A 105966-nucleotide genomic window follows, 5' to 3' on the forward strand; every position below is an offset into this window, starting at 1 on the left:
CGGGAGCTGGTGGACGTGATCTTCGAACAGCCTTATTGCCGCATTGGCAATCTGGTGGACAAAGGCATTGGCCAACGCCAGGCCGCTTCACGCCATCTGCAAGAGCTGGTCAAGCTGGGTGTGCTGCGTGAAATGCCTTTGGGCAAGGAGAAGCTCTTCATCCATCCGAAGCTGATGCAACTGCTCAGTCGCGACAGCAACCAGTTTCTGCCTTATGGCTGACAGTGGCCCGGCAATTGGGCTGTGCCGTTGGATGTTGCACTCGCTGCGGAAGCTGAATCAGCATTGGGTCATCTGCTCGAAATCGCTCAGGGCGGCGGCACGAAAGGCGGGCAGCGCTTCGCAATGTTGGGCCAGGTTGATGAGCGCGGCGTGAGCGGTGGGGGCCAGCACTTCATGCAAACGGTCTTGCACGTACCTGATCAGCACGGTGATCATGACATCGGCGTGGGTGAGGTTTGCCCCGCAGGCATACGGGGTGGCAAGGCGTCGAGCCAACTCGTCAAGGCCTGAGCGGGCCTGTCCAAGGCAGCGGTCAATCCAGACGGCACTTCGGGTTTCGAGGGGGTGGAAGTGCCGCTCGTAGACGACAGCCCCTGCTTTTTCGAGCGTGCCTTGAGCCAAGGCCGTCATCTGCAGGACACGCCGACGCGCCGGGCCTGCGGCAGGGATCAGGGCCGCGTCAGCCACCAGTTCATCCAGGTGATCGAGAATGGCGGCGCTGTCAATCAACACCTCTCCATCGTCGAGGATGAGGGCCGGGATGCGGGTCAGGGGGCTGATGGTCCTGACGGCTGCGGCTTCGCTAAAGACTGAGCGGGTATCTCGGGCGAAGGGTATTCCGTAGTGATGCAGCGCAATGGCCACTCGGCGGGTGACGGGGCTGTCATATTGACCAACGAGGATCATGGGCGGGGCCTTGAGGAGTTGCAAGAAATGGCGTTCAGGAATCTTGAATGAATCTGATGACCCACGCGCATTCAACAAGGTGCTGATCCGCTGAAAACGCCCTGACACCAACGTCCGCCCGACCTACGGTGCCGAGTTATCACGCATCGGTGCGCTTCACCGAACGCAGGCCGGCCTCAAGGCCGAAAACAAATGCCGTCGTCGCCCCACCCAGTCCGTCAAGATGTCCCTTCACACCCCCTCAATCACCGCCGAAACCCCCGCCCCCAGCCGCGTCCAGGGCAGGCTGGCCGGGTCGGCGGGCATGGGGCCTGGGGCGCGGGCAACCAGGATGTGGGAGGCGATGGGGGTGAAGTCGGCGCGGAAGTGCACCGAGCTTTTGTTGACCAGCAACTTCATGGCCTCGGGCTGAATGCCCACGCAGCGATACAGCTCGCGGTCCAGCATCTGGCATTTGCCGCTGGCGACCACGACCAGCACACCGTCCAGCTCCAGGCAGGCGACCAGGCCGAGCCGGGTGTGCACGCCATGCATCATGGGCCCCAGCAGGCGCACGCTGCCTTCGAACAGGGCGCGCACGGTGACATCAGCCTGCACGGGTGGGTCGCTGAGCTGGCCGGGCAGGGTGCTCACCTGGCGGCCCAGGCTCAGGTTCAGGCGGGCGCCGGGGCCGGCCCGGTGGGCGGCAGCGGCGGCTTCGGGGTCGTACAGCAGGCCCAGCGCCACCTGGCCGGGGTAGCGGTGCCCGGCGCCGGCCTGCAACAGGGCATGCAGCATGCCGGTGGTGTTGCTGTCACCCCCTGCGCCGGGGTTGTCCTGGGTGTCGGCGATCACCACCGGGGCGCTGGCGTGTTCGGCCAGCGCCAGGGCCTGCTGCACCGCAGCCAGGGGTTCGGGCAGGCTGACGCGCCAACGCTGGGGCGGCTGGCAAAGCTGGGTCCACAGTTCTTGCACCACCGCCTCGGCGTGCTCGCCATAGGCCCACACGCAGGGGCCGCAGCAGGCGATGTCGGCGGCCGGGAAGCCCATGGCGATGCTGCTCAGGGTGGCTTGACGGGCATCCACCTCGGGCAGTTGCGCGTACAAGGACGCGGCCGGCTCGATCAGGGTGCAGCCGGCGTTGATCGGGATCAGGAAGGGCACGCGGCGCCAGGCCATCGGCAGGCGTTGGCCGGCCTGCAGGCGGCGCTCCAGCAGTTGGGCGGCCAGGCGGCCGGTGGCTTCGGTGTCCACATGCGGGTAGGTGCGGTAGGCCACCAGGCCGTCGGCCAGCGCCAACATGTCGGCGCTGACGTTGGCGTGCAAATCAAGGCTGGCCACGATGGGCAGCTGATCGCCCACCAGCGAGCGCAGGCGTCTGAGCAATTCACCTTCGGCGTCTTCGAAGGCAACGCTGACGGCGGCGCCGTGCAGATCCAGGTAGATGGCTTGCAGGCCCGGGCCGGCCAGGGCCTGGCGGGCCGCCTCGACGATGGCGCCGGCAATGCGCTCGAACGCCTCGTCGCTGACCTGGGCCGAAGGCGTGGCCCCCGCCCAGCAGGCGGGCAGCAAGGTCCAGCCCCGCGCCTGGGCCTCGCTGATGAAGCCGCCGATGGGCAGGCTGCTGCCCGTGAAGCGGCGAAGCATGTCGGCCCCTTCGCTGTAGGCCGGAAAGCCGTCGCCGCGCAAAAAGGCGGCCCAGTCGGCCGGGCTGGGGGCGAAGGTGTTGGTCTCGTGCTGAAAGCCGGCGATCAGGATGTTCATGGTGTTTCGCAGTGGGCAGGGAGGGGTTGAGGCTTTGGGCAGGCGGCTACCAGCCCAGGGCCAGGTGCAGGCCGAGCAACACGCCCATGCCGGCAAACAAGGCGTGGTTGATGTTGCGCCGGCCCCCGAAGTAGGTGAGCAGGGCGGCGGCGCAGGCCCACCAGCGGGCATCCTGCCATTGCGGCACCCACTGGCCCTGGTTCAGCGCCACCTCAGGGACGACCATGGCCAGCAAGGCGCCCAGTGGTGCAAAGCGCAGGCAGGTGCGCAGCCAGCCCGGCAGGCGGGGTTGCTGGCCGGGCAGCAGAAAAAAGGCCCGGGTCAGCACGGTGATCAGCACCAGCAGGGCCACGGCCAGCCAGCCCCTGTGTTCGGGGTCATCGAGCATGGGGCCTCGGTCGGCGGTGTTCGGCCAGCAGACCCGCGGCCATGGCGGCCAGCATGGTGACCAGCACCGGCAGGCCGCGTGGCAGCGCCTGGGCCGGCAGGGCCACGGCACAGGCCGCGAAAGCGGCCACGCGGGTGGGGCGGTCTTTGACCATGGGCAGGGTCAGGGTCAGCAAGGCCAGGATGGCCACAAAGCGCAGGCTGTTGGCGCCGGGCAATTGGTCGGCCAGCAGCAGGCCCACCCCGGATGAGAGCTGCCACACCGCCCAGTTGCTCAGCGCCAGGCCGAGGTAGAAGGCCACCTCGCGGCGGCGTTGCCGGCGGTTGTGGCCGGGCAGGGGGTGGCGCTGGGTGAACAGCGCATAGATCGGGTCACCGGCAAAGTAGGACAAGGCCACGCGCTGCGGTCGGCTCAGGTGGTGGAAGTAGCGGCTCCATTCGGCGCTGAACACCACGAAGCGCAGGTTCAGCACGGCCGCGGTGGCCCCCACCAGCCACAACGGGGCTTGGCTGGCCATCAGCGGCAGGCAGGCCAGTTGGGACGAGCTGGCATACACCAGCAGCGACATGGGCAACAACACCGCCATGGGCAGGCCGCTTTGGGCCATGGCCACGCCCGCCACCAGGCCCATGGCGGCCGTGCCGGTGGCCGGCCCGGTGACGGCCCGCACCCCCGCCAGCGCGTGCCTCACGGTGCGTGGGCCGAGCCAGGCGGGCCAAAGGGTCAAGGCAGGCCGCCAGCGGCGCATCAGGCCTCCGCGATGTGCGGCCAGGGCCGTTGGGCCGGGCGCATCTGTTCGAAGGCGCGGGCCATCTGCAGCACGCCCAGGTCGTCAAAGCGGCGCCCGGCGATCTGCAGGCCGATGGGCACGCCATGGCTGTCGTAGCCGCAGTTCACCGAAGCAGCGGGCTGCTCGCTCATGCTGAAAGGCAGGGTGAAGCCGATGTGATCCATGGCCTCATTGACGTTGTTGGTCGGGTACGCCCATTCGGCCGGAAAGCTGGTGTTGGGCGACACCGGCGACAGCACGTAGTCGTAGGGCTGGGTGGCGGCCACGGTGGTGGCGCGGGTCTTGAAGGTCATGCTGTAGGCCTCGAAAGCCTGCTCGCCGCTGAAGCCCAGGCCGCCTTCGGCCCACTGACGCACGATGGGCAGCACCTTGGCGCGGCGCTCGGGCGGCAGGGCCTGCACATCGACGCCCGAGCGGATGCGCCAGAAGCGGTCCACCCCGTGCAGCAGCTCGTTGCTCATCCAGGGCTGCAGGGTTTCGATCACCGCCCCGGCCTGCTCGAACAGGCGGGCCGCCGCCACCACGGCCTGCTGCACCTGGGGCGACACCGGCATGCCGCAGCCGGCCTCCAGCAACAGGCCGATGCGCAGCCCCTTGAGTTCGCGCTGCAGCGACAGCCACGGGATGTCGGACGGCGGCAGGCTCATGGGGTCGCGTGGGTCGGGGCGCGACAGCACGGCCATCATCAGGGCCGCATCGGTGACGGTGCGGGTCATGGGGCCGGCGCAGCGGCCCATGTACGGCGGGTCGATCGGCACCCGGCCCAGGCTGGGCTTGAGGCCGGCCAGCCCGCACCAGGCGGCCGGCAGGCGCACCGAGCCGCCGATGTCGGTGCCGATGTGCAGCGGGCCGTAGCCTGCGGCACCCGCCGCGCCCGCGCCGGCACTGCTGCCGCCGGGGTTCATCGCGGTGTTCCAGGGGTTGCGGGCCAGGGCATGGAAGCTCGACAGGCCTGACGAGAGCATGCCGTACTCGGGCATGGTGGTCTTGGCCACGAAGACGGCACCGGCCTCGCGCAGGCGAGCCGCGGGCGGCGCATCGGCCGCGGCGGGCACCGGCAGGCTGGCGGCGGTGCCCACCGGCACGGGCACGCCGCGGGTGGCGATGTTTTCCTTGATGGTGGCTGGCACGCCGTCGATGCAAACACCGCCCACGCTGATGGGGGTACCGGCACGCCAACGGGCTTCGGCAGCGCGCGCCATGCTCAGTGCGGCATCGGCATCAAGCGCATAGGTGGCGCACAGCACGGGCTCGCAACGCTCGATGCGCTGCAACACGGCCTGGGTCACTTCGACTGGCGACAGGCTGCCGTCACGGTAGGCCGCCACCATGGCGGAGGCGGAAAGGGCGTGGAGTTCACTCATGGGTCAGGGGTCCTGAGGTGGAGAAAATCGGGAAAGGACGGGGTACTTACATCGGGTCCAGCGGGTAGATCGGGCGGCGCACCCGTTTGAATTGCAGTGCGCCGTAGTCGGACGTGGTCACGCCCAGCCCGTCGCACTCGATCACCTCACGGGCCAGGTCGCCAAAGCCGGCGCGCCAGTGCACCCGGCTCTTGAGGATGACAAAGCGCTTTTGCAGCGGATCGACGCCGACGCTGGACAGGCAGTTCAGGTCAAACGGCTCCTGGTGCTCGGAGATCAGCACGATCTCCAGGCCGCCCACGGCCAGCACCACGGTGGGGCCCAGCCGGGTCTGCACGCCCTGGTACATGGGCCCGCGGTTGCGAAAGCGCCCGTCAAAGGCCAGCTTGACCCGACCGGTGACGCTCAAGGGCGGGCTGTCACGGCGCAGCGCCGGCATGGCGGTCTTGCCGCCCAGGCTCAGTGTGATCTCGCTGCCGATGCCGGCGGCCAGCGCCTGTTGCACGGCCTGGGGGTCCCAGATGGCATAGAAGACGGCCTCGTCCAGGCCCTGGCGCAGCACCTCGGCCAGCACCTCGGTGGTGTCCATCGAGCCGCCCGAGGCCGAGTTGTCGCAATGGTCCAGCAGCACGACCGGGCCGCCGAGGCCGATGGCGCAGGCCTGGGCCCGTGCCACGGCTTCGGCCAACGGGGTGGGGTGGAACACGAAGCCCTCGCGGGCCTCCCAGGCCTGGGTCAGCAGGGCGTCGCAATGCCCGCGGGCTGTCTCAGGCCGTGCGTCGGTGCAGACCACGGCGCTCAGGCCGGCCTGGCTGATGTCGGCGTGCGGAAAGCCCACAAACACCGAGGCGGCCAGCACCTCGCCGCCGGCCTCCAGGGCCTGGCAGCGCGCCTGTAGCGAGCGATTGGGCTCGGCGTGTGTGCCCTGGCGCATCACGTGCGGCAGCATGGGGGCCTGGCCCCACTGCATCACGGGGCGGATCTCGCCACTCAAAGTGCGCAGGATCAGTTCGGCGGCCCGCACACCGGCGGCATGGATGTCCACATGGGGGTAGGTGTGGTAGCCGGTGATCACGGTGGCGTGACGCACCATGTCGTCGTACACATTGGCGTGCATGTCCAGGGTGACGCCCACGGGGATGTCGGGGTCGATCTCGCGCAGGCGGCGCAGCAGCGTGCCTTCGGCGTCTTCCAGCGATTCGGTGACCATGGCACCGTGCAGGTCGAGCAGCACGGCATCGAAGCCGCCCCGCGCCACGCGCGACAGGATGGCCTGGCTGATGCGCTCGTAGGTGGCATCGTCGGTGGGTCGGCTGGGTTGGGCCTCGGCCGCCGTGGCAATCACCACCTCGGCGCCCACGCGCTCGGCCACGTCAATGAAGCCGCCCAGGGCCAGTCCCGTGCCTCGGTAGGCTGCCAGCAGGCTGGCCTGGTCAGCATCGGCCGGCAGAGCACGGTAGAAGCGCTCGAACGGGGTGGGCACAGGTGAAAAGGTGTTGGTCTCGTGCTTGAACTGGGCCAGCAGAAGTCGCATGGTGAGGGTCCTGTCGGGCGGAGGGATTCAGCCCCGGCGGGCCAGCTCGGCCCGGGGGGCGGCGGCCAGCAGGCGGCGGGTGTAGTCGTGGGCGGGCTGCTGGAACACCTGGGCTGTGGGGCCTTGCTCGACGATCTCGCCCTGGCTCATCACGATCACGCGGTCGCACAGTTGGGCCGCCACCCGCAGGTCGTGGGTGATGAACAGGATGCCCAGGCCCAGGTCGGCCTGGATTTCACGCAGCAGGGACAGGATCTGGGCCTGCACCGACACGTCCAGGGCCGACACGGCCTCGTCGGCCACCAGCACCTGGGGCTGGCAGGCCACGGCGCGGGCAATGGCCAGGCGCTGCCGCTGTCCGCCCGAGAACTGGTGTGGGTAGCGGTCAAGCGCGGTGCGGGGCAACTGGATGCGGTCCATCAGCTCTTCGGCGGTCTGGCGGGCCTGGCGCTCGCCCATGCCGAAATTCATCGCCCCCTCCATCAGCGACGAGCCCACGGTGCGGCGCGGGTTCAGCGAGCGGTTGGGGTCTTGAAACACCACCTGCACCCGCGATCGCAGGGGGCGCAGCCGCCCCTCGGGCAGGCCCTGCACCGGGGTCTCGCCCCACAGAATGCTGCCTTCGCTGGGGTCGATCAGGCGGATCATGCAGCGGGCAAAGGTGGATTTGCCCGAACCCGACTCGCCCACCACGCCCACGGTCTCGCCCCGATGCACGGCCACGCTGGCATCGCGCAGCGCGGTGTTGGGCTTGGCCCGGCCCAGCCAGTCACGGCGCACATAGGTCTTGCCCACGCCGGTGGCGCTGAGCAGGGCACGCCCACCGGGCAGTTCGCGCGGGGGGGGCGGGGTCATGCCGGGCACGGCGTCCAGCAGCATGCGGGTGTAGGCTTCGCGCGGTGCCTGCAGCACCTGCTCGGCCGGGCCTTGCTCGACCACGCGGCCGCGGTGCATCACCATCACCTGGTCGGCGATCTCGGCCACCACGCCCATGTCGTGGGTGATGAAGAGCACGGCCGAGCGTTGTTCCACTTGCAGCTCGGCGATCAGGCGCAGGATCTCGGCCTGGGTGGTCACGTCCAGGGCCGTGGTGGGCTCGTCGCAGATCAACAGCCGGGGCTTCAGGATGATGGCCATGGCGATCACGATGCGCTGGCGTTGGCCGCCCGAGAGCTGGTGCGGGTAGCTGTCGTAGATGCGCTTGGGGTCGGGCAGGCGCACCCGGTCAAAGATGGCCAGGATGTGGGCCTTGCGCTCGTGCGCGGGCCACTGGGTGTGGGTGCGCAGCAGCTCATCCACCTGCTCGCCGCAGCTGTGCACGGGGTTGAGCGCGGTCATGGGCTCCTGGAACACCATGCCCATGCGGGTGCCGCGCCAGGCGCGCAGGCGTGATTCGGGGGCCAGTCGGGCCTGGTCCATCAGGGTTTCGCCGGCCAGGCGGATCTGGCCCTGGGTGGCGCACAGGCCTTTGGCCAGCAGGCCCATCACCGTGGTGGCCAGCACGGATTTGCCCGAGCCCGACTCGCCGACGATGCACAGGGTCTGGCCGGCTTCGATGCGCACGTCCAGGTGCTCAATCGCAAAAGGGCGGTCGGCGTCGGCCGGCAGGGCCACCTGCAGGCCCTGCACATCGAGGATCACTTCGGCGGGCCGGGGCACCGGGGGCGGTGCCGAATCCAGGAAGACGGGGGTGGGGGAGGTCAAGGTGTTCATGGCAGGGGGCTCGCTCAGGCTCGCTTGGAGAACTTGGGGTCCAGCACGTCGCGCAGGCCGTCGCCCAGCAGGTTGATGGCCAGCACGGTGGGCACCAGGAACAGCGCCGGAAACATCACATTGCCCGGGCTCTGGGCAAACTGCACCCGCCCTTCGGCCATGATGTTGCCCCAGGTGGGCACGTCGGCCGGCAGCCCCAGGCCCAGAAAGCTCAGGATGGCCTCGGTCAGCACCGCGGAAGCCGCAATGAAGGTGCCCTGCACGATCAGCGGGGCCAGCGCATTGGGCAGGATGTCGCGCCACAGGATGGTGAGGTTGGACGAGGCCAGGGCCCGCGCCGCCTCGACAAAGGGCTCGTCACGCAGGCCCATCACCAGGGCGCGCACCAACCGGGTCACCCGTGGGATTTCGGGCACGGCAATGGCCAGGATCACGGTGGGCAGGCTGGCCCCGAGCATGGCCACCAGGGTGATCGCGACCAGCACGGCGGGGATGGCCATCATGCCGTCCACCAGGCGCATCACCACCGCATCCACGGGCCGGAAGTAGCCCGCCAGCATGCCCAGCAGGCAGCCACCGGTGATGGCGAGCACAGCGGTGCACAGCCCCACACCCAGCGAAACGCGGGTGCCGAAGAGCACGCGGCTCCAGATGTCGCGGCCAAAGTTGTCGCTGCCCATCCAGAACACATGCTGCAGGGTCTGGCCGTCGGGCAGGGTGACTTCGCCATGGGTGCCGGCAGGCACCGAGATGAAGCTGGGGTCCATGGCCGAGGGGTCGAAAGTGCCCAGCCACGGGGCCAGCACAGCCAGCAGCAGCAAGGCGGCCAACACCGCGCAGCCCAGGCGCACGGCGCTGTTGCGCCAGAGTTTTTTCCAGTTGCTCATGGGAGATCCGGGGAAGGAGGGTCAGTAACGGATGCGCGGGTCGAGGAACAGGTAGCTCAGGTCGACCAGGAGGTTGATCAGCACATAGGCCAGGGCAAAGAACAGCACCACCCCCTGCAGCACCGGAAAGTCGCGGTTCAGCACGGCGTCCACCGTGAGCTGACCCAGGCCGGGGATGGCGTACACCGTCTCGGTCACCACCACGCCGCCCAGCAGCAGGGCGGCACTGACGCCGATCACGGTGACCACCGGCACGGCGGCGTTGCGCAGCGCGTGGTGGGTCAACACGGCCAACTCGGTGATGCCCTTGGCCCGGGCGGTGCGGATGTAGTCCTCGGTGAGGGCCTCGCTGACCGCGGCCCGGGTCACCCGGGCCAGCAGGGCCACATAGGTGACCGACAGGGTCAGGCAAGGCAGGATCAGCTGGTGCAGCCAGGGCCAGAGGCCGGACTCCAGCCGCCGGTAGCCCTGCACCGGAAACCAGTGCAGTTGCAGCGCCATCACATAGATCAGCACATAGCCCACCACGAACACCGGCACCGAGAAGCCGGCCACCGAGAACGCCATGACGGCCTTGTCCAGCCAACTGCCCATGCGCCAGGCCGCCAGGGTGCCCAGGGGCAGGGCCAGCACGATGGCCAGCAGCAAGGTGCCGGCGGCCAACGACAGGGTGGGCTCCATGCGCTGGGCAATCAGCTCGACCACGGGCTTGTTCATGAAGAAAGAGTGGCCCAGGTCGCCTTGCAGCACGGCTCCGCCCCACAGGCGGAACTGCTGCCACAGCGGCTGGGTCAGGCCGAGTTGGGTGCGGATGCGGTCCAGGTCTTCGCTGGTGGCGCTGTTGCCTCCGATCACGGCGGCCGGGTCGCCCGGCGTGAGGCGCACGATCATGAAGACCGCCACGGCCACCACCAGCAACACCGGCAGGGTGGCCAGCAGTCGTTTGGCCAAAAATGAAAGCATCAGGAAATCTCCGGAAAACAGTCGCCCCGGCGCCGGCCGCGCCCCTTGCAGGCAAGGCGCAGGCCGGGCCTGTCGGGCAGGCAAGCTGGCGGGCGAGCGGGGCCCGGCTCAGGGCTTCTTGATGTTCCAGTACACCTGGGCGCCGGCCGGCACCAGGCCGGTGATGCCCTTGCGCACGGCGGCAGGTTGGCTGTACTGGCCCACGGGCACGTGGGTCACGGTCTCGAAGGCGCGCAACTGGGCGGCCTGGGCCAGCTTCTTTTTGTCGGCGTCGGTGCTGGCCTGCGAGAACTGCAGCTTGATCTTCTGCAGCTCGGGGTCGTCCTGCCAGCCGAACCAGCCCTTGTCGCCAGCGGCATTCATCATGGCCATGGTCAGCGGGTTGAGGATGTCGGAGGCGGTCCAGGAGGTCATGAAGGCGTTCCAGCCGCCCGCGCTGGGCAGGTCTTTCTTGGCGCGACGGGCGACCAGGGTCTGCCAGTCCATGGTCTGCAGGTCGACCTTGAAGCCGGCCTGCTCGAGCTGCTGCTTGGCCACCAGGGGCAGCTTGGCAATGGCACCCAGGTCGGTGGGGCGCATCAGCACCACCGGCTCACCCTTGTAACCGGCCTCGGCCAGCAAGGCCTTGGCCTTGGCCGGGTTGGCGATGCCGGTGTACTCACCGGTGGCATCGGATTCAAACGGCGTGCCGCAGGGGAACATGCTCTTGCAATAGCGTGACATGCCGGGGGCGCCCACCTGGGTCTTGAGGAAGGCTTCTTGCCCCATGGCCAGCATGGCGGCGCGGCGGATCTTCTCGTTGTTGAAGGGCGCGTGCAGAAAGTTGAAGCGGAAGATGAACTGGTTGCCTGCAGGTTGCGCATCGACCAGGGTCAGGTCAGGGTTGCTGCGCAAGGTGGCGTATTGTTCGAAAGCCGGTTGCTCCAGGATGTCGACCTCGCCGTTGATCAGGGCGTTCATCTGGGTCTGGGCATCGCGCACGATCACCCACTCGACCCGGTCGACATACACGTTCTTGCCGCCGGTGGTGCCCGAAGGGGCTTCGGCGCGGGGCTTGTAACGGGCGTTCTTCAGAAACACGACTTTTTCGCCAGGGCGGTACTCGTCGGCCTTGAAAGTGTAGGGGCCAGAGCCGATGGTCTCCTTGATCTGGGTGTCGCCCGGGGTGTCGGCCACACGCTTGGGCATGATGAACGGCACGTTGGCTGAGGGCTTGCCCAGGGCTTCGAGCACCAGGCCGAAGGGCTCCTTGAGCACCAGCGCAAAGGTCTTGGCGTCGGGGGTCTCGTAGTGGTCCAGGGCCTTGGCCAACTGGCCGCCCATCGTGTCGCGGCTGGCCCAGCGGGTCAGCGAGGCCACCACGTCTTCGCTGGTGACGGTCTTGCCGTCGTGGAACTCCAGGCCGTCGCGCAGCTTGAAAGTCCAGGTCTTGTTGTCCTTGGACACGCTCCATTTCTCGACCATCTGCGGCTTGATGCGCCCATCCAGGTCGGTGCCGAACAGGGTGTCATAGATCATGTAGCCGAAGTTGCGCGAGATGTAGGCGGTGGTCCAGATCGGGTCGAGCACCGTGACGTTCGAGTGCGGAATGATGCGCAGCGTCTTGGTGTCGGCCAGGGCACCCAGGTGGGTGCCGGCGGCGGCCAGGCCCAGCAGCAGGCCGGCGGCCCATTGGCGGCGACGGGCGCTGTTGAAGGAACGTTCGGACAAGGCTTTGTGCAGTGGCAGGGGCATGGACAGGTTCCTGTTCGGTGGCAAGGGGGACGGGCGGCGCTGGGGCCTGGGCACTCTGCGCAGGGTCGTCATCAGCGATGGGGGTATTTAGTCACGTCCGATACCAATTGACTATGTACAGTTGGGGCCATGAAGATCAGCACAGTACGCACACGAAGCGCGCCCGCACGCCCCAGCAGCAGACCTTTGGCGCACCGTTTTCAGGCACGCGCGGCTGGGCTGTACCAGGGTGCACCACGATGATCACCTTGCAGTCCGACAGCGCCACGCCGCTGGTGCGCCAGGTGTTCGAGGCGATGGCCGCCCTCATCGACAAGGGCAGCCTGCGCCCGGGCACGCGCCTGCCCTCGGTGCGAGGCCTGGCGCGCGAGCAGGGCATCAGCACCATGACCGTCACCCATGCCTACCAGCGCCTGGTGGCCGAAGCCTATGTGGAGGCCCGTCGCGGCAGCGGCTACTACGTGGCGGCGCCGGCCAAGGCGCAGCCCCGCCATCGCCCCTTTGTGGGCCGTACCCAGGTGGATTCGCTGTGGCTGATCCAGCGCGTGTTCGAAGACGACAGCGCCTTGCTCAACGCCGGATGCGGATGGTTGCCCCCGGATTGGCTGCACCTGGAGGGCGTGCGCCAGGCGCTGGCCAGCCTGGCGCGCAAGAGCCCCGCCGGGCTGGCCCATTACGGCACGGCACATGGCTACCTGCCGCTGCGGCAACAGATCCAGACCCAGTTGGCGGCCCGGGGGGTGCAGGCCAACCCGCATCAACTGGTGCTGACCCATGGCGCCACCCAGGCCCTGGCGCTGCTGGGGCGCTGCCTGCTGCGGCCGCGCGACACGGTGTTGGTCGATTCGCCGGGGGCCACCAACTTCTTTGCCGCGCTGCGGGCCATGGACCTGAGGCTGATCGGGGTGGAGCGCCGGCTGGACGGCCCCGACGTGCAGGCGCTGGCCACCCTGGCCCAGCGGCACCGGCCCAAAGCCTTTTTCACCACGACCACGTTGCACAACCCCACCGGGAGCCAATGCTCGCCCACCGTGGCGGCTCAGGTGCTGAAGTTGGCCGAGCAGCACGATTTTCATGTGGTGGAAAACGAGGTGATGGCCGGCCTGGAACCCCCCGGTTCGGTCAATCTGGCCGCCCTGGCGCCGCTGGGCCGGGTGTCTTATGTGGGCAGCTTCTCCAAGACCATCACCCCCAGCCTGCGGGTGGGCTTTGCGGCGGTGAGTGAAGACCTGGCCGAAAAACTGGTCTACCAGAAGATGCTGGGCAGTCTGACGAGCTCTGAACTGACCGAGAAGCTGGTGCACACCGTGCTGGTGGACGGGCATTACCGCAGCCATCTGGCGCGCCTGGGCGAGCGCCTCGCGCAGGCCCAGCGGCAGGTGTGTGACGGCCTTGAGGCGGCTGGCATGGTGCTGTTCACCCGCCCCCAGGGCGGGCCGTTTGTGTGGGCCGGCCTGGGACACGATGGGGTGGATGTGCAGGCCGTGGCACAGCGCGCCGTGGCCGAAGGGCTGATGCTGGCCCCCGGCAACCTGTTCCGGCCCGATCTCAAACCCACGCCGTGGCTGCGCTTCAATGTGGCCTATGCCCACGACCCCAGGCTGTACCGCTTCCTGAGCCAGGAGGTGAAGCGTGCTGTGCGCCGCTGAAGGGGCTGGCGTGCAGGCCGGGGAGGGGAAGAGGGCGCAGCGACCGCCTGATCGGGTGGGTTGGCCGCCCACACGCTAAAATGCCGGGTTTTCCACGCACCGCTCGGGTCAGGGCGGGCCGGTCCCATTCAGCGACCGGCCGTTCTGCCCCCAGCCCCTGCAGCTCCACCCAAACAGGCCGCCCAAGTGACCTCGCACCCCTCGCCCACGATGCACCACCTGCACATCAGCACCTTTGAAGGCGGCAACGCCTTGAGCGCTTTCCGGGTTCAGCAACTGCTGCCCCGGCTGCAAGTCATCCACGACCGCATCTCCGGCATCGCTGCGCGTTTTGTGCACCTGGTGGCCTCCGAACAGCAGCCCGACGCGGCCACCCGCGAGCGCCTGGCGGCCCTGCTGACCTACGGCGACCCCTACGCCGGCCCCACCGAGGGCGAACTGCTGCTGGTCAGCCCGCGTTTCGGCACTGTGTCGCCCTGGGCCTCCAAGGCCACCGACATCGCCCACAACTGCGGCCTGGCCTTGAAACGCGTCGAGCGCGTGACCGAGTACGTGATCACCCTGAAGCAGCCCTTGCTGGGCAAGGCCACGCTGAGCGATGAGCAGCGCGGGGCCGTGGCGGCGCTGCTGCACGACCGCATGACCGAATCGGTGATGTTCGAGCGGGCCCAGGCCGCCGGCCTGTTCACCGAGCTGCAGGCCCAGGCCATGGCGTACGTGGATGTGCTGGGCGGCGGCCGTGCCGCGCTGGAAACGGCCAACACCCAGTTCGGTCTGGCCCTGGCCGACGACGAGATCGACTACCTGGTGGCCGCCTTCACCGGCTTGCAACGCAACCCCACCGATGTGGAGTTGATGATGTTCGCCCAGGCGAACAGCGAGCACTGCCGGCACAAGATCTTCAACGCCCAGTTCACCATTGACGGCGTGGCGCAAGACAAAAGCATGTTCGGCATGATCCGCAACACGCACCAGTTGGCCCCGCAGCACACCGTGATTGCCTATTCGGACAACGCCTCGGTGATGGAGGGCCATGCGGTGGAGCGTTTCAATGCCGCCTCGGCCCAGGGCCAGTCGGTGGCCTATGCCAAGAGCGAAGCCACCCACCACGTGCTGATGAAGGTGGAAACCCACAACCACCCAACTGCAATTTCGCCTTTCCCGGGCGCCTCGACCGGCGCGGGCGGCGAGATCCGCGACGAAGGTGCCACCGGCCGGGGCTCCAAGCCCAAGGCCGGCATGACCGGCTTCACCGTGTCGCGCCTGGTGTTCGACGAGACGCAGAGCACCGAGTTCGGCAAGCCCGAGCACATCGCCAGCCCGCTGCAGATCATGGTGGAAGGCCCCCTGGGGGGCGCCGCCTTCAACAACGAGTTCGGCCGCCCGAACCTGGTGGGCTACTTCCGCGAATACGAGCAGACCATTGAGTCGGACGTGGACAGCATCCGCCGCGGCTACCACAAGCCCATCATGATTGCGGGCGGTCTGGGCGTGATCGACGCCGACCTGACGAAGAAGATCGAGTTCCCGGCCGGCACGCTGTTGATCCAGTTGGGCGGCCCGGGCATGCGCATCGGCATGGGCGGTGGTGCCGCCAGCTCGATGGCCACCGGCGCCAACGCGGCCGAGCTCGACTTTGACTCGGTGCAGCGCGGCAACCCCGAGATTGAACGCCGGGCGCAAGAGGTGATCAACCATTGCTGGGCTCAGGGCGCGGGCAACCCGATCCTGGCCATCCACGATGTGGGCGCTGGCGGCCTGTCGAATGCCTTCCCCGAATTGACCAACGACGCCGGCCGCGGTGCGCGCTTCGACCTGCGCAAGGTGCCGCTCGAGGAGTCGGGCCTGGCCCCCAAGGAGATCTGGAGCAACGAAAGCCAGGAGCGTTACGTGCTGGCCATCGCCCCCGAGTCGCTGGGCCAGTTCAAGGCCTTCTGCGAGCGCGAGCGTTGCCCGTTTGCGGTGGTGGGTGTCGCCACCGAGGAACGCCAGCTGGTTTTGGCGGACGAGGGCCAAGCGACCCCGGTCGATATGCCGATGAATGTGCTGCTGGGCAAGCCGCCCAAGATGCACCGCGACGTGAAGACCGTGGCGCGCCAGTTCAAGCCGGTGGACCTGACCGGCGTGAGTCTGCAGCAGGCCGCCATCGAAGTGTTGGCCCACCCGACCGTGGCCAGCAAGCGCTTTTTGATCACCATTGGCGACCGCACCGTGGGGGGCATGAGCCACCGCGACCAGATGGTGGGGCCCTGGCAGGTGCCGGTGGCCGACTGCGCGGTCACCCTGGCTGATTACAAGGGCTTTGCCGGCGAGGCCATGAGCATGGGCGAGCGCACCCCGCTGGCCGCGCTCGATGCCCCAGCCTCGGGCCGCATGGCGGTGGCCGAGGCCATCACCAACCTGCTGGCCGCGCCCATCGAGCTGCCCCGCGTGAAACTGTCGGCCAACTGGATGGCCGCGTGTGGCGAGACCGGTGAAGATGCCGCCCTGTACGAAACCGTGAAGGCCGTGGGCATGGATCTGTGCCCGGCCCTGGGCATTTCGATCCCGGTGGGCAAGGACAGCCTGTCCATGCGCACGCAGTGGAAGGACGAATCGGGCCAAGCCAAAAAGGTGACCTCGCCGGTCAGCCTGATCGTGAGCGCCTTCGCCAGCCTGGCTGACGTGCGTGGCACGCTGACGCCGCAGCTCGATGCCAGCGTGGACGACAGCACCCTGGTGCTGATCGATCTGGGCAAAGGCCAAAACCGCATGGGCGGCTCGATTCTGGCCCAGGTGCTGAACCAGGTGGGTGATTCGGTGCCCGATGTGGACGATGCGCAAGACCTGAAGAACCTGGTCAATGCGGTCAACGCCTTGCGTGCCCAGGGCAAGATCCTGGCCTACCACGATCGCAGCGATGGCGGCCTGTTCGCCAGCGTCTGCGAAATGGCCTTTGCCGGCCATGTGGGCGTGGCCCTGAACGTGGACATGCTGGTCACCGAAGGCGACGGCATCAGTGACAGCCGTGCCGAGTACGGCGACAGCAAGAACTGGGCGCAGCAAGTCAGTGCCCGCCGTGAAGAGCTCACCCTGAAGGCCTTGTTCAGTGAGGAACTGGGCGTGGTGCTGCAGGTGCGCACCACCGAGCGCAACGAGGTCATGCAGACCCTGCGCGAGCATGGTTTGAGCAAGCACAGCCACTTCATCGGCAAGACCCGCCCCGCCGGTGCCGCACTGGACGTGGGCAAGGGTGAGATCCAGGTCTGGCGCGACACCAAGAACGTGTTCAGTGCCAGCCTGTCGGACCTGCACCAGGTCTGGGATGCGGTGAGCTGGAAGATCTGCCAGCGCCGTGACAACCCGGCCTGTGCCGACGCAGAACATGCCGCCGCCGGCGCGCCCAGCGACCCGGGCGCCCACGTCAGCCTGAGCTTTGACCCGGCCGACAACGTGGCAGCCCCGTTCCTGAACCTGAGCCGGCCCAAGGTGGCCATCCTGCGCGAGCAGGGCGTGAACTCGCACGTCGAAATGGCCTATGCCTTCACCGAGGCCGGCTTCGAGGCTTACGACGTGCACATGACCGACCTGCAAAGTGGCCGCGCCCAGTTGAGCGACTTCAAGGGCGTGGTGGCCTGCGGCGGCTTCAGCTACGGCGACACCCTGGGGGCCGGCATCGGCTGGGCCCGCTCGATCACCTTCAACCCGGTGCTGGCCGAGCAGTTCAAGGGTTTCTTCGGCCGCAGCGACACCTTCGGCCTGGGCGTGTGCAACGGCTGCCAGATGTTTGCCGAACTGGCCGACATCATCCCGGGCGCCGAGGCCTGGCCGCGCTTCACCACCAACCAGAGCGAGCGCTTTGAGGCCCGCCTGTCCATGGTGGAGGTGCTGGAATCGCCCAGCCTGTTCCTGCAAGGCATGGGCGGCAGCCGCCTGCCGATCGCGGTGGCGCACGGCGAGGGCTATGCCAACTTCAAGTACCGGGGCAAGCCGGCCGAGGCGATCGCGGCCATGCGCTTTGTGGACCACTTTGGTGCGGCCACCGAGGCCTATCCCTTCAACCCCAATGGCAGCCCGCAAGGCCTGACCGCCGTGACCACGGCCGACGGCCGCTTCACGGCCATGATGCCGCACCCCGAGCGCGTGTTCCGCAATGTGCAGATGAGCTGGACTTCGGGCGACAAATCCGAGTTCAGCCCCTGGATGCGCATTTGGCGCAACGCCCGCAAGTGGGTGGGTTGAGGTCAATCCGCGGGGCGGTTTGAGCCCCGAGGCCTGCGCCTCAGTGCCCTGTCTTGCCAGCCCGGCTGACGATACCGTCAGACCGGGCTTTTTCATGGCCAGAGACAAATTTGACCAGCATCAATGGACTGAAAAACGAAGCGAGACACACTCTCATTCGTTTTGATGTCTTGTATGCAAGGCGTCCAGGCTGGAAATCTGTTCTGGCCGCGCGCCTGATGGGAGTTTGATGATGACTGATACGCACGCCTCATCGCGTGAGATGGGCCTGGGGACTCGCCTGTCACTGAGTAATTTCCTGTTGGTCCTGGTGGTGCTCGCAGCCCTGATCGGTGCGATCACCTGGTCGACCGCGCGCTCCATTGAGCAGCGCGCCACCCTTGAGGTGCAGGACCGAACCGAATTGCTGACCAAGCTGGTCCGTGCGACAGACGACGACCTTCGCCTTCGCACAACCGAACTGGGCAAGGCCTTCAATGCGCGCCTGGACAAGCGGGTCAGCCTCGGTGGCGAGACCATCGAGATGGGGGGCAAGCCTGTGCCGGTGCTGAATTGGCAGGGCCGCCCACTCAATGCCGACACCAGCGTCATTGATGAGTTCTCGCAGCTGACCCGCAGCACGACCACCGTGTTCGTCAAGAGCGGCGATGATTTCGTGCGGATCAGCACCTCTCTCAAGAACGAGCAGGGTCAACGCGCGACCGGCACGCTGCTGGAACGCCAGCACCCGGCCTATCAACTTGGCTTGCAAGACCAGCCCTATGTGGGGTTGATCGCGTTGTTCGGCCGCCAATACATGACCCGATACGACCCTCTGCACAACAGCGACGGCAAGCTGGTCGGGATGACCTTTGTGGCGCAGGACTTCACCGAATACCTCGGCATTCTGAAGAAGACCATCCGTGAACTGAAGATCGGAGAAACCGGGTACTTCTATGTGCTCGATGCCCGCACGGGCCCCCAGCAAGGCGATCTGGTCATCCATCCGGCGAAGGAGGGCAAAAACATGCTCGAGGCCAAGGATGCCGATGGGCACCTCTTCGTGCGCGAAATGCTGGAGCGCAAGAACGGGGTGCTGCGTTATCCCTGGATCAATGCTGAACTCGGCGAAACCCGGCCACGCGAGAAGGTGGTGGCCTTCACCTACCTCAAGGAATGGGACTGGGTGGTAGCTGGCGGCACTTACATCGACGAGTTCTCTGCCGAAGTCGTGCACATGCGCAATCTTTATGGCAGCTTGGGCTTGGGCATCGTGCTGCTGATCTCGCTGGCCGGGTGGCTGATGTTCCGCAAGCTGGTGGTGCAACCGCTGGCCGAGGTGGGACAAGCAGCCGACCGGATCGCGCACGGCGACCTCACCGTGAAACTGTCGGTTCGCCGGCGTGATGAAGTGGGCCTGTTGCAAGAGGCCATCAATCGCATCGGCCAGGGCCTCACGAGTGTGGTCCGCACTGTTCGAGACAATGCCCAGAGCGTGGCCAGCGCCAGCGCCCAAATCGCTGAAGGCAACCAGGATCTCAATGCCCGGACCGAAAGCCAGGCCAGCTCGCTCGAAGAGACGGCAGCCTCGATGGAGCAACTGGGCTCGACCGTGAGTCAAAACGCCGCCCACGGACGCACGGCCAGCGAGCTTGCGGTCCATGCCAGCCAAGTGGCCAGCCGCGGCGGTGCCGTGGTGGCCGAGGTGGTGCACACCATGCATGGCATCAATGACAGTTCTCGTCGCATCGCTGACATCATCAGCGTGATCGATGGCATCGCCTTCCAGACCAACATCCTGGCCCTGAATGCCGCCGTTGAGGCCGCACGCGCCGGCGAGCAGGGTCGAGGCTTTGCCGTGGTGGCCTCCGAAGTGCGCAGCTTGGCCCAACGCAGTGCGGAGGCGGCCAAGGAGATCAAGACCCTCATCACCGCCAGCGTCGAGCGGGTTGAGCAGGGCAGTGAACAGGTCAACCAGGCCGGCCAGACCATGCAGGAGGTGGTGGAGGCCATTCGCCGGGTCAGTTCCGTGGTCGGAGAAATCAGCACGGCCAGCGGCGAGCAGAGCGCCGGCGTAGCCCAGGTGGGTGAGGCCGTGACTCACATGGACCACGCCACGCAGCAGAATGCGGCCCTGGTGGAAGAAATGGCCGCCGCCGCGGGCAGCCTGCGCACCCAGGCCGAGGATCTGGTGCAGGCCGTGTCGCTGTTCAAGCTGGAAGGGGGGGCGCCTGCCCCGAGCCGCCGCAGGCTCACAACGGCAGCGGCGGCACCGGGGGCACCCGCACCGAGCGATAAGGCTGTGTCGTATGCGGCCACGACCCAGCCGACGGGGGAGGGTGGTCGCCCAGCCTTGAAGCTGGCCACCCAGGCAGCGCCCCAATCCATGGGCGCTGGGTCAAGCCCCTTCTCGCGGATACGAGAGAAGAGCGGCGCGGCAGCGACAGCCTCTGAACCCGATTGGGAAAGCTTCTGAACCGACTCGCGCGAGACGCCTGAGTGATTCCGCGTGCTCCGAGGACTGAGGCTGCCGCGTTCAGTCAGCAGGCAAGCGCTTGAATTCCCGACGCAAGGCCACGGCATCCAGATCGGCGATCGAGGCTTCACCGTGAGCGAGGCGGAACAGGCGCATCGAGTGGCTGACCTCATCGACCTCAAGGTGCAAAGCCTTGGCTGCCGCCGCCAGTTGCTCGACCAGGGCCGCATTCTGCTGGGTGATCGAGTCCATGTCGGCCACCGCCGAGTTGATCTGAGAGATGCCCCCCTGCTGCTCGGCGGCTGAGTGACTGATTTCGTGCAACACCATGCTGACCTTGCCCACCGCGGCCAGTGCCTCGTCCATGCGCCCGCGGGCGGCCTGGGTCTGCTGGCTGCCACTGTCGATGCGCTCGGAGGACTCCACGATCAGCTGGCGAATCTCTTTGGCTGCACCCGCCGTGCGTTGCGCCAGGGCCCGCACCTCGGACGCCACCACGGCGAAACCACGCCCGCTCTCGCCGGCCCGGGCCGCCTCGACGGCAGCGTTCAGGGCCAGGATGTTGGTCTGAAATGCCACCCCTTCGATCAAGTGGATGATTTCACCGATCTTGTGCGACGACTCGGTGATGCCCGTCATCGTCTGAGCCACCGATTGAACCGCCTCGTTGCTGCGTCCGGTCACATTGGACGTCTCGGTGGCCAGGTGCGCCCCCTGGGCCGCAGCAGCGGCACTCTGGCTGACCATGCTGTTGATTTCCTCCATGGCGGCCGCGGTCTTCTCCAGGCTGGCGGCCTGGGATTCCGTGCGGGTCGACAGGTCATGGTTGCCCGCAGCCACCTCACGCACGGCATCGCCCAGGTAATCGACCTGTTGGCGCACGTCGCGCACCACCGTGCGCAGATTGACCGACAACTGATGCAGGCTTTGCTGCAACTGCCCCAGCAGACCGGAGTCGCCGGTCTTGATTTCTTCGGACAGGTCGCCGGAGGCCAGGCGGTTGGCATCGTTCATGATCTGGCGCAAGGGCGCCACGGCCCACGCATGGGTGAGGTAACCCGCGACCAATGCCGCCACCAAAGCGGCCGCTGCGGTGATGCCGGAAGGGGCACCGAGTGCGATGCTGGCCCAGGTGACACCCGCCACGGCGGCATACAGCACGCTCATGCGCAGGGGCCTGAGCCCTTGCATGACTTGTTGCCAACGGCCTGCCAGACCGGTGCGCAGCACAGCGCCTTGGCGCAGCACATGCCGCAGGTGGCCTTGTCGGGCTTCTTCTCGCATCACGGCGTACAGCGCTTCGGCAGCTTCAATCTCTTCGCGGCGTGGGGCGGTGCGGACCGAAAGATAGCCTGTGATGCGTTGGCCATCGCGCATGGGAGTGGCATTGGCGCGAACCCAGTAGTGATCGCCGTCCTTGCGCCGGTTCTTGACCAGACCGGTCCAGGGTTGCCCTTGTTGCACGGTGTCCCACATGTCGCGGAACGCCTCGGGAGGCATGTCAGGGTGGCGCACCAGATTGTGGGGCTGGCCCAGCAATTCCTCTTTGGGGTAGCCGCTCAGTTCGATGAAGTCCTGGTTGCAATAGGTGATGCGCCCCTTGGTGTCTGTCACCGACACCGGGGTCATGCGGGGTGGATAGAGATGCTCGCGCTGTGTGACGGGTTCATTGATTCGCATGAAAATCTCTATGGGGGCCACTCACCACAGGGGCGGCAGCTGGGTGGTTCACGACAACACAACGGTGACGCTTTGACACTGACAGCCTTGAAATGTAAACCGCCCAGGCCGCTCGCAAACAGATCGCTCCCGCAAAATCGGCATATTCAACAAGAAACCCCGGTCAATCCTGATCGAATCTGTCACTTGTGAGGACTTGAATCAACAGCCGCAAGACTTTTCATCAGATCAAGGCCGCAGCACAGCAGCCTCAGTCTCGCGCGGGAATGTTCAGCCCCCGCTGCACGGCCGGGCGTGCCACAAAGGACGACAACACCCGTTGCACCTGCACAAAATCAGCCTGACCGACCAGGTCACCCGCTTCGTAGAAACCGAACAGATTGCGCACCCATGGCCAGATGGCGATGTCGGCAATGCTGTAGTCCTCGCCCATGATCCAGGTGCGCCCTTGCAGTTGCTGCTCCAGCACCCCCAGCAGGCGCCGGGATTCGGCGACATAGCGGTCGCGCGGGCGCTTGTCCTCATAGTCCTTGCCCGCAAACTTGTGGAAGAAGCCCAACTGGCCGAACATGGGCCCGACGCCGCCCATCTGGAACATCAGCCATTGCAGCACCTGGTATCGGCGCGCCGGGTCGGCCGGCAGCAACTGCCCTGTCTTTTCGGCCAGGTAGACCAGGATGGCGCCCGACTCGAACAAGGCCAGGGGCTGGCCACCCGGCCCTTGTGGGTCCAGGATGGCCGGGATCTTGTTGTTGGGGTTGAGCGAGAGAAATTCGGGCGACAGCTGATCCTGGGTCTGAAAGCTCACCAGATGGGCTTCGTAGGGCAGGCCGATCTCCTCCAGCATGATCGACACCTTGACCCCGTTGGGCGTGGGCAGCGAATACAGCTGAAGCCGATCGGGATGTTGTGCGGGCCATTTGTGGGTGATGGAAAAAGAGGAGAGGGTGGAGGAGGGGGTGCTCATGGCGTTGCCGGTGCTGGGGCGCGACCCGGGTCAGGGCCGCCCATTGGTTGGATAAACCGCCATTGGAACCAGTGCGCGCAGGGCCTGCAAGCGGCGACGTTGGTGCCACGGTTCATGGCAGGGGCATGTTCGCCACACCGTGCACGCGCCAGTCCGGCCAGCCTGCTGGATGCCCGCCCGCATCGCTGAAAATCCGGAGGCGGGCCGCTGCTGCGCCCAAACCACTCAAGGACTTCAAGATGGATCTGTCTGCCCTGCAGGCCACGTTGCGCCAGTTTGCCGCCGAGCGCCACTGGCAGGCTTTTCACAACCCTAAAAACCTGGCCATGGCCTTGATGGTCGAGGCCGCCGAGCTGACAGAGATCTTTCAGTGGATGACGCCCGACGAAGCGGCGCGCACCCGCGAAACACCCGATGTACAGCAGCATCTGGGCGAAGAAATGGCCGATGTGCTGTTGTACCTGCTGCAGCTGGCCGACCACACCGGGGTCGACCTGGAACAGGCGGTGGCCGATAAATTGATCAAAAATGCCCAGAAGCACCCGCCGCTGCCGCCTGCATGAAGCTGGGGCAGGGCGGGGGATTTCAGCGTGGTGTGCCAGCGCCCGCCGTCGGGACAGGGCTGACATGGCCCCGGGCCACGAACGGCACCAGGCCCAGCACGAAACCAAGCACCGACAGGGCGCCCACGTAGTGCGCCGGTGCCAGCACGTCTTTTTGCAACCAGGTGGTCATGATGATTGGCGTCAGCCCACCAAACACGGCATAGGCCATGTTGTAAGCAAATGACAGGCCGCTGAATCGCACCCGGGGTGGAAAGGCCCGCACCCCCACGATGGGCACGATGGCGATGGTGCCCACAAACAGGCCGGTGATGGCGTAGTGCCACAGCAATGAAGCCGGCGTTCCGGGCAGGTCGGTGTAGAACAGGTAGCTGCTGATCAGCAAGCCAGCAAATCCTGTCAGCATCACAGCCCGCGTGCCCAGGCGGTCGCTGGCCCAGCCCACCAGAATGCATCCCACGCTCAGCATCAAGGTAGCGAGGGCATTGGCCTGCAGTGCCAGGGTCACCGGAATGTGGTGGGTCTTTTGCAGGTAGGTTGGGGTGAACAGCACCACCACCACGATGGCGGCCGAGAGCACCCAGGTCAACAAGGCCACCACCACGCAGGCCCAACGATGCTCACGCAGCACGGTCTTCACAGGCAGTTCTTCGGCAATGTGGCGCAGTTGCGCCAGTTCTTTGAAGATCGGGGTCTCTTGGAGAAAGCGTCGCAGGTACACCGACACCATGCCGAAGACGCCCCCCAGGATGAACGGAATGCGCCAGGCAAACCCCTGCACCTCGGCGGCTTCGTAATGGCTGTTGATGCCGATGGCCACCAGAGAACCCAGCAAGATGCCGCCGGTGATGCCCGAGGTCAGCGTACCAATGCCCAGGCCGTAATGGCGCCGCGGCACGTGTTCGGCCACAAACACCCAGGCGCCGGGCATTTCGCCGCCAATGGCAGCCCCCTGCAAAACCCGCATGGCCAGCAGCAGCAAGGGCGCTGCGACGCCAATCGAGGCATAGGTGGGCAACAGGCCGATCACCAGCGTGGGCAGCGCCATCATGAAGATGCTCAGCGTGAACATGCGTTTGCGGCCCAGCTTGTCGCCAAAATGCGCAATCACGATGCCGCCCACCGGTCGCGCCAGGTAGCCCGCCGCAAAGATGCCAAACGTCTGCAACTGGCGGAGCCAGTCCGGCATGTCGGCGGGAAAGAACAGACCGCCCAACACCGTGGCAAAAAAGACGTAGATCACAAAGTCGTAAAACTCCAGTGTGCCCCCGAGCGCGGACAGCGCGAGGGTCTGGTAGTCATGGCGATTGAGGGGACGGTGTGGTGCCTGTGGCGCCACACGCTCGGAAGTGGAAGTCATGAAAAGCCTGGATGGGTCGCCGGTGTGGCGACAATGCGTGACGAAGGCCGCAGGTCGTGTGGCAGGATTTCAGCTGTTCAGGGGCCTGGGGGTGGACGGCCACACGCACGCAGACCACGATGGCGACCTGCGCTTGGAACAGATTGGGCTGCGTTGCACCGCCCAAGCCTCCATTTTAGGGTTAACCCTAGATCCGAATCGGAGTCAGGGCTTCTGGTGGCCCGGCTTTGGCCCACAGGCCAAGGCCTGTCAGGTGTTGCCAAGCCGCCTGCAGCCGGGCCTAGCGGCGGAGCTGTCTGTTGAAAGAGCTGCTGAATGAGTTGCCCGAACGGCCCAGCATCGTGCTACATCTACTTTATACAATGTATATTATGTCAAATATCAGGCGCAGAACGAATACGCAGAATGAGCCCTCGATTGCCGCATTGAATTCCACACCCCATCGGGACTGCTCCAAGGGTTGCGCATCTCCTATGCCCCCTGACATCAGCAGGATCAAAACACGAACTCGCACTCGAAGCGGGCCACACCATCACTGACCAGCATCACCTGGTGCCGTGTGGCTGTGCAACGCCATCTTTGGCGCATGGCATCCAGCCCCTGTGGGGGATCGAACAAGGCATCTTGAGCGAAAGCCGCCGCACTGGCCTCGCCGGCCGTGCGCGCTGATTCGTACTAGAGGTCGCCAATAGGCGATCTGGGCGCAGACGGCCACCGGGTTCAGTGTGCCCTGCCACTGGCCGTGCTCGTGGGCGGGGCGAAACCGATGGGCATGTGGCGGGGTGTGCCGAAATGGCGTGAAGAGAAGATAGGTGGTGCGCCTTTTTGATCAGAGGTTTGCCGCCCTTCAGGAATTGCTCTAGTAGCTCTTGCTCGTCCAGTGAGTCAACCAGCCTCATCGTTGCCGGCTCATACAAAGGTTCCAACCAGCCCAAAACAAGCCTTTGACGTCACTCCCCTCACCGGCCCTCCGCCCAGGCGTTCATGTGGGGGCTCGTATGGCATCCAGGTAGGCCATCGACTCGCTGAATCCGCTGCAGAGACACCCTGCCGCGTGCCTTGTTCAAGCGGTCCAACCACAGCGGACGCTTGCGATCATGCGTGCCCACGAGCACGTCCAGTTTTCCATCGAAAACACAGGTATTGCACTGATCCTCAAGCTGAGGCAGCCATTGGCGTCGGCAGAGAGGATCGCCCTCACTGTCCACACGCGGTACCACCGGCGCCCTGCAAGCTCTCGAAACGAATGGATCTTCTGTGTGCTGGAAATTGACATCGATAAGTGATGCTTATCGTGTTTTATTTAATTTAAGATGTGTAATCGCACATGCTATGTGTGATTACATACCTTTATCGCTTATGACCTTGATTGAGGCGCCGGCAGGGCCAAAGCCGCGGTGCGCGAAGCCCCTCAGCGTTCGAGGGTGTGACGAGTGCCAAAGTTGAGGCATGCGCCAGTCAACACGTCTTCGCTGTGGCGCTGGAGAATGCCGTGGTGGTTTTTCAATGGGTCACTTATGATCAATTGCCCATTGATACAAATAAGGGGGACTTCATGCCAGCCTGCTTCGTTGAAGCGCATCGGGTGAACCACGGCAAAGGATGCTGCACCAAAGGAATGCAGGAACCGTGACCTCAGACCTCCCTCACGCCCAGAGCGCATCCGCCCTGAACTCGCAGGAAAGGCACTTGCTGAGTGCTGAGATCTTGACCCTGGTGTACGGGTCGACCCGGCGAAGCACATTGGTGGCCCTGTTGGTGGCAGCCACGGTTCTGGCCCTGCAGCACGGAGACGCCGCACGGGTGCCGTGGTGGGTCTGGGCAGGCTTGACGATGCTGAGCTACGGCGCCCGTGAAATGCTGGCCTGGCAGTTTCGTACCCGTTCCAGTTCAAACACACCGATGGCACGCTGGCTGCTGGCGTACCGGGTGGCCACGGCCGCCTGTGGCTCGGTGTGGGGCCTGGCCGGATGGTTCTTCTACCCGGGTGGCGACACAGTGGGCCAGGCTTTTCTGGTGGTGATCCTGGTCGGTGTGTCCAGCGGCGGCATCATGGCCTACCTGATCGATCCCCCGTGTGGTCGTCTGTTCTGTGCAGGCATCTATTTCCTGGCATTGCCCGGCTTTTTGACCCACGGCAGTTCCTTTTCGGTGTCGCTGGCCCTGATGTTGGCCTTGTTCATGGTCTACATCAGCTTGTCCAGTGCATCGATGTCCCACCACTTGCGTGAAAACATCAGCCTGCGCATCGTGGCCAATCAGCGTTCACAGGCGGTCCATGAGATGGCCGAACGCCAAGCGCTGCACATCCAGCAAACGCCAATGGGCGTGATCGAATGCGACACCCAATTCAAAGTGACGGTCTGGAATGCCGCCGCTGAATCGATGTTTGGCTACACCGCCCAAGAGATGCTGGGCCAGCCCCTGACCGTTTTGATGCCCCCCTGGGAGCGTGAGCGGGTGAGGCATGTCATGCGCCATCTGTTTGCGAATGGCCTGGCCCAGAACAACCAGAGTGAGAACCTGCGCAAGGATGGCCAGATCATCATCTGCGATTGGTTTGCCACGCCGCTGAAAGACATCGACGGCCGAATCATTGCAGCGGCCGCGCTGGTGGTGGACAAGACCGAGGCCCAGAAAAACCTCGAGGCAGTGCACCAACTGGCCTATTACGACATGCTGACCGGTTTGCCCAACCGTCGCCTGCTGCTCGACCGCATCGAACAGGCCTTTGCCCTGAGTGCACGGCAGCAGGACCATGGCGCCGTGGTGTTTCTCGACCTGGATCGCTTCAAAACGCTCAATGACATGAAGGGCCATTCTGCGGGTGACCTGCTGCTCAAACAGGTCGGCACCCGCTTGCGAGAGATGATGCGCAGCCATGACACGGTGTCGCGCTTTGGGGGTGACGAGTTTGTGGTGGTGCTGGAGGGCCTTGGCGAGCAGCAGGAGACGGCCTTGATGGGCTGCCGACAGGTGGCGCAAAAGATCATCACCGAACTGAACAAGCCCTTCGACATCTCGGGCTTCGAGTACCAGACCTCGCCCAGCCTCGGCATCTGTCTGTTCCTGGCGCATGAACTGAGTGTCAATGAAGTCTTGAAGCGGGCAGACATGGCCATGTACCAGGCCAAGCAGGCCGGACGCAACACCGTCTGCTTTTACGACCAGACGCTGCAGCCGCAACTGGAGGCGCGGGCGAATCTGGAGGCTGACTTGCGCCATGCCATCGCCCAATCGGAGCTGGTGCCCTACTACCAGGTGCAAGTGGATGGACAAGCCGAAGTGCTGGGGGCCGAGTTGTTGCTGCGCTGGCGTCATCCGCACCGGGGCTGGGTGTCGCCGGCCGACTTTGTGCCGATTGCCGAGGAGTCCAACCTGATCTGCGAGATCGGGGAATGGGTGCTGCTGACCGCCTGCCGGCAGCTGCATGCCTGGCAGGGGCAGGCCGGGATGCAGGACCTGCGCCTGTCGATCAACGTCAGCGCGCGCCAGGTGGAGAGAAGCGACTTCGTCGAATCGGTGGCCCGATGCCTGGACGAAACGGGCTGCCCGGCCGGGTTGTTGCGCCTTGAACTGACTGAAGGTCTGATGCTGCGACGAAGCCAGGAGCTGATTGCCAAGCTTCAGGCCTTGCACGCCCTGGGGCTGTCGCTGTCCATCGACGATTTCGGAACCGGCTACTCGTCCCTGTCGATGCTCAAGCATTTCCCGCTGGATGAGCTCAAGATCGACCGCAGCTTCGTCTCCGATCTGCCAGGCAACACCGACGATGCCACCCTGATCAAGACCATCATTGCCATGGGCCGCAACCTCGGCCTGGAGGTGATCGCCGAGGGCGTCGAAACGGCGGCCCAGTTTGAGTTTCTGCGCCAATCGGGTTGCATGGCCTACCAGGGCTATCTGTTTGGCCGCCCCTCAGCCATCGAAGATTTCGAGCAACAGATGAAGGCCCGCGCCACCGCCTTGCAAGCCTGAGGCCCTGCCCTGCCCCGGCCAGGACCGGCTCAAAGGTCGAACACCTGCCCCTGGTTGTTGCGCTTTTGGCGCTTGAACGGAGGCAGGCCGGCCAGCAGACGCTGGCCAAAGCTGGTGCTGATCAGGCGCCGGTCGTAGCAGTAGACATGGGCCTCATCGGTTTCACTGCGAATGGCACGCCCCACCCACTGAGCCAGGCGGATGCTCACCGCCGGCACCACCAGCTCCATGAACGGATCACGCCCCTTGGAACGCAGCCACTGGGATCGAGCCGAACTGACTGGATCGGAGGGCGGCGCAAAGGGAAGCTTGCAGATGAAGACGCTTTCACACAGCCGCCCGGGCAGATCCAGGCCCTCACCGAAAGACTGCATGCCGAAGATGATGGAGGCGTCGCCCCGCTCCACCTTTTCGCGGTGGCGCTGCAGCAGGGTCTGCCGCGGCAGATCGTTTTGCACCAGCACCCGGCTGCGCAGGCTGCCGCTGAGGCTGTCGACCGCGGTGCGCATCTGGTCGCGCGAGGTGAACAGCACCAGCGCACCAGCCTGCACCTGGGCCAGGTCCGCCATCAACTCTTTGCACATGGCCTGGTTGTACTCGGCGGCACGTTTGGGGTCGGCCGGCGTATCGACTGCCACAAAATGCCCTTGCCTGGCGAAGTCAAAGGGGCTGCTGACCACCCGGGTACTCACGTTGTCCAGCCCGCGCAAGCCGGTTTCGTTGAGGAAGAAATCAAAGCTGCCGCAACTGGTCAAGGTGGCCGAAGTGATCACCACGCCACGGGCCTTGGCCCACAGCTTGTGGCGCAGGGCACTGGCGGGCAGGATGGGACTGGCCGAGCCCGTGATCGACAGAAACTCGCCATACAGACCAAAGGTGAACCAGCGCGCCGCGGGCACTTCGGTCTCCAGCAGCATCAGTGCTGCCCAGGCCTGCACGGCTTCCAGGCGTGGTGCCAACACCCCCAGCTGAACGTAGTGGGTGGCCAGTTCTCGCGAATCTTCCGGGCGTTCCTTCATCTGGGTGCGCAAAGCCGCCGAGATGGCCTGCAGGTGCTTGAGCATGGCACCTGAAAGGGTAAGCACCTCGCTGACCGGATTGCTCAGCACCGCAGGCAGCGGCCCGATGGGCAGCAACTCCACGGGTTCATCGCTCAAGCCCCGCGGCCGGTACAGGGCCAGCGCCTGCTGCGCCACCTCGTTGAGGTGGACCTTGAGCGCACTGCCCTGCCCTGTCAGTTCGGCGGCCGCATCCAGGTCCAGCATTTCAGCCGTCTTGCGGGCGCGCAAGGCCAGTTGCTCCACCCAGCGCAGCCGGGTCAGGTCGGTGCTTTCCTGAAAATGGTTCAATGCCACGGCGGGCAGGTGGTGGCCCTCGTCCAGCACCAGCAGACAGTCCGACAGATCGGGCAGCGTATTGCCGTTCAGTGTGGCCAGCAACAGGTCGTGGTTGGCCACAATCACCTGCGAGGCCGCCAGGGCCTTGCGCTGGTCAAAGTAGACGCAGTCCTGGTAGTCGGGGCAATGCTTGGCCGTGCAACTGCTGGCCTCGGCCGCCACCGGGCTCCACATCTCTGGACTGGGCGGAACGGCCAGGGTGTCCCGATCGCCATCCCAACGGCGCTCCTTCAATTCGGCGGCCATCTGGCGGTAGAAGTGAAGCTGGTATTCGGTGGGTGCACGCCCGTTGCTGGACGCACTGGGGGCGTTTCCGGCCGGCAACTCGTCGGCAAACAGGTCGGGCTCGCCTTCGCCGTTGACCCAACGCATCAGCTTGTACTTGCAGACGTAGCGCCCGCGCCCCTTGGCCAGGGCGTGGGTGAAAGGCTCGGGCATCAACTGGCTGAGCAAAGGCAGATCCTTGTGCACCAATTGCTCTTGCAAGGCCACGGTGGCGGTCGAGATGATGACGCGGGTCTTGCGCGCCAGGGCGGCGGCAATGGCGGGGGCGGCATAGGCAATCGATTTGCCCACGCCGGTACCTGCCTCGATCACGGCAAAGGCGCGCTCGGGCTCTTCCTCACACTTGCCCAGGGTGGGCGTGCTGAAGGTCTGTGCCACCAGTTCGGCCATGTCGCGTTGGCCCGCGCGGGCTCTGAAACCGGTTGAAGCGGCCACCACATGGTCAAACGCGGCCAGAGCGGTGGCCTGGGTTGTCTCTGCGCTCACCAGGTGCCCCGCGGCTGGCGGGCGCGCAAGGCCGCGGCAATGGCCTCCACGTTGGCACTTCGGCCTACTTGCTGCGCAAAGTCGATGGCGGTCAGGCCTTTCTCGTTGCGCAGCGAGGCATCAGCCCCCTCCTCGATCAGCACCTTGAGCACATCGCTGCGCCCATACATGGCCGCCATCATCAGCGGCGTGCTGCCATTGGGCGAGGCGGCATCGATGTAAGCAGCGTTGTCCAGCAGCAGGCGCACCATCTCCACCTGGTTCTGAGAGGTGCCGGAGGCCGCGTAGTGCAAAGGCGTCCAGCCGGTCTTGTTGACATCGGCGTCGTGCTCGATCAGCAGCTTGGCCAGGGGCAGATCACCCCGGATGGCGCACAGCATCAGCGCGCTTTCACCCTTCTTGTTGCGCACTTCGGCCTCGATGTTGGGCGCGCTCAACAAGGCCTCGACGGCACGCATCGATTGCAGGTCCACCGCCATCATCAGGCCGGGCTGGCCGGCTTCATCCACCGTGTTGGGATCAAAACCACGCCGGATCAAGGCCTGGATGGTGCTCGCATCGTTGCGGCGGATGGCGGTGAAGAAGTCTTCAAAAGACCCGGCACGCGCCGGCAGGCTCACGAGAGCCAGGCCTGCGCTGGTCCCCAGGGCAATCAGACATTGGCGGCGGCTTGTTTTCATGCGGCACTCCCGGCGACTTGGTTCACCACACCACGGAACAGACGCTCGAAGTTCGCACTGGTCAGTGCGCCCACCGCCTCTGCGCTCAAGCCACGCAGTTGCGCGATCTGGGCCGCCACAAGGGGCACGTACGAGGGGTTGTTGGTCTTGCCACGGTAGGGTACCGGGGCCAGATAGGGGCTGTCGGTTTCGATCAGCATGCGGTCGAGCGGCACAAAACCGGCCACTTCCCGCAGATCGCTGGCACTCTTGAAGGTCAGGATGCCGGAAAACGAGATGTAAAAGCCCAGGTCCAGCGCGGCTCGGGCCACCTGCAGGCTTTCGGTGAAGCAGTGGAATACACCGCCGGCGGCGCCTTCGCGCCCGTCTTCACCCAACTCGCGCAACAGGGCCAGGGTGTCGTCGGAGGCGCTGCGGGTGTGGATCACCAGCGGCTTGGCGCAGGCCTGCGCTGCGCGGATGTGGGTTCGAAAGCGCTCGCGCTGCCACTCCATGTCGGCCACGCTGCGCTCGCCAAGCCGGTAGTAGTCGAGGCCGGTCTCACCGATGCCCACCACCCGCGGCAATGCCGCACGCTGCAGCAAATCATCCAGACTGGGCTCCAGCACCCCTTCGTTGTCCGGGTGAACGCCCACCGTGCACCAGAAATTGTCGTGCTGCAGAGCCAGCGCATGGACGGATTCAAACTCCTCCAGCGTGGTGCAGATGCAAAGGGCTCGGTCAACCTGGGCATCGGCCATGGCACGCCGGATGGCGGGCAAATCGGCGGTCAGCTCAGGAAAAGTCAGGTGGCAGTGGGAGTCGACAAACATGAAAAACTCAACGGAAAGGCCCGCGACAGGGCGGGCGTCATTCAAACAGGGGGAGATCCGGCCCTTCAGGTACGGCGGCCGGCAGATTTCAGATGGTCTGGGTGGGCCGCTCGGAGGCCAGGTGGCTGCCCAGCATCTCCTCGATCTTGATCTTGAGCAAGCGGGATTTCTCATCACGCGGAAACTGGATACCCACCCCCTGGGTGCGGTTGCCAGCTGCCCGCGGTGGCGTGACCCAGGCCACACGACCGGCAATCGGGTAACGCTGCGGGTCGTCCGGCAGGGACAAGAGCACGTAGACATCGTCGCCCAGGCGATAGTCGCGCGCGGTCGGAATGAACATGCCCCCTTCGGCAAACAAGGGAATGTAGGCGGCATACAAGGCCCCCTTCTCCTTGATGGCGAGCTGCACAACACTGGGGCGCGGGGTACTGGGACTGTTCATGGCGTGGACTCTGTGGCCGAGTTTAGGGCGATTTGTGCCTCGCTCACAAGCGCTTCCAACATCAAACCTGGGTTATACGGGTGATCTGCCGTTCGAGCCGCCTCGCTGAGGTTGCGCGACCAGTGCAGCAGCACCTTGTGGGCCGGTGGCCGCGGCAGTTCGCTGGCCATGAAGTAACGCGGTGCCGCGCCGGAGGCCATGGCCAGCAGGTCATGGCAGACCTTCTGCAGGCTCTGGATGTTGCGTGCGGCGGGCCAGTGGGCCAACACGCCGGGGTCACCCCGCAGCAACGCACGGGGCAATTGCGCCCAGGACTCAGGGGTCAGCCCCTCAGCGGCCAGCATCAGCGCGTCTTCGGGGCGTCCGCCGGCCGCGCGCAGCAACGCCGCGGCGGCGGCAGCCGGCAAGCCCTGCCCCGCCAGCCAATGGCCGGCCTCGTCAGCACCTGGCCAGACCAGTGAGTGGGTCAGGCAACGGCTGCGGATGGTGGGCAGCAACTGGTGGGCCGCTTCACTGGCCAGCACAAAGCGCACATCGCCCGGGGGTTCTTCCAGGGTTTTGAGCAGCGCATTGGCCGTGATGTGGTTCATGTCCTCGGCCGGGTACACCAGCACGGCCTTGCCGCGCCCCCGCGATGAGGTGCGCTGGGCAAACTGCACCGCCTCGCGCATCGCCTCGACACGGATCTCGCGGCTGGCCTTGCGCTTCTTGTCGTCAATTTCAGACTGCGCTTTCTCCGACAAGGGCCAGCCCAGGGCCAGCAGCGCTGTTTCGGGCATCAGCACCATCAAATCAGGGTGGGTGCGCACGCGCACGGCGTGGCAACTGGCACAGTGGCCGCAGGCGCCATGCGGTGTGGGTGCATCACACAACCAGGCCTCGACCAGGGCGAGGCCCAGCGGGTACTGACCCAGGCCCGAGGGGCCTTGCAGCAGCCAGGCGTGACCGCGCTGGCTCAACAGGCTGTCAAGCTGCCGTTGCAACCAGGGCGCCAGGGGCGGGCGGGCCTCGCGCTCTTCACTCATTGCAGACCTCCATGGGCGGCCACCATGATGGCCAGCCAGCCCTTGCGCACCAGCACCCGGGTGATCTGCTGCCAGACCTGGTGTCGGCTCTGAGCCGCATCGATGCGTTCAAAACGGCCAGGCGCTGCGGCGGCGCGTGCCGCGTAGCCCGCTGCCACCTGGCCGAAGAAGGCCACGGGTTGAGACTCGAAACGATCGGGCACACGGGCGTCGGCCAGTCGGGCGGCCGCCACCTCGGGGTCGAGATCAAACCAGATCGTGAAGTCCGGCTGCCGCAGGCTGCCACCAGAGCGGCCTTGCACCATGCGCTCGAGCTGGGCCAGGGTGTCCAGATCGAAGCCCCTGCCACCGCCCTGGTAGGCAAAAGTCGCGTCGGTGAAGCGGTCACACACCACCACCTCTCCGCGGGCCAGGGCGGGTTCGATGACCTGTTGCAGGTGGTCACGTCGAGCGGCAAAAATCAGCAAGGCTTCGGTCAGGGGGTCCATGGCGTCGTTCAGCACCAGGGCGCGCAGTTTCTCGGCCAGGGGCGTCCCGCCAGGCTCGCGGGTCTGACACACCACCCGCCCCTGGGCACGAAAGGCCGCCACCACCCCCTCGATGTGGGTGGTCTTGCCGGCACCGTCGATGCCTTCGAAACTGATGAACAAGCCGGGAGTGGGTGGGGTCATGGTCGACGCTGGAATTGGTTGACGGCCCGATTGTGCTCGTCAAGGGTGGCACTGAAGTGGCTGCTGCCGTCGCCACGTGCGACAAAGTACAGCGAACGGCTCTCGGCGGGGTGCACGGCGGCCAGCAAGGCCCCCCGGCCGGGCATGGCGATCGGGGTGGGCGGCAGGCCGGGGCGGGTGTAGGTGTTCCAGGGCGTGTCGGTGAGCAGGTCGCGTTTGCGCAGGTTGCCATCAAAACGTTCGCCCATCCCATAGATGACCGTGGGGTCGGTCTGCAGCAGCATGCCGGTGCGAAGGCGATTGACGAACACGCTGGCAATCAGCGGGCGGTCGCTGCCGCGCCCGGTTTCTTTTTCGACGATGCTGGCCAGGACCAGGACCTCGTCGGGCGACTTCAGGGGCAGGTTCGGGTCACGGGCCTGCCAGGCAGCCTCCAGTTTCTTGTCCATGGCCCGCAGCGCCCGTTGCAACACAGCCAGATCACTGCTGCCCTTGGAGTAGGTGTAGGTGTCGGGGTAGAAGCGGCCCTCGGGCACCGTCCCGGGGCGACCCAGACGCGCCATGATGGCGGCATCATCGAGCTCGGTGCTGTCGCCTTTGAGTTGATCGGCCCGTGCCAGGGCCTGGCGTACCTGGCGCCAGTTCCACCCCTCGACCAGGGTGACGGCACGCAGGGCCTCTTCACCGCGCACCAGCTTGCTCAGCAGGCGCCTGGGCGTGATGGTCGCGTCAAGCTCATAGCTGCCGGCCTTGATGCCACGGGCCTGGCCTGAAAAGCGGAACCACGCATACAGGAACAGGGGATTCACCTCCACACCCGCATCCTGCACGTCCTGCGCCAGGGCACGCGGCGAGGTGCCAGGTTCGATCGAGAGGTCGATCGTGGGCGCAGCCAGGCGCAAGGGCGCATCCAGCCACCAGAACACGGCGCCGCCCAGGGCTGCTGCCACCAACACCAACATCACCAGCAAAGCGCGCACAGCCCAGGCCCCATCACGAACAAGTTTTTGACGGGGGATGATAATTCACGCATGACACAAGCCATGAATTCTCCCCAGGCGCTGCTGCACGGTGTGGCGCCCTTGTCGACGCTGGGCGTGATTCGCGCCCGCGGCGACGATGCTGCTTCGTTCCTGCACGGTCAACTGACCCAGGATGTGCTGCTTTTGCCAGACGGGCAGGCCCGCCTGGCCGGCTATTGCTCGGCCAAGGGGCGCCTGCTGGCCAGTTTTGTGCTGCTGCGCCTGAGCGCCGCCGAAGTTTGGCTGGTATGCCCCCAGGCCTTGCTGGCATCCAGCCTGAAGCGCCTGTCCATGTTTGTGCTGCGAGCCAAGGTCAAGCTCGACGATGCCAGTGCCGAATTGACCGTGCGGGGCCTGGCCGGCGAAGCCGCCTTGGCCGCCCTGCCCGCAGAGACCCCGCCCTGGACGGCCGCCCCCTGCGCTGCGGGGCATGCCATTGCGCTGTATCCGGCAGCCGGTGTGGCACGCGCGCTGTGGGTGGGCCCGGCAAGCGGCAGTGAGTCCACCGCGCCGGCCCTGTCCGAGTCGCTCTGGGCCTGGTCGGAGGTGTTGGCCGCCGTGCCGACACCCGGTGCCTCGCAGACCGACAGCTTTGTGCCCCAGATGCTGAACCACGAGTCGGTGGGCGGCGTGAGCTTCAAGAAAGGCTGCTACCCCGGGCAGGAGGTGGTGGCACGCAGCCAGTTCAGGGGCACGCTGAAGCGCCGCACTTGCCTGGCCCACGGAGCAGGTCTGGCCAGTCTTGAGCAGGCCCCCAGCCCCGGCCAGGAGGTGTTTCTGCCAGATGATGCGGCCGATCAGCCCAGCGGTGTGGTGGTTCAGGCCGCCGTGTCCCCCACCGGCGGGGTCGATCTGCTGGCCGTGGTGCAGGTGACGGCCAGTGCCGCCGGTACCACCTTGCACCTGGGCGCACCGGATGGCCCCGCCCTGGTGGTGCAGCCCCTGCCCTACCCGCTGCTGGCCGACATCTGATCCACGGACCGGATTCGCGTCTTCAGATCGGCGTCTTGGATCAAAGGCCCCGCACCATTTCAATGTGCGGGATATCCACTTCGTAGAACACGTCGCCACGGGGCTCAAAGCCCAGTTTTTCGTAAAACCCGCGGGCGCTGGTCTGGGCGTGCAGCAGCACCTCGCGGTCGCCCCGCTGACGGGCGGCCTCCATCAGGGTGCGCAACACGTCTGCGCCCAAACCCGAGCCCCGCATGGCCCGCAAAACCGCCATGCGGCCAATGCGGGCCACACCGGGCGCATGCACCAGCAAACGGCCGGTGGCCAGGGCCTGGTCGAGGCGGTTGTAGACCACCGCGTGCAGGGCGTTGGCATCGGCCTCGTCCCATTCCTCGTCCAGGGGAATGGCTTGCTCCTGGACAAACACCTCGGTGCGCACGCGGGCCGCATCGGCCCCCAGCGTGGTCCAGTCACCGCGGCGCACCTCGAATACCGGCTGGCCTGCGGCGTGGTCCAGCAGCAGGCTTCGCAAGGCATCCGGCACGCGACGCGAGGTCTGGGTGGCCGGATCAGCGAACACATACAACAGCTCGCCAGACACCAGCAACTGATCGCCCCGAAAAATGGCGCCCACCAGTTCAATCGACGAATTGCCAATGCGTCGGCAGCGCAGGCCGACCTCGAGCACGTCGTCGTAGTGCGCCGAGGCGTGGTACTCCAGCGTCAGACGCTTCACGTAAAGCTCACCGCCCAGCGCCTGCATCGAGGCCTCGTAAGGCAAGGCCAGCTCGCGCCAGTAGTCACCCATGGCGGTGTCCAGGTACATCGCGTAATGGCCATTGAAGACGATTTTCTGCATGTCCACTTCCACCCAGCGCACGCGCAGGCGGTGAAAGAATCGGAAATCGCTGCGTTGTGGCGCTGGGGTGCTCATGGGGACTCCGTGGGGGGATTCAGGGCAGCGCGCATGGCCTCTGCCGCATGTTGGTGGGCTTGCAGGGCTTCAGGGATGGCGCGGCCCATCTTGATGAATTCGTGGGTCACGCCGCGGTAGATCTCCAGGTCCACCGCATGGCCGGCCAGACGCAGCTTGTCGGCATAGGCAATGCCCTCGTCCACCAGTGGATCGAACTCGGCCAGCCCCAACCACGCCGGTGCAAGCTGCTCGGTGTCGGGGGCCAGCAAGGGGGCGAAGCGCCAATCCTCGCGCTCCTGACGGGAGGGCACATACTGATCGAAAAACCACTGGATGTGGGACGCCTCCAGCACCAGGCCATGGGCAAAGCGCTGGTGCGACACGGTGTCCTGGTAAGCCGTGGTGCCAGGGTAGAACAGCAGTTGCAGGGCCAGTGGCAGGCTTTCCAACGCAGCCTGCACCGCCAAGGCGGCAGCCAGGGTGCCGCCAGCGCTGTCGCCCCCCACGGCCAGCCTTGATGAATCCAGTCCCAGACCGGGGCCTTGGCCATGCAGCCAGCGCAAGGCATCCCAGCCATCGTTGAAGGCCGTCGGAAACCGGTGCTCCGGGGCCAGCCGGTAATCGAGCGACACCACGGCACAACCCGATCGCAGGGCCAGGCTGCGGCACAGGATGTCATGGGTGGCGATGCTGCCGATCATGAAACCACCGCCATGCAGGTACAGCAACACAGGCAGCCCTGTGTGCAGGGTGGGCCGGTAAAGGCGGGCTGGCAGGGCGACCCCATCGCGGGCCGGTATTGTCAGCTCACGCACCTCGGCCAATTCAGGGCGGCTGATTTCAAGCACATCGGCCCCGGCTGCATAGGCGGCGCGCGCCTGCCGTGGGGACAATGAGTGCAAGGGTGGACGCCTGGCCTTGAGCATGCGGTCGATCACGCCTTGCATCGCAGGGGTCAGCCGGTGGGCTTGAGAAAAAGTGCTGGAAGACATCGGTCTCGGATCGTTGCGGCTGTCAGCACCGGGCCTTGTCACCTGAGTGACCGCCGGGGTGATCTGCCTGGGGTTTGAACGTCTGGTCAGGCCAGGCTTCAGCCGGTAAAGTCAGTTGCGCATCGTACAACGTGGCGCTTGGTCCGATCGGCGACCGGTGTCCCCTCAACCCGTCTGACACTTTATTTTCGCTTCATGGCCTTCATCAACTACGTCACCCAGATCCAGTTCGAGTTTGGCGCCGTGCGCCTGCTGGCGGCCGAATGCGAGCGCGTAGGCATCCATCGCCCCCTGATCGTCACCGACGCCGGGGTGCGCGCCGCGGGCGTGCTGCAAAAGGCCCTGGATGCCCTGCCGGGCCTTAGCCTGACCGTGTTTGACCAAACCCCCTCCAACCCCACCGAGGCCGCCGTGCGGGCCGCCGTCGAACTGTACAAATCTCAGGGCTGTGATGGGCTGATTGCGGTGGGCGGTGGCTCGGCCATCGACTGCGCCAAGGGCATCGCGATTGCGGCCACGCACGAAGGCCCGCTGACCACCTACGCCACCATCGAAGGGGGCTCACCCCGCATCACCGAGCGCACCGCCCCCTTGATCGCAGTGCCCACCACCAGCGGCACCGGCAGCGAGGTGGCGCGTGGCGCCATCATCATCGTGGATGACCACCGCAAGTTGGGCTTCCATTCCTGGCACCTGGTGCCGCGGGCAGCCATCTGCGACCCGGAACTCACCCTGGGCCTGCCCCCGGGCCTCACGGCGGCCACCGGCATGGATGCCATCGCGCACTGCATGGAGACCTTCATGTCGGCGGCCTTCAACCCGCCAGCTGACGGCATCGGCCTGGACGGCCTGGAGCGTGGCTGGGCCCACATTGAGCGTGCCACCCGCAATGGTCAGGATCGCGAGGCGCGCCTGCAACTGATGAGCGCCTCGATGCAAGGCGCGATGGCCTTCCAGAAAGGCCTGGGCTGTGTGCACAGCCTGAGTCACAGCCTGGGGGGCGTGAATCCCCGCCTGCACCATGGCACGCTGAACGCCATGTTCCTGCCCGCGGTGGTGCGCTTCAACGCCAGCGCCGAATCGGTGCAGCGTGAGCGCCGGCTGGACCGCATGGCCCACGCGATGGGCCTGCGCTCAGGCGGAGACATCCCGGACGCCATCCGCGACATGAACGCCCGCTTGGGCCTGCCCACCGGCCTGGCCGCCATGGGCGTCACGCGGGATCAGTTCGACGATGTGATCAAGGGTGCCTTGGCCGACCATTGCCACAAGACCAACCCGCGCATCGCCAGCCCCGAGGAATACCGCGAGATGCTGGAAGCCTCAATGTGAGCCCTGTCAAAGCCTGGTGCTGGGTTCATTCAGCAAAGCCTCCAGGGTGGGTGCGCTGAACATGTGCTCGGACCACGCTTCCAAATGCTCCACCGATGCACTCTGAAGCCGCTGGTAGACCCAGGCGGGCACGGGGGTGAAGCGCTGCTCTATCACTCGAGTCAGCATCATGGCGATGCCTTGTGAAAGGCCTTGTGAGAGGCCCTGTGTCAGTCCTTGAGACAATCCTTGTGAATGCCCTTTGGACAGTCCTTTTTCAATGGCTTCGTTGTAAAGGCGTTCCAGGGTTTCTTCGAGCATGGTCGGGCCTTTCAGAAGGTCGTGGATTTGATCGAGTTCGTCGGTGACGATGTCCGGCATTTTGCGCCGTATCAGGCGACGGAGCCAAACATTGAGGGTTCTTCTCAATTTCTGATGCTCGGGTGCCTGGAGCGCCTGACCCATCGCGTACGCCAGCCTGGCGATATCGGACCGATTGGCGCTGTGCTCCAACTTGAACAAGGCTTCGGTCACGTTCCGAACTTCGTCAGACTGGGATAGCTTCAATCTGGCTTCATCGATCAGGTGATACAGCAAGCGCGGTCTGTAGGGTTCCAGCGCAGGTATGCCAGGGGCGAAACAGTCAGCCACATCCTGAGCCGCAGACCAGGAGCGATGTCCTTTGTAAAGGACCAAAGGCAGCAAGGGCGGCAGCCTGCCTTGCTCCAACTGCCCTTCCTTGATCAGATGCTGGGCCAGCAGGCCCACATAGACCATCATGCGCACCGCCATCCATTCGTCGGGCTGGCTTTGAAACTCCAGCAGCAGATAAACCCAGACCCAGCGCGGCCCCACCTGTAACCGCCAGACCATGTCGTCGTGGCGCTGCTTGTCCGATTCGCTCACGTAGCTGGCATTCACCCGCTCCAGCGTCTCGAACCTGGCCGCCTGCACCCAGTCGCCGGGCACGAAACCGAGCAGCAGGTCGCGCACCATCTCGGGGTGGGAGAACAGCAGCTTGTAGTCGTTGTCGTGGTGCGTGGGCATCGCCCACGCTGCCGCGGATCGCACAAGGGCCAGCTGCATGACCGCCAGACTGCGCTGTCAGCCTGACAGCGGGTAGCAGCCCAGTCCGGAAGAGCCGTTCAGAGGGCCTCAACCCGACCCATGTCCGGGGCGTGCAGCCACTCGGCGAACTCGTCGGCCAGTTGCTGGCTGGCCTGCACGGCCCGAGTCCAGGCGGCGGCACGGCCAGCATGGTCATTGCCATAGTGGGTGAAGTCCTTGCGGTCGGGCAGTTTGGCGTTGGGCAGGGTCTGCACCCAGGCCGGGTCGGGGGCCAGCACCAGCATCGGGTCCAGAAAGGCGCTGGCACGGTGGCGCCACTTCAGGGCCTTGTCGAGCCAGCCGGGCACCACGGCCTGCTGAAAATGCGGATACAGCACCACGCCCGGGGCGGGGCTTCGGTAATCCAGGTGCATGTGGTAGTCGGTGATGCCGCCATCCCAGTAGGCCCCTGGTGGGGCGCCGGCGATACCGCTGACCGAGCGCAGCACAAAGGGGATGGAACAACTGGCCTGCACGGCGTCCATGAAATTGGCCGGTGTGAGGGCCACCTGGCGGCTGCGGTAATCACGGGTGCTGAAGGGCAAGGCGGCATGCCGGGCCGAAAACACGACCCGCTCCAGCCAGGCCCCCATGGCACGGCGCTGCACGGTGTTGCTCAGAAATGCGCCCAGATACCCCAGGGGCGTGGCCAGACCATGCTCCTGGGCCAGCACGTGCCGGCCGCGCGAGGCAATCACATGCAGTCGGTAGCGTGGGTGTTCCAGTACTTCATGTTCGCGACCGCCAAAAAACAATTTCAAATTGTCGGCAAATCGCTCGCTCACATGCTCGGCGCTGGGGCGCTTCTGGCCTGGCGCCAGTTCATAGCGTTGGGCGATGTAGTCATGTTCAAGCCGGGCAAAGGCCTGAACGGGATCGTCCAGGCACGCCGTGGCCATGCGCCACGCCCCAATCGAGGCCCCCACCAGATCGATGGGCTGGCTTGAGCGCGGCAGCCATTCGCCGAACAGGAAACGGTCCAGCGGCCCCAGCACCAACCCCTTGGGGCCGCCGGCTGCCGCGGGCACCACGCGAATGTGCTGAGGCTGCAGCCCGTGGGCCTGCAATTGGGCGCGGGCCTGGGGCCCGGCATAAAGACGTAGCGCTCTCATCGGGGCATGCGCGGCTGGTGGGGTCCGGGTTCAGACAAAGGCGCCCACTTCCTGGGGGGTGGTCCAGTCGATCGGATCCTGCTGCAGCACCATGTCGATGTCGAGCTCCAGCGCCAGGCCCACGGTGTCCGGAAAGCTCACCGCCAGTTCGCGGTCGGTGAATCCCGCTTCCTTGGCGCGGGTGCGCCAGGAAGCCAGGTGGATCACACCCGCCAGTGGCTCATAGACCTCGTTCTCGAACGGGGCAACCTGGTACTCGAGCGCATCGACGATGGCCGCCGGAAACTGCCATTTGCGGGCAAATCCGGCACTCACCTGGGCGTAACAGAAGCCCAGCTTCTTGCGCTCGCTGCGCGCCCGCTTGAGATCCAATGGCCCGTGCTCCATGTTGAGCAGCGCCATGTCACGCGGCATGCCCATGTGCATGGCGAGTTCGCCGACCGCATGCAGCAAGCCCGAGGTGAAGGCCGCGCTGGGGTTCTGCCGCACCACGCCGGCCAGAATGCGGGACACCTTGGCCGTGTCCAGGCTGTAGCGCCAGAACTGCTGCAGGTTGATGCCCGCCACGCCGCGGAAGGCGCCGCCCACCGCTGCCGCGGACACCAGGGTCCGAACATGGTTCAGGCCCAGCACGGCCAGGGCCTCGGCCACGCCGTTGACTCGCCGCTCCAGATGAAAGAAGGCCGAGTTGGCCAATTGCAGCAAGCGGGCTGTCAAGGCCGGGTCGGTGCTGATCAGTTGCGTGATGCGACGCAGGTCCGACTCGTCCTTGTCCAATTCCAGCATGAGCAAGGCCACCACCCGCGGAATGCTGGGCAGGGCGATTTCAGAGGCCAGAAGGGCGTCAAGCTCCATGGAAATTGATTTTGAAACTGATTGTTTCCGATTATCGTCAGCGCGAGCGGTTTTGCAGCTTGGCAAATGCAGAAGCCATGGCAGATGGGGTTGCCGCGTCGTTTTGGCGCCGCTGCCCGCCGCCCTGGTGCTGGCGCCCAGCCCCTTCAAAGCGGTTGTCGCGCGGACCGTCGCGGCGCGCCGGTGCGGCGTCGAGCTTCATGGACAGGCCGATGCGCTTGCGCTCCACATCCACCTCCATCACCTTCACCTTGACGATGTCACCGGTCTTGACGACTTCGCGCGCATCGTTGACGAACTTGTGGCTGAGTTGGCTCACGTGCACCAGACCGTCCTGATGCACCCCCAGGTCAATGAAGGCGCCAAACTGGGCCACATTGCTGACGGTGCCTTCCAGAACCATGCCTTCACGCAGGTCCTTGATGTCTTCAACCCCTTCGTTGAAACGGGCCACCTTGAAATCGGGCCGCGGGTCGCGCCCCGGCTTCTCCAGTTCGCCCAGGATATCCTTGACCGTGATGACGCCGAACTTCTCGTTGGCAAACAGCTCTGGCTTCAGGGTCTTGAGCATGTCGGCACGGCCCATCAGTTCGGCCACAGGCTTGCCGGTCTTGGCCATGATCTGCTCCACCACAGGGTAGGTTTCGGGGTGCACACCGGTCATGTCCAAGGGGTTCTCGCCACCGCGGATGCGCAGAAAACCCGCGCTCAGCTCGAAGGTCTTGGCCCCGAGGCCGCTCACGCTGAGCAACTGCTGGCGGCTGGCAAAGGCGCCATTGGCCTCGCGCCAACGCACCACCGCCTTGGCCACGGCGGCGCTCAGGCCCGACACCCGCGACAGCAGGGGCACGCTGGCGGTGTTCAGATCCACCCCCACCGAGTTCACGCAGTCCTCCACCACCGCTTCGAGCGTGCGAGCCAGTTCACTCTGGTTCACATCGTGCTGGTACTGGCCCACGCCAATGCTCTTGGGGTCGATCTTGACCAGTTCGGCCAGCGGGTCCTGCAAGCGGCGCGCGATGCTGGCAGCACCACGCAGGCTCACGTCCACATCGGGCATCTCTTGCGAGGCGAATTCGCTGGCCGAGTACACCGAGGCACCCGCCTCGCTGACCACCACCTTCTCCACGTGACGGTCGATCTTGGCCAGCAGCTTGATCAGGTCGGCGGCCAACTTGTCGGTTTCGCGGCTGGCCGTGCCATTGCCGATGGCAATCAGGTTCACGCCGTGCTTTTCACACAGGCGGCCCAAGGTGTGCAGCGAACCGTCCCAGTCGCGGCGTGGCTCATGCGGGAACACGGTGCTGGTGTCCACCAGCTTGCCGGTGGCATCGACCACGGCCACCTTGACACCGGTACGGATGCCTGGGTCCAGGCCCATCACCACACGCGGACCGGCGGGCGCCGCCAGCAACAGGTCGCGCAGGTTGTCGGCAAACACCTTGATCGCCACCTTTTCGGCCTCTTCACGCAGGCGCGAGAACAGATCCCGCTCGGTGGACAGGCTCAGCTTGACGCGCCAGGTCCAGGCCACGCACTTTCGAAGCAGGTCGTCGGCCGGTCGGCCTGCATGGCTCCAGCCCAGGTGCAGGGCAATGCGCCCTTCTGCCACCGAGGGCTGCCCCGGCTCCGGGGGCACCGGCAACACCAGTTTGGCCTCCAGAATCTCGAGTGTTCGGCCGCGAAACACCGCCAGGGCGCGGTGCGATGGCACCCGGCCAATGGGTTCGTCGTAGTCGAAATAGTCGCGGAACTTGGCCACATCGGGGTGGTTTTCGTCCTTGCCCTCGATCTTGCTGCTTTTCAGCAGACCTTCATTCCAAAGCCACTCGCGCAGGTTTTGCACCAGGCCGGCGTCCTCGGCCCACCGCTCGGACAAAATGTCGCGCACGCCGTCCAGCACGGCCCCGGTGGTGGTGAAATCACTGCCGTCTTCGCCCTTGGCGGTCTTGACATAGGCCTGGGCCTCGTCCGCCGGCACACGGGTCGGCTCGGCAAACAGCAGATCGGCCAGGGGTTCGATGCCGGCTTCGCGGGCAATCTGGCCCTTGGTGCGGCGTTTTTGCTTGTAGGGCAAGTACAGGTCTTCGAGTTCCTGCTTGGTGGGGGCCGCATCGATGGCCGCGCGCAGGGCATCGGTCAGCTTGCCTTGCTCGGCAATGCTCTTCAGGATGGCCTCGCGGCGGTCTTCCAACTCGCGCAGGTAGGCCAGGCGGGCTTCCAGCTCACGCAGTTGGATGTCGTCCAGGCCCTGGGTCACTTCCTTGCGGTAGCGGGCAATGAAGGGCACGGTCGCGCCCCCATCCAGCAGGTCTACAGCAGCGCGCACCTGCGCTTCGTTCACCCTGATTTCAGCGGCCAATTGCCGAATGATCTTTTGCATGTCTCTCGCAGCGTCACGGTCGAATCCGAAGCCGGCGAGTGTGCCACAGCGCCCTGCCCCTGGCGTCCAAATGACCTGGCTCGGGTGTGAAACTTTGCCGCATCGCGGCCGACAGACGGCAGCCGCTAAACTGCCCGGCAACATGGAGTGAAGCGATGGCCATCGAGCAAGGCAGTGATCTTTTGAAAACCGTGGTGCTGCTGGGCGCCGGGGTGCTGGCCGTGCCGCTTTTCAAGCGACTGGGGCTGGGCTCGGTGCTGGGCTACCTGGCCGCGGGCCTGGCCGTGGGGCCCTTCGGCATGGCCGTTTTCAGTGAGTCCCAGACCATTCTTCATGTGGCCGAGCTGGGGGTGGTGATGTTCCTGTTCGTGATCGGCCTGGACACCCAGCCGAGTCGGCTGTGGAAGCTGCGCCGCCAGATTTTCGGTCTGGGCTTGATGCAGGTGCTGACCTGCGCCACGTTGCTCACCACCCTGGGCCACCTGCTCGGGCTGGCCTGGCCGGTGGCCTTTGTCGCCGCCATGGGGTTTGTGCTGTCCAGCACGGCCATCGTGATGCAGGTGCTGGACGAGCGCGGCGAATCTTCCAGCCCGCCCGGGCAGCGCATCGTGTCGATTTTGCTGATGGAAGACCTTTCCATCGTGCCACTGTTGGCCATCGTGGCCTTTCTGGCCCCTGCACCGGCCGACCAGGAGCCCGTGTCGCGCTGGGTCACCATGGGCGTGGCGCTCAGCGCCATCCTGGGCCTGGTGGCGGTCAGCCGCTGGTTGCTCAACCCCTTGTTCAGCCTGTTGAGCAAGGTGCGCGCCCGCGAAGTGATGACGGCGGCCGCCCTGCTGGTGGTCTTGGGCGCTGCCCTGGCCATGCAGTGGGGCGGGCTGTCGATGGCCTTGGGCGCCTTCGCCGCCGGTGTGATGCTGTCCGAATCGACTTTTCGGCATCAGTTGGAGGCCGACATCGAACCCTTCCGGGGCTTGCTGCTGGGCCTGTTTTTCATGGGCGTGGGCATGTCGCTCGACCTGCCGCTGGTCTTGCAGGGCTGGCCCAAGCTGCTGGCGGGCGTGGTGGGCTACATGCTGCTCAAGGGCCTGGGGGTGTACACCGTGGCCCGCCTGACCCGTTGCAACCGGCGTGACTCTGTGCTGCGCGCGGCCATGATGGCCGAAGGTGGCGAGTTCGCCTTTGTGCTGTACGCCACGGCCGCCCATGCGGGCCTGATCGAGGCCGAGATGAATGCCGTGCTGAATGCGGCAGTGATCTTGTCCATGGCCCTGAGTCCTCTGTTGTTGGCCGCCGTGCGCCGAACCCTGGCGGCCCGCCCTGCCCCGCCCGACCTGCGCGGCATCCAGTCCGTGGACGCCGCAGCCGAACTGGCCCCCAGCGTGTTGGTGATCGGCTTCGGTCGTTTTGGCCAGATCGCCTGCCAGAACCTGCTCGCCCGCGGCATCGAGATCGCCATCATCGACCGCGACACCGACATGATCCGGGCCGCGGCCCAGTTCGGCTTCAATGTGTATTACGGTGACGGCACCCGGCTGGACGTCTTGCAAGCCAGTGGCGCCGGCACTGCGCGCGCAGTCCTGGTGTGCGTGGACGACAAGGCCGCCACCACGCGCATTGTCGAATTGATCAAGCAGAGCTTCCCCCTGACCCCGGTGCTGGCCCGGGCCTTTGATCGCCAGCACGCCATCGAACTGATGCACCATGGGGTGGATTTCCAGATGCGCGAAACCTTTGAAAGTGCCATGGCCTTCAGCCTGGAGGCCTTGCGCCAACTGGGGGTTGAAGCGTCGGACGCCGCCGCCGTGGGCGAGGACATCCGCCGGCGCGACTCGGAACGCCTGCAAATGCAACTCAATGGCGAAGCCAAGGCGGCCCTGGCGCTGCTGCATGGCAACCGCTGGGCCCCCACCCCGCTGACCACGCCGCAGCGCGAAGGCCAGGCCCTGAACACGGCGGCCGAAGCGGTGATCCATGGCGATGCGGTGGCGGAACCGGCACCGACCCCAGGCCGGAGCTGAACCATGGACCTGTTCAAGGCGCTGCTGCGCTTCATCAAGACCCTGCTGCTGGGCACGCTGGCTTTGCTGCTGGTGTTCGAAGAATGGGGTTGGGACACCCTGTCAGCCCTGGTCGGATGGATCGCCCGGCTGCCGGTGCTGGCCTGGCTGGAGCGCCGCATCCGCGCACTGCCCCCTTGGGCCGCCCTGTTGATGTTCGCGGTCCCGGCCCTGGCCCTGCTGCCCGTGAAGCTGGGCGCCCTGTGGCTATTCAGCCAGGGCCACGCGGCGCTGGGCCTGGTGCTGCTGCTGGGCGCCAAGCTGCTGGGCACCGCGGTGTTGGCACGCCTGTTCCACCTGACCCAGCCGGCCCTGATGCAACTGGCCTGGTTTGCCCGCTGGTACCCTCGCTGGAAAGCCTGGAAAGACCGGCTGCTGGCTTATGTGCGCAACAGCGCGCCCTGGCATGCGGCCCGCGCCCTCAAGACCCGGGTGGTGGGCCAGGTGCGCGCCTGGTGGCAGGCCTGGCGCGGTTGAACCTAGCCCTGCGGCAACCAGCTCCGCACCAGCCCGCTGAGCACCAGCCCCGCCGCCAGCAAGACGGCAAACTGCATCTCGAACCGGAAGGTCTCGATCAGCAGCGCGCTGTAGTCGTCGGCGTGGGATGCACGCCGCAAGGCCCGCAGAAGGCGCTGTGCCCGGGGCCAGAGCAGGATGGGCAACAGACACAAGGATGACCCCGCCAGCCAAGCCAGGGGCAGCAACAGTGCGAATGGGCCGGTCAGCATCAGCGCATGGGCCCGCCGTGCATGGGCGGCCCCCAGGCACACGGCCAGGGTGCGGCGCCCCACCCGTTCATCGTGGGCCAGATCGCGCAGATTGTTGATGGCCAGTGCCGATGCGGCCAGCCCCCCCATGCAGAGCGCGGCCAGCACGCTGGGGGCGTCAAATCCGCCCGTCAACAGCCATTCGCTGCCCAGCACAGCCACCAGCCCGAAAAACACCAGCACGGTCAGCTCGCCAAATGGCGTGTAGGCAATCGGCCGCGGCCCGCCCATGTAGGCCAGCGCCGCCAGCAACGACGCACTGCCGATCACCAACACCGGCCAACCTTTGAGCAGCACCAGCCCCAAACCGAATGCCGTGGCCAGCAAGGCCAGAGCGGCCACCACCCACTGCATTTGGCGCACTGCGATCCAGCCCAGCGCCGTGGCCCGCGGCAAGCCGGTGGCGGTGGGCGACTGGTGCGCACCGCGCCGGGTGTAGCCGACATCGTTTTGCAGGTTGGTGATGATTTGCATCAACAAGGCCGCCACCACTGCGGCCGCTGCGGCCCAGGCATCCAGCGCACCGGTACGGTGCCACCCCAACGCGGCCCCCACCAGCACCGGGGCCAGCGCGACCCACAGACTGCGTGGGCGCACGGCCACCTGCCAGGCTTTCCAGGTCTGCCAGCGGCCTCTGGGCGGTTCGGCCGGAGCCGACGGGGCAGATTGCAAGGGGGATTTGTTCACGGCATCGATTGCTACAGGACGAAACAACCGATTCTGCCAGCCGCGCCCGACTGGGGAAGCCGTGACGGCGCCAACGCATTTGCTTACCAAGCCACCAGGCCGGACAGCCGTGCACCCCCCTACCACTGCCCAAAATCGCCCACCGCCAACCCACCCACCCACCCGCCGTCAAGGAGTCTTTGTGGAAGCCGCCCTTCGCCTTGTGATCGACCCGCTCAACCACCTTCTGTGGAGCCATGTGCTGATTTACGCCCTGCTCGGCGTCGGCCTGGTATTGACCCTGGGCACCGGCGCGGTGCAACTGCGCGGACTGGGCCACAGTCTGGACGCCTTGCGCCGGGATGGTGGCAGCAGCGGCATCACACCATTGCAAGCGTTCGCCACCGGCCTGGCCAGCCGGGTAGGCACAGGCAACATTGCCGGCGTTGCCACCGCCATCGCCCTGGGGGGGCCGGGGGCCATTTTCTGGATGTGGCTGACCTGTCTGCTCGGCATGGCGTCGGCCTTCACAGAGTCCACGCTGGCTCAGATCTACAAGCAGCGTCACCCGGACGGCAGCTTCCGCGGCGGGCCAGCCTATTACATTCAGCACGGACTGGGCTCACGGCGCTGGGGCATGGCCTTCGCGCTGGCCCTGATTGTGGCCTTCGGCCTGGTCTTCAACGCCGTGCAGGCCAATTCGATCGTCGACGTGCTGCACACCGCCTATGGCTGGGACAAGGCCGGCATCGGGATTGCCCTGGTGGCCCTCAGTGCCTTGTCCATCTTTGGCGGCCTTCGCCGTATCGGCCGCATCGCTCAATGGCTGGTGCCCATCATGGCCCTGGGCTACCTGCTGGTGGCGCTGTATGCCCTGGTGGTGAACTTTGACCGCGTGCCCGGTGTTTTCGCACTGATTTTTCGCAGCGCCTTTGGCCTGCAGGAGGCCGCCAGCGGCCTGATGGGCTACGGCGTGGCCCAGGCCCTGCAATTTGGCGTCAAACGAGGCCTTTTCTCGAACGAAGCCGGCATGGGCAGCGCCCCCAATGCGGCGGCCACCGCCACGGTGCAGCATCCAGTGTCGCAAGGCCTGTTGCAGATGGTGGGTGTGTTTGTGGACACCATTGTGATCTGCACGGCCACCGCGCTGATCATTCTGTTGTCCGACCAGTTCGTACCAGGCGGGGCACTCAAAGGTGCCGCCCTGACCCAGGCCGCAGTGCAGGCCCACATCGGCAGCGCAGGCCAGGCCTTCATGGCGGTGGCGGTGTTCTTCTTCGCCTACACCTCCATCATCGGCAACTACGCCTATGCCGAGGGCAATGTCGAATTTCTGCGCAGCAGCAAGCCCCTGGTGATGGCTTTCCGGGTGTTGGTGCTGTGCATGGTGATGTTTGGTGCCGTGGCCAGCGTGCCCCTGGTCTGGGACATGGCCGATGTGGCCATGGGGGTGATGGCGCTGATCAACCTGGTGGCGATCTTCAGGCTGCGTCGCTACGCATTTGCAGCGTGGGCCGATTACCGCCGCCAGATCGCCACCAGCAGCACGGCACCGACGTTCCGGGCCGGCGTGCTGCCAGATCAGGGCCGCAGCACGGCGGCCCAAGGCGTCTGGCGGCCTTGAAGCATCGGCTCAGGCGGCGCGCAGCGCGGCCTTGAGCTGCTCGCCCAGTTCTGGCTTGTGGGAGAACGGATCGGTGGGGTTGCGGCCCTGCACCACGTCTTCGAGGCGGGTCTGCACCGAGCCCAGGGCGTGCGGGTGGCTGAAGATGTAGAACTGATCGGCGCTGATGGCGTCGAACACCTTCTGGGCAACCTGGGCAGCCGTCACCTTGCCCGAGCCCACCGCCTTGTCGCTCATGGCCTGGCCGATCAGTTGGCTCTTGGTGGGCTTCTGGTCACGCAGTTCAGCAGGTTGGTTGCGGTGGCTCTGGTTGATGCCGGTGGGCACGAAGAAGGGGCACAGCACGCTGGCACTGATCTGATCGCTGACCAGGCGCAAATCCTGGTACAGGGTTTCAGTCAGGCTCACCACGGCATGCTTGCTGACGTTGTAGATGCCCATGTTGGGTGGGGTCAGCAGGCCGGCCATGCTGGCGGTGTTGACGATGTGGCCCCGGTAGGCCGGGTCTTTGGCCGCGGCTTCCAACATCATGGGCGTGAACAGGCGCACGCCATGGATCACACCCCAGACGTTGACACCCAGCACCCATTCCCAGTCTTTGACCGAGTTCTCCCACACCAGCCCGCCGGCGCCCACGCCCGCGTTGTTGAAAACGAAGTGCGGCGCGCCGAAGCGCTCCTTGACCGCCGTGGCCAAGGCCTCCATCTGGTCGGCCTTGGCCACGTCGACGCGGCGGGCCAGCACCTGGGCGCCGGCAGCTTCGAGTTCGGCCTGGGCCTTGTCCAGGGCATCCTGTTGCACATCCACCAGCACCAGGTTCATGCCCAGACGGGCGCCAATGCGGGCGCATTCGAGGCCGAAGCCCGAGCCGGCCCCGGTGAGCACGGCGGTGGTGTTCTTGAAATCCTTGATCATTCTTTGTCTCCTTGATTGAACGGGTTGCGGAGGCGCTCAGGCCGCGTCGAGCGCGCGCAGCACGTAGCCGATGCGCGGGAAATGGACATGCACGGTGCCGGCGCGTTCGTCGGTGCGCCGCAGGGTGTAGTGCATGCGCGTGGCGGCCACCAGCTCGCCCTCGGTGGCCTCGGTGCCAAAGGTTTCCGCGGCAATGCTCACGCGGCTGCCCAGGGCAATGCCATGCTCATCCTGGAAGGGCTCGTCGCCCAGAGCCACCGGCTGGCTGGCCGCGGCCACGGCAATGGCATCGGCCGAGTCGAACTTGTCCAGGCGGCCGTGCCCCAGCGCGGCCAGCCGATCCATCCACCCCAGGACGCCCGGCGTGGCCTGCAGGATGTCACCCATGACCGGGTTGCGCACCCGGCTGAACCACAGCGGATGGTAGGCCGCAAAGTCGGCCACCGTGGGCGCATCGCCCAGCAGGAAGGGGTGGTCTTCGAGCATGTTGGCCAGGCGGCGCAGGTAGCTTTTGTAGGCGGCCGTGGCATCGCCAGGGCGCAAACGGGTCATGCCGGTGGACATGGCGCCCCGGTCGGCGGCAAAGGCCTTGGCCACCTCGGGCGGCGCGCCGGCGAACATGGCGGCCGCCCCCTTGGGGCTGAGGTTGTAGGCCATGGCGGCCCAGAACAAGGTGGTGTCGGCCCACTGGGCCAGCACCCGGGCAACACCCTTTTGGTGGTCAGGGTACAGCGTGGGGCTGGGCTGGCGGTGCTCCAACACGTCGCAGATCAAGGCCGTATCACAGTAGATGTCGGCACCGATTTGCAGGAACGGGGTCTTGCGGTAGCCCCCGGTCAAGGCCAGCACGTCGGGCTTGGGCATGATCGAGGGGATGATCACCGACTTCCAGGCCAGTTGCTTGTAGCCCAGGATAAGGCGGATTTTTTCCGAGAACGGCGACGTGGGGTAATGGTGGAGGATCAGGTCGTGCATGGCGGGCTCCGTGGGGTTGGGAGGCGCGGGCGCCTCAGATCACCTTGACCAGTTGCTTGCCGAAGTTCTTGCCCTTGAGCAGGCCCAGGAAGGCGTCGGGCGCCGACTCGATGCCCTGGGCCACGCTTTCACGCGGGCGCAGCTTGCCGCTGGCCACCAGGCTCCCCAGTTCGGCCAGGGCCTCGGGCCACACTTCCATGTGCTCACCCACGATGAAGCCCTCAACCTTGAGGCGGTTGATCAGGATCAGGGCCGGGTTGGCCAGCGGCAGCGGCTTGCCGTCGTAGCCGGCGATCATGCCGCACACCGCGATGCGGGCAAAGGCATTGGTGCGCAGCAGCACCGCATCGAGGATGTAGCCGCCCACGTTTTCAAAGTAGCCGTCGATGCCGTTGGGGCAGGCCTCCTTGAGGGCCTGTGACAGGCTTTTGACATCGGGGTGGGTCTTGTAGTCGATGCAGGCGTCGAAGCCCAGTTCGTTCACGGCGTAGGCGCATTTCTCGGGGCCACCGGCAATGCCCACCACGCGACAACCGCGCGCCTTGGCCACCGCGGCGTAGGTACTGCCCACCGCGCCGGTGGCGGCACTGACCACCACGGTCTCACCGGCCTTGGGATTGATGATCTTGACCAGGCCATACCAGGCTGTCACGCCGGGCATGCCGACCGCGCCCAGGTAGTGGGACAGCGGCACATGGGTGGTGTCCACCTTGCGCAGGGTGCCCGGCGTGGACGCATCGACCACGCTGTATTGCTGCCAGCCCCCCATGCCCACCACCTTGTCGCCCACGGCGTAGCGCGCGTGGCGGCTTTCCAGCACCTCGCCCACGGTGCCACCGATCATCACCTGGCCCAGGGGTTGGGGCTGGGCATAGCTCTTGCCGTCGTTCATGCGGCCACGCATGTAGGGGTCAAGGCTGAGGTAATGGTGTTGAACCAGCACCTGACCTTCCTGCAAGGGGGCGGTGTCGGTCACCACGAGTTTGAAATTGTCGACGGTGGCCTCGCCCTGAGGGCGGTTGTCGAGCACGATCTGCTTGTTCTGGGGCATGGGTTTCTCCTGGTCAGGCCGATCATTCGGCCTTGGGTGGGTGTTCAGGGGGCGTGGAGACATCAGTCCGTGGACACGGCGGCAGGGCCCTGGCCCGGCGTTTCGGCGCGTTTCACGTACTTGAAAGTGCCGGTCGAATGGGCGCAGGCCTCCCCGGCTTCGTTGTAGATCGTGGCTTCGGTGAAGGCCATGCTGCGGGTGCGGTGCATCAACCGCCCCTTGCCGGTCAGGCGCCCGGTCCCCGGGCGCATGAAGCTGGTCTTCATCTCGATCGTCACCACCCCCAGATCGGGGGCCACGCTGCGCGCCGCCGTGGCCATGGTGACGTCCAGCAAGGTCATGATCGAGCCGCCATGCGCCACCTGAAACGAGTTCATGTGCTCAGGCCGGGGCTCGTACACGATCTCGGAATGCCCGCCTTCGAAGCGGGTGAGTTCAAACCCCAGCAGGGTGACAAAAGGAATTTCGACGCCAAAGCTCATAAAAAGGTCCATGGGGATTCAGAGCGCGAGTGTGCGCCCCGTTCGGGGCATTTTCAGCCTGCTGTCACGATCGAGGTACCGCCATCCACCGCCAGCCACTGGCCGGTGATGTGCTTGCCCGCGTCCGAGGCGTACAGCAGGCACAGGCCTTTGAGATCTTCGTCATCGCCGAGACGGCCCAGCGGTGCGTGGGCGGCCAGACGTTCCTCGCCCAGGGCCTTGAGGGTGCCCACGGTCATCTTGCTCGGGAAGAAGCCCGGGCAGATCGCATTGACACGGATGTTGTGCTGGCCCCATTCCGCGGCCAGGGTGCGGGTGAAGTTGATCACCGCGCCCTTGGAGGTGTTGTAGGCGATGGTGTTCATGCCCTTGGGGTTGCCGCCCAGGCCTGCGATCGAGGCCAGGTTGATGATGCTGCCCTTCTTGCGGGCAATCATGCTGTGTTTGGCCACATGCTGGCTGAGGATGAAATAGCCCCGCACGTTGAGGTTCATGACCTTGTCCCAGGCTTCCACCGGGTGGTCTTCGGCAGGCGAGCCCCAGGCGGCGCCGGCGTTGTTCACCAGGATGTCGATGTGGCCCAGACGGGCGATGGACTCGTCGGCCAGACGGCGGATGTCGTCCTCACGGGCACAGTCGGCTGCAATCCAGCTGGCGTCGATGCCGGCGGCCTTGAGTTCGGCGGCCGACTCTTCCAGGTCTTCGGCCTTGCGCGAACTCAGCACCACACGGGCACCGGCCTCGCCCAGGGCATGGGCCATTTGCAGGCCCAGTCCACGTGAGCCGCCGGTCACCAGGGCGGTGCGGCCTTGAAGGTCAAAAAGTTGTTGCACGTTGCGTGTCATGGGAATGTCTCCTGCTGTTGGATGGCGAACCCGGCGCTGGCCAGGCTCATGTCGGGGTCAAAAGAACGGAACGGAATCAAATGGAATGAGAAGGATTCTGGGCATTCCAGGCGGCGCCACCTGTCTCGGCGGCGATACCTTCAGGCTGACTTCAGGCTCTCAGCGGTCCTCACGGGCTTGCAGGGCGGCGCGCACAAAGATCAGCAGAACGCCAGCAGCGGTCGCCAGACCACCCCAGACCAGCAGACGCTCCCCCTGCCCCGGCGCGACCCGCTCGGTGGCCAGGCCCAGCACCACGCTCAGCAGCCCGCCGTAGATCAGCCACCACACGAGCTGCTGCAGGCGCAACAACAAGCGGGGGCTGACACGCAACAGGGCCACGGGACAAGACCTCAGAAAGCGTCTTCAGGCAGCTCGGCGCAGGTCTGGTCACGCGTTTCAACCACCCGCAGCCAGGCCCCGATCTTGGGCAATTCGTAATGGAAAAAGAAGCGCGCTGCTGCCAGACGTCCCTGTGCCGTGGCGTCACGGGGGCCACCGGCCTGCACAGCCAGCGCCACGTCCAGCCAGATCCAGGCCAGCACCGTGTGACCAAAGGCCTGCAAGTAGGGCACTGCATTGGCCAAGGCGTCGGTAGGCACGCCAGTGGCCCAGGCCGCCTTGGTGGCCGCACCCACCTGTTGCAGGGCACCACCCAGCGCATTGGCATGGGCGGCCAGTTCGGGCTGCTGCAGCGCACGCTCGATGGTGTTGTTGATGCGGGCAGCCAGCAACTGCAGGCCCCGGCCGTTCTCCATCAGCACCTTGCGGCCCAGCAGATCCATGGCCTGGATGCCGTGGGTGCCTTCATGAATCATGTTCAGGCGGTTGTCACGCCAATACTGCTCCACCGGAAAGTCGCGGGTGTAACCGTAGCCCCCATGCACCTGGATGGCCAGCGAATTGGCCTCCAGGCACCACTCGCTGGGCCAGCTCTTGGCGATCGGGGTGAGCACCTCCAGCAACAGGCGCGCATCGTCAGCGGCCTCAGGGGCGCCGGTGTGTTGTTCGTCGACCAGACGGGCGCAGTACAGCTCCAGAGCCAGCGCGCCTTCGCAGTACGACTTCTGGGCCAGCAGCATGCGCTTGACATCAGCATGCTCGATGATGCGGATCTGCGGCTGAGCGGCGTCCTTGCCACCCACGCCCATGGGGCGGCCCTGGGGCCGGTTGCGGGCGTAGTCCAGCGAGGCCAGATAACCCGCCATGCCCAGCATGGTGGCGGCCATGCCCACGCCGATGCGGGCCTCGTTCATCATGTGGAACATGCATTTCAGGCCTTCGCCCGGGCGACCTACCAGGTAGCCCACGGCCCCGCCCTGCCCGCCTGGCTGGAACTTGCCTTCGCCAAAGTTGAGCAAGGTGTTGGTGGTGCCCCGCCAACCCAGTTTGTGGTTCAGACCCGCGAGGACGACGTCATTGCGCTCGCCCGTCAGACGGCCTTCGGTGTCGACCAGCTTCTTGGGCACGATGAACAGCGAGATGCCCTTCACGCCCGGAATGGTCTTGCCATCGGGACCCGGGATCTTGGCCAGCACCAGGTGAATGATGTTCTCGGTCAACTCGTGTTCGCCGGCCGAGATCCACATCTTGTTGCCCTTGAGGCGGAAGCGCGGGCCCAACGGATCAGCCTCGGCGCCCTCGCCATCGGGCACGGCACGGGTGGCCACATCGCTGAGGCTGGAACCGGCCTGCGGCTCGGACAGGCACATGGTGCCCGACCAGCGGCCAGCAAACTCGTTCTTGGCGAACACCTGCTTCTGCAGTTCACTGCCATGGGCCATCAGCAGGTTCGCATTGCCGGTGGTGAGCATGCCCGAGCCGATGCTGACCGAGGCGCAACCGAAAAAGGCGTTGGCGGCGGCTTCAACCGTGTAAGGCAACTGCATGCCGCCCCAGTCGTAATCCTGCGCAGCACTCAGCATGCCGGATTCGGCATAGGCCTTCTGGGCATCGTGGGTGGCCTGGGGCAAGGTCACCTTCTCACCGTCGAAATGGGGCTCCTGGGTGTCCACCAGACGGTTGAAGGGGGCGTACTTTTCGCGAGCGATGCGCTCGCAGGTGTCCAGCACGGCATCGAAGGTATCGCGGCTGTGGTCCGCGAAGCGCTCACGCTGGTTCAGGTTGTCGGCTTGCAGCCACTGGAACAGAAGGAAATCGATGCTGGAACGGAGGCTCATGGCGTGGACTCTGTGCGTAAGAAGAGATCAGGGGGAGCCAGCAGAAACAGAGCATGCCGCAGCCCGGAGCGGGCTGAACCTGGGCATGGCGCGTGTCCGTGGCCCGTGCGGAGGCCTGGCTGCCAGGGTGTCAGTCACGCCAAGGCAGCTCAGGCCTGGGAGACTGCGCCGGCATCCGCTGGACGCCGGCATCGCCTCCCGGTGCCGATCACAGCACTTCGAAAATGCCGGCAGCACCCATGCCACCGCCAATGCACATGGTCACGGCCACGCGCTTGGCACCGCGGCGCTTGCCTTCGATCAGGGCGTGGCCGGTCAGACGCTGGCCGCTCACCCCATAAGGGTGGCCCAGGGCGATGGCGCCACCGTTCACGTTCAAGCGGTCAGCCGGAATGCCCAACTTGTCGCGGCAGTAGATCACCTGCACGGCAAAGGCTTCGTTCAACTCCCACAGGTCGATGTCGCTGACCTTGAGGCCCAGGCGGTCCAAAACCTTGGGCACGGCAAAGACGGGGCCGATGCCCATCTCGTCGGGCTCGCAACCGGCCACAGCAAAGCCCAGGAAGCGGCCCAGCGGCTGCAGGTTGTGGCGTGCGGCGTACTCTTCGCTGACCACCACGCAGGCGCCGGCGCCATCGGAGAACTGGCTGGCGTTGCCGGCCGACACCACACCGCCAGGCATGGCCGGCTTGATGCCGCTGATGCCTTCCTTGGTGGTGCCTTCGCGGGTGCCTTCATCGCGGCTCACGGTCACTTCCTTGGTGCGCAGGCCCATCACGGGGTCAGCCACGCCGGCGGTCACGGTGATGGGGGCGATTTCGGCATCGAACAGGCCGGCGGCCTGGGCGGCGCAGGCCTTTTGCTGGCTGGCAGCGCCGTACTCATCCATCACGTCGCGGCCGATGTTGTAGCGCTTGGCGACCTGCTCGGCCGTCTGCAGCATGGACCAATAGATTTCGGGTTTGACCTTCAGCAGCGCCGGATCGGCCAGCATGTGCTGGTTCATTTCCTGCTGCACGCAGGAGATGCTTTCAACGCCGCCAGCCACATACACCTCACCTTCGCCGGCGATGATGCGCTGCGAAGCCAGGGCAATGGTCTGCAAACCCGAGGAGCAGAAGCGGTTCACGGTCAGGCCCGACACATTCACAGGGCAGCCGGCCATCAGGGCGATCTGACGTGCGATGTTGGCACCCGTGGCGCCCTCTGGGTTGGCGCAGCCCATGATCACGTCCTCGATGTGGGCAGCATCGATACCAGCCCGGGCAATCGCGTGCTTGACGGCATGGCCGCCCAGGGTGGCGCCATGGGTCATGTTGAACGAACCCTTCCAGCTCTTGGCAAGCGGGGTACGGGCGGTGGAAACAATAACGGCCTTGGTCATGGCAGGGTGCCTTTCTGTCGGTTATGGGGTTCGGCTGTGCTCACGAAGCCTTGGAGGCATTGCGCAGCAGTTGTTGATAGAACTGGATCGCTTCCACGTAGTTGCTCACCGAGATGCGCTCGTTGGTGCCGTGGAAACGTGGCAAGTCTTCGGGGTGCGCACGCACCGGCGAGAACTTGTAGATGTTGCGGCTGAGGTTGCCGAAAAAGCGGGAATCCGTGCCCCCCACCATCAGGCCAGGGGCCACAACGGCATCGGCGAACAACTCACGCACCGTGCGGTTGATGAGTTGATAGCCTCGGGCCGAGGTGGGCGAGACGGCCGAGGGCTCGGCACTGTCGCGCAGGCGTTGCAGCTGGATGGCTTCGTTGGCTACCACGGTTTTCACATGCTGTTCAACCGAGTCCAGGCTGTCACCGGGCAGCAGGCGAAAGTTCACCGTGGCTTCGGCGTGGCCGGGCAGCACGTTGAGCTTGTTGCCGGCGTTGACGATGGTCAGGGCCGTGGTGGTGCGCAGCATGGCGTTCGAGCTGGGCGACTTCTCAAGCTGTTGACGCACCAGGGGCCCGAACAGCCACAGGTTGGACAACAGGAAGCGGTTCACACCGTGCATCTCGGGCGCCAGGGTGTCGAACAGATCCTGGGCCACACCCGTCACGCTGGCGGGCAATTGCTGGGCTTCGAGCTGTGTCAAAGCCTTGCTCAGCATGCCGATGGCGGTCTGAGGCGGCGGCATCGACGAATGGCCGGGGGCGGTGTCGACGCTGAGCTGCCAGGTGCCAATGCCTTTTTCGGCCACACCAATCAGCGCCGCCGGCACTTGCAGGCCAGGCAACACGCCTTCGGTGACCACCATGCCTTCGTCCAGCACGAAGTCGAACTGGACCCCGCGCTGCTTCAGTACCTGGGCCATCTCCCGCGCACCCGCCCCGCCGACCTCTTCGTCTCCGCCCGACAGCAGGTAAACCGTCTGACGAGGTTGAAAGCCAGAGGCCAGCAGCGATTCGATGGCTTCCAGCTGGGCCATCAGGTTGCCCTTGTCATCCCAGGCGCCACGGCCCCAGACAAAGCCATCCTGGATGCGACCCTCGAAAGGAGGTACGGTCCATTTGGCTTCGGTGCCGGGGGCGATGGGCACCACGTCCTGGTGTGCCATCAGTGCCAGCGGCAAGGCTTTTGCATCGCTGCCGGTCCAGATGAACATCAGGCTGTGGGCACCGAAGCGCTCCAGCTTGAGCTGCTGGTGAACACGCGGAAACTGCTGCGCCAGATAGGCGTGCAGTCGGTCGAATTCGGCTGCGTTGAGCTGGGCGTCGGATTCCGACGACACCGTCTGGATGCGAACCGCACCGGCCAGTCGCTTGGCGACGGCATCGGCATCGACCTGCGGGGAGGCAATGCGTTCGACGGCCAGTTGCCGCGAGGGTTTGAGGAGGGTGTTGCCCACCACCACAGCACCCAGGCCGGCGCACAGCACCAGCACAGCCAGAGAGATTCGCTTGAGGCTCATGTCGTGTCAGCTGGTGGCGACAGCGCTCAGTTGAAGGTCTTGCCTTCGGCCACCAGGCGGGCCAGCAACGGGGCCGGCTGCCAGAACTGGGCGTCGTCGAGCGGGTTCTTGGCAAAACGCTTCATGGCTTCGGCGACGTTGAACAGGCCCAGCTGATCGGCATAGTGCATCGGGCCGCCGCGCCAGATCGGGAAGCCATAGCCGGTCAGGTACACCATGTCGATGTCGCTGGCCTTGCTGGCAATGCCCTCTTCCAGAATGTGGGCGGCTTCGTTGACCAGGGAGAACACCAGACGCTGCACGATTTCCTCGTCGGAAATCTTGCGCGGCGTGATGCCCAGGTCCTTGCGATGCTTCTCGATCATGTCGACCACCAGCTGGCTGGGGATGGCATCGCGCTTGCCCGGCACGTAGTCGTACCAGCCGGCGCCGGTCTTCTGACCGTAGCGGCCCAGTTCACACAGCAGGTCAGCGGTCTTGCTGTACTTGAGGTCGGGCTTCTCGGTGTAACGGCGCTTGCGGATGGCCCAGCCGATGTCGTTGCCAGCCAGGTCGCCCATGCGGAACGGGCCCATGGCAAAGCCAAACTTCTCGACCGCTTTGTCAACCTGAGCCGGGGTCGCCCCTTCTTCAAGCAGGAAGCCTGCCTGGCGGCTGTATTGCTCGATCATGCGGTTGCCGATGAAGCCATCGCACACGCCCGAAACCACAGCGGTCTTCTTGATCTTCTTGCCCACGGCCATGACGGTGGCCAAGACATCTTTGGCAGTGGCCTTGCCACGCACCACCTCAAGCAGTTTCATCACGTTGGCCGGGCTGAAGAAGTGCATGCCCACCACGTCCTGCGGACGCTGGGTGAAGGACGCAATCTTGTCGACGTCCAGCGTCGACGTGTTGGAGGCCAGAATGGCACCGGGCTTGGCGACGGCATCGAGCTGCTTGAACACGGCTTCCTTGACACCCATTTCCTCGAACACCGCTTCGATGATCAGGTCGGCGTCCTTCAGGTCGCCATAGCTCAGGGTGGTGCTCAGCAGGCTCATGCGCTGCTCATATTTGTCTTGCTTGAGCTTGCCCTTCTTGACCTGGGCTTCGTAGTTCTTCTTGATGGTGGCAATGCCGCGGTCCAAGGCTTCCTGCTTCATTTCCAGCATCTTCACGGGGATGCCGGCATTCAGGAAGTTCATCGTGATGCCGCCGCCCATGGTGCCGGCGCCGATCACGCCCACTTGGCGAATGTCGCGCTTGGGGGTGTCGTCCGCCACATCCGGGATCTTGGAGGCAGCGCGCTCGGCCACGAACAGGTGGCGCAGGGCACGGCACTCGGGGGTCCACATCAGGTTGATGAAGATGTCGCGTTCAAAGACCATGCCGTCGTCGAACTTCTTCTTGGTGGCGGCCTCGACGGCGTCCACGCACTTGCCCGGGGCGGGGAAGTTCTTGGCCATGCCCTTGACCATGTTGCGGGCAAATTGGAAGTAGGCGTCGCCCAGGGGGTGCTTGCAGGGCAGGTTGCGCACCAGGGGGAAGGCCGAGCCGTCGGCGGCATGCTTGGCGGCCACCTCGCGGGCCATCGCCAGCGCTTCGTCGGCCAGCGACTCAGGCGAGGCGGCCAGCTTGTCAAACAGCTTCTGGCCCGGCAGGCTGGCCAGCAATTCGCTCTTGACGGGCTCACCGCTCACGATCATGTTGAGCGCGGTTTCAACACCCAGCACGCGCGGCAGGCGCTGTGTGCCACCCGCCCCGGGGATCAGGCCGAGTTTGACTTCAGGCAGGGCCACTTGGGTGCCGGGGGCTGCAATGCGGTAGTGCGCCCCCAGAGCCAACTCCAGGCCTCCGCCCATGGCCACGCTGTGCACAGCGGCCACGACCGGCTTGGCCGATTTCTCGACCGCGCCAATCACGCTCAGCAGGTTGGGTTCCTGCAGCGCCTTGGGGCTGCCGAATTCCTTGATGTCGGCACCGCCCGAGAAGGCCTTGCCTGCGCCTGTCAGCACGATGGCCTTGACGGCGGCATCGGCATTGGCCTGCTCAAGGCCGGCCACGATGCCCTGGCGGGTGGCGAGGCCCAGGCCGTTGACCGGGGGGTTGTTCAGGGTGATCACAGCGATATCGCCGTGGACTTTGTATTCTGCCGTCATGCGGGTGTTCCTCGATGAATAAAAAAGAACGATCGTGCGATTTTTATTTTAGGGAAAGCTTGTTGCACCGCAACGACCGGGCTGTCCCAGCCGGGACAAAATGAGCGGTTTTGACCGATGTACAAGGGAAAACCCCTAACAAACGATGTGCAGGGTGGCCGCTCACCACCCTGCCCTGCCCCGTTTTTCGGGGCGGGTCTCAGACCTCCAGCCACTCCTTGCGCACGTCGGCATCGGCACGCAACTGATCAGGCGTGCCTTCGAACACGATGCTGCCATGCCCCATGACCAGCGTCCGGTCGGAGATGGACATGGCGATGGTCAGCTTCTGCTCGATCAGCAGCACCGAAATGCCGCGAGCCTTGAGGTTCTGCAGGTATTGGCCCACCAGTTCGACGATCTTCGGGGCCAGCCCCTCAGTGGGCTCGTCGATGATGATGAGGTCGGGGTCCCCCATGAGGGTGCGGCACAGCGTGAGCATCTGCTGCTCGCCGCCCGACATGACGCCGGCCTCGGTGTGCTGTCGCTCCTTCAGGCGCGGGAACATCTGGTACATGTCGTCAAACGACCAGCGCGAGCCCTTGCCATTGCCCTTGCGGCCCAGCAGCAGGTTCTGGTGCACCGTGAGCTTGGGGAAGATCTCGCGGTTTTCGGGCACATAGCCCAACCCCAGATGGGCGATCTCGTAGGCCTTGCGACCCTGCAGGGCCTGCCCTTTCCAATTGATCGAGCCTTCCCAGTTGACCAGGCCCATGACGGCCTTCGCGGTTGTCGAACGGCCTGAGCCGTTGCGCCCCAGCAGGGCCACGATTTCGCCCGGCTGCACATCGAAATGCACGCCATGCAACACATGGCTCTTGCCGTAGAAGGCGTGCAGGTTCTCTACCTTCAGCATGCTCAATGTCCTCCGGCCTGGTTCTCGGCCACCACGGAGCCCAGATAGGCTTCTTGCACGCGCTGGTTGGCGCGCACGGCTTCAGGCGTGTCAAAGGCGATCACCTCGCCATACACCACCACGGCGATCTTGTCGGCCAGGCCGAAAACCACCCCCATGTCGTGCTCCACCGTGAGCAAGGTCTTGCCCACCGTCACCTCACGGATGAGGCTGATGAAGCGTTTGGTCTCGCTGCGGCTCATGCCGGCGGTGGGTTCATCGAGCAGGATCACATTGGCGCCGCCGCCGATGGTGATGCCGATCTCCAGGGCCCGCTGTTCGGCGTAGGTCAGGTTCATGGCCAGCACGTCGCGCTTCTTGTCGAGGTGGATCTGCCGCATCAGTTCTTCGGCCCGTTCGTTGGCATCGTGCAGACCCGAGAGGAAGCGCAAGAAGGTGTACTTGTAGCCCAGGCTCCAGAGCACCCCGCAACGCAGGTTCTCGAACACGCTCAGCTTCGGGAAGATGTTCGTGATCTGAAAGCTGCGCGACAGCCCGCGCCGGTTGATCTCATAGGGCGGCAAGCCGTTGATGCGCTGCCCGTTGAGCACCACATCACCGCTGGTGGGTGCAAAGCGGCCGCTGATTAGGTTGAACAGGGTGGATTTACCCGCCCCATTCGGCCCGATGATGGCCACCCGCTCGCCGTGGGCCACCTTGAGGTTGGCACCGCGGATGATTTCGGAGCGACCGAAGCTTTTGCGCAGGTCGTTGAGCTCCAGGGCGTATTCAGAAGTGGCGGTCATGACTCAGTGGGCCTCCGTGCGCTTGATTTCTTTTTCGATTTCTTCCTGGATCAGGTGCCAGCGGGCCACAAAACGGCGCCGCACCAGCTCGAACAGGCCCAGGCCCACGGCCAGCACCGCACCGGCACACAACCAGCTGGTGGTGGCTTCCGCATTCACGCGCAGGTGCAGGAACTCCATTTCGGGGCCCAGGGCCGCGTTCAGCTGCAGGTGGTAGAGCATCTCGATCATCGAAGCCGCCCCCAGCACCACCACCGAACCGGTCAAGGCCATGCCCAGGTAACAGCTCAGCAGGGGCTTGAGGCGGCCGAAACGGGCCAGCCGCACATTCAGCATCACCAGGCTGGCGATGCCGCCAGGCGCATACATCACCATGAACAGGAACACCAGGCCCAGGTACAGCAGCCAGGCCTTGCTCAGCTCGGACAGCAGCACCGAGGCGAACACCAGCAGCACGGCACCGATGATGGGCCCGAAGAAGAAGGTGGCCCCCCCCAGGAAGGTGAACAGCAGATAGCCGCCGGAGCGGATCACGCTGAGGCTGTCGGCCCCGGTGACGATCTCGAAGTTGATGGTGGCCAGGCCGCCGCCCACGCCGGCAAAAAAGCCGGCGATGATGAAGGCGAAATAGCGCACGCGCTGGGTGTTGTAGCCGATGAACTCGACCCGCTCGGGGTTGTCGCGCACCGCGTTCAGGATACGCCCCAGTGGCGTGCCCGTGAAGGCGAACATCGCCGCGGTGCAGACGAAGCAATAGAGCGCGATCAGGTAATAGACCTGGATCTGCGGCCCAAAGCTGATGCCCATGAAGCTCTGGCCATACACCCGGTTGGTGGTGATGCCACCTTCGCCGCCAAAGAAGTCAGGCAGCATCAAAGCCATCGAGGCCACCAGCTCGCCCACGCCCATGGTGATCATGGCAAAGGTGGTGCCCGACTTCTTGGTGGTCACCCAGCCCAGCAAGGCGGCAAAACCCATGCCGGCCATGCCGCCCACGATGGGGATCAGCGACACCGGGATGCTCAGCCCCTTGCCGGCCATGTTCATGGCGTGGATGGCGATGAACGAGCCCAGCCCGGTGTACACCGCATGGCCAAAGCTCAACATGCCCCCCTGCCCCAGCAGCATGTTGTAGCTCAGGCAGATGATGATGAGGTAGCCGATCTGAGAGAGCATGGTCAGCGCCAGACTGCTCTTGAACAGCAGCGGAGCCACGATCAGGGCCAGCGCGAACAGGGCCCAGATCACGATGCGCCCCAGGTTCAGGGGCTTGAAGCCGTAGACTTGAATGTTGTTGGAACTCATGGATCAATCCTCCCGTTTGCCCAGCAGGCCCTTGGGCCGGAAGATCAGCATCAGCACCAGCAACAAGTAAGGCAGGATGGGCGCGACTTGCGAGATGGTGAGCTTGAGCACGGAATAGAGCGCAGTGTCTTCGGTGATGTGAAAGCCCAGGCCCACCAGCGCCGTGGCCATCGAATAGTCCAATGCCACGGCAAAGGTCTGCAGCACACCGATCAGCAGCGAAGCCAAAAAGGCCCCTGCCAACGAGCCCATGCCGCCGACCACCACCACCACGAAGATGATGGAGCCCACCGAACCAGCCATCGCCGGCTCGGTGACATAGGTGTTGCCGCCGATCACGCCCGCCAGGCCAGCCAGAGCGGCGCCGCCACCGAACACCAGCATGAAGATCCGTGGCACGTTGTGGCCCAGGGCTTCAGCCATGTCGGGGTGAGTCAACGCGGCCTGGATCACCAGGCCGATGCGGGTGCGGGTCAGCAGCAGCCAGACCGAGGCCAGCATCAACAGCGCCACCAGCATGATGAAGCTGCGCGACTTGGGAAACTGCGTGCCATACAAGGTGAACAGCGGACCTTGCAGTTGCTCTGGCAGCCCGTAGGGCACGGTGGAACGACCCCACACCAGTTGCACCACTTCGAGGATCAGGTAGGACAGGCCGAAGGTGACCAGCAGTTCAGGCACATGGCCGAATTTGTGCACCCGGCGCAGGCTGTAGCGTTCGAACAGAGAGCCCAGCGCGCCCACCGCGAGCGGTGCCACGAACAGCGCCGGCCAGAAGCCGATGGCCTTCGAGATGGTGTAGGCGAAGTACGCGCCCAGCATGTAGAAGCTCGTGTGGGCGAAGTTCAGAACGCCCATCATGCTGAAAATGAGCGTCAGCCCAGAGCTCAGCATGAACAGCAGCAGCCCATAGCTGATGCCGTTGAGCATGGAGATGGTGAAAAACTCAAGATTCATTGAAAGTCTTTTGCATCAGGGTCAAAAAAAAGGCCCGAGCGGCGTCGGGCCTCGCAAGTTCGACAACAGTTCAGGGTCGCTTCATTGCACACGAAGTCGGGGTACTGGCCACATAGGGTTCGTAGAACTTCAGGGGCACCAGGGTGTAGCCGGTGTTTTCAGGCGAGTATGGGTACTTGCCGCCCGCCTTTTCCCACTTGGTGATGTACAGGCCCTGCTGCAACTGGTGGTCGGTCTTGCGCAGTTCGACCTCGCCGTTGAAGCTCTTGAACTTCATGCCTTCCATGGTGGCGGCCACCTTGACCGGGTCGGTCGACTTGGACTTGGCAAAGGCCTCGGTGAGCGCCACAAACACGGTGTAGATGTCGGTGGTGTAGAGGTCGTCGTTGAACTTGGCCTTGAACTGGTCAGCCAACTTCTGGATGTCGCCACCCATGTTGTAGTGGGCGTAGCTGACCTGGTAGATCTTGCCTGCCGAGGCCGCACCCATCGCAGTCGGGGTACCCGATGTGACGGCATAGTAGGTCAGGAACTTGACGTTGTTCAGACCCGAATCGTTGGCGGCCTTGATCAACAGCGCGAGGTCGGAGCCCCAGTTGCCGGTGATCACGGTGTCGGCACCCGACTGCTTGATCTTGGCGATATAGGGCGAGAAATCTCGCACCTGGGCCAGCGGGTGCAGATCGTCGCCGACGATCTGGATGTCGGGACGCTTGTGGCTCAGGTTGGCCTTGGCAAACTTCGAGACCTGCTGACCGTGCGAGTAGTTCTGGTTGATCAGGTACACCTTCTTGATGTCGGCCTGATCCTTCATCCAGGTGGTCAGGGCCTCCATCTTCATCGAGGTGTCGGCATCAAAGCGGTACTGCCAGTAGCTGCACTTGCTGTTGGTCAGGTCGGGGTCGACCGCGGCATAGTTGAGGTAAAGCACCTCTTTGCCCGGATTGCGTGCATTGTGCTTTTCCAGTGCATCGATGATGGCCAGTGCCGGGCCCGAGCCGTTGCCCTGGGTAACGTAGCGGGCACCCTGGTCGATGGCCGAGCGCAGGGCGCTGGTGGTCTCTTGGGGGCTGAGCTTGTTGTCAATGCCGATGATCTCGAACTTCACACCGGCAGCGTTTTTCTTGTTGAACTCTTCGGCCAGGAACTGAAAGCTCTTGAGCTGGTTGGTGCCCACAGCCGCCATCAGACCCGACAGCGGATCAAGCCAGGCGATCTTGACAGTTTCACCCTGTTGGGCAAACGCACCGCCAGCCAGAGCCAGCAGGGTCGAGGCCACCACGGTCTTCATCACGAATTTCATGCTTTGTCTCCGTTCTGTTTGGAATGTTTTCAGCGTAATGTCTTTGTGCAGTGCAGCGCTCAGGGAATGCCCCTAGCATCTATCACGCAGGCGACTGAACCATTCAGCCAGTCGCCCAATCCTCTCGGCATCTTGCGTTCAGAGCCCAGGCAGTTTGTAGCCTTTGAGCTGGTCGCGCAGCCGAGTTTTCAGCATCTTGCCGGTGGCCCCGATGGGGATGGCGTCGACAAAAATGACGTCGTCCGGGATCTGCCACTTCGCCGTCTTGCCCTCGTAAAAGGCCAGCAACTCCTCTCGCGTCACCTCGGTACCGGGCTTCTTGACCACGGCCACCACCGGGCGCTCGTCCCACTTGGGATGGGGCATGCCGATGCAGGCCGCCATGGCGATGGCCGGGTGGCCCATGGCGATGTTCTCGATGTCGATCGAGCTGATCCATTCACCACCCGACTTGATCACGTCCTTGCTGCGGTCGGTGATCTGCATGAAGCCGTCAGCATCGATCGTGGCCACGTCGCCGGTGGGGAACCAACCCCGCCCCTGCTTGTCCTTGATCAGCGGTTGGCTTCCTTCGTTGCGGTAGTAATCGCCCAGGATCCAGGGGCCCTTGACCAGCAGGTCGCCGTAGGCGCGCCCGTCCCAGGGCAGCTCTTCGCCGTCTCCGTCGACAATCTTCATGTCGACACCGAAGATCGCCCGCCCCTGCTTCATGCGGATCTTCATCTGCTCGTCCTTGGACAGGCTCAGATGCTTGTTCTTGAGCGTGCACAGGGTGCCCAGGGGCGACATTTCGGTCATGCCCCAGGCATGCAGCACTTCCACGCCGTAGTCGTCCTGGAAGGCGTTGATCATGGCCGGCGGGCAGGCCGAGCCTCCGATCACGGTGCGCTTGAGTTGGCTGAACTTCAGGCCACCCGGCTTCATGTGGCCCAGCAGCATCTGCCACACCGTGGGCACGCCTGCGGCAAAGGTGACGCCCTCAGCCTCGATCAGCTCATAGACCGATTTGCCATCGAGTGCCGGCCCCGGGAACACGAGTTTGCAGCCGGTGAGTGCCGCCGAATACGGCAGACCCCAGGCATTGACGTGGAACATGGGCACCACGGGCAGCACCGAGTCACGCGCCGACAGGCACATCACATCGGGCAGCGAAGCAGCGTAGGCGTGCAACACGCTGGAGCGGTGGCTGTACAGGGCAGCCTTGGGGTTGCCGGTGGTGCCGCTGGTGTAGCACATGCTCGACGCGGTGTTCTCGTCGAATTCAGGCCAGTGGTAATCGCTGCTTTGAGCCGCGATCCAGGCCTCGTAGCTGACCAGGCCCGGCACACCGCTGTCGGCCGGCAGCTTGTCGGCATCGCACAGCGCCACCCACAGCTTGATGCCGGGGCAGCGCGCATGCACCGCCTGCACCAGGGGCAGGAAGGTGGTGTCGAAACACATCACCTGGTCGTCGGCATGGTTGATGATCCAGGCAATCTGGTCGGGGTGCAGGCGGGGATTGACCGTGTGCAACACGCGGCCCGAACCGCTCACACCGTAATACAGCTCCAGGTGACGGTAACCGTTCCAGGCCAGGGTGGCCACGCGGTCACTGAATTGCAGGCCCAGCTTCTCGACCGCATTGGCCACCTGGCGCGAGCGTGTCGCAAGGTCCTTGTAGGTGTAGCGGTGAATGTCGCCCTCGACCCGGCGCGACACAATTTCGCCATCGCCATGGTGCCGATCCGCGAATTCAAGCAGGGTGGAAATCAAGAGGGGTTGGCTCTGCATGAGACCGAGCATGTTGGCTCCTTAAGTTGATTCAGTCGTTCAAGTTAAACCTTGGGGACTGCGCGCCATTGACATGAGTCAACGCAGGCACTAGGGCCATTCACAGCCGCCTCAGGACGATTCTGGCACCGCCACGGCAGCCCACGGCCCACGCATGTCCCATCGGTTACTGCGTGCACTGTCAGGCCGCGTCGCCCTTGGCACAAACCGTGTCGTGCCATTGACAGGCCGCTAGGGCAAACCCGAATGACCCCAGGTCAAAGCCGTCGGTCGCCGAAGGGCTCACAATCGCGCCATGCTTCACGGTATCGACCTCATGGCCAGACAGTTCCTGGCTGCCCAACCCTGGTATGACGGCCTGCCCGTGGCCGAACAGGAGGCCCTGCAGGCCTCCATACAGACCTTTCTGGCCCGCAAGGGCGAGGTGCTCCTGCCACAGGGCCAACGCGTCAACGGCTGGTACGCCGTGCTGTCTGGGCTGGTGCTGCTGGAGAGTGAGTCGCAAGGCCAGCGCCGATCGGCCTTTATCGGCATGCCCGACGGCGAGTGGTTTGGCGAAGGCTCGGCGCTCAAGAACGAGCCCCGGCGTTACAACGTGGTGGCGCTGCGCGACACCTGGCTGCTGTGCTTGCCCCAAGAGCGATTCCAGCACTTGTACGCCACCAGCCTGGGCTTCAACCAATACCTGGCCCAGCACCTGAACATGCGGCTGGGCCAGGCCATGACCTTGATCGAAACCGGGCGCATGCGCAGCCCGGACTACCGTGTGGCCCTGCACCTGAGCCGCCTGTTCTGGCGCAGCACCCGCCAGTTGTACGTCACCCAGGAGGAACTCGGCAAGCTGGTTGGCGTGTCTCGCCAGACCGTGAATCGGGTGCTGCGTGAACTGGCGGCCCGAGGCATCATTTCGCTCGACCACGGCCGAGTGCTGATCCGCTGTGATGCCGCCCTGGGGCGCTACCTGGCCAGCGCGGATGACATCCCAGGCACTCCGAGCCTGCCCCTCCCGTCCTGAGCCATGCCCCTGCACCGCACAGGCGTTTGCCCCTGCAGGACAATGCACGGATGACCGATCTTGCCTCTGTGCCCGCCGCCTCGGACGCCACCCACGACTGGTCCAGCCGCTTCTGTGCCCTGGGCCCCACCTTCTATACCCTGTTGAACCCCAGCCCCCTGCCCGCACCGGTGTGGGTGGGCCGCAGCGAGGCCGCGGCCCGCAGCCTGGGCTTGAATCCGGACTGGCTCGAATCCGACGAAGCCCTGCAGGTGCTCACCGGCAACCAATTGCTCCATGGCATGCGGCCGCTGGCCAGCGTCTACAGCGGCCACCAGTTCGGCGTCTGGGCCGGGCAATTGGGGGACGGGCGTGCCATCTTGCTGGGCCAGACGCCCTCGGGCGATGAACTGCAGCTCAAAGGCAGCGGCCGAACCCCCTACTCCCGCATGGGTGACGGTCGTGCCGTGCTGCGCTCCAGCATCCGTGAATTTTTGTGCAGCGAGGCCATGCACGGCCTGGGCATCCCCAGCTCCCGTGCGCTCAGTGTGACGGGCTCGCCGGCGCCGGTGCGGCGCGAGACCATCGAAACCGCCGCCGTGGTGGCCCGCACGGCGCCCAGCTTCGTCCGCTTCGGGCATTTCGAGCACTTTGCGGCCCGCGATGAACTGCCTGCACTGCGTCAACTGGCGGACCACGTGATCGACCAATTCATGCCTGAGTGCCGCGAACACCCCCGCTGGCCCGGCAAGCCTTACGCCGCCCTGCTGGAACAGGTGAGCGAGCGCACAGCCCGCCTGATGGCCCAATGGCAGTCAGTGGGTTTCTGCCACGGGGTGATGAACACCGACAACATGAGCATCCTGGGGCTGACGATTGACTACGGCCCATTCCAGTTCCTGGACACCTTCGACCCGGACCACATCTGCAACCACAGTGACAGCCAGGGCCGTTACGCTCACCAGCGTCAACCCAACATCGCCTACTGGAACCTGTATTGCCTGGCCCAGGCACTGCTGCCGCTGATCGGCGAGCAAGACGATGCCCTGGCCGCCCTTGAGTCGTACAAAACGGTGTTCCCTGCCAGTTTCGAGGCTCGCCTGCGCGACAAGCTGGGCTGGTGCGAGCCCCAGCCGGGCGACGGCGAACGAATCGACGGCACGCTGCGCCTGCTGGCCCAGCAGCGTGTCGATTTCACGATCTTCTGGCGCCGCCTGAGCTTGGCGGCCGGCAACGCCGATTACGGCCCCGTGCGCGATCTGTTCATGGACCGAAGGGCCTTTGACGACTGGCTGCCAGGTTACCTGAGCCGGGCCCAGGCCGACGGCGGCACGCCGGATGCCGCCCGGATGCTGCGCAGCAACCCCAAATTTGTGCTGCGCAACCACCTGGGCCAGCAAGCGATTGACAAGGCCCAGGCCGGTGACATGTCCGAGGTGCACACCCTCCTGCAACTGCTGGAGCGCCCCTTTGACGAGCACCCAGGTCACGAGGCCTATGCCGACTTCCCGCCCGATTGGGCGTCTTCCATCTCCATCAGCTGTTCATCATGACCTCTATCCACAAGACCGATGCCGAATGGCAGGCCGAGCTGGCCGCCAAGGGTGCCGAGCCCGGCGCCTTCCAGATCACTCGCCAGGCTGCCACCGAACGACCCTTCACGGGCAAATACGAAAGCCACTGGGCCCCTGGCACCTACCACTGCATGTGCTGCGGCCAGAAGCTGTTCGACGCCGACACCAAGTTCGATGCGGGCTGCGGTTGGCCCAGTTTCTGGCAGGCCGCGCTGCCCGGCGCCATCCGCGAAATCGTGGACCGCAGCCATGGCATGGTCCGCACCGAAACAGTTTGTGCACAATGCGGGGCTCACCTGGGCCATGTCTTTGAAGACGGCCCGGCCCCGACCGGCCTGAGGTATTGCATGAACTCGGCCTCGCTCAACTTCGAACCCAAAGCATGAAGCTGCTTCTCGACTTTTTCCCGATCCTGCTGTTTTTCGCAGCGTTCAAGTTCGCCGGCATCTACGCGGCCACCGCCATCGCCATCGTGGCGACCATTCTGCAGATCGGCTACCTGCGCTACAAGACCGGCAAGGTCGAGCCCATGCAATGGATCAGCCTGGGGGTGATCGTGCTGTTTGGAGGCGCCACGCTGATCTCGCACAACGACACCTTCATCAAATGGAAGCCCACGGTCCTTTACTGGCTGATGGGATCAGCTCTGCTGATCGGGCAGCTGGTCTTCAAGAAGAACCTGCTCAAAAGCCTGATGGGGACCCAAATGGAGTTGCCCGAAGACGCCTGGCGTCTGACGCAATGGAGCTGGGTGGGCTTTTTTGCCGTGATGGGCTGCCTGAACCTGTGGGTGGCCTACCACTTTGACACCGATACCTGGGTCAATTTCAAGCTGTTCGGCGGCATGGGCCTGATGTTTGTATTTGTCATCGCGCAGGCCCTGGTGCTGTCGCGCTACATGAAGACCGACGACGCCAAGGATCCCTCATGACGCAGCAGGCTGTCACCGCCCAGGCCATTGCCGACACGCTGCGCGTGGCCTTGCAGACCCACACCCTGGAAGTACTGGACGAAAGCGCAGCCCATGCCGGCCATGCGGGCGCCAACGGCAGTGGTTCGGGCACCCATTTCAGGGTGCGCATCGCCTCGCCCTTGTTTACGGGCCGTTCACGCGTAGCCCAGCATCGGCTTGTGTATGATTCGCTGCGAGATTTCATGGACCAGGGCCTGCATGCCCTCGCCATCGAAGTGCTTTAACCGCCTTATTTGCTTTAACGCCCACCAGGCTTGTCTATCCATCAGGCCCCAAGGCCCCAACATCTCCGGATTTTCTGAGGAACAAGGATGAAGAAACTGTCTCTGGGCAGCATTGCTGCTGCTGCCATTGCCGTCACGCTGGCCCTGCCGGCCTCGGCGCAAAACATTGCCATCGTGAATGGCAAGGCAGTGCCCAAGGCCCGCGCCGAAGCGCTGGCCCAGCAAGTGGCCCGCTCCGGCCGCCCGGTCACCCCTGAGCTGGAAGGCCAGATCAAGGACGAAGTGATCGCCCGTGAGATCTTCATGCAGGAAGCCCAGAAGCTGGGTCTGGACGCCACCGAAGACTTCAAGACCCAACTCGAACTGGCCCGCCAGACCATCCTGATCCGCGAACTGTTCGCCGACTTCCAGAAGAAGAACCCGGTCACCGACGAGGAAATCAAGGCTGAGTACGACAAGTTTGCCGCCGCCAACGGTGGCAAGGAATACAAGGCCCGCCACATCCTGGTCGAGAAGGAAAGCGAAGCCAAGGACATCATCGCCCGCCTGAAGAAGGGTGCGAAGTTCGAAGACATCGCCAAGAAGCAATCCAAGGACCCAGGTTCGGGCGCCAAGGGCGGCGATCTGGACTGGGCCAACCCCGGCAGCTATGTGAAGGAATTCACCGAAGCCCTGATCAAGCTCAACAAGGGCCAGACCACCGACGCCCCGGTGCAAAGCCAGTTCGGCTGGCACGTGATCCGTCTGGACGACGTGCGCCAGGCTCAACTGCCCAAGATCGACGAAGTCAAGCCGCAGATTGCCCAGCAACTGCAGCAGCAACGCCTGGCCAAGTTCCAGGAAGACCTGCGCGCCAAGGCCAAGGTCGAATAAGACCCCACCTTGCCGGTTCCATCAAAAAAGCGGCTCAGGCCGCTTTTTTGTTGTCTGAAACCCCATCAGCCTTGGGCGAAGGCCCAGCGCCAGGCCATCAGTGCGCCCAACAGCACGGGTTGGTGCAGCATGTACCAGCTCAGGCTGATGCGGCCCAGGGGGCCCAGCCACCGGCCCCAGAGCGGCATTGGCCGGGTCAGCCAGGCCGGCTGCGAGCGCATCAGCCATTGGCCAGCAGCCAGCCCCCACCACATCACGCCCAGCCAGGGCAGCACGGGCACATAGTCCTCGGTCACCGGTTTGTGGCCGATCAGGCCCAGCCAGTTCAAGGCCCGGCCATCCAACACCGACAAGGCCGGCCAGACCTGGTGCAGCATCGGTGCCGCCCACGCGGCCCCCAGTGCCGCGGCGCCGGCAAGCCACAGCCAGCGCCCCCAGGCGGCGCTCAGGCGGGCCAGGATCAGCATCACCGCCAGGCCGTGCAGCACGCCGAAATAGATGAAGCTGTTGGGAAACATCAGGTACGAGCCCGCGCTGACGGCCAGTGCACAGGCCGCCACCTGGGCCCAGCGCCGCCAGAAGCGCGGCCAGCCCTGGCCCTGGGCCAGGGCCACCGATTGCCCCAGTCCGGCACACAGCAGGAACAGGCTGACAATCAGGGTGCGCTGAACCGTCCAGAACGGGTCCTGGAAAAAGTTCTGGTGCAGCCACCCGAGGTGGTTGAGATCGAAGCAGAAGTGGTAGGCCGTCATCCACAACATGGCCAGCGCCCGCAGGGCGTCGATGGCGTCAAAACGGGCTGAATTCCGGGTCATGCCCTGAGTGTAGAGGGGCCGATGCATCCGGCTGATCGCCGCATCGTGGGCGGGGCCGCTAAAATCCGCCCTCCTCCTGTCCAGCCGACCGGTCACTGCCGGTGAGCCCACCCATGTCTTTGCTCAACCACCAAATCGAGCTTCTAGCCCCGGCACGCGATGCCGAGATCGGCATCGAAGCCATCAACCATGGCGCCGACGCCGTCTACATCGGCGGCCCCGGTTTCGGTGCCCGGGCCTCGGCCGGCAACGACATCCGCGACATCGAACGACTGTGCCGCCATGCCCACCGTTTTGGCAGTCGCATCTTCATCACCCTCAACACCATCTTGCGCGACGACGAGCTGGAGCCCGCACGCCAGATGGCCTGGGATGTCTACAACGCCGGCGCCGATGTGCTGATCGTGCAGGACATGGGCCTGCTGGAGATCGATCTGCCCCCGATCCAGCTGCACGCCAGCACCCAGACCGACATCCGCAGCGTGGAGAAGGCCCGCTTCATGCAAGACGTGGGCTTTTCGCAGATCGTGTTGGCACGTGAGCTGACGCTGGAGCAGATCCGCGACATCCATCAAGGCCTGGACCCCACGCGCTGCCAGTTGGAGTTTTTCGTGCACGGTGCCCTGTGCGTGGCCTACAGCGGCCAGTGCTACATCAGCCACGCCCACACCGGCCGCAGTGCCAACCGGGGCGACTGCTCGCAGGCCTGCCGCCTGCCCTACCAGGTGACCGACAGCCAGGGCCGCTTCGTGGCGCACGACAAGCACGTGCTTTCGATGAAAGACAACAACCAGTCCGACAACCTGGAAGCCCTGATCGATGCCGGCGTGCGCAGTTTCAAGATCGAAGGCCGTTACAAGGACATGGCCTATGTGAAAAACATCACGGCCCACTACCGACGCCTGATCGACGAGGTGATCGAATCGCGTGAAGGCTCCTACGATCCCGCCCGCCCGCCGCTGGCGCGGGCCTCCAGCGGCCGCACCCGCTTCACCTTCACCCCGGACCCCGACCAGAACTTCAACCGCGAGTTCACCGACTACTTTGTGAACGGCCGCAAGGAGGACATCGGTGCCTTTGACACGCCCAAGAACCCCGGCCAGGCCATCGGCTGGGTGACCCAGGTGGGCCCCAACTGGATCGAACTCGAAACCAGCAGCCCCGCCACGGTGCTGCACAACGGTGATGGCCTCTGCTATTACGACCTGCAAAAAGAGCTGGTCGGCGTAGCGATCAATCGGGCCGAGCCGGCGGCAGCCGGCAAGGTGGGGCAGTGGCGCGTCTTCCCCAAAGACCCGATGGAGGGTTTCAAGGACCTGCGCCGCGGGACCGAGATCAACCGCAACCGCGACATGGACTGGGTGCGCCTGCTGGAGAAGAAGTCGAGCGAGCGCCGCATCGGGGTGTGGGCTGCGCTGCAGGACACGCCGGATGGGTTTGAACTGCAGCTGACCGATGAAGAGGGTCACCAGGGCCATGCACGGCTGCAGCACCCGCATGAGCCCGCCCGCGATGCCCAGCGCAACGAGGCCAGCCTGCGCGAGCACCTGAGCAAGTTCGGCGCGACGGTGTTCGAACCCATTGATGTGAGCGTGGCCTTGAGCCAGCCCTGGTTTGTGCCCGCCTCGGTGCTCAACCCGCTGCGCCGGGACGCCATCGCGGCCCTGGAGACCGCCCGCGCGGCCGCCTATCAGCGCCCAGAGCGCGGGCAGGCCGTGCAGCCGCCAGTGAATTACCCCGAAGACACCCTCACCTACCTGGCCAACGTCTTCAACGACAAGGCCCGCGCCTTTTATGCACGCCACGGCGTGAAGGTGATCGCCGCGGCCTATGAAAGCCACGAGGAAGAAGGCGAGGTGTCGCTGATGATCACCAAGCACTGTGTGCGATTCTCGATGAGCCTGTGCCCCAAGCAGGCCAAGGGTGTGACCGGCGTGCAGGGCACGGTCCGGGCCGAGCCCCTCACGCTGATCAATGGCAAGGAGAAGCTCACGCTGCGCTTTGACTGCAAGCCCTGCGAGATGCACGTGGTGGGCAAAATCAAGCGATCGGTGCTGAACCAGGCCAAAGCCGAGCCCCTGACCTTCTACCGCACACGCCCTGACGCCAAGCCCCTGCACTGAGCCCACGCAGGGCCGGGCAAGTCCTGACCTGCGTCAAGAGGAGCCGCCGCCACATCCTGCCCACAGGGTCTTGGACATCCAGGAGATGGCTGCCAGAGGTATATTGATTTCACAGGGTTGCCACACCGTGGCAACCGGTTGTTGAAAGGAATCCTCATGCACATCCTCGTGCCCATCGACGGAACCGATTTGTCTCTGGACGCCGTCCGCTTTGCCATCCGCCTGGCCCATGACGGCCTGCAGGCGCATCTGCTGCTGGCCAATGTGCAATCCCCGGCGACCTTGTATGAACTGGTGAAGGCGCCCAACCCCGAGGTGATCGAGCAGATCAGCACCGCAGCGGGCAGCCATGCCCTGGAAAAGGCACAGGCCTTGCTGCATGCCGCAGGGGTGCCCCACCACACCGAGGTGGTGACCGGGGATCCGGTCCCGGCCCTGCTCGATCTGATCGAGCTCAAACGCTGCGCGATGGTGGTGATGGGCGGCCACGGCAAGAGCCTGCTGCGCACGGCGCTGGAGGGATCGGTGTCCCATGATCTGCTGCAGGCCTCTCCGGTGCCGGTGCTGATCGTCAAGCCCCCTGCACAGGACTGACCCAAGCCAAGGGCGCTGTTCAGTCGCCCTGCTGAAGAGCCAGCAGGCCGGCGTTGTCAAGCAGGCGGTAGCGCCGCCCCAGCCGGTCCATGGGCTCAAGAATCCCGTCGCGGACCAGGGCGCTGACCTCACGGCTGACCGTTTCCAGCTTCAGATCCAGCATGGCGCCCATGTCCTCACGCCGGAACAGCAGCACCTCGTCGGGCTGCTCACGGGTCTGCATCTTGCGCACCAAATGGCTGACCCGTTGCCGTGCCGACCCGAAATTGAGCTCGGCCAGCCAGTCATCCGCGGCCTTCAGGGCCCCTTGCCATTTGGCCATCAGTGCACCATGCAGGCGCGGGCTCTGGGCTGCCAGACCTTGCAAGACCGTCAGCGGTATCCGGCACACAAGCACATCCGAGAGCGCAACGGCTTCGCTGTCGTAACGGCGTGTCACCAAGGCCTCCAGGCCCGCCACATCGCCGGGCCGCACCACGCGCACGATGCGCTGACGCCCGTCAGAGGTCAGGCGAACCAGCTTCAGCAGCCCCTTGCGCAGGGTGAAAACCCCCTGTGCAGCCTGTCCCTCCGAGTACATGGATTCACCGGCCTTGTATTCGAGGTCGTCTATCGGGGCGTGGATCTGAGCGAAGTCGCGGTCATCCAGCTCGGCGAACAAAGCCATGTCACGCACGGCGCAGGCGCTGCAGTCGGAGGTTCCGCGCCAGGCGGATTCGGTCTTGATGGGGATCATGGGCAATGCGCGCGAAAAATGCGTCGTCAAGCCCTGGATTGTGTCCCAGTTGCGCCGCACGAACCAACAAGATGCCCATCTTGCCGTCACGCCGCCCAGGACGGCCGGGCCATTGTCAGCGTGTCAACGAGCGGTGTCCACAGGCAGCTTGCCCTGGATGAGCTGCAAACGTCGCGTCACATTGACCGCCTTGGCCGGGCGCTCCATCGCGGCTTGCTGTGCCATAAACCAGCCCTGCTGGGCAAGGCAGACCTTCTGTTCCTGGCGGGTCAAGGCCGCCAGCGCAAAACCAGCCACCAGGGCCAGGATGCTGATCGGGGTGAGTGCCGAGGTGCCCTGGCTGCTGAGCCCCATGGAGTGACCCGCCAGATGACCCCAGGCTGCGGCCAGGCCCAACACGATCAGGATGCGTGCAATCTGCCACTGGCGTTGGGCTTGGCTGGATCGCAAGGGTTGAACAATTTGTTTCATATTTTCTCCCTTGCGCGGATGATAAATCCAAACCGGCAACCGCTACCCAGGTCGATTGCAAATTGCCGTTTTCATCTCCCGTGTTGCGGCCAGCGCACAACAAACTCAAGCGTTGCCCAGATCGCGCGGCCGGCTGCGTTGTTGCTTGACCTGCCCGCGCTGACTCTTGTCCTGCAGTCGCCGAAGGCGTGAACCACGGGTGGGCTTGGTCGCTCGCCGTGTCTTGGGAGGGATGGCCACTGAATCGATCAGCGCCTGCAAACGCTGCAAGGCCTCCAGCCGGTTTTGCTCCTGGCTGCGCTGGGTCTGGGCCTTGATCACCACCACACCCTCGGCGGTGATGCGGTGGTCACGCAGCCCCAACAGCCGTTCTTTCAGATCGTCGGGCAGGGAAGCATCGGGAATGCTGTAGCGCAGGTGCACCGCGCTGGACACCTTGTTCACGTTCTGGCCGCCCGCACCCTGGGCACGGATGGCGCTGAACTCCACCTCGTCTTCGCGCACCACCGGGCCCGCGCCGGCGGGGGCTGGGTTGCGGGTTTCGTCGTCCGGGTCCACGCTCACCGCGGTCGGTACAGCTTGAACAGCTGCTCAGGCCCGACGCTGAAGTAATCGGCCGGACCACCCCCACGCAGCACGGGGCCGGCAGCGGCCGTGTCAAAGATGCCGTCGCGCAACAGGCTGCGCTCGATGTGCACCGCCACCACCTCACCCAGCACCAGCCAGGTTGGCACGGTTTGGTGGGCCGCGGTCTGGAGTTGGAGCAACTGGGTCAGGCGGCATTCGAAGTTGACCGGGCTTTCGCCCACCCGTGGCGGCTTCACCAGACGCGAGGCCTTGGGCGTCAGCCCTGTCAGTTCGAACTCGCTGACCTCAGGCGGCACGGCGGCGCAGCTCTGGTTCATGGGCTCGACCAGTGGCCGGTTCACGAGGTTCCAGACAAACTCCCCGGTCTGCTCGATGTTGCGTACCGTGTCCTTGTACCCAATGCTGGCGAACCCCACGATGGGCGGCACGTAATTGAAGGCATTGAAAAAGCTGTACGGTGCCAGGTTCAAGGCGCCGTCAGCCGAGCAAGTCGAGATCCAGCCGATGGGGCGCGGCCCCACGATCGCGTTGAACGGGTCATGCGGCAGGCCGTGGCCCTGGGCCGGTTCGTAAAAATAAGCTTCGTTGTCCAAGGAGTCCTCACTCGATGACGGCACAGGCCGATACTTCAGCGAAATTTCAGCGCAAATTTCAGCGTAAATTTCAGCGCAGGTGGCCCCAAAACAGCAGGGCATCGCGCTCGTCCACCGACAGCGACACGGGCGCGCCCACCGGCAGCAAGACCTTGGTGGCCACATGACCATGCGGCAGGCCGGTCAGCACCGGCACCTTCAGCTGGCTGCGCAGCCACTGCACCACTGAGTCGAGCTTGAAACCCTTGTCATGGGGCGTTAATTTGTACTCGTTGAACTGGCCCAGCACGATGGCCTTCTGGCGGGCCAGCAGCCCGGCATGCAGCCACTGGGTGAGCAAGCGCTCCAGACGGTAGGGGTGTTCGCCGATGTCTTCGAAAAACAGCACCCCGCCCTTGATGTCAGGCAGGTAGGGGGTGCCGATCAGGCTGGACAGCACCGCCAGGTTGCCGCCCCACAGGGTGCCCTGCTTGACCGTGAAGGGCTTTTGCACCGGCGCGGTGGCCGCGGCGGCCGTGCCTTTGCGGGGGCGTGGCAACTCCCAGCCGGCCCCCTCGCCATGGCCGCTGAGCAGGTCGTCCAGGCAGGCCAACATGATGTCGTCGGGCTCTTCTTCGGTGCCCAGGTCGGCCCCCAAGGCTGGGCCGGCCCAGGTGATGGCGCCCGTCTTGGCCAACACGGCATTCTGGAAAGCGGTGAAATCGCTGATGCCGACAAATTCGGTGCCGCGCTCAACGGCTTTGGCAATCGCCTTGTAGGGCAGTTGGGGCAGCAGCCGTGTGAGGCCATAGCCGCCACGCGAGATCAGCGCGATGTCGGCACCGCTGGCGGCCGCCCGGCCAATGGCGGCAAGACGGGTGTCGTCATCACCCGCAAAACGGGTGTGGCTCGCCAGGGCATCGGGGTCGATCTCCACTTCATGGCCCATGGCCCGCAACCGGGCCACCCCACGGCGAAAGGCTGCCTTGTCGCGCACCGCGCTCGAAGGCGAATAGATGTAGATGTGCTTGGGGCCGTGGTCGTGCCCACAGGCCGCGTGGTCGTGATCGTCGAAGTCTGACAAAGTGCTTGTCCGCCGGCCTGGGGGCCGCGGCTCCTTGGTTGTGCGGGGCCTGCAGCCACCGCGGTTCATGGCTTGAAGTATTCCACAGCCCGGCGGGCAATCGGCTCACCGTGCTCCTGAACAAAATGCCCGGCCTCTGGCAATACCCAGGGCTCGGGGCATGCCCGTATCTGCTCACGCAGGCGCTGCATCACCGGCAGGCCCAGCACGGGGTCGGCTGCCCCCACCACCAGCAGGCTGCGACCGGCCCACTCTTGCTGCCAGAAATCCCGGGCCTGGCGCGACAGCGCGGCCCCAGCCGACCCGGGGTGCTCGGGCACCATGGGTGGGAAGGCCTGCAGCGCAGCGCGATGCCCTCGATCGGGAAACGGCGCGTTGTAGGCCGCGCACTCCTCGGTGCTGAGCGCGGGCACAGCCCGTGCCATCAGGCGCCCCACGTCGAACAAGGGCTTGCTGCGGCACATCTCGCGCCAAGCCAGAAAGCCTGGGGACAAGGGCTCCTCACCGGTGGCGAGCAGGGTGTTCATGGCCAGCAGGCCCTGGTAGCGCGAGGGCTCGGCCATGGGCAGGGTCAGGCCCAGAATGCCGCCCCAGTCCTGCACCACCAGCACCACGCGTTGCAGATCCAGGCGCTGCACCAATTCGAGCAGCACCTGGCGATGCCAGTCGAATTGGTGAGCAGCCGGCTTCTTGGGCTTGTCGCTGCGGCCGAAGCCCGGCATGTCGGGGGCCACCACCCGGTGCCCGGCGGCCAGCCACACCGGCAGCATGTGACGGTACAGGTAACTCCAGCCCGGGTTGCCATGCAGACACAGCCAGGTGATGGGCGCGTCGACAGGCCCCTCGTCCAGGTAATGCAGCCGCAATCCGGCCAGGGCCGGCAGATCGCTCAGGTACCGGGGCGCCCAAGGGTAGCCGGGCAGCGCGGCAAAGGCATTGTCGGGTGCGCGCACCGCGTCGTCACGCAGCGGGTGGGCCGCTCTGGCCTGCTCACGCTGGGTCGCTCGCCGGGCCTGAAAAAAATGCTGCAGGGCCAGGCTGCAATCGTGCTCGGCCACGCCACCCTGCACCGTGGTCTGATGGTTGAGCTGGGCTTGCCCGAACAGATTGAGGACCGAACCCGCCGCCCCGGTCTTGGGCTCGGCAGCACCAAAGACCACGCGGGCCAGACGGGCCTGCAGCAGGGCCCCGCTGCACATGGCACAGGGCTCCAGCGTGACGTACAGGCTGCAGCCGTCGAGACGGTAATTGCCCAGGGCCGCACCGGCCTCGCGCAGCGCCACGATCTCGGCATGGGCACTGGGGTCGTGCCGCGCAATGGTCTGGTTGTGGCCACGACCAATCACACGCCCCGCCTTGACCACCACCGCGCCCACCGGGACCTCACCCGCGGCCGCCGCCAGTCGGGCTTCGGCCAAGGCCAATTGCATGAAGGCGTGGTCCATCGCGGATTGCGGGTCCGGTAGCGGGGTATCAGAAGCCGTCAACATGGTGTGCTCAATTCTCGTCGGGCATGGGCCGCGGCTTTTGCATCAGGGCGTCAACCGCCTCCTTGGTCTGCTGGGGCAGTTGGTTCAGGGGCACCGCCGCAGGCGGCGTACCGGCAGAACCGCTGGCCGCCGCCGGTAACGCGGGCCTGACCAGGGGCGGTGGCGCCACGGCGTTGCCCAGTTGCCGCTTCACCAGCAGGCCCGTGATGACCAGGGCCAGCACCAATCCGATCAAACCGATTCCACCACGCATCACAGATTCTCCTGAGGGACCAGGCCCAGACGTTGCATCCATTGAGCCAGGCCACGCGCAGCGTCGTTGTCGGCGCTGCGGTAGGCCTCGTACATGGCGGCGTGGGATTCGGGCCGGTGCTGGTTGAGTTTGAGCTTGCACTGCAGCGACTCGACACGGAGCTCGAATGCCACGATGCCGCGCAGCATGCCTTGGCGCCAATCGGCGTCCAGCCCGTGCCACTGCGCAGCGTAGCCCGGCTCGTGATCGGCGATCAACTGCTTGAGCAAGGCGTCTTTGGCCTCGGCCTCGTCGAGCAGCCGGGCCTGCACGGTCGCATGCACCGCCAGGTAGTTCCAGGTGGGCACTCGCGCCAGATCGGGGTAGACCGCCGGCGATAGATAGGCCTGCGGCCCCATGAAGGTCAGCACCGCACGCGGGCGCTGTTGCAGGTAGCGCCAGTGCGGGTTGGCCCGGGCACAGTGTCCCAGCAGCAGCGCCGGGCCCCCTGCCCCGTCCTCGGCTGCCAAATGCAAAGGCAGATGGGTGACATAGGGCAGACCGTCATCGTCGTTCGAGATCAGGCTGGCCAGGGGGTGCTCGCGCATTAGCGCGTGGGCCAGCGCCGGGTCCGAGCCGTCGAATTGCGGGGGCAGGTACATCGAATGAGCCTCTCTGCGTCAGAGCGTGACAAGTTCGATATTGTGTGCCAGACCGCCTGCTCTATGGCTCTATGGCTCTATGGCTCTATGGCGCTATGGCGCTATGGCGCTATGGCGCCCCCTGGGCACTGCCGCCCAGAGCCAGGTACAGGGTGACCTGGTTCTTGAGTTGCGAGAGCTGATTCTGCGCCCAGGCGGTTTCGGCGGTGCGGCGGGTCTCCTGGGCATCCAGCCACAGGTTCAGGGCCACTGACCCCTGGCGGTAGCGCACCTCGTACAGCTGTTCGCTGCGCCGGCTGGCGGCCAGCGAGCCGGCCAGCAGTTCGCCCTGCCGGGCCAGGGCACTGCGGTTGCTCAGGGCGTTTTCGACATCGCCCAGGGCCGAATAAAGCGTCTGGCGGAAGCTGACGACCGCACTCTCGTACTGGGTGCGGGCAATGGCGTTGTTCAGCTTCATGGTGTTGACCTGCAGGAACGGCAGGGTCACACCGGCGCCCAGCAAGGCATAGGGATTGGACAAAGCCTGCCCCAAAGCCAGGCTGCTGCTGCCCAGGGCCCCGGTGAGGGTGAGCGCAGGGTAGTAGCTGGCGGCGGTGGCATCGGCGCTGGCCAGGGTCTCACGCAGGCGCAGCTCGGCCGCACGCAGGTCGGGGCGTCGACCCAGCAATTGGGCCGGCAGCCCGGACGCCACCTCGGGCATGGCCTGCAGCGGCAAGCGCTGCGGCTCGGTACCCAACCAGGGCTGCAAGGCCGTGTCGCTCGGCGCCACATCCAACAACAGGGCCAGGGTGGTGCGGGCGCTCAGCCGCTGCTGCTGCAGGTCGGCCAGCGTGGCCTTCTGGCTCAGCACCGTGGCCTCAGCCTGACTGATCTCCAGGGCCGACACCGCACCGGCCCGGTATTGAGCCTGGACCAGGTCTCGGGTCTTTTCGGCGTAGGCCACGCTTTGCTCACCGGTGCTGATGCGCTGGTTCAGGTAGGCCAGTTGCCAGTAGGCCTGCAGCACGCTGCCGATCAGGCTCAGGCGGGTGGCCTGGCGATCCTGCTCGGTGGCCAGCGACTCCCAGCGCGACACATCGCTCAAGCTGCCCAGGCGGTTCCACAAATCGGCCTCGTAACTGACTGAGACGCTGGCGCCGCTGCTGCGGGTGCTGGCCCCGCCGTCCAGCGGCTTCTGGCCCTGGGTGCTGACGCTGCCTGCGAGGGTGGGCCAGCGGTTGCGTTCCGCCAGTTCGGCCTGCAGCCGCGCCTTGCGCACCTTGAGGGCCGCCACGGCCAGATCGTTGTTGCGGCTCAGGGCCGCCTCGACCAGGGTGTTGAGCTGCGGGTCGCCAAAGGCGCCCCACCAGGTATCAGGCCCATCGGCGGGGGCCGTCACCACGGCGCCTGGGTGTGACCAGGCGCCGGGCACGGCCACCTGGGGCGCCTGGTAAGGGGTGCGCACCGAGCTGCAGGCCCCGAGCAACAAGCCCTGTGCCAGGGCCAGTGCCAAAGCAAGCGGCAGCGCAAGTCGATGCGGGGCCGGTGTCTTGGGCTTTGAAAAAGGAAGGTCCATCATGAAATCGTTGCGCCACAGCGCCTTGTGTCCAGGGGCGTCCATCTCGGGTCGATCACGGGTCAGTCCTGGGTCAATCACGGGCCAGGGCCTCGACAGGGTTGAGCCGGGCCGCGCTGCGCGCCGGCAGGAAGCCGAACACCACCCCGATGAGGGTTGAGCACAGAAAGGCCGCCCCCATGGCCGAGGTGGAGAACGCCAGCGTGAAGTTGTTGCTGAAGTGCTTGAATAGGGCCCCGAAGCCCAAAGCCAGCGAGATGCCCAGCACACCGCCCAACAGGCAAACCAGCACGGCTTCGATCAGGAACTGCTGTTGAATATCGCTTTGCCGTGCCCCCACCGCCATGCGCACGCCGATTTCGCCGGTGCGCTCGGTGACGCTCACCAGCATGATGTTCATCACGCCGATGCCGCCCACCACCAGCGAAATGACGGCAATCGACGACACCAGCAACGTGAGCGTGCGGGTGGTGCTTTCAATGGTCTGACGGATGCTGTCGGTGTTGAGCACATAGAAATCCACCCGGCCGTGACGGCGCTCCATCAATTGGTTGATGCCCTGCTCGGCGGCGGCCATCGAGGTGCGATCGTCCACCCGCACCGTGATGCTGCGCAGGTAGCCCTGTCCGATCAGGCGGCGCATGGCCGTGGTGTAAGGCACGAAGACATTGAGGGTCTCCATGTTGGGGCCGAACCCCCCTTCCTTTTTGGCGGTGACGCCCACCACATAGACCGGCATGCTGCCCAGCAACAACACCTGGCCCACCGGGTTGGTGTTGGGGAACAGTTTCTTGCGGGCGTTCTCATCGATCACCGCCACCTGGCCGTAGGCCTGCACGGCGGCTTCACTGAAGGCCGTGCCGCCGGCCATCTCCAGGCCTTTGACCCGGAAATACTGCTCGCCCACGCCCGTGACCTGCACCGAGGCATCGATGTTGGCATACCGCGCCGTGACCGAGGCTTGCACATTGGGGGTGACGCTGTCGACGTAGCTCTGCTCTTTGAGCGCATCCGCATCGGCCGGACTCAGGGTCTGGATGCGGGCGGCCCGCGGGTCGCCGAACCCGGTGCCCGAGTACACATCGATGGTGTTGGTGCCAATGGAGCTGATGTTGGCCAACACCTTCTGGCGCGAGCCCTCCCCCAGAGCCACCACCGACACCACCGAGGCAATGCCGATGATGATGCCCAGCATGGTCAGCAAGGTGCGCAGGCGGTGCGCATTCATGGCCAGCAAGGCCATGCGGAAGGCTTCACCCAGCCGGTCTGCCCAGCGGCTCAGGGCGGTCCAGGGCCCAGTCCGGCCAGCGGCCTTGGGGCGGAGGATCACCGCGTCACCCGCCGAGGCGGGCGTCAAGGGTTGGCTTGGGACGTTGCTGCGGTCGGAGACCACCTCGCCATCGCGCAGTTCAACAATGCGCTGGGCATGGCTGGCCACCTGCATGTCGTGCGTGACCAGGATGATGGTGTGGCCCATCGCATGCAATTCAGCCAGGATCTTCATCACCTCGGCGCCGGACTGGGTGTCCAGCGCCCCGGTGGGCTCGTCCGCCAGGATGACGCTGCCACCGTTCATCAGGGCTCGGGCGATCGACACCCGCTGCTGCTGGCCACCCGACAGCTTGCCCGGCACATGCGAGGTGCGTCCGCCCAGGCCCAGGCGCTCCAGCAGGGCCAGGGCGCGGGCCCGGCGCTCACGCGCCCCTGAGCCGGCATAGATCGCGGGCACCTCCACATTGCCGGCGGCCGACAGGTCGCCCAGCAGGTGATAGCGCTGGAAGATGAAGCCAAAATGCTCGCGCCGCAGCGCGGCCAGTTCGTCAGCCTGCAGGCTGCCCACTTCGCGATCATTGATCTGGTAGCTGCCCCGGCTGGGCTGGTCCAGGCAGCCGACCAGGTTCATCAAGGTGGACTTGCCGGAACCCGACTGGCCCACGATGGCGATCATCTCGCCGGCGGCCACATCGAGGCGGATGTCCTTGAGCACGGCCAGCGGGCTGTCACCGACCAGGAACTCGCGCCACACCCCCTGCAATGACAGCAGGGGCTGGGCGGGATCTGAAGCCGAGGCGGGGGCCGCGCCGCCCGGTGTTGGGTGCGCGCTCATGTCAGAACCCACCCGGTGGCGGGCGCATGCTGCGCGATTCGCCCGAGGCCGACGGGGCCCCGGCAGCATTGCCCAGCACCACCTTCTCACCCTCTTTCAGGCCGTCCAGGACCTCCACCGTCACGTTGTTGTTGATGCCCACGTGCACGGTGCGCGGCTGCAACTGCCCGTCGCCGCCCAGCACGCTGACCCGGTAACTGCCGTCACGCTGGCGGGCACTGAGAGCGCCCACAGGCATCGTCAGCGCGTTCTTGGCCTGACCGCGCACGATGTAGACCATGGCGGTCATTGAGATGCGCAGCTTGTTGTCGGGGTTGGGCACGTCAAACAGGCCGTTGTAGTAGATGGCCGTGGCGCTGCTGGTGGAGGTCGAACTGGAACTGCTGCTGGAGGAACTGCTGGTGGTGGAGGTGCTGATGCTGTCGGTGGCCGGCTCGATGGTGCGCAAGGTGGCGTCGTAGCGCTTTTGCGGTTCGCCAAGAATCGTGAAGTACACCCGCTGTCCCGGTTTGACCGAGGTGACATCGGCCTCTGAGATCGAGGCCTTGACGGTCATGGTGTCGACCTTGGCCACGATGATGATCGTGGGAGTGGACTGGTTGGCGTTGACGGTGGTGCCTTCTTCGGTCACCAGGGCCACCACCTGCCCATCAATGGGCGACACGATGCGGGTGTAGCCCAGGTTGACGCGGGCCGTGTCCACCGCCACCTTGGCCTGGTCCACCTGGGCGCGCAGCGCCTCCACGCTGGCCCGGCTGGTCTTTTCGGTGGCCAGAGCGGCCTCCAGATCGGCCTGTGAACTTGCCTCGGAAGCCCGCATCTGCTGCTGCCGCTTCAGGGCCAGTTCGGCCTGCGTGAGGGTGGCCTCGGCAGAGCGCAGCTGCGCCTGCACATTGGCCAGGGCAGCCTCGTTGTTGCGCAAGGTGTTCTGCTGGGTGAGCGAGTCGATCTCGGCCACCAGATCACCTTTGCGAACGATGTCACCCAAGGCTACCTTGAGCGACTTGACCTGGCCCGACACCTGGGCCCCCACACTGACCTGCTTGAAGGCCTTGAGCGTGCCATTGGCGAGCACGGTGTCTTCGATGTCGGCCCGAGCCACCGGGGCGGTGATGTAGGCGGGGGCCGGCGGCGGCGCGAAGAAGGTCTTCTTGCCCACCACCAGGGCGATGGCCAATACCCCGACCGCGATCCCTGGACGGATCAGGCGTTTGAATTCAATGTTCATGAAAAATCTGAGGCTTGCAAGTCGCCCAGTTTGCCAGCCCCGCATGACACCAGCGCTTGCGCAGCGTCACAGGAAGGTAAAGCGAGCCCGCCCCCATCCGGTTTCAGGCCCGGCCCGTCAAAGGCCGAACAGAGTCCGCAGTGCCCCATCGTCCATGCCCTCCACCGCCACCCGCTTGGTGCGCCCGCTGCTGCCCAGCTCGATGGTGACGGCCGATTTGGACACCCCGCAGCGTTGCGCAACGAAGGCAATCAGCGCCTTGTTGGCCTCGCCGTCCACCGGCGGCGCCTTCAGTTGGATCTTGGGCTTGCCGTCATGGGTGCCCATCAGCTGGGTTTGCTTGGCGCCGGGTTGGCAGTAGAGAACGATCTTGGCCATGGAGGAAAAACGATCAAGGACAGGGAAAGCGGCCTTGGACGGCCCCCAGCATGGCAGGGATGATAGAACGCTGCCACCGCTGTTTCAGTAAGATGACGCTCGCCTGCCCTGCCCCACACCCCCTTGATGACCCCCAGCGCCAGTTTTCCGATCCGCACCGAATGCCCGCCCGGCGCCTGCGTCTGTGACCGTGACGCCCTGCTGCAAAACCCCAGCGGTGACTTGCGCGTGCTGCGCCTGACGCGTGAAGAGGAAAAACGCCTGCTGCAGCGGTTGGAAAACCTGGCCAGCCTCAGCGACCTGCGCCGCCTCGAAGAGCGCCTGGAAGAGCAGCTTGGCATTCGCCTGACCATCAGCACCAGCCCCAACGAGGTGCGCACCCTGCGCGGCATCACCATCCTGGTCCACGAGCAACCTGGCCTGTGCAAGAAAACCCGCCAGGCCATCCCCGCCGCCATCAAGAAAAGCCTGGAGCAACGGCCTGAGATCGCGTTCGAGTTGCTGGATGAGGGGGGATTGTTTGGGGGAGGATGAGTCGGCGCATTCGGCCTCTGTGCCCTTCCGTATGGACTCGGTCGGGTCACCGAGCGAGCGCAAGGCCGAACGACGACTGAAAGCGGTCTCGCAACGACTCAGCACCTCCTCGGCCAGGTCGGGCAACGCGGACAAAGGCATTTCCCGAGGCCTGGAGTCGAACACCGCCTGAGCCGGCCGCAAAAGATCGCCTGGGTCCTGATGCCAGTCGAGCACCGCCCAACCCGAGGCCACCGTTCCCTTTTAGCCCTCCCGATGGATCTGGCCCACCCTGACATGCCCCTCGATCACCTGATTGCGGGCTCGGCTGCGGACACGATCTTTCAGTCAAAACGACAGCCGGAGCCCTGAACAAGGAAGTCAGCAACCCTCATGCCTCTATGTGTCGGTAGCTTGACAGAAAGTGCCCCCCTCGCGTCCTAGAGTAGGCAGACATCGGCAATCTAGTCGTGACAGACGTGATGAAGGGAACCTGTTCATGAAGCAAAAACAATGGCCAGTCGCCAGCGGCGTGAGAGCGCTCGGCTCCGCTGCGTGGGCGCAAACGGAGGCGCAATTGGAGGTGCAAATGGCGGTGCAAATGTTGGGTGTGCTGGCCAACGCCTCGACCTCCATGGCCAACATGGCCATGTTGGCCATACGAGCCCAAAGCGGTGATGGCGTGCGGTCACTGGCCGTGGGCCTGCGTAACACCTTCTAAAGAGGCCATGAACAACCGAGCCCTGGCAGGATTTCTCTGACCGTGGGCTGCCGGAGGGCTCGGACTGATTCCCCCCCCCTGTCTGTTCTCCAAAGAGGTCACAATGAACATATCTCCAATTGGCGCGGCACTGCTCTGGAGTTGCGCAGCAGGTGCAGGCGCTGCGCCCGCGAACGACGGCTATCCGAGTCGTCCGGTGCGGATCGTCGTGCAGTACCAGGCTGGCGGCGCAACCGACACCTTGGCGCGAATCCTCACAGAAGCTCTGGGCAAGCGGCTTCATCAGCCTTTTGTGGTCGACAACCGCAGCGGTGCCACAGGCATCATCGGCAGCGACCATGTGGCCAAGAGTGCTGCCGATGGTTACACGCTGCTCCTGACCACGCCAGCGGCCATCAGCACCAACCTGGTCCTCTACAAGAAGCTACCCTACGACCCGCGCACTGACCTGCGCATGATCTCGGATGTCGTCAGACCCTCTTTGGTACTTGCGGTCAATCCATCGGTACCGGCTCGAGACTTCAGGACGCTGATTGAGGCCATACGGCGGTCTCCCGGCAACTATGCGATGGGATCTTGGGGCGCTGGCACTTTGCCCCATCAAATTCAGGTGTACATGGACAAGACCTATGGCCTGCAAACTCTGCACGTCGCCTATAAAGGTGAAAGTCCGATGTCCGCAGACCTGATCAGCGGCGTAGTCCAGATCACCTTGGGCTCCGCCGCCACCCTCAAGCCCTTCATCAACACCGGCAAGTTGCGAGCCCTGGCGGTGGTGGGCAACCACCGCGCTCAAGGCCTCCCCCAGGTTCCAACCTTCAGCGAGCAGGGCTACAAAGATGCTGTCTACAGCAACACGGGTGCCATATCGCTGATGGCTCCCGCCCGGACACCCGACTTCATTGTTCAACGCGTGGCTCATGAGCTTGCCGCCGTGATGCGTGAGCCCTCGGTCCGCGAACGCGTCGAGAGCCTGGGGCTTGAGCCGGTTGGGAATACGCCCGCCGAGGCCACAGCCGCCTACGCGAGTTTTCTCCCCGTTGCCCTCGACCTGGCCCGCTCCACCGGCGTGAGCTTGGATTGACCCGGTTTTCAGCACCAAGCCCCCCCGGCGAATGCACCCCGCTCCCCGCCGCGCGCTGCCTGAGTCACCTTGTGGGTCTGATGGGTTGCACTGCCGCGGGCAGCGGCGCCAACCGGCCTGAGCACCGTGCCGGCACGGGTACCGACGCCAAAGAAAAAGGAATCAGCATGACCACCAAAGACGACACCCCTTCCATCCTGTTCATGGGCACCGGCAGCGAAACTGTGGTGCCAGGCCTGCACATCCTGCATGGCCAAGGCCAGTCTTTTGTGGCCGAGACCGATGTCGGTCTGGTCGTCATCGATGCGGGCCCTGGTGGCCCGGTGACCGAGAGCATGATCGCCAGTCTGCGCCAGATCAGCAGGTCTCCTGTGCATGCGCTGTGCTACAGCCATGGGCACATGGGCTACAACGCAGGCGTGGCCACCTGGCTGGCCCATGCAGCAGAACGGGGTGATGCAGCCCCACGGCTGATCGCACACGACAACCTCCCACGCCGGTACGCCCGCTACCGGGAGACTCTGGCACTGCAACATCGCATGGCGGAAGTTCAGTTCAACCGATCGCCCGGTTTCTTTGATCATCGGATCGACTTGCATGAGCCGACAGAGACCTTCGCGGATCGCCTCATCCTCGGCAACGATGAGCAGCGCATCGAACTTTTTTGGGCACCATCAGAGACCGATGATGCGATTGCTCTGTGGTGCCCTGCCCACCGTGTGCTTTACGGGGGCGCTGCATTGCTGAACTCCATCCCCAACATCGGCACGCCTTTTCGCACCCAACGGGACACGGCTCGCTGGGCCAATACGCTGGAAGCCATGGCCGCACTCCGTCCACTCAAGGCCGTGCGCGAGTTCGGCCCCGTGATCGAGGGTGAGGAGTCCGTGCAGCAGGTACTGGGCCACACGGCACGCACGCTGCGTTGGCTGCGATCCGAAGTGGTGAGACTGATGAACGAGGGCTTGAACGAACAACAGGTGCTCGCGGCCATCCGGTACCCTCAAGAGCTCTTCTGTGTGCCATGGATGCAGCCAAGCTATGGCGACCCCAGCTACATCGTGCGCGACATCTATCGCTCCGAGAACGGCTGGTGGGACCGCAACCCGACCTCCTTGCATCCGGCAGCGCCCGAAGCCGTTGCGACCGCCGTGGCGGAAGCCATCACCGACAAAAGCGCCTTGATCAAGCATGCCCAAACACTGGGCGATTCAGGGCAGCATCAATTGGCGCTCCATGTGATCGACCTGCTGGCCCTGTCAGACAGCGACGCACCCGATATCACCCTGGCCCGAAAACTCAAGGCAAGCTTGTTGCGGCAACGCGCAACCCAGGTTGAGAGCTTTGTCTCTCAAAATCTCTACCGCGTGAGTGCCGACATGATCGAGCAATCCACATCATGCCGGTTCGGAATTCACTGAGGCAAAACGTGCCCTCATGGGAACCCTGGCACGATGCATGAAAACAGGCGCGTCAAACCGTTGACCCTTTGCCTTGAAGCCGCTTCACAGTGCGCGTGCCTGGATTTCAAAGGCTGGCAGGCCTGATGCACTAGCACCTTGCCCGCGGCTTGTTGAGGCTTCAGACCCCGGCTCGCGGCAACAGTGCCGACCATGCGAAGGTCACCGAGCCCCGATGGGATCCGCGCATGGCGCGGGTTGGCGATCTGCCACTGGGGCAACATCGAACCTATCCGCTGTGCCCACACCGCCGAAGAGGCGGCCTGTCAGGCCGCCCGGTGTTCAGGGCCCTGGGTACTGCCACAGCGTGCTCCTCAATGAGCACGTTCGAGCAACAGTCACAGGTGAAAGTCGACTCACTCCCACTCAATCATCAATAAGAATAGAAACACCATAAAAATCAATAAGTTGCGTACTGATCATAACTTTATACCATGAAAAATGCCATTCCCCGATGGTTAAGCGCCTGCCATGCAAGCTAGAAACCGGTAGGTGTCCGACTGGATACGAAGCGTACCTGCGGGTTGAACCTCCCATGTCAGGGTCATCACCTCGTTGGCCTTCCCAGACCACCCGCAAGGAATGGCAATGTAGCTCCCATCAAATAGCCGCTGAGGGCGCAACTGACCCGTGCTAAATGCCGACTCTTCGGAGCGAATTCCCGCCTTCTCCCAAGTTGTTTTCGCGTGCGACTCTGAGAGCCTCTTGCGTGTGCCTACGAGTACAAAGACTGCTGCTGCATCTGGATGGGCGTCCTTATAGGCACACAACTTTCTTAGATCACGCTCGACCGCCTCTTCAGTCAGCTGATCTTCGGCAAGCAGCGTCTTTAACTCGAAATATCCCCAAGGGGACCCGCCAATGCGATCAATGATCACATCGGGAATACAACCACCGAGGGTTGGATGCTCTAACGCCTGTTTGTTGTTTCTGATCAAGTCAGGGGATGGTATATGTGGCGTTAGCAGCTTAACGATCAAGTGCTGAACCGTCGCCTCTGCCTGATGCCCATCTTTGGAGCTTCCTACAAGGCCGTTTTCTGAAATCACCTGATGAGGAAGTTGTTTGTGCAAGACGTTGATCAACCGCGGCCCATATTGCAGCAGGCGCCTACGTTCCATATTTGAGCAGCCCGATATCGATCTCGAAAAACTCTTTTTCCACGCCGCACTCTGACGCCGCCGTCTCTTTGGAGACGTAGTTCCAAACTGGATGCAAGCTGCTGTCAAATGCTACTAGGGCAAACGATCCATGGGGATCGAGCCCCGCTCCCTCTGGGTAATGTTCGACCCACACCACACGTCGCACGATCTGCTCGATGAACTGGCTGTGATCATCCCGAAATCGCCACCAAGGCTTGGCAGCGACAAGGTGGTCAAGACCAACGTCCGCTTGCAGCTGCTTAATTGCTGCAACCAAAATTTGCTCCGCGGCGTTTGTCACTGACGTACCGTAGTAGTCAAGAAGTTGACTACAAAGCACGACCACCCCTGTTGATCGAACACGCGCCCGCAGGAAGCATGTCCCTTGTGATCCGAATCCAGGGAAGTTGAATCGTTTGTACTGTTTGTCGACACTTTCCAACAACTTATTCTTCATCTAATCCAACTCCCACCCATGTCGTATGTGATAACCGCGTCGCAAAGTCTCAACACTCTGCCAACTTGAAACAAGGGCCAATAGCATACGCCAGCGACTGGCTGTACTTGGCCGACAGCGATCAACCGGCAGCGATCGCTGCAAAAAAGTCAGCGCTTCCCACCGAGAGAAAGATGGGAAGTAGCCTCAACGGCTTCTGACGGAAACCATGCAAGGGATCACCTACACGTTCCATGAACAGTTGAAAAAACCGATGTCTTCATCAAAACCATCTGCATAGAACGGAACCGCCGTGGGATCGTCAGAACACAACACTGAAAAATAACAGCAAGATGTCCCGAACTCTGCTCTCACCATACTTGCAAGATGGGAGGTCATGGCCTCACGTTCACGCAGGCCTCGAGAATCAGAGAATTCGTAGAGGGACGCCAAATACCTGCCATCACGCGAAACAAACGCCCTTTCAGTCCGGAGCAAGGCTCGTGTTAGCGGAGAAGCATTGTCATGGAGCCAAAGCCAGCAGCCGCCGAATTCACCATTACTGGGTACTCCCGCTGAATCTTCGACTTGGCGAACAAGCTCACCAAAACGATTGCTGAGCGCTTCGCATACCGCTTGCGGCTGTGAAAAGTAAGGATCAAGATTGACCATCGCGCTTGCTATTGCCTGAGCAATGTTTGCGGGGTCTTGGAGTTGGCTAGGTGCTGGCAAAAGTTTACTAGCCATGACAAAACCAAATGTCTCAGCAGTAGCTTGACCACTATCAACCAGTGTAAGCATATCACTCACAACAAGTTCCGCTTGCCTTCTTGTTTCAACAATCACGCCGATTCCGGAAATGCCAGCCAAATAAAAGTCCAAGCCAGGTATTTCATCCCAACTAGACACAGTACCAAAATCTTGAACTTGCTGCTTTACGAATGAAAAATCCGCACGGCAAGGCCATCGCCATTCACGCTCATGTGTCCAGTCAATGTTCTTAGCCCCGCCAATATCAAATGTTACGTAGCGAAATTGCTCAGCCGAAGGAATGATCGACTCAGGAAGCATTCGATTTCCGGCGACGTCATAGCTTGCTGAAAAATTAACCTCTGAGGCCACTCCAGAAATAACAGGAAGCGCTCCCAATCGATACAGTGCATCCTTTGGAAAAACCAAGGCAAACGGACTCATCGCTTGACCACTTTTCCAGCGTGCATCCCCTGCTTGCAAGAAGGCGGCTATTGGCATTTCAGTAAAGCAAATGGCAGGACTCGGGCCGTATACAGTACGCACGCCATTACGCATGGACCAAGTCGCCCAAAGCCGCCCATTCCGGAGCGCGGCCCTAAGCATAAAACTCGCCGGAAGAAACGTATCCTCATAGAGATTTTGCCACCCCATGTGCTCTGGAAATAAAATTCCATTTCGCCCTAAAAGGTCAATATCTCTAAAAAAATGAATCAGATAGTCCGAGAGATCAAATCGTATATTGTTATTCACGCCACACCTCGCACCGAAATTTAGCCAAAACGAATACCAAATAGACCACCATCTTCGGTGGCGTCAGTTAAGCGCATGGATAGCACGTAATCATTTAAATCAAACCCCTTCATATTTTCCTTGAAGGCGTCATCTTCATTCATTGTCACGATGTACTGAAAGCCAAGCTCTTGTGCAATCTCTGAGCCAAGACGCAATGCACTGATGACTTGGCGTCCATCAACGCCATCGAAGAGGTGGCTGTCATGTATCAAGAATCCCGGCCCCATCTGCCGCTTTGCGCACAAGCGCATAAGCATCATGTCGAAGCAGAATATCTGCATGTTCTTGATGCCCTTGCTGCGCTCCCCTTGCATTGGAAACTTGAAGATCGGACCATTCGAGGTTTCATCAACCGTCATGCTGCCGGCCGATTCATACAAGCGTTGCGAGGTTTCCTCGAAGGCGACGATGGCCTCCGCCAGTCGATCCTTCTGCTCGGTGAAGTCACGCCGTAGGCGGATCGTGAGGCGGTTGCGCTCGATCTCCAGCTCGTTCTTGGTGCCTTCGAGCTGCTCGGCGGCTTCGAAGCGTTGCCGCAACGATTCCACTTCGGACTCCAGTCGCCCCAGTTCGCCTTGCAGCTTGAGGAACTGTTCGAGCGCGCCATGGCTCTTGAGAATGCCGAGGATTTCAACGCGCCGATGGTCGAGCTGCGCCTTCTTGCTATCGCGCAGCTCGATACGCAGCTTGGCAGCCTCGAGTTCGCTGGACAGATAGTCCTTCCGATTACGCACCACCGATTCGTGAAAGCTCTTTACGTCCTCGTAGCGGCGCTTGACCAAGCCAGGTAGCACGACACCTGCTTCTTGATAGACCGCCTGAAGGTCTTCATGGTCTGGAGGAACCTCAGAGGCGAGTGCGCTTTCCAGATCACGAATGGCCGAGAAGTCGATGGTGTTGGCGTTGGCCAACTCGTTGAGCTGCCGAGTCAACGTGGCGCTTTCGACTTCCAGTTCCCGGTATTCCGGCAAGACCTGAAAAGTCTCAACTTCCGCATGGAGCTTCTTGAGACGGGCTTCCTGAATGGTCAGCTCAGTACGTAAGTCGGCGGCCTTGCCGATGATTGAACCGAACGCGCCGTTCCCGGCTGCCTTCTTCAGCTCTTCCAGGGTCTTTTCGCGATCACGGACAGCTTGCCAATCTCGGGCGATCTGCCAGTCCAATCCGAGCAGGAACATCAGCGCCATTTGCATGTCGCCGGTGCCCTGCATCGTGGCCTGCTTTTCCGGCGTCATGAACGCACCACTTGCCTGTCGGCGCACAAAGTAGGCAAACAGTGACCGGAACGAAGGCGGCTTGCTGCCTGCAGCTTCAAGGCTGCTCAGGCCGAACATTTGTTCGCCGAGGAACGTACACCACTCGGTGGCCGAGAACTTGACCTTCGCGGCAGGCGGGACGGTCACGAAGATTTTGGCTTTGGAACTACCGCTGCGCTCGACCACCGTCCGTTCTGACCGCAGATCGAAGTCCATGCCGAAGGTGGATTCAGCCAGTTCTGGGGTGCGGAAAATAGAGTCCGGCCCGGCGTCGGCGCCCAACAGAAAATGCACCAACTCAACGAAACTGGTTTTACCGGCGCGATTGCGTGTTTGCTTGGTGGTCGCCCCTTCGGTTTTTTGGGCGAGCAGCACATTCAGGCCGGGCTTCAGATCTCCAAGATTCTTGAAGCTAGGCAGCGTGCTGAAGATGTGATGAATCACGCTGTCCTCCGTGCCACAAGGCCGCTTTCGAGTTCTATAGTTCCAAGGGCGTACAGGAGGTCGAGGGCGAGCAAGAACCAGTCATAGGTAATGCGCCGGGGCGTTACCGCCAAGCCAGCGTCATGCCTGTTCAATTCCTCCCAAAGCGCTGAGACAGTCTTGGGGTGTGCGAGGAACGTCAAGACATGCGCGCCGACGGTCAGTAGCGCACGATCCTGCGGCAGATGCTTAGATGGCAGTATCATGCCGCCACCACCGCTTGAGCATCTTCAAAGATTTCGCACTTGTCGAACAGGTAGGCCATCACGGCCAACACGGCGGCCTTGTGCGCGGGCGTGGTGTTTGCCGTACCCCCGGCCCATGCTTCGAGACGGCCGAATATCTCATCAGGATGGAGCGGAGGAACTCCATCCCGTAGCCCAACGTATTCGTTCTTGAACGCCTGCGCGATCTGCTCGCCGTAGGTTGGGTTCTTCCAGCTATTGAAGAACTGTGCGACGAGCGGCGACTTTTGCATGCCGATCTTCAGAAAGTCGGCGACAGCCTGAGACAGTAGATTGGCCTCTATCTTTCCGCGCGATACATCCTTCACCTCGCTCGTCGTGGGTATGGGCGTGATGCTGATATGCGTGAGCACAGCGGCCAGGTCGCTGAAGCCCAGGTTGACGTTCGCTTCCATCGTCAGCGAGGGGCCAAACCAGGATTCAAGATCCTGAAGGCTCAACTGACGGAACTTCGCTAGCATTTCCTCGTATCCACAATGTCCGATTCTGATCATCGGATTGTCTTGCCTAAGTTTGGCCAGTGCTTCGATGATGTGGGGCCCCAGACGCCCATCGGGTGAGTTGTGGACGAAGGTCCACTCATCGAAATATTTTTCCCAGTGCTCTTTGGCCCCCTCGAAGTCCTCGTTGATCTTCTTGGTGGCCTCGGCGGCGCTCATTTCATTCGGCGCGTAGCTCTGGAAAAGGATTCGCGAGGAAGGTAGATAACCGTCGTTCTTACGATCTCCAACGTTGCCCCAGGGCCGGCATGCCATGAAGTCGTTAGGGTGGGCCTTCGACATCAGCTTCTCGAACAGACGTTGGAATCCGTCTCCCTTGGATTCCAAGAAGGCGATGCGAAAGTCCTTTTCGTAGTTAAGCTGCTGTATCCGGTCCATGAATTCAAATCCCTGATTTTTATAAAATTATTTTTCAGAATCTCGCGAATTTTGAATGCCTGATTGAGACCAAGTGCGGTTGATATCAAAGGGAATGGCTTTATCAGCTGCCACGCGAATAAGAAACATTCTGATCGCATCCGAAATAGACAAACCCATTTCGGCCAATACGTTCGCAGCTTCTTCCTTGATACCCCCGTCAATCCGGGCACGAACAACATCACTATTTGCCATCGCCGGCTCGCTCCAAAATGTAGCTACATTGTAGCCCAGAACGACACGCCAGGCCAGCGCCCTATGCGGAATGAATCGTCATGTGTCGTGTGGAGGCCTATTGGCATAAGTTGCCTGACGCTGAAAATTGATAAGAATATGGTCAGGATTGATTGATCTTGGTAGTTCTTTGAGCAGCAATCTGCTGGCGTCCAGAAAAGCACTGTTTTTTGAACGAAGGGATGACACTCAGACCCTGAAGTGTTCAGGCTGATCTGGCACCTCCGCGCGGGTAAATCGTCCACGTCAATGTTGAGCCAAAGCCACCATCCGCCCTGATAGCGTGGGTCATCCTTCAGCTCATCCAGACCAGACGATTTTGGTTCCTTGCCGTGGTATCCGGCGGCAACGGCTTCCTGTAACCGGGCGGGCACCTCCGAAACCGCCGAGGCAAACGTGTAAAGATTGAAATTTGGCAAGCTCGCCCGAATGCCACCGTTGACTTCATCCACCAGATAGGTCATGAAAAAAGCCATTACTATTTCTCCTGCGCTGCCGACTTATTGACGGCGTTTGGTCATTTCTGGTTTCAATGAGTTGCCTTGGCCGCAAGGGCTGATGCCGTGATTTCAGCGAACGAAAGCACCGGCATCGGATCGTCAATTGCTTCGAGCAGGTTTTCCAAGTCCCAATGCTCGACAGGCGAAACGATCATCGAACCGCTGTCCATGTCGTTCCAGACCAAGAAAAGCCGGCCATCCAGCTCCAAGGCGTAGTGCACCTGGCCGCAGCTCAATTCCTCCGCGTCATCATCGAGTACGTGTTTGATGGACGTGGCGCTGGTCAGCATCGCCATCGCGGAATAGATCGTGGTTTGCATGTTTAAGACTCCTGGTTGATTGAAAATGCCGCTTGGCCGTTGCTCGAATCACCATTGGGCAATTGCGGCCGGCCATCAGCGTCCGGGAAAGTCGCCTCACACTTTGGCGACGCATTCCAGTTGGTGCAGTACCAAAACAGTCCCTGCCGCCCCTCTTTCGGCCTGAGAATTCCGGTCCCACATTTCGGGCACGGCTCGGCTTCGGCTGTCTTGCTTTCCATGTATGTCGTCACCCTGGCTTTGCTGCTCGTGGTGAACTGCAGCGGCAGTCGAGCGAGGAAATTCTTGTTCCGTTCCTTCATCAGTGCGTTTGCCGCGTCCTTGTCCGCCGGCGGCGGCAATGTGAAGGACAGCCATTCCCGCACGTAGTCGAGAACGCCAAGGACCATTTGCTGTTCGGCGCGGTCCTTCTCCACCTGACGAGCCAGCCGGTTGATCGCGGTGGCAATGCGCGCCTCCACGTCAGCCAGGTAGTCCTTCTCTTCTTGCTGCCGCAGGGAGTCGGCAATCGCCGACCGGATGAGGTGGCCGGTCGGCAGGCCGATGGCTTCGGCTCGGGCCTCCAGCTGTTGGCGCTGCTCGTCTTCGAGCCGTACCGAATATGTTCGTTTTGCGGCCATGTGGCCCCCTTTCATCGGTGTTGCGGGCGCGTCCTGCGAACGCAACACGTTTCTACAAAGTGCAGGACGCTCCTAATCCTTGTCCGGCAACCAAAAACACCCAAAAACAACCCAGCAACGCAATACCCCTTTATGTTCCACTCAGCATTTATTGGATGGTGGGTGCAATGCGTTTCCGGGCATGCAAGACCTGGGGAAGGAAGCAGCAAGAGAGCAAAAGCCTGATGGCGAGCTGCCAGCAGCCACGCCATGCAAAATGCTGCATCAACACTGCGGACCCACTGCATGCACACGGCAAGTTCATGGCATCGCATTGCGGCTGCACTGCGAAAACACTGCGCGAACACGGCTTCATGACTGCACCTCCAGGGCATTCAGAAAACACTGCTGCCGCGCCTCGCACCGAGCTTGCGAAGCGTGTCCAGAATCTGCCGATTACCCCGGCGACGGATTGGACGTGGCACAGGTTCACCGGCGGACCGATAGGCAGCGACCAAATGTTTCCACCGCTCTTCAAGTGCCTTCTTCGCGTCGGCCAGGCTGGGCGCGGACGCCCGGACATAGGGCAGATCAGACAGCCAGACAGACCATTCAATTTGATGACCGGAACCGACCGGCATGGCTTCAACCGCGAAGCCGCCGATCTTTTGACTTTTCCTCATTTCATCTCCTTCAAATATGCTGAATGAATCAGCGAAATCCGTTTCCAATTCGCTGACATAGTCAGCAGAAATTCACACTAGCGACCACGTTCTAAATGTTCGTCGCCCGAATCACAGGCAAACCGAATAACCTCCCCCAAACATCAAGCGCCTGGCCTTGAATGGTTGGAATGCTGGTGCTTCTTGCCCACCAATCGTTCGCCGCACCAACGATCACATCGGGGCGGTATGCCATGCTGACCAAGAGGGGAAAGGTCAGCAGTTGCTCATAGCAAATTGCGTAGGCGACACGGCGGCCCGCTACGAGGCCGATGCCACTGCCAAAGGGGTCGGCAACGATGGAATCAGCAGCCCACGGCCGCCACATGCCAATGGGCACTGGCACACGCTGGACCAGCGGGCCGCCATCGCCGCCCAGGGCGACCAAAACATTGCGTATCGAGCTACCGGGGATAGACATTTCGGCCCCCACAAGCATCGCGCTGCCCTTTGCCTTGAGCTGTGCCGACACGTCGGCAAGCATCGAGGCATTGAAGGCATCCCCTTGGCGTACAGGCGGTAGTACGGTTTCCGGCAGGACCAGAACCCGGCCAGGTTCGAGCTGGGTCGCCATCATCATGACTTGGGCCATGCGCTGGCCCTCCGCCAGGAAGTTGCGGGCGGCGGCCGTCTGCAGTCGCGCAAACGTGGTGTCACGGGCTGACCAGGCGGCCGACCATTCGGCCGGCTTGGCCTGCAGCGCGGCGATGTTGGCCACCACGGCCACGCTGGCCAGGGCCGCGACCGATGGCCAGCGCTTCAGCACGACCAGGACGAACAAGGCGACCAGGCTGACGAGGCCGAGGAATCCCAGGCCAGGGAACCACCAACCGGCGGCCGTCAGGGGGTTCACCCAGCCGACGAAGCCGACAGGGGGCAAGACCGTCAGCAGCAAAGCAGTCGGCAGGGTCCACGCCTGCCGGCGTGGGGATGCACTCCAAAGAAGAAACCACGGGGCCGCGTTGACCAGGCCAGCGGCCGCCCACAGCGCCCAGCTGAACCAGAGGGGGGCCGACTCCGCGAAGAAGATGCCCGCCCCGAAGGGCAGGCCACGGCTAGCAGCCAGGTAGTAGGCCAGAGCGACCGCACCGGCCCACCACCGGGAGCCGACAAGGCTCCACAGCAGGGGCACAAGGCCCGCCAGGCCAGCGAGCCAGGGCAGGCCCTCATGCCCCCATGCGAAGCCGCACAGAGCGCCGACGACAGTTAGGAGAAGGCCGCACTTCATCATTCATGCCCGCCGGGTTGAATGTTGACCGCCGCCCCTTGCACCTGATCCGCTTGCTTCAGCTCGTTGACCAGGTTGTCAGTCAGTTTGCGAGCTGCTGAAGAGGTGTCAGCTTGAGTGCCGTCTTGCAAACCATCGCCACCGGAAGGCGCTGCCGGCTGCATCGAGTCGCCCAGAGTCGAACTGGCTGCACTCAGGCTGCCACCACTGACCGGCGCGGCCGTTCCAGCAGCCGCCGAGAGGGCCGCACCAGCTGCAGCTAATGCCACGTCAGGAGCTGGGGCCGCCGGCGCTGCCAGCTTGGCCGGCGCGGGAGCGGCTGCAGGAGCTGAAGGCGTGGCGCGGGTTGCTTCGCCAGCGCTGCTTTCACCAGGTGCGGCTGCAGCTGCGGGGCCAGCAGCTGCGCCAGGTGCTGCGGGTGCAGTTGGGGCGGCAGGTTGGCCGCCGGCGACGGACGGCGCGGACACGCTGGCCGCTGCGTTGGACTCGCGGATGGATGCGGTCTTGTTGTCGATGCGTTCAGCCAGGCGGCCGCCGGCCGACTCGGAACCCAAGCCCTTGACCCGCTCCTTTGCGGCTTCGCCCAGGGCACTACCCACGGCACCAGCTGCGCCTGCAGCCGTGGAAACCATGCCAGTCGCGCCGCGCTCACGTGCTTGAGAGATGGCCGACTGACCGGCACGGACTGCACCGGCGACACCATTGGCCGCGCCAGTAGCGACGTTCGCCACCGTGCCCGCAACTGCACCAGCTGCACCACCCGCCACGGCACCAGCGGCCACCGCGTCACCACCCGAGAGGGAGGCAGTACCACCCAGCAAATCGGCCGCCATTTGCGGCACCTTTAACGCCAAGAAGGCGAGCAGGCCCGACATGCCGAACACCGCCCACATTGGCGACATATCAGCAATGGAGAAGTTCGCCAGCTGCTGCCCCATCATCGTCGCCATTTGCTGCGCAGCGAACATGACAAAGTAGATCGCCAGGAAGCGAACACCGATGACGATGGCTCCCGAAATGGCCTTGGTCGTCATGTCGCGGCCGTACTTGATGCCGCCCATCGCCACAATGATCGGATAGCACGCCAGGTAGAAGTACATCTGGACCAGGATCACCGCGTACTGAGCCGTCAGGATCAGGAACGAGATAACGATCAAGATGATCGTCATGCCCAGCATGAAAGCGACCAGCGGATTCGCTGCAGCGGCCAGGCCGGCCGGCACAGGCACGCCGGCGATGTTGGCGTTATCCGCGAAAGCCGTGGTCATGACGTTCACCAGGTCGATGCCCTGCCAAAACACATCGGCAGGGTTGAAGACGCTGATACCGCTGGCGTTCTTCCCGAGCTGAAGGAAGCCATTGATGATGGCGGCCATCACGCTCGCATTCATGAGGAACGTCAGGAAGCCGTACCACATGACTCGCATGATGACGGCCACCATGATTTCCTGCGGGCCTTCGCTCCTGATGAGCTTCTGCAGGATGAGCAGCGAGAAATCAATGGTTGCCAGCGTCACCGCCAGCCACTTCGCGGCCGTGGCGATAGTGCTGGCGAACTGCGCCGAGGCCGTTTGGTACTGCTGAAGAGCGGTTCCCAGGTCGAACTGTTGCGCGAACGCCGGCGACGACACGCCGAGCAGAAGCAGCACGACCAGCCACAGGTTGCGATGCTTCATGTTCACTTCCCCTTCTCGTTGCTTGGGGCGGCCGGCGAGCTGCCGGGAGTGGCGGGCTTGCTGACATCGACGAAGCCGCTTTCTCCCCACTTGCGAACCTTGCCGCTGCCCTGCTTCATGACGACCTTGGCGGTCTCTTCTTCGGCTTGCTTGCGAGCTGCAGCCTCTTCAGCGGCTTTTTTTCCGCAGCCGGCCAGGCCGGCTGCGAGAACAGCCAGCAGCAGCGCAGCGATGGTATTTGTCTTACGCATGGTCAACTTCCTTTGGGTGTGATGCGGTGCGGGTGTTGCTGGTGAAACCCACCAGGAACAGGAAGGCCGCAGGCAAGCCCCGCAGAGCAGCCGCAGCGATGGTTGAGGTAATTGCCTGGCGTGCCGGCTCGATGAGCATCGAGCCGAGGGCGACGACCAGGACGGCGACGATGAAGGAGGCCGCCCGCTTCTGTGCTTGATTGAGCTTCATGGTCGGTGTCCCTCTTAGAAGCCCACGAAGCCGCTTTGGCCCCACTTGCGAACCGTGCCGTTGCCTTGCTTCAGCACCGTCTGCGCGGCGTCGGTCTGGTCAGCCTGCACCTGTGCTTGCATGCCCAGGTAGTTCGACTGCGCCAGGGTTTGCGTGGCGAGCAGCTGGCGCATCTTCTGCAGCTGGTCCACCGTTTGGCTGGCGATCATGTTGCCGGCCTGAACCGCCTGCAGGGCACCTTCAGAGCTGCCAGACATGCCTTGAATCTGCGCGATGGCGTTGCGCTCGGTGTCGAACTGCTTGACGTTCAAGCCGGCGGCTTGCAGGGCCGAATTGAGGCCGCCCAGCGCCTTCGTCATCAGGTCCTTGTACTTGGCCCCGAAGTTGGTATTGCCGGCGCTCTTGGAGTAGCCGGGGAAGGCTTGCTGAAATTGTTGGTCGATGTTCGCGGCCGCATAGCCGATGGCCTGCGTCTGACTCACCAGCTGCGTCAGCTGGACCAACTCAGACTGCGCCTGGCCCCATAGCTGCAGCGGTGCCGTGAGCAGGTTCTTCAGCTGCTTCTGGGCCATCTGGACCTGCTGGATGGTCTGCTGCACCTGTTGGTACATCTGTGCGGACTGCTGAAGCAACTCTGTGTTGTTCAGAATCTGCGTCACTTCTGTGGCCCCGCCGTTGCCGGCCACACTGCCCGCGCTGGCGGTGGACATGACCATGCTGCCGGCGAGCGCGGCCAAGACGACCCGACGTGCTGTTTCGTTGCGCATTGCTATTTCTCCTTTTGGCGTCATCAATGAAATTCCTCGCCGGCTTGATGACGGCACAACCGGCGAAGATGGATCGCTGACGGCACTTACCCACAGCCCTCTTCCGGTAGAAGAAAGGTAGAAAGAAGGTAGAGGGCAAAAACGAGCTGAAAAACTCAATACCGACAATGGGTTGCGCGCGTGCTGCGCGACGTAACCCCGAAAAGTGGCGACGTAGCCCCGATAAAGCGCGGCGTAACCCCGATGAGGGCGCGACGTAACCCCGATGGCGCTCATAGCTTTGTCCACACCGCTTGGGTGCGCCCCTTGGTGCTGGACTCGATGCGGCCGCCGGCGATGATTTCGAGCCGTTCAAGCTCGCGCATCGAACGGCCCAGGGCATCCACGAAGTCACGCATGCGCCCGGTGTATTCCAGCTTTTCCTTGAGCCAGTCGAGGGCGTAGCGCTGGGTGCTCTCGTCCGAAGTGGCTGCCAGGCGTTGCAACGCTTTCGCCATGTCTTGGCGTGCCCCGAAGCGCTTGCGCTTCTCCCAATCAATCAGTGCGAACTCACGATTGCCGAACATGACCCGCCAGCGTGGATCGACGCGAAGCGTGTACGCCTCGGCCTCGTCGTCAAAGTCGAAGCCCTCGATCATGTGCAGCGCGCGGTTCTTGCCGACCGACAGCTTGGGCTTGCCATCCTTGGTACGAACCTCGATCACCAGCATCGCAAAGGTCAGCGTCTGCATGGTCCGGTTCAGCCACTTGTATTCGTAGTTCCCGGTTTGCCGCCCGATGCTGCGCAGGAACTCGGCTCGCTTGATGACAACAGGTTCGCCGAGGGGTCTACGGCTGGCCTCGTACATGGCCTGCATCCATACATCCGCCTGGCTCTCGTCCAGCTGCTCACCCCAAAACTTGATGACGGCATCAGCGCGACTGATCAGGACCATGTCCTTGTGGATGCGCTTGCGGCCACGCGCCACCGGGGCGAATAGGCTGGACCGGGCGATGTGATTCGGCATGGCCCGCATGAAGTCTTCAAGGCCAGGCAGGAAGAGCTGCTGAGGTGTAACGGCCTCGCGCTGTGCTTCGATGCGCGATTGCGCCTCGGCCGCGCGTGCGGCTAAGGTTGGAAATCGCGAGAACAGCGACGAAGACATGGGGGGCGCCTCACTCGCCGCTGAGGACTTTGGCGATTTCCGCCGTGCGGAAGTACACGCGCCGGCCCAGCTTCAGCTTGGCCGCATTGATGGGTCTGGACCAATCGGAATCAGAGCGCAGGCTGATGCGCAGTCCTTCGGCTGAGCGGTCGAGCACTTTGAGGTTGCCCTCGAATTTCGGAGTTCATAGCTCAGCCCGGAGAATGCCGGGAAAGGAGAGAAGAGATGAACGCTGG

The 105966-nt window shown here is 64.1% G+C and carries 97 protein-coding genes (1 of these 97 running past the window's edge); 23 read left to right on the plus strand and 74 right to left on the minus strand.

Features of this window, described 5'->3' with window-relative positions:
- Window positions 1-222: the end of a protein adenylyltransferase Fic gene (fic, locus tag AC3WUT_RS02585; RefSeq protein ID WP_492345491.1), read on the plus strand. It extends 897 nt beyond the left edge of the window; 222 of the gene's 1119 nt are visible here — the last part of the coding sequence; its start codon lies off the left edge, out of view; it ends in the stop codon at window positions 220-222.
- A 57-nt stretch (window positions 223-279) separates the two neighbouring features.
- On the opposite strand, the gene AC3WUT_RS02590 is transcribed toward fic, so the two are convergent.
- The 10 genes from AC3WUT_RS02590 to AC3WUT_RS02635 all read right to left on the minus strand — a co-directional run bounded on the left by AC3WUT_RS02590 (window position 280) and on the right by AC3WUT_RS02635 (window position 12025).
- Window positions 280-909 carry a glutathione S-transferase family protein gene (locus AC3WUT_RS02590; RefSeq protein ID WP_492345492.1) on the minus strand — a complete coding sequence of 210 codons (630 nt, stop codon included), beginning with the start codon at window positions 907-909 and terminating at the stop codon, window positions 280-282.
- 231 nt (window positions 910-1140) lie between these two features.
- Window positions 1141-2652: a M81 family metallopeptidase gene (locus tag AC3WUT_RS02595; protein WP_492345493.1), complete on the minus strand. Its 1512-nt coding sequence runs from the start codon at window positions 2650-2652 to the stop codon at window positions 1141-1143.
- 46 nt (window positions 2653-2698) lie between these two features.
- On the minus strand, window positions 2699-3040 hold the full coding sequence (locus AC3WUT_RS02600; RefSeq protein WP_492345494.1) for an AzlD domain-containing protein: 342 nt from the start codon (window positions 3038-3040) through the stop codon (window positions 2699-2701).
- Window positions 3030-3767: an AzlC family ABC transporter permease gene (locus tag AC3WUT_RS02605; protein ID WP_492345495.1), complete on the minus strand. Its 738-nt coding sequence runs from the start codon at window positions 3765-3767 to the stop codon at window positions 3030-3032. Before AC3WUT_RS02605 ends, AC3WUT_RS02600 begins: the two co-directional genes overlap by 11 nt.
- Before the next feature lie 20 nt (window positions 3768-3787).
- A complete protein-coding gene (locus tag AC3WUT_RS02610) occupies window positions 3788-5194 on the minus strand; it encodes an amidase (RefSeq protein WP_492345496.1) in 1407 nt (468 codons plus the stop codon).
- A 46-nt stretch (window positions 5195-5240) separates the two neighbouring features.
- Entirely contained in the window at window positions 5241-6728 is a 1488-nt protein-coding gene (locus AC3WUT_RS02615; protein ID WP_492345497.1) for a M81 family metallopeptidase, read from the minus strand.
- 27 nt (window positions 6729-6755) lie between these two features.
- Window positions 6756-8441 (minus strand): dipeptide ABC transporter ATP-binding protein, encoded by a 1686-nt coding sequence (locus tag AC3WUT_RS02620; RefSeq protein ID WP_492345498.1) that lies wholly within the window; start codon window positions 8439-8441, stop codon window positions 6756-6758.
- Between the two features lie 14 nt (window positions 8442-8455).
- Window positions 8456-9328 (minus strand): ABC transporter permease, encoded by an 873-nt coding sequence (locus AC3WUT_RS02625; protein ID WP_492345499.1) that lies wholly within the window; start codon window positions 9326-9328, stop codon window positions 8456-8458.
- Between the two features lie 21 nt (window positions 9329-9349).
- Window positions 9350-10291, minus strand: a complete 942-nt coding sequence (locus AC3WUT_RS02630; RefSeq protein WP_492345500.1) for an ABC transporter permease — start codon at window positions 10289-10291, stop codon at window positions 9350-9352.
- 108 nt (window positions 10292-10399) lie between these two features.
- Complete coding sequence (locus tag AC3WUT_RS02635) at window positions 10400-12025, minus strand: ABC transporter substrate-binding protein (RefSeq protein WP_492345501.1); 1626 nt, start codon at window positions 12023-12025, stop codon at window positions 10400-10402.
- Between the two features lie 239 nt (window positions 12026-12264).
- Between AC3WUT_RS02635 and AC3WUT_RS02640 the strand changes: the two genes are divergently transcribed.
- From AC3WUT_RS02640 to AC3WUT_RS02650, 3 genes are all read left to right on the plus strand, one after another.
- On the plus strand, window positions 12265-13674 hold the full coding sequence (locus AC3WUT_RS02640) for an aminotransferase-like domain-containing protein (RefSeq protein ID WP_492345502.1): 1410 nt from the start codon (window positions 12265-12267) through the stop codon (window positions 13672-13674).
- A gap of 210 nt (window positions 13675-13884) precedes the next feature.
- Complete coding sequence (gene purL, locus AC3WUT_RS02645) at window positions 13885-17895, plus strand: phosphoribosylformylglycinamidine synthase (protein WP_492345605.1); 4011 nt, start codon at window positions 13885-13887, stop codon at window positions 17893-17895.
- A gap of 232 nt (window positions 17896-18127) precedes the next feature.
- Entirely contained in the window at window positions 18128-20350 is a 2223-nt protein-coding gene (locus tag AC3WUT_RS02650; protein ID WP_492345503.1) for a methyl-accepting chemotaxis protein, read from the plus strand.
- Between the two features lie 60 nt (window positions 20351-20410).
- Here the strand turns inward: AC3WUT_RS02650 and AC3WUT_RS02655 are convergent, their stop codons facing one another.
- Both AC3WUT_RS02655 and AC3WUT_RS02660 read right to left on the minus strand, forming a co-directional pair.
- Window positions 20411-22030, minus strand: coding sequence for a methyl-accepting chemotaxis protein (locus AC3WUT_RS02655; protein WP_492345504.1), 1620 nt, complete (start codon window positions 22028-22030; stop codon window positions 20411-20413).
- A gap of 250 nt (window positions 22031-22280) precedes the next feature.
- The gene (locus tag AC3WUT_RS02660) at window positions 22281-22997 is read right to left on the minus strand and encodes a glutathione S-transferase N-terminal domain-containing protein (RefSeq protein WP_492345505.1); all 717 of its coding nucleotides are present in this window, start codon (window positions 22995-22997) and stop codon (window positions 22281-22283) included.
- 239 nt (window positions 22998-23236) lie between these two features.
- Between AC3WUT_RS02660 and AC3WUT_RS02665 the strand changes: the two genes are divergently transcribed.
- Window positions 23237-23560, plus strand: a complete 324-nt coding sequence (locus tag AC3WUT_RS02665; RefSeq protein ID WP_492345506.1) for a nucleotide pyrophosphohydrolase — start codon at window positions 23237-23239, stop codon at window positions 23558-23560.
- Window positions 23561-23582: 22 nt separating this feature from the next.
- Here the strand turns inward: AC3WUT_RS02665 and AC3WUT_RS02670 are convergent, their stop codons facing one another.
- Window positions 23583-24920: an MFS transporter gene (locus AC3WUT_RS02670; RefSeq protein WP_492345507.1), complete on the minus strand. Its 1338-nt coding sequence runs from the start codon at window positions 24918-24920 to the stop codon at window positions 23583-23585.
- Between the two features lie 1629 nt (window positions 24921-26549).
- Here AC3WUT_RS02670 and AC3WUT_RS02675 point away from each other — a divergent pair.
- Window positions 26550-28898, plus strand: a complete 2349-nt coding sequence (locus AC3WUT_RS02675; RefSeq protein WP_492345508.1) for a putative bifunctional diguanylate cyclase/phosphodiesterase — start codon at window positions 26550-26552, stop codon at window positions 28896-28898.
- Between the two features lie 29 nt (window positions 28899-28927).
- On the opposite strand, the gene dinG is transcribed toward AC3WUT_RS02675, so the two are convergent.
- The 7 genes from dinG to mltG form a co-directional block, all read right to left on the minus strand.
- Window positions 28928-31066 carry an ATP-dependent DNA helicase DinG gene (dinG, locus tag AC3WUT_RS02680; RefSeq protein ID WP_492345509.1) on the minus strand — a complete coding sequence of 713 codons (2139 nt, stop codon included), beginning with the start codon at window positions 31064-31066 and terminating at the stop codon, window positions 28928-28930.
- Window positions 31063-31746 carry an ankyrin repeat domain-containing protein gene (locus tag AC3WUT_RS02685; protein ID WP_492345510.1) on the minus strand — a complete coding sequence of 228 codons (684 nt, stop codon included), beginning with the start codon at window positions 31744-31746 and terminating at the stop codon, window positions 31063-31065. The genes dinG and AC3WUT_RS02685 overlap by 4 nt, the downstream gene beginning before the upstream one ends.
- Window positions 31743-32558, minus strand: coding sequence for a TatD family hydrolase (locus AC3WUT_RS02690; RefSeq protein WP_492345511.1), 816 nt, complete (start codon window positions 32556-32558; stop codon window positions 31743-31745). The genes AC3WUT_RS02685 and AC3WUT_RS02690 overlap by 4 nt, the downstream gene beginning before the upstream one ends.
- Window positions 32559-32646: 88 nt before the next feature.
- Window positions 32647-33003 (minus strand): PilZ domain-containing protein, encoded by a 357-nt coding sequence (locus tag AC3WUT_RS02695; protein WP_027474505.1) that lies wholly within the window; start codon window positions 33001-33003, stop codon window positions 32647-32649.
- Entirely contained in the window at window positions 33000-34028 is a 1029-nt protein-coding gene (locus AC3WUT_RS02700) for a DNA polymerase III delta subunit-related protein (RefSeq protein ID WP_492345512.1), read from the minus strand. Before AC3WUT_RS02700 ends, AC3WUT_RS02695 begins: the two co-directional genes overlap by 4 nt.
- Window positions 34025-34699 carry a dTMP kinase gene (tmk, locus tag AC3WUT_RS02705; protein WP_492345513.1) on the minus strand — a complete coding sequence of 225 codons (675 nt, stop codon included), beginning with the start codon at window positions 34697-34699 and terminating at the stop codon, window positions 34025-34027. The genes AC3WUT_RS02700 and tmk overlap by 4 nt, the downstream gene beginning before the upstream one ends.
- On the minus strand, window positions 34696-35661 hold the full coding sequence (gene mltG, locus AC3WUT_RS02710) for an endolytic transglycosylase MltG (protein WP_492345606.1): 966 nt from the start codon (window positions 35659-35661) through the stop codon (window positions 34696-34698). The genes tmk and mltG overlap by 4 nt, the downstream gene beginning before the upstream one ends.
- 81 nt (window positions 35662-35742) lie before the next feature.
- Between mltG and ygfZ the strand changes: the two genes are divergently transcribed.
- Window positions 35743-36693: a CAF17-like 4Fe-4S cluster assembly/insertion protein YgfZ gene (gene ygfZ, locus AC3WUT_RS02715; RefSeq protein ID WP_492345514.1), complete on the plus strand. Its 951-nt coding sequence runs from the start codon at window positions 35743-35745 to the stop codon at window positions 36691-36693.
- Between the two features lie 40 nt (window positions 36694-36733).
- Here ygfZ and AC3WUT_RS02720 read toward each other — a convergent pair whose 3' ends face one another.
- Window positions 36734-37606, minus strand: a complete 873-nt coding sequence (locus tag AC3WUT_RS02720; protein WP_492345515.1) for a YbgC/FadM family acyl-CoA thioesterase — start codon at window positions 37604-37606, stop codon at window positions 36734-36736.
- Window positions 37603-38580 carry an alpha/beta hydrolase gene (locus AC3WUT_RS02725; protein ID WP_492345516.1) on the minus strand — a complete coding sequence of 326 codons (978 nt, stop codon included), beginning with the start codon at window positions 38578-38580 and terminating at the stop codon, window positions 37603-37605. Before AC3WUT_RS02725 ends, AC3WUT_RS02720 begins: the two co-directional genes overlap by 4 nt.
- Window positions 38581-38775: 195 nt before the next feature.
- On the opposite strand from AC3WUT_RS02725, the gene gbd reads away from it, so the two are divergent.
- Window positions 38776-39912 (plus strand): 4-hydroxybutyrate dehydrogenase, encoded by a 1137-nt coding sequence (gene gbd / locus AC3WUT_RS02730; RefSeq protein ID WP_492345517.1) that lies wholly within the window; start codon window positions 38776-38778, stop codon window positions 39910-39912.
- Window positions 39913-39918: 6 nt separating this feature from the next.
- On the opposite strand, the gene AC3WUT_RS02735 is transcribed toward gbd, so the two are convergent.
- The 4 genes from AC3WUT_RS02735 to AC3WUT_RS02750 are packed head-to-tail and all read right to left on the minus strand — an operon-like array spanning window position 39919 to window position 45348.
- Window positions 39919-40977 carry an Rpn family recombination-promoting nuclease/putative transposase gene (locus tag AC3WUT_RS02735; RefSeq protein WP_492345518.1) on the minus strand — a complete coding sequence of 353 codons (1059 nt, stop codon included), beginning with the start codon at window positions 40975-40977 and terminating at the stop codon, window positions 39919-39921.
- 59 nt (window positions 40978-41036) lie between these two features.
- The gene (locus AC3WUT_RS02740) at window positions 41037-42110 is read right to left on the minus strand and encodes a patatin-like phospholipase domain-containing protein (RefSeq protein WP_492345519.1); all 1074 of its coding nucleotides are present in this window, start codon (window positions 42108-42110) and stop codon (window positions 41037-41039) included.
- 30 nt (window positions 42111-42140) lie between these two features.
- Complete coding sequence (locus tag AC3WUT_RS02745) at window positions 42141-42965, minus strand: HDOD domain-containing protein (protein WP_492345520.1); 825 nt, start codon at window positions 42963-42965, stop codon at window positions 42141-42143.
- 37 nt (window positions 42966-43002) lie between these two features.
- Complete coding sequence (locus tag AC3WUT_RS02750) at window positions 43003-45348, minus strand: Tex family protein (RefSeq protein ID WP_492345521.1); 2346 nt, start codon at window positions 45346-45348, stop codon at window positions 43003-43005.
- 155 nt (window positions 45349-45503) lie between these two features.
- Here AC3WUT_RS02750 and AC3WUT_RS02755 point away from each other — a divergent pair, with 155 nt between their 5' ends.
- Together AC3WUT_RS02755 and AC3WUT_RS02760 are read left to right on the plus strand one after the other, a co-directional pair.
- On the plus strand, window positions 45504-47369 hold the full coding sequence (locus AC3WUT_RS02755) for a monovalent cation:proton antiporter-2 (CPA2) family protein (RefSeq protein ID WP_492345522.1): 1866 nt from the start codon (window positions 45504-45506) through the stop codon (window positions 47367-47369).
- Between the two features lie 3 nt (window positions 47370-47372).
- Window positions 47373-47885: a hypothetical protein gene (locus AC3WUT_RS02760; protein WP_492345523.1), complete on the plus strand. Its 513-nt coding sequence runs from the start codon at window positions 47373-47375 to the stop codon at window positions 47883-47885.
- 2 nt (window positions 47886-47887) lie between these two features.
- Here the strand turns inward: AC3WUT_RS02760 and menA are convergent, their stop codons facing one another.
- Window positions 47888-48862: a 1,4-dihydroxy-2-naphthoate octaprenyltransferase gene (gene menA, locus AC3WUT_RS02765; protein ID WP_492345524.1), complete on the minus strand. Its 975-nt coding sequence runs from the start codon at window positions 48860-48862 to the stop codon at window positions 47888-47890.
- Window positions 48863-49043: 181 nt separating this feature from the next.
- Here menA and AC3WUT_RS02770 point away from each other — a divergent pair, with 181 nt between their 5' ends.
- A complete protein-coding gene (locus AC3WUT_RS02770; protein WP_492345525.1) occupies window positions 49044-50465 on the plus strand; it encodes an alanine/glycine:cation symporter family protein in 1422 nt (473 codons plus the stop codon).
- 9 nt (window positions 50466-50474) lie between these two features.
- Here the strand turns inward: AC3WUT_RS02770 and AC3WUT_RS02775 are convergent, their stop codons facing one another.
- From AC3WUT_RS02775 to AC3WUT_RS02850, 16 genes are all read right to left on the minus strand, one after another.
- Window positions 50475-51380, minus strand: coding sequence for an SDR family oxidoreductase (locus tag AC3WUT_RS02775; protein WP_492345526.1), 906 nt, complete (start codon window positions 51378-51380; stop codon window positions 50475-50477).
- Between the two features lie 36 nt (window positions 51381-51416).
- Window positions 51417-52355: a glutathione S-transferase family protein gene (locus AC3WUT_RS02780; protein WP_492345527.1), complete on the minus strand. Its 939-nt coding sequence runs from the start codon at window positions 52353-52355 to the stop codon at window positions 51417-51419.
- A 34-nt stretch (window positions 52356-52389) separates the two neighbouring features.
- Complete coding sequence (locus AC3WUT_RS02785; protein ID WP_492345528.1) at window positions 52390-53406, minus strand: NADP-dependent oxidoreductase; 1017 nt, start codon at window positions 53404-53406, stop codon at window positions 52390-52392.
- 62 nt (window positions 53407-53468) lie between these two features.
- On the minus strand, window positions 53469-53888 hold the full coding sequence (locus tag AC3WUT_RS02790) for a PaaI family thioesterase (RefSeq protein WP_492345529.1): 420 nt from the start codon (window positions 53886-53888) through the stop codon (window positions 53469-53471).
- 53 nt (window positions 53889-53941) lie between these two features.
- The gene (locus tag AC3WUT_RS02795) at window positions 53942-54733 is read right to left on the minus strand and encodes an SDR family oxidoreductase (protein WP_492345530.1); all 792 of its coding nucleotides are present in this window, start codon (window positions 54731-54733) and stop codon (window positions 53942-53944) included.
- Window positions 54734-54892: 159 nt separating this feature from the next.
- Window positions 54893-55114 (minus strand): hypothetical protein, encoded by a 222-nt coding sequence (locus AC3WUT_RS02800; RefSeq protein ID WP_492345531.1) that lies wholly within the window; start codon window positions 55112-55114, stop codon window positions 54893-54895.
- 11 nt (window positions 55115-55125) lie between these two features.
- Window positions 55126-56952 (minus strand): acyl-CoA dehydrogenase, encoded by a 1827-nt coding sequence (locus tag AC3WUT_RS02805; RefSeq protein ID WP_492345532.1) that lies wholly within the window; start codon window positions 56950-56952, stop codon window positions 55126-55128.
- Between the two features lie 208 nt (window positions 56953-57160).
- Window positions 57161-58336: an acetyl-CoA C-acyltransferase gene (locus tag AC3WUT_RS02810; protein ID WP_492345533.1), complete on the minus strand. Its 1176-nt coding sequence runs from the start codon at window positions 58334-58336 to the stop codon at window positions 57161-57163.
- A gap of 40 nt (window positions 58337-58376) precedes the next feature.
- A complete protein-coding gene (locus AC3WUT_RS02815) occupies window positions 58377-59846 on the minus strand; it encodes a M20 family peptidase (RefSeq protein WP_492345534.1) in 1470 nt (489 codons plus the stop codon).
- Window positions 59847-59872: 26 nt separating this feature from the next.
- Window positions 59873-61987, minus strand: coding sequence for a 3-hydroxyacyl-CoA dehydrogenase NAD-binding domain-containing protein (locus AC3WUT_RS02820; RefSeq protein ID WP_492345535.1), 2115 nt, complete (start codon window positions 61985-61987; stop codon window positions 59873-59875).
- A gap of 199 nt (window positions 61988-62186) precedes the next feature.
- Entirely contained in the window at window positions 62187-62882 is a 696-nt protein-coding gene (locus AC3WUT_RS02825) for an ABC transporter ATP-binding protein (RefSeq protein WP_492345536.1), read from the minus strand.
- Between the two features lie 2 nt (window positions 62883-62884).
- Complete coding sequence (locus AC3WUT_RS02830) at window positions 62885-63667, minus strand: ABC transporter ATP-binding protein (protein ID WP_019575513.1); 783 nt, start codon at window positions 63665-63667, stop codon at window positions 62885-62887.
- A gap of 3 nt (window positions 63668-63670) precedes the next feature.
- Window positions 63671-64972: a branched-chain amino acid ABC transporter permease gene (locus AC3WUT_RS02835; protein ID WP_492345537.1), complete on the minus strand. Its 1302-nt coding sequence runs from the start codon at window positions 64970-64972 to the stop codon at window positions 63671-63673.
- Between the two features lie 3 nt (window positions 64973-64975).
- The gene (locus AC3WUT_RS02840; protein ID WP_492345538.1) at window positions 64976-65929 is read right to left on the minus strand and encodes a branched-chain amino acid ABC transporter permease; all 954 of its coding nucleotides are present in this window, start codon (window positions 65927-65929) and stop codon (window positions 64976-64978) included.
- Window positions 65930-65999: 70 nt separating this feature from the next.
- The gene (locus tag AC3WUT_RS02845; protein ID WP_492345539.1) at window positions 66000-67232 is read right to left on the minus strand and encodes a branched-chain amino acid ABC transporter substrate-binding protein; all 1233 of its coding nucleotides are present in this window, start codon (window positions 67230-67232) and stop codon (window positions 66000-66002) included.
- Window positions 67233-67370: 138 nt separating this feature from the next.
- Window positions 67371-69014: a 3-(methylthio)propionyl-CoA ligase gene (locus AC3WUT_RS02850; protein WP_492345540.1), complete on the minus strand. Its 1644-nt coding sequence runs from the start codon at window positions 69012-69014 to the stop codon at window positions 67371-67373.
- Between the two features lie 283 nt (window positions 69015-69297).
- Between AC3WUT_RS02850 and AC3WUT_RS02855 the strand changes: the two genes are divergently transcribed.
- The 6 genes from AC3WUT_RS02855 to AC3WUT_RS02880 all read left to right on the plus strand — a co-directional run bounded on the left by AC3WUT_RS02855 (window position 69298) and on the right by AC3WUT_RS02880 (window position 73640).
- The gene (locus AC3WUT_RS02855) at window positions 69298-70017 is read left to right on the plus strand and encodes a Crp/Fnr family transcriptional regulator (protein ID WP_492345541.1); all 720 of its coding nucleotides are present in this window, start codon (window positions 69298-69300) and stop codon (window positions 70015-70017) included.
- A 50-nt stretch (window positions 70018-70067) separates the two neighbouring features.
- Window positions 70068-71549 carry a protein adenylyltransferase SelO gene (locus AC3WUT_RS02860; protein ID WP_492345542.1) on the plus strand — a complete coding sequence of 494 codons (1482 nt, stop codon included), beginning with the start codon at window positions 70068-70070 and terminating at the stop codon, window positions 71547-71549.
- Window positions 71546-71956 carry a peptide-methionine (R)-S-oxide reductase MsrB gene (gene msrB / locus AC3WUT_RS02865; protein WP_492345543.1) on the plus strand — a complete coding sequence of 137 codons (411 nt, stop codon included), beginning with the start codon at window positions 71546-71548 and terminating at the stop codon, window positions 71954-71956. The genes AC3WUT_RS02860 and msrB overlap by 4 nt, the downstream gene beginning before the upstream one ends.
- A complete protein-coding gene (locus AC3WUT_RS02870) occupies window positions 71953-72501 on the plus strand; it encodes a septation protein A (RefSeq protein WP_492345544.1) in 549 nt (182 codons plus the stop codon). The genes msrB and AC3WUT_RS02870 overlap by 4 nt, the downstream gene beginning before the upstream one ends.
- Window positions 72498-72767, plus strand: coding sequence for a BolA family protein (locus AC3WUT_RS02875; RefSeq protein WP_492345545.1), 270 nt, complete (start codon window positions 72498-72500; stop codon window positions 72765-72767). The genes AC3WUT_RS02870 and AC3WUT_RS02875 overlap by 4 nt, the downstream gene beginning before the upstream one ends.
- Window positions 72768-72854: 87 nt before the next feature.
- Window positions 72855-73640 (plus strand): peptidylprolyl isomerase, encoded by a 786-nt coding sequence (locus tag AC3WUT_RS02880; RefSeq protein WP_492345546.1) that lies wholly within the window; start codon window positions 72855-72857, stop codon window positions 73638-73640.
- A 65-nt stretch (window positions 73641-73705) separates the two neighbouring features.
- Here the strand turns inward: AC3WUT_RS02880 and AC3WUT_RS02885 are convergent, their stop codons facing one another.
- The gene (locus AC3WUT_RS02885; RefSeq protein ID WP_492345547.1) at window positions 73706-74455 is read right to left on the minus strand and encodes a heparan-alpha-glucosaminide N-acetyltransferase; all 750 of its coding nucleotides are present in this window, start codon (window positions 74453-74455) and stop codon (window positions 73706-73708) included.
- A 113-nt stretch (window positions 74456-74568) separates the two neighbouring features.
- Here AC3WUT_RS02885 and AC3WUT_RS02890 point away from each other — a divergent pair, with 113 nt between their 5' ends.
- Window positions 74569-76578: a peptidase U32 family protein gene (locus AC3WUT_RS02890; protein WP_492345548.1), complete on the plus strand. Its 2010-nt coding sequence runs from the start codon at window positions 74569-74571 to the stop codon at window positions 76576-76578.
- 156 nt (window positions 76579-76734) lie between these two features.
- Window positions 76735-77172 (plus strand): universal stress protein, encoded by a 438-nt coding sequence (locus AC3WUT_RS02895; RefSeq protein WP_492345549.1) that lies wholly within the window; start codon window positions 76735-76737, stop codon window positions 77170-77172.
- Window positions 77173-77191: 19 nt separating this feature from the next.
- On the opposite strand, the gene AC3WUT_RS02900 is transcribed toward AC3WUT_RS02895, so the two are convergent.
- The 12 genes from AC3WUT_RS02900 to AC3WUT_RS02955 form a co-directional block, all read right to left on the minus strand.
- Window positions 77192-77908, minus strand: coding sequence for a Crp/Fnr family transcriptional regulator (locus AC3WUT_RS02900; protein ID WP_492345550.1), 717 nt, complete (start codon window positions 77906-77908; stop codon window positions 77192-77194).
- A 123-nt stretch (window positions 77909-78031) separates the two neighbouring features.
- On the minus strand, window positions 78032-78379 hold the full coding sequence (locus AC3WUT_RS02905; protein ID WP_492345551.1) for a hypothetical protein: 348 nt from the start codon (window positions 78377-78379) through the stop codon (window positions 78032-78034).
- A 105-nt stretch (window positions 78380-78484) separates the two neighbouring features.
- A complete protein-coding gene (gene arfB, locus AC3WUT_RS02910) occupies window positions 78485-78937 on the minus strand; it encodes an alternative ribosome rescue aminoacyl-tRNA hydrolase ArfB (protein ID WP_492345552.1) in 453 nt (150 codons plus the stop codon).
- Window positions 78938-78939: 2 nt separating this feature from the next.
- Entirely contained in the window at window positions 78940-79560 is a 621-nt protein-coding gene (locus AC3WUT_RS02915) for a flavin reductase family protein (protein ID WP_492345553.1), read from the minus strand.
- A gap of 70 nt (window positions 79561-79630) precedes the next feature.
- Window positions 79631-80623: an LD-carboxypeptidase gene (locus tag AC3WUT_RS02920; protein WP_492345554.1), complete on the minus strand. Its 993-nt coding sequence runs from the start codon at window positions 80621-80623 to the stop codon at window positions 79631-79633.
- Window positions 80624-80688: 65 nt separating this feature from the next.
- Window positions 80689-82113 (minus strand): tRNA adenosine(34) deaminase TadA, encoded by a 1425-nt coding sequence (gene tadA, locus AC3WUT_RS02925; RefSeq protein ID WP_492345555.1) that lies wholly within the window; start codon window positions 82111-82113, stop codon window positions 80689-80691.
- A 7-nt stretch (window positions 82114-82120) separates the two neighbouring features.
- Window positions 82121-82366, minus strand: coding sequence for a hypothetical protein (locus AC3WUT_RS02930; RefSeq protein ID WP_492345556.1), 246 nt, complete (start codon window positions 82364-82366; stop codon window positions 82121-82123).
- Complete coding sequence (locus tag AC3WUT_RS02935) at window positions 82366-83007, minus strand: FMN-binding negative transcriptional regulator (RefSeq protein WP_492345557.1); 642 nt, start codon at window positions 83005-83007, stop codon at window positions 82366-82368. The genes AC3WUT_RS02930 and AC3WUT_RS02935 overlap by 1 nt, the downstream gene beginning before the upstream one ends.
- Before the next feature lie 109 nt (window positions 83008-83116).
- Entirely contained in the window at window positions 83117-84565 is a 1449-nt protein-coding gene (locus AC3WUT_RS02940; protein WP_492345607.1) for an efflux transporter outer membrane subunit, read from the minus strand.
- Between the two features lie 70 nt (window positions 84566-84635).
- On the minus strand, window positions 84636-86669 hold the full coding sequence (locus tag AC3WUT_RS02945; RefSeq protein ID WP_492345558.1) for a MacB family efflux pump subunit: 2034 nt from the start codon (window positions 86667-86669) through the stop codon (window positions 84636-84638).
- 1 nt (window position 86670) lies between these two features.
- Complete coding sequence (locus AC3WUT_RS02950) at window positions 86671-87897, minus strand: efflux RND transporter periplasmic adaptor subunit (RefSeq protein ID WP_492345559.1); 1227 nt, start codon at window positions 87895-87897, stop codon at window positions 86671-86673.
- A 117-nt stretch (window positions 87898-88014) separates the two neighbouring features.
- A complete protein-coding gene (locus AC3WUT_RS02955; RefSeq protein WP_492345560.1) occupies window positions 88015-88275 on the minus strand; it encodes a DUF167 domain-containing protein in 261 nt (86 codons plus the stop codon).
- Between the two features lie 126 nt (window positions 88276-88401).
- Here AC3WUT_RS02955 and AC3WUT_RS02960 point away from each other — a divergent pair, with 126 nt between their 5' ends.
- The 4 genes from AC3WUT_RS02960 (at window position 88402) to AC3WUT_RS02975 (ending at window position 92014) form a co-directional block, all read left to right on the plus strand.
- Entirely contained in the window at window positions 88402-88809 is a 408-nt protein-coding gene (locus tag AC3WUT_RS02960) for a hypothetical protein (RefSeq protein ID WP_492345561.1), read from the plus strand.
- Between the two features lie 568 nt (window positions 88810-89377).
- Entirely contained in the window at window positions 89378-89509 is a 132-nt protein-coding gene (locus AC3WUT_RS02965; RefSeq protein WP_492345562.1) for a hypothetical protein, read from the plus strand.
- Window positions 89510-89612: 103 nt separating this feature from the next.
- Window positions 89613-90593, plus strand: a complete 981-nt coding sequence (locus AC3WUT_RS02970) for a Bug family tripartite tricarboxylate transporter substrate binding protein (protein ID WP_492345563.1) — start codon at window positions 89613-89615, stop codon at window positions 90591-90593.
- A gap of 167 nt (window positions 90594-90760) precedes the next feature.
- Window positions 90761-92014 carry an alkyl sulfatase dimerization domain-containing protein gene (locus AC3WUT_RS02975; protein ID WP_492345564.1) on the plus strand — a complete coding sequence of 418 codons (1254 nt, stop codon included), beginning with the start codon at window positions 90761-90763 and terminating at the stop codon, window positions 92012-92014.
- Between the two features lie 497 nt (window positions 92015-92511).
- Here the strand turns inward: AC3WUT_RS02975 and AC3WUT_RS02980 are convergent, their stop codons facing one another.
- The 18 genes from AC3WUT_RS02980 to AC3WUT_RS03065 form a co-directional block, all read right to left on the minus strand.
- A complete protein-coding gene (locus tag AC3WUT_RS02980) occupies window positions 92512-93126 on the minus strand; it encodes a hypothetical protein (RefSeq protein ID WP_492345565.1) in 615 nt (204 codons plus the stop codon).
- Between the two features lie 37 nt (window positions 93127-93163).
- On the minus strand, window positions 93164-93652 hold the full coding sequence (locus AC3WUT_RS02985) for a hypothetical protein (RefSeq protein ID WP_492345566.1): 489 nt from the start codon (window positions 93650-93652) through the stop codon (window positions 93164-93166).
- Window positions 93653-93874: 222 nt separating this feature from the next.
- Entirely contained in the window at window positions 93875-95134 is a 1260-nt protein-coding gene (locus AC3WUT_RS02990) for a DUF4427 domain-containing protein (RefSeq protein ID WP_492345567.1), read from the minus strand.
- A 20-nt stretch (window positions 95135-95154) separates the two neighbouring features.
- Window positions 95155-96876 carry an ABC-three component system protein gene (locus AC3WUT_RS02995; RefSeq protein WP_492345568.1) on the minus strand — a complete coding sequence of 574 codons (1722 nt, stop codon included), beginning with the start codon at window positions 96874-96876 and terminating at the stop codon, window positions 95155-95157.
- Window positions 96873-97121 carry an ABC-three component system middle component 6 gene (locus AC3WUT_RS03000; RefSeq protein WP_492345569.1) on the minus strand — a complete coding sequence of 83 codons (249 nt, stop codon included), beginning with the start codon at window positions 97119-97121 and terminating at the stop codon, window positions 96873-96875. Before AC3WUT_RS03000 ends, AC3WUT_RS02995 begins: the two co-directional genes overlap by 4 nt.
- On the minus strand, window positions 97118-98038 hold the full coding sequence (locus AC3WUT_RS03005; protein ID WP_492345570.1) for an ABC-three component system protein: 921 nt from the start codon (window positions 98036-98038) through the stop codon (window positions 97118-97120). The genes AC3WUT_RS03000 and AC3WUT_RS03005 overlap by 4 nt, the downstream gene beginning before the upstream one ends.
- A gap of 27 nt (window positions 98039-98065) precedes the next feature.
- Window positions 98066-98272 carry a type II toxin-antitoxin system RelB/DinJ family antitoxin gene (locus AC3WUT_RS03010; protein WP_492345571.1) on the minus strand — a complete coding sequence of 69 codons (207 nt, stop codon included), beginning with the start codon at window positions 98270-98272 and terminating at the stop codon, window positions 98066-98068.
- Between the two features lie 23 nt (window positions 98273-98295).
- Complete coding sequence (locus AC3WUT_RS03015) at window positions 98296-98787, minus strand: type II toxin-antitoxin system HicB family antitoxin (RefSeq protein ID WP_492345572.1); 492 nt, start codon at window positions 98785-98787, stop codon at window positions 98296-98298.
- Between the two features lie 53 nt (window positions 98788-98840).
- Window positions 98841-99131, minus strand: a complete 291-nt coding sequence (locus AC3WUT_RS03020) for a hypothetical protein (RefSeq protein ID WP_492345573.1) — start codon at window positions 99129-99131, stop codon at window positions 98841-98843.
- 2 nt (window positions 99132-99133) lie between these two features.
- Window positions 99134-99751 carry a hypothetical protein gene (locus AC3WUT_RS03025; protein WP_492345574.1) on the minus strand — a complete coding sequence of 206 codons (618 nt, stop codon included), beginning with the start codon at window positions 99749-99751 and terminating at the stop codon, window positions 99134-99136.
- A gap of 374 nt (window positions 99752-100125) precedes the next feature.
- Window positions 100126-100413, minus strand: coding sequence for a type II toxin-antitoxin system HicB family antitoxin (locus AC3WUT_RS03030; RefSeq protein WP_492345575.1), 288 nt, complete (start codon window positions 100411-100413; stop codon window positions 100126-100128).
- Between the two features lie 91 nt (window positions 100414-100504).
- Window positions 100505-101584, minus strand: a complete 1080-nt coding sequence (locus AC3WUT_RS03035; RefSeq protein WP_492345576.1) for a carbon-nitrogen hydrolase family protein — start codon at window positions 101582-101584, stop codon at window positions 100505-100507.
- 95 nt (window positions 101585-101679) lie between these two features.
- Window positions 101680-103356 (minus strand): TrbL/VirB6 family protein, encoded by a 1677-nt coding sequence (locus AC3WUT_RS03040; protein ID WP_492345577.1) that lies wholly within the window; start codon window positions 103354-103356, stop codon window positions 101680-101682.
- 2 nt (window positions 103357-103358) lie between these two features.
- A complete protein-coding gene (locus tag AC3WUT_RS03045) occupies window positions 103359-103613 on the minus strand; it encodes a hypothetical protein (RefSeq protein WP_492345578.1) in 255 nt (84 codons plus the stop codon).
- Window positions 103600-103818, minus strand: coding sequence for a hypothetical protein (locus tag AC3WUT_RS03050; RefSeq protein WP_492345579.1), 219 nt, complete (start codon window positions 103816-103818; stop codon window positions 103600-103602). The genes AC3WUT_RS03045 and AC3WUT_RS03050 overlap by 14 nt, the downstream gene beginning before the upstream one ends.
- A gap of 14 nt (window positions 103819-103832) precedes the next feature.
- Window positions 103833-104861, minus strand: a complete 1029-nt coding sequence (gene trbJ / locus AC3WUT_RS03055; protein ID WP_492345580.1) for a P-type conjugative transfer protein TrbJ — start codon at window positions 104859-104861, stop codon at window positions 103833-103835.
- Window positions 104858-105730, minus strand: a complete 873-nt coding sequence (gene trfA, locus AC3WUT_RS03060) for a plasmid replication initiator TrfA (protein WP_081575394.1) — start codon at window positions 105728-105730, stop codon at window positions 104858-104860. Before trfA ends, trbJ begins: the two co-directional genes overlap by 4 nt.
- Window positions 105731-105740: 10 nt before the next feature.
- The gene (locus AC3WUT_RS03065; protein ID WP_492345581.1) at window positions 105741-105887 is read right to left on the minus strand and encodes a hypothetical protein; all 147 of its coding nucleotides are present in this window, start codon (window positions 105885-105887) and stop codon (window positions 105741-105743) included.
- Window positions 105888-105966 lie beyond the last annotated feature (79 nt).

It is taken from the genome of Curvibacter sp. EU05-FHT14A10 (assembly GCF_058791075.1).

Bases quoted from the DNA above. Each gene is read 5' to 3' on its own strand.
- AC3WUT_RS02775 (WP_492345526.1), bottom strand. From the start codon at position 51,380: ATGATCAAGGATTTCAAGAACACCACCGCCGTGCTCACCGGGGCCGGC.
- AC3WUT_RS02640 (WP_492345502.1), top strand. From the start codon at position 12,265: ATGATCACCTTGCAGTCCGACAGCGCCACGCCGCTGGTGCGCCAGGTG.
- AC3WUT_RS02840 (WP_492345538.1), bottom strand. From the start codon at position 65,929: ATGAATCTTGAGTTTTTCACCATCTCCATGCTCAACGGCATCAGCTAT.
- AC3WUT_RS02750 (WP_492345521.1), bottom strand. From the start codon at position 45,348: ATGCAAAAGATCATTCGGCAATTGGCCGCTGAAATCAGGGTGAACGAA.
- AC3WUT_RS02850 (WP_492345540.1), bottom strand. From the start codon at position 69,014: ATGCTCGGTCTCATGCAGAGCCAACCCCTCTTGATTTCCACCCTGCTT.
- AC3WUT_RS02805 (WP_492345532.1), bottom strand. From the start codon at position 56,952: ATGAGCCTCCGTTCCAGCATCGATTTCCTTCTGTTCCAGTGGCTGCAA.
- AC3WUT_RS02630 (WP_492345500.1), bottom strand. From the start codon at position 10,291: ATGCTTTCATTTTTGGCCAAACGACTGCTGGCCACCCTGCCGGTGTTG.
- AC3WUT_RS02900 (WP_492345550.1), bottom strand. From the start codon at position 77,908: ATGATCCCCATCAAGACCGAATCCGCCTGGCGCGGAACCTCCGACTGC.
- AC3WUT_RS02695 (WP_027474505.1), bottom strand. From the start codon at position 33,003: ATGAACAGTCCCAGTACCCCGCGCCCCAGTGTTGTGCAGCTCGCCATC.
- AC3WUT_RS02760 (WP_492345523.1), top strand. From the start codon at position 47,373: ATGGACCTGTTCAAGGCGCTGCTGCGCTTCATCAAGACCCTGCTGCTG.
- AC3WUT_RS02655 (WP_492345504.1), bottom strand. From the start codon at position 22,030: ATGCGAATCAATGAACCCGTCACACAGCGCGAGCATCTCTATCCACCC.
- AC3WUT_RS02960 (WP_492345561.1), top strand. From the start codon at position 88,402: ATGACCCCCAGCGCCAGTTTTCCGATCCGCACCGAATGCCCGCCCGGC.
- trfA (WP_081575394.1), bottom strand. From the start codon at position 105,730: ATGTCTTCGTCGCTGTTCTCGCGATTTCCAACCTTAGCCGCACGCGCG.
- AC3WUT_RS02650 (WP_492345503.1), top strand. From the start codon at position 18,128: ATGACTGATACGCACGCCTCATCGCGTGAGATGGGCCTGGGGACTCGC.
- AC3WUT_RS02955 (WP_492345560.1), bottom strand. From the start codon at position 88,275: ATGGCCAAGATCGTTCTCTACTGCCAACCCGGCGCCAAGCAAACCCAG.
- AC3WUT_RS02685 (WP_492345510.1), bottom strand. From the start codon at position 31,746: ATGAAAACAAGCCGCCGCCAATGTCTGATTGCCCTGGGGACCAGCGCA.
- AC3WUT_RS03020 (WP_492345573.1), bottom strand. From the start codon at position 99,131: ATGCAAACCACGATCTATTCCGCGATGGCGATGCTGACCAGCGCCACG.
- tmk (WP_492345513.1), bottom strand. From the start codon at position 34,699: ATGACCCCACCCACTCCCGGCTTGTTCATCAGTTTCGAAGGCATCGAC.
- mltG (WP_492345606.1), bottom strand. From the start codon at position 35,661: ATGTTGGTGTTGGTGGCAGCAGCCCTGGGCGGCGCCGTGTTCTGGTGG.
- tadA (WP_492345555.1), bottom strand. From the start codon at position 82,113: ATGTTGACGGCTTCTGATACCCCGCTACCGGACCCGCAATCCGCGATG.
- AC3WUT_RS02830 (WP_019575513.1), bottom strand. From the start codon at position 63,667: ATGACCGCCACTTCTGAATACGCCCTGGAGCTCAACGACCTGCGCAAA.
- AC3WUT_RS02690 (WP_492345511.1), bottom strand. From the start codon at position 32,558: ATGTTTGTCGACTCCCACTGCCACCTGACTTTTCCTGAGCTGACCGCC.
- ygfZ (WP_492345514.1), top strand. From the start codon at position 35,743: ATGAATTCTCCCCAGGCGCTGCTGCACGGTGTGGCGCCCTTGTCGACG.
- AC3WUT_RS02820 (WP_492345535.1), bottom strand. From the start codon at position 61,987: ATGACGGCAGAATACAAAGTCCACGGCGATATCGCTGTGATCACCCTG.
- AC3WUT_RS02590 (WP_492345492.1), bottom strand. From the start codon at position 909: ATGATCCTCGTTGGTCAATATGACAGCCCCGTCACCCGCCGAGTGGCC.
- AC3WUT_RS02835 (WP_492345537.1), bottom strand. From the start codon at position 64,972: ATGAGTTCCAACAACATTCAAGTCTACGGCTTCAAGCCCCTGAACCTG.
- AC3WUT_RS02950 (WP_492345559.1), bottom strand. From the start codon at position 87,897: ATGAACATTGAATTCAAACGCCTGATCCGTCCAGGGATCGCGGTCGGG.
- AC3WUT_RS02620 (WP_492345498.1), bottom strand. From the start codon at position 8,441: ATGAACACCTTGACCTCCCCCACCCCCGTCTTCCTGGATTCGGCACCG.
- AC3WUT_RS02745 (WP_492345520.1), bottom strand. From the start codon at position 42,965: ATGGAGCTTGACGCCCTTCTGGCCTCTGAAATCGCCCTGCCCAGCATT.
- AC3WUT_RS02595 (WP_492345493.1), bottom strand. From the start codon at position 2,652: ATGAACATCCTGATCGCCGGCTTTCAGCACGAGACCAACACCTTCGCC.
- AC3WUT_RS03005 (WP_492345570.1), bottom strand. From the start codon at position 98,038: ATGGACCGGATACAGCAGCTTAACTACGAAAAGGACTTTCGCATCGCC.
- AC3WUT_RS02790 (WP_492345529.1), bottom strand. From the start codon at position 53,888: ATGAGCTTTGGCGTCGAAATTCCTTTTGTCACCCTGCTGGGGTTTGAA.
- AC3WUT_RS02810 (WP_492345533.1), bottom strand. From the start codon at position 58,336: ATGACCAAGGCCGTTATTGTTTCCACCGCCCGTACCCCGCTTGCCAAG.
- AC3WUT_RS02940 (WP_492345607.1), bottom strand. From the start codon at position 84,565: ATGATGGACCTTCCTTTTTCAAAGCCCAAGACACCGGCCCCGCATCGA.
- AC3WUT_RS02985 (WP_492345566.1), bottom strand. From the start codon at position 93,652: ATGAAGAATAAGTTGTTGGAAAGTGTCGACAAACAGTACAAACGATTC.
- AC3WUT_RS03000 (WP_492345569.1), bottom strand. From the start codon at position 97,121: ATGATACTGCCATCTAAGCATCTGCCGCAGGATCGTGCGCTACTGACC.
- AC3WUT_RS02890 (WP_492345548.1), top strand. From the start codon at position 74,569: ATGTCTTTGCTCAACCACCAAATCGAGCTTCTAGCCCCGGCACGCGAT.
- AC3WUT_RS02975 (WP_492345564.1), top strand. From the start codon at position 90,761: ATGACCACCAAAGACGACACCCCTTCCATCCTGTTCATGGGCACCGGC.
- AC3WUT_RS02875 (WP_492345545.1), top strand. From the start codon at position 72,498: ATGACGCAGCAGGCTGTCACCGCCCAGGCCATTGCCGACACGCTGCGC.
- AC3WUT_RS03025 (WP_492345574.1), bottom strand. From the start codon at position 99,751: ATGGCCGCAAAACGAACATATTCGGTACGGCTCGAAGACGAGCAGCGC.
- AC3WUT_RS02905 (WP_492345551.1), bottom strand. From the start codon at position 78,379: ATGAAACAAATTGTTCAACCCTTGCGATCCAGCCAAGCCCAACGCCAG.
- AC3WUT_RS02935 (WP_492345557.1), bottom strand. From the start codon at position 83,007: ATGTACCTGCCCCCGCAATTCGACGGCTCGGACCCGGCGCTGGCCCAC.
- AC3WUT_RS02860 (WP_492345542.1), top strand. From the start codon at position 70,068: ATGACCGATCTTGCCTCTGTGCCCGCCGCCTCGGACGCCACCCACGAC.
- purL (WP_492345605.1), top strand. From the start codon at position 13,885: ATGCACCACCTGCACATCAGCACCTTTGAAGGCGGCAACGCCTTGAGC.
- AC3WUT_RS02895 (WP_492345549.1), top strand. From the start codon at position 76,735: ATGCACATCCTCGTGCCCATCGACGGAACCGATTTGTCTCTGGACGCC.
- msrB (WP_492345543.1), top strand. From the start codon at position 71,546: ATGACCTCTATCCACAAGACCGATGCCGAATGGCAGGCCGAGCTGGCC.
- AC3WUT_RS03040 (WP_492345577.1), bottom strand. From the start codon at position 103,356: ATGAAGCATCGCAACCTGTGGCTGGTCGTGCTGCTTCTGCTCGGCGTG.
- AC3WUT_RS02610 (WP_492345496.1), bottom strand. From the start codon at position 5,194: ATGAGTGAACTCCACGCCCTTTCCGCCTCCGCCATGGTGGCGGCCTAC.
- AC3WUT_RS02885 (WP_492345547.1), bottom strand. From the start codon at position 74,455: ATGACCCGGAATTCAGCCCGTTTTGACGCCATCGACGCCCTGCGGGCG.
- gbd (WP_492345517.1), top strand. From the start codon at position 38,776: ATGGCCTTCATCAACTACGTCACCCAGATCCAGTTCGAGTTTGGCGCC.
- AC3WUT_RS02725 (WP_492345516.1), bottom strand. From the start codon at position 38,580: ATGTCTTCCAGCACTTTTTCTCAAGCCCACCGGCTGACCCCTGCGATG.
- AC3WUT_RS02825 (WP_492345536.1), bottom strand. From the start codon at position 62,882: ATGCTGAAGGTAGAGAACCTGCACGCCTTCTACGGCAAGAGCCATGTG.
- AC3WUT_RS02970 (WP_492345563.1), top strand. From the start codon at position 89,613: ATGAACATATCTCCAATTGGCGCGGCACTGCTCTGGAGTTGCGCAGCA.
- trbJ (WP_492345580.1), bottom strand. From the start codon at position 104,861: ATGAGCGCCATCGGGGTTACGTCGCGCCCTCATCGGGGTTACGCCGCG.
- AC3WUT_RS02780 (WP_492345527.1), bottom strand. From the start codon at position 52,355: ATGCACGACCTGATCCTCCACCATTACCCCACGTCGCCGTTCTCGGAA.
- AC3WUT_RS02600 (WP_492345494.1), bottom strand. From the start codon at position 3,040: ATGCTCGATGACCCCGAACACAGGGGCTGGCTGGCCGTGGCCCTGCTG.
- AC3WUT_RS02945 (WP_492345558.1), bottom strand. From the start codon at position 86,669: ATGAGCGCGCACCCAACACCGGGCGGCGCGGCCCCCGCCTCGGCTTCA.
- AC3WUT_RS02795 (WP_492345530.1), bottom strand. From the start codon at position 54,733: ATGACACGCAACGTGCAACAACTTTTTGACCTTCAAGGCCGCACCGCC.
- AC3WUT_RS02700 (WP_492345512.1), bottom strand. From the start codon at position 34,028: ATGAGTGAAGAGCGCGAGGCCCGCCCGCCCCTGGCGCCCTGGTTGCAA.
- AC3WUT_RS02870 (WP_492345544.1), top strand. From the start codon at position 71,953: ATGAAGCTGCTTCTCGACTTTTTCCCGATCCTGCTGTTTTTCGCAGCG.
- AC3WUT_RS02625 (WP_492345499.1), bottom strand. From the start codon at position 9,328: ATGAGCAACTGGAAAAAACTCTGGCGCAACAGCGCCGTGCGCCTGGGC.
- AC3WUT_RS02665 (WP_492345506.1), top strand. From the start codon at position 23,237: ATGGATCTGTCTGCCCTGCAGGCCACGTTGCGCCAGTTTGCCGCCGAG.
- AC3WUT_RS02615 (WP_492345497.1), bottom strand. From the start codon at position 6,728: ATGCGACTTCTGCTGGCCCAGTTCAAGCACGAGACCAACACCTTTTCA.
- AC3WUT_RS02965 (WP_492345562.1), top strand. From the start codon at position 89,378: ATGGCGGTGCAAATGTTGGGTGTGCTGGCCAACGCCTCGACCTCCATG.
- AC3WUT_RS02930 (WP_492345556.1), bottom strand. From the start codon at position 82,366: ATGCGTGGTGGAATCGGTTTGATCGGATTGGTGCTGGCCCTGGTCATC.
- AC3WUT_RS03010 (WP_492345571.1), bottom strand. From the start codon at position 98,272: ATGGCAAATAGTGATGTTGTTCGTGCCCGGATTGACGGGGGTATCAAG.
- AC3WUT_RS02815 (WP_492345534.1), bottom strand. From the start codon at position 59,846: ATGAGCCTCAAGCGAATCTCTCTGGCTGTGCTGGTGCTGTGCGCCGGC.
- AC3WUT_RS02735 (WP_492345518.1), bottom strand. From the start codon at position 40,977: ATGCAGCTGGCCCTTGTGCGATCCGCGGCAGCGTGGGCGATGCCCACG.
- AC3WUT_RS02755 (WP_492345522.1), top strand. From the start codon at position 45,504: ATGGCCATCGAGCAAGGCAGTGATCTTTTGAAAACCGTGGTGCTGCTG.
- AC3WUT_RS02855 (WP_492345541.1), top strand. From the start codon at position 69,298: ATGCTTCACGGTATCGACCTCATGGCCAGACAGTTCCTGGCTGCCCAA.
- AC3WUT_RS02785 (WP_492345528.1), bottom strand. From the start codon at position 53,406: ATGCCCCAGAACAAGCAGATCGTGCTCGACAACCGCCCTCAGGGCGAG.
- AC3WUT_RS02660 (WP_492345505.1), bottom strand. From the start codon at position 22,997: ATGAGCACCCCCTCCTCCACCCTCTCCTCTTTTTCCATCACCCACAAA.
- AC3WUT_RS02880 (WP_492345546.1), top strand. From the start codon at position 72,855: ATGAAGAAACTGTCTCTGGGCAGCATTGCTGCTGCTGCCATTGCCGTC.
- AC3WUT_RS03015 (WP_492345572.1), bottom strand. From the start codon at position 98,787: ATGGCTTTTTTCATGACCTATCTGGTGGATGAAGTCAACGGTGGCATT.
- AC3WUT_RS02670 (WP_492345507.1), bottom strand. From the start codon at position 24,920: ATGACTTCCACTTCCGAGCGTGTGGCGCCACAGGCACCACACCGTCCC.
- AC3WUT_RS02635 (WP_492345501.1), bottom strand. From the start codon at position 12,025: ATGCCCCTGCCACTGCACAAAGCCTTGTCCGAACGTTCCTTCAACAGC.
- AC3WUT_RS02720 (WP_492345515.1), bottom strand. From the start codon at position 37,606: ATGAGCACCCCAGCGCCACAACGCAGCGATTTCCGATTCTTTCACCGC.
- AC3WUT_RS02740 (WP_492345519.1), bottom strand. From the start codon at position 42,110: ATGAGAGCGCTACGTCTTTATGCCGGGCCCCAGGCCCGCGCCCAATTG.
- AC3WUT_RS02845 (WP_492345539.1), bottom strand. From the start codon at position 67,232: ATGAAATTCGTGATGAAGACCGTGGTGGCCTCGACCCTGCTGGCTCTG.
- AC3WUT_RS03050 (WP_492345579.1), bottom strand. From the start codon at position 103,818: ATGAAGCTCAATCAAGCACAGAAGCGGGCGGCCTCCTTCATCGTCGCC.
- AC3WUT_RS03030 (WP_492345575.1), bottom strand. From the start codon at position 100,413: ATGAGGAAAAGTCAAAAGATCGGCGGCTTCGCGGTTGAAGCCATGCCG.